General features: G+C 46.1%; 80 protein-coding genes. 45 read left to right on the forward strand and 35 right to left on the reverse strand.

Annotated features, from left to right (window positions below):
* Positions 1-273: 273 nt before the first annotated feature.
* Genes hemG through MHO32_RS15940 form a run of 3 tightly spaced genes read right to left on the reverse strand, consistent with a single transcriptional unit; the run spans position 274 to position 2938 of the window.
* Positions 274-801, reverse strand: a complete 528-nt coding sequence (gene hemG, locus MHO32_RS15930; protein ID WP_239212927.1) for a menaquinone-dependent protoporphyrinogen IX dehydrogenase — start codon at positions 799-801, stop codon at positions 274-276.
* Between the two features lie 9 nt (positions 802-810).
* Positions 811-2268 carry a TrkH family potassium uptake protein gene (locus MHO32_RS15935; RefSeq protein WP_005451087.1) on the reverse strand — a complete coding sequence of 486 codons (1458 nt, stop codon included), beginning with the start codon at positions 2266-2268 and terminating at the stop codon, positions 811-813.
* A gap of 46 nt (positions 2269-2314) precedes the next feature.
* The gene (locus MHO32_RS15940) at positions 2315-2938 is read right to left on the reverse strand and encodes a YigZ family protein (RefSeq protein WP_005440863.1); all 624 of its coding nucleotides are present in this window, start codon (positions 2936-2938) and stop codon (positions 2315-2317) included.
* Positions 2939-3206: 268 nt separating this feature from the next.
* Between MHO32_RS15940 and fadB the strand changes: the two genes are divergently transcribed.
* The 3 genes from fadB (at position 3207) to acuI (ending at position 7815) form a co-directional block, all read left to right on the forward strand.
* Positions 3207-5378 (forward strand): fatty acid oxidation complex subunit alpha FadB, encoded by a 2172-nt coding sequence (fadB, locus tag MHO32_RS15945; RefSeq protein WP_239212929.1) that lies wholly within the window; start codon positions 3207-3209, stop codon positions 5376-5378.
* 14 nt (positions 5379-5392) lie between these two features.
* Positions 5393-6568 (forward strand): acetyl-CoA C-acyltransferase FadA, encoded by a 1176-nt coding sequence (gene fadA, locus MHO32_RS15950; protein ID WP_009699109.1) that lies wholly within the window; start codon positions 5393-5395, stop codon positions 6566-6568.
* A gap of 266 nt (positions 6569-6834) precedes the next feature.
* Positions 6835-7815, forward strand: coding sequence for an acrylyl-CoA reductase (NADPH) (gene acuI, locus MHO32_RS15955; protein ID WP_005451082.1), 981 nt, complete (start codon positions 6835-6837; stop codon positions 7813-7815).
* Positions 7816-7888: 73 nt separating this feature from the next.
* Here acuI and MHO32_RS15960 read toward each other — a convergent pair whose 3' ends face one another.
* Positions 7889-8830 carry a LysR family transcriptional regulator gene (locus MHO32_RS15960; protein ID WP_009699107.1) on the reverse strand — a complete coding sequence of 314 codons (942 nt, stop codon included), beginning with the start codon at positions 8828-8830 and terminating at the stop codon, positions 7889-7891.
* Positions 8831-8997: 167 nt separating this feature from the next.
* Positions 8998-9180 carry a hypothetical protein gene (locus MHO32_RS15965; RefSeq protein ID WP_005426049.1) on the reverse strand — a complete coding sequence of 61 codons (183 nt, stop codon included), beginning with the start codon at positions 9178-9180 and terminating at the stop codon, positions 8998-9000.
* Between the two features lie 132 nt (positions 9181-9312).
* Between MHO32_RS15965 and tusA the strand changes: the two genes are divergently transcribed.
* Entirely contained in the window at positions 9313-9561 is a 249-nt protein-coding gene (gene tusA / locus MHO32_RS15970; RefSeq protein WP_005426051.1) for a sulfurtransferase TusA, read from the forward strand.
* A gap of 44 nt (positions 9562-9605) precedes the next feature.
* Here the strand turns inward: tusA and MHO32_RS15975 are convergent, their stop codons facing one another.
* Complete coding sequence (locus MHO32_RS15975) at positions 9606-9866, reverse strand: hypothetical protein (protein WP_005451077.1); 261 nt, start codon at positions 9864-9866, stop codon at positions 9606-9608.
* A gap of 160 nt (positions 9867-10026) precedes the next feature.
* A complete protein-coding gene (locus MHO32_RS15980) occupies positions 10027-10581 on the reverse strand; it encodes a TMEM165/GDT1 family protein (RefSeq protein WP_005451076.1) in 555 nt (184 codons plus the stop codon).
* A gap of 483 nt (positions 10582-11064) precedes the next feature.
* Between MHO32_RS15980 and glyQ the strand changes: the two genes are divergently transcribed.
* From glyQ to MHO32_RS16000, 4 genes are all read left to right on the forward strand, one after another.
* Entirely contained in the window at positions 11065-11982 is a 918-nt protein-coding gene (gene glyQ / locus MHO32_RS15985) for a glycine--tRNA ligase subunit alpha (protein WP_005451074.1), read from the forward strand.
* Between the two features lie 13 nt (positions 11983-11995).
* Complete coding sequence (gene glyS, locus MHO32_RS15990) at positions 11996-14062, forward strand: glycine--tRNA ligase subunit beta (protein WP_239212931.1); 2067 nt, start codon at positions 11996-11998, stop codon at positions 14060-14062.
* A 217-nt stretch (positions 14063-14279) separates the two neighbouring features.
* Positions 14280-16364: an alpha-amylase gene (locus tag MHO32_RS15995; RefSeq protein ID WP_239212933.1), complete on the forward strand. Its 2085-nt coding sequence runs from the start codon at positions 14280-14282 to the stop codon at positions 16362-16364.
* 229 nt (positions 16365-16593) lie between these two features.
* Positions 16594-17847: a valine--pyruvate transaminase gene (locus MHO32_RS16000; protein WP_239212935.1), complete on the forward strand. Its 1254-nt coding sequence runs from the start codon at positions 16594-16596 to the stop codon at positions 17845-17847.
* A 152-nt stretch (positions 17848-17999) separates the two neighbouring features.
* Here the strand turns inward: MHO32_RS16000 and MHO32_RS16005 are convergent, their stop codons facing one another.
* The 5 genes from MHO32_RS16005 to dnaA all read right to left on the reverse strand — a co-directional run bounded on the left by MHO32_RS16005 (position 18000) and on the right by dnaA (position 25186).
* The gene (locus tag MHO32_RS16005) at positions 18000-18437 is read right to left on the reverse strand and encodes an Hsp20 family protein (RefSeq protein WP_039840096.1); all 438 of its coding nucleotides are present in this window, start codon (positions 18435-18437) and stop codon (positions 18000-18002) included.
* A gap of 658 nt (positions 18438-19095) precedes the next feature.
* Positions 19096-21513 carry a DNA topoisomerase (ATP-hydrolyzing) subunit B gene (gyrB, locus tag MHO32_RS16010; protein WP_017818155.1) on the reverse strand — a complete coding sequence of 806 codons (2418 nt, stop codon included), beginning with the start codon at positions 21511-21513 and terminating at the stop codon, positions 19096-19098.
* 13 nt (positions 21514-21526) lie between these two features.
* Positions 21527-22606 (reverse strand): DNA replication/repair protein RecF, encoded by a 1080-nt coding sequence (gene recF, locus MHO32_RS16015; RefSeq protein WP_005451066.1) that lies wholly within the window; start codon positions 22604-22606, stop codon positions 21527-21529.
* Positions 22607-22615: 9 nt separating this feature from the next.
* Entirely contained in the window at positions 22616-23716 is a 1101-nt protein-coding gene (gene dnaN / locus MHO32_RS16020; protein WP_239212937.1) for a DNA polymerase III subunit beta, read from the reverse strand.
* Positions 23717-23779: 63 nt separating this feature from the next.
* Positions 23780-25186 (reverse strand): chromosomal replication initiator protein DnaA, encoded by a 1407-nt coding sequence (dnaA, locus tag MHO32_RS16025; RefSeq protein WP_005451061.1) that lies wholly within the window; start codon positions 25184-25186, stop codon positions 23780-23782.
* Between the two features lie 430 nt (positions 25187-25616).
* Here dnaA and MHO32_RS16030 point away from each other — a divergent pair, with 430 nt between their 5' ends.
* The 23 genes from MHO32_RS16030 to glmU all read left to right on the forward strand — a co-directional run bounded on the left by MHO32_RS16030 (position 25617) and on the right by glmU (position 45853).
* Positions 25617-26363, forward strand: coding sequence for an amino acid ABC transporter substrate-binding protein (locus MHO32_RS16030; RefSeq protein ID WP_005451059.1), 747 nt, complete (start codon positions 25617-25619; stop codon positions 26361-26363).
* A gap of 105 nt (positions 26364-26468) precedes the next feature.
* Entirely contained in the window at positions 26469-27140 is a 672-nt protein-coding gene (locus MHO32_RS16035) for an amino acid ABC transporter permease (protein WP_005451049.1), read from the forward strand.
* Complete coding sequence (locus MHO32_RS16040) at positions 27137-27874, forward strand: amino acid ABC transporter ATP-binding protein (RefSeq protein WP_005451048.1); 738 nt, start codon at positions 27137-27139, stop codon at positions 27872-27874. The genes MHO32_RS16035 and MHO32_RS16040 overlap by 4 nt, the downstream gene beginning before the upstream one ends.
* Positions 27875-28116: 242 nt before the next feature.
* Positions 28117-28251, forward strand: a complete 135-nt coding sequence (gene rpmH / locus MHO32_RS16045) for a 50S ribosomal protein L34 (protein ID WP_005378825.1) — start codon at positions 28117-28119, stop codon at positions 28249-28251.
* 46 nt (positions 28252-28297) lie between these two features.
* Complete coding sequence (rnpA, locus tag MHO32_RS16050; protein WP_009699098.1) at positions 28298-28621, forward strand: ribonuclease P protein component; 324 nt, start codon at positions 28298-28300, stop codon at positions 28619-28621.
* Positions 28588-28845: a membrane protein insertion efficiency factor YidD gene (gene yidD, locus MHO32_RS16055; protein ID WP_005451046.1), complete on the forward strand. Its 258-nt coding sequence runs from the start codon at positions 28588-28590 to the stop codon at positions 28843-28845. The genes rnpA and yidD overlap by 34 nt, the downstream gene beginning before the upstream one ends.
* A 2-nt stretch (positions 28846-28847) precedes the next feature.
* Complete coding sequence (gene yidC / locus MHO32_RS16060; RefSeq protein WP_005451045.1) at positions 28848-30470, forward strand: membrane protein insertase YidC; 1623 nt, start codon at positions 28848-28850, stop codon at positions 30468-30470.
* A gap of 135 nt (positions 30471-30605) precedes the next feature.
* Positions 30606-31967 (forward strand): tRNA uridine-5-carboxymethylaminomethyl(34) synthesis GTPase MnmE, encoded by a 1362-nt coding sequence (gene mnmE, locus MHO32_RS16065; protein ID WP_061065500.1) that lies wholly within the window; start codon positions 30606-30608, stop codon positions 31965-31967.
* 99 nt (positions 31968-32066) lie between these two features.
* Positions 32067-32507 (forward strand): FMN-binding protein MioC, encoded by a 441-nt coding sequence (gene mioC, locus MHO32_RS16070; protein ID WP_005451042.1) that lies wholly within the window; start codon positions 32067-32069, stop codon positions 32505-32507.
* A gap of 469 nt (positions 32508-32976) precedes the next feature.
* Positions 32977-34872 carry a tRNA uridine-5-carboxymethylaminomethyl(34) synthesis enzyme MnmG gene (gene mnmG, locus MHO32_RS16075; RefSeq protein ID WP_005451040.1) on the forward strand — a complete coding sequence of 632 codons (1896 nt, stop codon included), beginning with the start codon at positions 32977-32979 and terminating at the stop codon, positions 34870-34872.
* Positions 34872-35507 (forward strand): 16S rRNA (guanine(527)-N(7))-methyltransferase RsmG, encoded by a 636-nt coding sequence (gene rsmG / locus MHO32_RS16080; RefSeq protein WP_050907876.1) that lies wholly within the window; start codon positions 34872-34874, stop codon positions 35505-35507. The genes mnmG and rsmG overlap by 1 nt, the downstream gene beginning before the upstream one ends.
* Positions 35508-35517: 10 nt before the next feature.
* Positions 35518-36291 carry a ParA family protein gene (locus MHO32_RS16085; protein ID WP_005451036.1) on the forward strand — a complete coding sequence of 258 codons (774 nt, stop codon included), beginning with the start codon at positions 35518-35520 and terminating at the stop codon, positions 36289-36291.
* Between the two features lie 23 nt (positions 36292-36314).
* Positions 36315-37196, forward strand: a complete 882-nt coding sequence (locus MHO32_RS16090) for a ParB/RepB/Spo0J family partition protein (protein ID WP_005451035.1) — start codon at positions 36315-36317, stop codon at positions 37194-37196.
* Positions 37197-37385: 189 nt separating this feature from the next.
* The gene (locus MHO32_RS16095; protein ID WP_005440813.1) at positions 37386-37775 is read left to right on the forward strand and encodes a F0F1 ATP synthase subunit I; all 390 of its coding nucleotides are present in this window, start codon (positions 37386-37388) and stop codon (positions 37773-37775) included.
* Positions 37776-37783: 8 nt separating this feature from the next.
* On the forward strand, positions 37784-38596 hold the full coding sequence (atpB, locus tag MHO32_RS16100; RefSeq protein ID WP_005451034.1) for a F0F1 ATP synthase subunit A: 813 nt from the start codon (positions 37784-37786) through the stop codon (positions 38594-38596).
* A 55-nt stretch (positions 38597-38651) separates the two neighbouring features.
* On the forward strand, positions 38652-38906 hold the full coding sequence (gene atpE / locus MHO32_RS16105) for a F0F1 ATP synthase subunit C (protein ID WP_002540812.1): 255 nt from the start codon (positions 38652-38654) through the stop codon (positions 38904-38906).
* A gap of 71 nt (positions 38907-38977) precedes the next feature.
* Entirely contained in the window at positions 38978-39448 is a 471-nt protein-coding gene (atpF, locus tag MHO32_RS16110) for a F0F1 ATP synthase subunit B (protein ID WP_005451032.1), read from the forward strand.
* Between the two features lie 14 nt (positions 39449-39462).
* Positions 39463-39996, forward strand: a complete 534-nt coding sequence (gene atpH / locus MHO32_RS16115) for a F0F1 ATP synthase subunit delta (RefSeq protein ID WP_239212939.1) — start codon at positions 39463-39465, stop codon at positions 39994-39996.
* Between the two features lie 13 nt (positions 39997-40009).
* Positions 40010-41551, forward strand: coding sequence for a F0F1 ATP synthase subunit alpha (gene atpA, locus MHO32_RS16120; protein ID WP_005451027.1), 1542 nt, complete (start codon positions 40010-40012; stop codon positions 41549-41551).
* Between the two features lie 44 nt (positions 41552-41595).
* Positions 41596-42462, forward strand: coding sequence for a F0F1 ATP synthase subunit gamma (gene atpG, locus MHO32_RS16125; protein WP_005440806.1), 867 nt, complete (start codon positions 41596-41598; stop codon positions 42460-42462).
* 35 nt (positions 42463-42497) lie between these two features.
* On the forward strand, positions 42498-43901 hold the full coding sequence (atpD, locus tag MHO32_RS16130; RefSeq protein ID WP_005451025.1) for a F0F1 ATP synthase subunit beta: 1404 nt from the start codon (positions 42498-42500) through the stop codon (positions 43899-43901).
* 18 nt (positions 43902-43919) lie between these two features.
* Positions 43920-44342, forward strand: coding sequence for a F0F1 ATP synthase subunit epsilon (locus MHO32_RS16135; protein WP_005429758.1), 423 nt, complete (start codon positions 43920-43922; stop codon positions 44340-44342).
* Positions 44343-44491: 149 nt separating this feature from the next.
* A complete protein-coding gene (gene glmU, locus MHO32_RS16140; protein WP_009699093.1) occupies positions 44492-45853 on the forward strand; it encodes a bifunctional UDP-N-acetylglucosamine diphosphorylase/glucosamine-1-phosphate N-acetyltransferase GlmU in 1362 nt (453 codons plus the stop codon).
* 85 nt (positions 45854-45938) lie between these two features.
* On the opposite strand, the gene MHO32_RS16145 is transcribed toward glmU, so the two are convergent.
* Positions 45939-46679 carry an amino acid ABC transporter permease gene (locus MHO32_RS16145; protein WP_009699092.1) on the reverse strand — a complete coding sequence of 247 codons (741 nt, stop codon included), beginning with the start codon at positions 46677-46679 and terminating at the stop codon, positions 45939-45941.
* A 122-nt stretch (positions 46680-46801) separates the two neighbouring features.
* Between MHO32_RS16145 and MHO32_RS16150 the strand changes: the two genes are divergently transcribed.
* Positions 46802-47578, forward strand: coding sequence for a transporter substrate-binding domain-containing protein (locus tag MHO32_RS16150; protein WP_009699091.1), 777 nt, complete (start codon positions 46802-46804; stop codon positions 47576-47578).
* Between the two features lie 86 nt (positions 47579-47664).
* On the opposite strand, the gene punC is transcribed toward MHO32_RS16150, so the two are convergent.
* Positions 47665-48870, reverse strand: a complete 1206-nt coding sequence (punC, locus tag MHO32_RS16155; RefSeq protein ID WP_005451019.1) for a purine nucleoside transporter PunC — start codon at positions 48868-48870, stop codon at positions 47665-47667.
* Between the two features lie 153 nt (positions 48871-49023).
* On the opposite strand from punC, the gene punR reads away from it, so the two are divergent.
* Positions 49024-49926 carry a DNA-binding transcriptional activator PunR gene (gene punR, locus MHO32_RS16160; protein ID WP_005451018.1) on the forward strand — a complete coding sequence of 301 codons (903 nt, stop codon included), beginning with the start codon at positions 49024-49026 and terminating at the stop codon, positions 49924-49926.
* Between the two features lie 37 nt (positions 49927-49963).
* Here the strand turns inward: punR and ilvA are convergent, their stop codons facing one another.
* From ilvA to ilvG, 5 genes are read right to left on the reverse strand one after another with little or no spacing between them, the layout of a single operon-like run.
* A complete protein-coding gene (gene ilvA, locus MHO32_RS16165; protein ID WP_005429804.1) occupies positions 49964-51511 on the reverse strand; it encodes a threonine ammonia-lyase, biosynthetic in 1548 nt (515 codons plus the stop codon).
* 4 nt (positions 51512-51515) lie between these two features.
* Positions 51516-53357, reverse strand: a complete 1842-nt coding sequence (gene ilvD, locus MHO32_RS16170; RefSeq protein ID WP_029790004.1) for a dihydroxy-acid dehydratase — start codon at positions 53355-53357, stop codon at positions 51516-51518.
* 13 nt (positions 53358-53370) lie between these two features.
* Positions 53371-54309 carry a branched-chain-amino-acid transaminase gene (gene ilvE / locus MHO32_RS16175; protein ID WP_005451015.1) on the reverse strand — a complete coding sequence of 313 codons (939 nt, stop codon included), beginning with the start codon at positions 54307-54309 and terminating at the stop codon, positions 53371-53373.
* 12 nt (positions 54310-54321) lie between these two features.
* Positions 54322-54606 carry an acetolactate synthase 2 small subunit gene (gene ilvM, locus MHO32_RS16180; protein WP_005440786.1) on the reverse strand — a complete coding sequence of 95 codons (285 nt, stop codon included), beginning with the start codon at positions 54604-54606 and terminating at the stop codon, positions 54322-54324.
* 11 nt (positions 54607-54617) lie between these two features.
* A complete protein-coding gene (gene ilvG / locus MHO32_RS16185; RefSeq protein WP_009699088.1) occupies positions 54618-56264 on the reverse strand; it encodes an acetolactate synthase 2 catalytic subunit in 1647 nt (548 codons plus the stop codon).
* A 463-nt stretch (positions 56265-56727) separates the two neighbouring features.
* Between ilvG and MHO32_RS16190 the strand changes: the two genes are divergently transcribed.
* The gene (locus MHO32_RS16190; RefSeq protein WP_005451005.1) at positions 56728-58251 is read left to right on the forward strand and encodes a YifB family Mg chelatase-like AAA ATPase; all 1524 of its coding nucleotides are present in this window, start codon (positions 56728-56730) and stop codon (positions 58249-58251) included.
* A 2-nt stretch (positions 58252-58253) separates the two neighbouring features.
* Here MHO32_RS16190 and MHO32_RS16195 read toward each other — a convergent pair whose 3' ends face one another.
* Together MHO32_RS16195 and MHO32_RS16200 are read right to left on the reverse strand one after the other, a co-directional pair.
* The gene (locus MHO32_RS16195) at positions 58254-59087 is read right to left on the reverse strand and encodes a sensor domain-containing diguanylate cyclase (protein ID WP_038897975.1); all 834 of its coding nucleotides are present in this window, start codon (positions 59085-59087) and stop codon (positions 58254-58256) included.
* Positions 59088-59236: 149 nt separating this feature from the next.
* Complete coding sequence (locus tag MHO32_RS16200; protein WP_017190999.1) at positions 59237-60193, reverse strand: DUF2860 domain-containing protein; 957 nt, start codon at positions 60191-60193, stop codon at positions 59237-59239.
* 164 nt (positions 60194-60357) lie between these two features.
* Here MHO32_RS16200 and MHO32_RS16205 point away from each other — a divergent pair, with 164 nt between their 5' ends.
* Positions 60358-61236 carry an acyltransferase gene (locus MHO32_RS16205; RefSeq protein WP_017818137.1) on the forward strand — a complete coding sequence of 293 codons (879 nt, stop codon included), beginning with the start codon at positions 60358-60360 and terminating at the stop codon, positions 61234-61236.
* Between the two features lie 56 nt (positions 61237-61292).
* On the opposite strand, the gene MHO32_RS16210 is transcribed toward MHO32_RS16205, so the two are convergent.
* From MHO32_RS16210 to MHO32_RS16230, 5 genes are all read right to left on the reverse strand, one after another.
* Positions 61293-61895: a thiol:disulfide interchange protein DsbA/DsbL gene (locus MHO32_RS16210; RefSeq protein WP_005451000.1), complete on the reverse strand. Its 603-nt coding sequence runs from the start codon at positions 61893-61895 to the stop codon at positions 61293-61295.
* Between the two features lie 34 nt (positions 61896-61929).
* Positions 61930-62916, reverse strand: coding sequence for a serine/threonine protein kinase (locus tag MHO32_RS16215; RefSeq protein ID WP_050907930.1), 987 nt, complete (start codon positions 62914-62916; stop codon positions 61930-61932).
* 48 nt (positions 62917-62964) lie between these two features.
* The gene (gene ccoG / locus MHO32_RS16220; protein ID WP_005450996.1) at positions 62965-64386 is read right to left on the reverse strand and encodes a cytochrome c oxidase accessory protein CcoG; all 1422 of its coding nucleotides are present in this window, start codon (positions 64384-64386) and stop codon (positions 62965-62967) included.
* A gap of 313 nt (positions 64387-64699) precedes the next feature.
* On the reverse strand, positions 64700-64966 hold the full coding sequence (locus MHO32_RS16225; protein ID WP_005450994.1) for a YihD family protein: 267 nt from the start codon (positions 64964-64966) through the stop codon (positions 64700-64702).
* A 122-nt stretch (positions 64967-65088) separates the two neighbouring features.
* The gene (locus MHO32_RS16230) at positions 65089-65256 is read right to left on the reverse strand and encodes a hypothetical protein (protein ID WP_005450993.1); all 168 of its coding nucleotides are present in this window, start codon (positions 65254-65256) and stop codon (positions 65089-65091) included.
* A 296-nt stretch (positions 65257-65552) separates the two neighbouring features.
* Here MHO32_RS16230 and MHO32_RS16235 point away from each other — a divergent pair, with 296 nt between their 5' ends.
* Both MHO32_RS16235 and trhA read left to right on the forward strand, forming a co-directional pair.
* A complete protein-coding gene (locus tag MHO32_RS16235; RefSeq protein ID WP_050907911.1) occupies positions 65553-66359 on the forward strand; it encodes a sporulation protein in 807 nt (268 codons plus the stop codon).
* A gap of 72 nt (positions 66360-66431) precedes the next feature.
* Entirely contained in the window at positions 66432-67085 is a 654-nt protein-coding gene (gene trhA, locus MHO32_RS16240) for a PAQR family membrane homeostasis protein TrhA (protein WP_005450987.1), read from the forward strand.
* A 38-nt stretch (positions 67086-67123) separates the two neighbouring features.
* Here trhA and MHO32_RS16245 read toward each other — a convergent pair whose 3' ends face one another.
* From MHO32_RS16245 to def, 6 genes are all read right to left on the reverse strand, one after another.
* The gene (locus tag MHO32_RS16245; RefSeq protein ID WP_005450985.1) at positions 67124-67753 is read right to left on the reverse strand and encodes a DUF3157 family protein; all 630 of its coding nucleotides are present in this window, start codon (positions 67751-67753) and stop codon (positions 67124-67126) included.
* A gap of 25 nt (positions 67754-67778) precedes the next feature.
* The gene (locus MHO32_RS16250) at positions 67779-69224 is read right to left on the reverse strand and encodes a TrkH family potassium uptake protein (protein ID WP_005450983.1); all 1446 of its coding nucleotides are present in this window, start codon (positions 69222-69224) and stop codon (positions 67779-67781) included.
* 9 nt (positions 69225-69233) lie between these two features.
* Complete coding sequence (trkA, locus tag MHO32_RS16255; RefSeq protein WP_005429806.1) at positions 69234-70610, reverse strand: Trk system potassium transporter TrkA; 1377 nt, start codon at positions 70608-70610, stop codon at positions 69234-69236.
* 64 nt (positions 70611-70674) lie between these two features.
* Complete coding sequence (rsmB, locus tag MHO32_RS16260; RefSeq protein WP_239212941.1) at positions 70675-71958, reverse strand: 16S rRNA (cytosine(967)-C(5))-methyltransferase RsmB; 1284 nt, start codon at positions 71956-71958, stop codon at positions 70675-70677.
* Positions 71959-72039: 81 nt separating this feature from the next.
* Positions 72040-72987 carry a methionyl-tRNA formyltransferase gene (gene fmt / locus MHO32_RS16265; protein ID WP_009701851.1) on the reverse strand — a complete coding sequence of 316 codons (948 nt, stop codon included), beginning with the start codon at positions 72985-72987 and terminating at the stop codon, positions 72040-72042.
* A 33-nt stretch (positions 72988-73020) separates the two neighbouring features.
* On the reverse strand, positions 73021-73539 hold the full coding sequence (gene def / locus MHO32_RS16270) for a peptide deformylase (protein ID WP_005450979.1): 519 nt from the start codon (positions 73537-73539) through the stop codon (positions 73021-73023).
* Positions 73540-73677: 138 nt separating this feature from the next.
* On the opposite strand from def, the gene MHO32_RS16275 reads away from it, so the two are divergent.
* The 4 genes from MHO32_RS16275 to MHO32_RS16290 are packed head-to-tail and all read left to right on the forward strand — an operon-like array spanning position 73678 to position 76940.
* The gene (locus tag MHO32_RS16275) at positions 73678-74772 is read left to right on the forward strand and encodes a LysM peptidoglycan-binding domain-containing protein (RefSeq protein ID WP_005450978.1); all 1095 of its coding nucleotides are present in this window, start codon (positions 73678-73680) and stop codon (positions 74770-74772) included.
* On the forward strand, positions 74756-75865 hold the full coding sequence (gene dprA / locus MHO32_RS16280) for a DNA-processing protein DprA (RefSeq protein ID WP_239212954.1): 1110 nt from the start codon (positions 74756-74758) through the stop codon (positions 75863-75865). The genes MHO32_RS16275 and dprA overlap by 17 nt, the downstream gene beginning before the upstream one ends.
* A 2-nt stretch (positions 75866-75867) precedes the next feature.
* The gene (locus tag MHO32_RS16285) at positions 75868-76347 is read left to right on the forward strand and encodes a DUF494 family protein (RefSeq protein WP_005429833.1); all 480 of its coding nucleotides are present in this window, start codon (positions 75868-75870) and stop codon (positions 76345-76347) included.
* A gap of 23 nt (positions 76348-76370) precedes the next feature.
* Positions 76371-76940: a DNA topoisomerase family protein gene (locus MHO32_RS16290; protein ID WP_005450974.1), complete on the forward strand. Its 570-nt coding sequence runs from the start codon at positions 76371-76373 to the stop codon at positions 76938-76940.
* A 62-nt stretch (positions 76941-77002) separates the two neighbouring features.
* Here the strand turns inward: MHO32_RS16290 and MHO32_RS16295 are convergent, their stop codons facing one another.
* Both MHO32_RS16295 and purE read right to left on the reverse strand, forming a co-directional pair.
* Entirely contained in the window at positions 77003-78136 is a 1134-nt protein-coding gene (locus tag MHO32_RS16295) for a 5-(carboxyamino)imidazole ribonucleotide synthase (RefSeq protein ID WP_005450972.1), read from the reverse strand.
* 4 nt (positions 78137-78140) lie between these two features.
* Entirely contained in the window at positions 78141-78626 is a 486-nt protein-coding gene (purE, locus tag MHO32_RS16300) for a 5-(carboxyamino)imidazole ribonucleotide mutase (protein ID WP_049538295.1), read from the reverse strand.
* Positions 78627-78825: 199 nt separating this feature from the next.
* Here purE and MHO32_RS16305 point away from each other — a divergent pair, with 199 nt between their 5' ends.
* The 4 genes from MHO32_RS16305 (at position 78826) to MHO32_RS16320 (ending at position 81538) form a co-directional block, all read left to right on the forward strand.
* A complete protein-coding gene (locus MHO32_RS16305) occupies positions 78826-79383 on the forward strand; it encodes an L-threonylcarbamoyladenylate synthase (RefSeq protein WP_017190968.1) in 558 nt (185 codons plus the stop codon).
* A 34-nt stretch (positions 79384-79417) separates the two neighbouring features.
* Entirely contained in the window at positions 79418-80335 is a 918-nt protein-coding gene (gene hemF, locus MHO32_RS16310) for an oxygen-dependent coproporphyrinogen oxidase (protein ID WP_009702131.1), read from the forward strand.
* Positions 80336-80437: 102 nt separating this feature from the next.
* Positions 80438-81271, forward strand: coding sequence for a shikimate dehydrogenase (aroE, locus tag MHO32_RS16315; protein WP_005450965.1), 834 nt, complete (start codon positions 80438-80440; stop codon positions 81269-81271).
* A gap of 3 nt (positions 81272-81274) precedes the next feature.
* Positions 81275-81538, forward strand: a complete 264-nt coding sequence (locus tag MHO32_RS16320; protein ID WP_050903742.1) for a DUF1488 domain-containing protein — start codon at positions 81275-81277, stop codon at positions 81536-81538.
* Between the two features lie 20 nt (positions 81539-81558).
* On the opposite strand, the gene MHO32_RS16325 is transcribed toward MHO32_RS16320, so the two are convergent.
* On the reverse strand, positions 81559-82113 hold the full coding sequence (locus MHO32_RS16325) for a gamma carbonic anhydrase family protein (protein ID WP_005450962.1): 555 nt from the start codon (positions 82111-82113) through the stop codon (positions 81559-81561).
* Positions 82114-82427: the final 314 nt, after the last annotated feature.

Raw genomic sequence — 82427 nt, forward strand, 5'->3', positions numbered from 1 at the left:
AGAGCTTTCCTATTGAGCTTTGCTCAAATCGGATGGCCATTTTAGCGAGTTAAAGTTTAGTGTCAATCACTTTTTTCAAACTTTTTATCAAGCGTTTCCACTTGGCTAATTGGCTTGCTAACTTGACTTCGTTTCTTTCGAAGCGTTGCCGTGTCAGCGAGGTGGCATTATAGAGATTGCGATCACATTGGCAAGCCCTTTTTCTCGTTTTTTTTGATTTTTTTATCGTTCGGATAAATTTGCATCAAAAGCGTTCAAAAGAGCACGTTATTTCTACAGTTCTTTGAATTTATCTGCGAAAAGAGCCACTTTTTCCCAATTGGTGTATTCCACTTCTTTGGTTGTATCTGTTTCGCCCCCAGTCATCGACATAATGAACTTAATCATAGTTTTGTCGAACCAACCATAACGAGGGTAATACAGAGCACCAGCAAAAACACCAATTAAGATTGGTTTCCAAGGCGACTTGGTCAGGAACTTACGAATGTAAGCGCTACCCTCTGGCGTATCTTTTCCTTGGTCTTCTTTGCGAGCAGTTAGGTTTACGCAGAAAAATGCCACTTTACTTTGTTCAAGTTGATTGAGGTTTCGCTCAATAAACTGGTACAGCTTCTTATTAAGATGACCATAACGAATAGAGGCTCCAATCAATACTCTGTCGTATTGGCTGAAATCAACCGTCTCTACACTATGTAAATCCACCAGCTCGCAATCGAATTCTAATAGCTGCTCATCTATATAGTGGAGAATTTTTTTAGTCTGCCCTTCTCGGGAAGAATATAGAAATAATGCTTTTGCCACGATTTCCCCTTAACTGCGCCAAAACGTCGGCGTAAGTAAAATAAGTAAGGTAAAGATTTCCAAACGACCAAACAGCATAGAAACAATCAATACCCATTTTGCTTTGTCATTAACATCACCAAAGTGAAGTGCTACTTCCCCTAAGCCAGGACCGAGGTTGTTCAGAGTCGCAGCTACCGCCGAGAACGCACTTAGCTCATCCATGCCAGTCGCAATTAACCCCAGCATACAAACCACAAATACTAGCGCGTACGCAGAGAAGAATCCCCAAACCGCATCAACAACACGCTGCGGTAGCGCACTGCCACCCACTTTGATGGTGTACACCGCACGAGGGTGCACCAAACGCTTCAGCTCACGAGCACCTTGTAAGGTCAGTAGCAGAATACGGATCACTTTCATGCCACCACCAGTCGAACCAGCACAACCACCGATGAAAGAAGAGAACAATAACAACACTGGCAAGAACAACGGCCAATCAGCAAAGCCGGTTGTAGTAAAACCTGCAGTAGTAGAGATTGACACAGTTTGGAACAAGGCTTGGTCGAAGGCATCATAAGGAGAGTCATACGAGTGATGATTCAATAGTAATAAGAAGCAAACCAAGAACAGAACCACTTGAATAAAGATAAACGCGCGAAACTCTGGGTCTTTCCAATAGTATTTAGGATGCACGCCACCAGACGCAAACGCGGCAAAGTGCAAAGAATAGTTACATGCCGAGATTAACAAGAAGACAACGGTAATCATGTTAATGGCATAACTATCGAAATAGCCCATGCTGGCATCGTGCGTAGAGAAACCACCGATGGCAATAGTGGAGAAGCTATGACTAATGGCATCAAACGGCGTCATGCCTGCTAGCCAAAATGCTACGGCACATGCGATAGTCAAACTCAAGTAGATGTACCACAGTGCTTTTGCTGTCTCAGCAATACGTGGGGTCATCTTAGTATCTTTTACTGGTCCTGGTATTTCAGCTCTATACAGCTGCATACCACCGATACCAAGAACAGGAAGAATGGCTACCGCCAATACGATGATACCCATACCGCCAAACCACTGTAGAAGTTGGCGATAAAAGAGAATCGCTTTTGGCAACTCGTCGAGCCCGACGATCACCGTCGCACCTGTTGTCGTTAAAGCAGAGAAGGACTCAAAAAAAGCGTCAGTCACAGATACATTGGGGTTATCTGAGATCAGAAAAGGGATAGAGCCAGCACTGCCAAGTACAGTCCAGAAAAGAACAACAATAAGGAAGCCATCACGCGCTTTAAGCTCGTGTTTGTGCCTGCGGTTTGGGAACCAACAGATCCCACCGCATACAAGAAGTACGAAGAAAGTCGTGACAAAAGGTACACCCGCACCATCTCGATAGATAAGCGCAACTAGCGCAGGCGCGAGCATTGTGACACTAAAAAGTGCGAGCAATAGCCCGACGATTCGAATAATTGAACGAAATTGCATGGATTGATTGACTAGCGAAGCTGTCCCTGTGGCTTCCTATTTTTCATTATTGTCCGTCTAGTGGGGTGACAATTGCCTTTGCACCACTTTTGTTGATGATAGCTTGGGTAAACGCGCTCACTTCACGTAGCTCAATTTCCACCACTAATACCACCTGATCGCTGTATTCAGCATCCACTTCAACCGCACCAAACTGGGGCATAAGCGACTGTGCGATAGGCATAAACCCATAGTCTAACTCTAGTCGGAGTTTTGTGGTTATTTTTTTCTCAATTGTTTGAAGCAGCTTGAGCGCTTGTTGCACGCCGCCACCATAGGCTTTGACCAAACCACCTGTACCAAGCTTAATGCCGCCAGAATATCGAGTCACTACAGCGGTAATCTCTCCAACTCCAGAGCCAGACAGCTGAGCAAGGATTGGTTTACCTGCTGTCCCTGAAGGTTCTCCATCATCACTAAAGCCCCACTTCATCGAATCTTCTGGTCGACCAGCAACAAATCCCCAGCAGTTGTGTCTTGCATCAGCATGCTTGGTTTTGATCTGCTCAACGAATGCTTTCGCCGCTTCCACGCTTGGCGTATGTGCTAAGTAAGTAATAAAGACACTCTTTTTGATCTCTTCTTCAAATTGAGCAGGCTGAGCAGGAATCAGATAAGGCAGGTCATTCATAGGATTAAGTCACTTTTCTCTTTGTCTAAAGTCTATCACGAGAGGTAATTGTGAGTCGCATAAGATCTGCCTTAGCGCACAATGTTAAACACTTGTTTAAAAAATGTATTGAAATTAACCAGTCCGAAGTCCAAACTAACTTCACTGGTCTAACCAGAACAATAAATAAAACGACTTTCCTCTATATCTATTTGCTGCTCGACAGGCGCTCAGCCCGCAACAAATCGGTATACAGACAATCCAAGATTGTATGTCATGGAGATAGACAATGATTTACCAAGCCGAAACCCTACAGGTAAAGGAAGTACAAGATGGTATTGCAGAACTAAGCTTCTGCTCTCCAAAATCCGTTAACAAGCTCGACCTAGCGACACTAGAGTCACTCGACAAAGCCCTTGATGCACTAAAAGCGCACCAAGGACTGAAGGGCTTGATGCTCACCTCAGATAAAGACGCGTTCATTGTTGGCGCTGATATCACCGAATTCTTAGGTCTTTTCGCTAAGACAGACGCTGAACTCGATCAGTGGCTACAATTTGCTAACAGCATCTTCAATAAGCTGGAAGACTTGCCTGTCCCAACTATCTCGGTACTAAAAGGCCACACGTTAGGTGGCGGCTGTGAATGCGTACTTGCAACTGACATGAGAATTGGTGACAAGACCACCAGCATCGGTCTACCAGAAACAAAACTGGGCATCATGCCGGGCTTTGGTGGTTGTGTGCGTCTGCCACGAGTTATCGGTGCCGATAGTGCGATGGAAGTGATCACTCAAGGAAAAGCGTGTCGTGCGGATGAAGCGTTAAAGATTGGTCTTCTGGATGCGGTTGTTGATACCGACACACTTTACGAGTCAGCACTCAAGACACTGACCTCGGCAATCAACGAGAAGTTGGACTGGCAAGCTCGTCGCAAGCAAAAGACATCACCTCTAACGCTAAGTAAGCTCGAATCAATGATGAGCTTCACCATGGCGAAGGGTCTAGTGGCTCAGAAAGCGGGTCCTCACTACCCTGCTCCAATGACTGCCGTTATTACGATTGAAGAAGGCGCTCGCTTTGCTCGAAACGAAGCTCTCGACATTGAACGTAAACACTTCGTAAAACTGGCTAAATCTGAAGAAGCAAAATCACTGGTTGGTTTGTTCCTTAACGACCAATACATCAAAGGGCTTGCGAAAAAATCAGCTAAGTCAGCGAGTAAAGACACGCAACGTGCGGCTGTGCTTGGTGCGGGCATTATGGGCGGCGGTATCGCCTACCAATCTGCTTTAAAAGGCGTACCGGTGTTAATGAAAGATATCGCGCAACCTTCACTCGATTTAGGCATGACGGAAGCATCTAAGCTGCTAAATAAACGCTTATCTCGTGGTCGTATTGATGGCTTTAAGATGGCTGGTATTTTGGCGTCTATCACACCAAGCCTACATTACGCAGGCATCGAAGAATCAGACGTGATTGTAGAAGCCGTAGTAGAAAACCCGAAAGTAAAAGCAGCGGTGCTGAGTGAAGTCGAATCACATGTCGGTGAAGACACGGTTATCACCTCAAACACCTCGACAATTCCTATCAACCTGTTGGCAAAATCGCTAAAACGCCCAGAAAACTTCTGTGGCATGCACTTTTTCAACCCAGTGCACCGCATGCCTCTTGTTGAGATCATCCGTGGTGAACATACCTCTGATGAAACCATAAATCGCGTTGTTGCGTACGCAGCGAAAATGGGCAAATCACCAATTGTCGTTAATGACTGCCCTGGGTTCTTTGTAAACCGCGTATTGTTCCCATACTTTGGTGGCTTCAGCATGCTACTTCGCGATGGCGCTGACTTTACGAAAATCGACAAAATCATGGAACGTAAGTTTGGCTGGCCGATGGGACCTGCATACTTGCTCGATGTTGTTGGTATTGATACTGCTCACCACGCACAAGCCGTTATGGCACAAGGATTCCCTGAGCGTATGGGCAAACAAGGTCGTGACGCGATCGATGCACTATTCGAAGCAAGCAAATACGGTCAGAAGAATGGCAGTGGCTTCTACAGCTACACCATAGATAGAAAAGGTAAGCCGAAGAAAACCTTCTCTGAAGAGATCTTGCCAGTGCTCGCAGACGTTTGTGCCGATAAGCAGGACTTTGACGAACAGACCATCATTCAACGTATGATGATTCCGATGATCAACGAAGTGGTACTATGTCTACAAGAAGGTATCATTGCCACTCCACAAGAAGCGGATATGGCACTGGTTTACGGTCTTGGCTTCCCTCCATTCCGCGGTGGCGTATTCCGCTACCTAGATAGCGTAGGTATTGCTGAGTTTGTTGCAATGGCAAAACAATACTCAGAGCTCGGTGCAATGTACCAAGTACCACAGATGCTGATTGATATGGCGGCGAAAGGTGAAAGCTTTTACGGTGCACAACAGCAAGGTTCTATCTAAGGAGGGATTCTAAAATGACTAATCAAACAAGAAATGTTGTCGTAGTCGATTGTCTACGTACTCCAATGGGTCGCTCTAAAGGTGGTGCTTTCCGTCATACGCGAGCAGAAGATCTATCTGCGCGCCTAATGAAAGGTATTCTTGCACGTAACCCACAAGTAAACCCAAGCGAGATTGAAGATATCTACTGGGGCTGTGTACAACAAACCCTAGAACAAGGCTTTAACGTGGCACGTAATGCGGCGCTACTTGCTGGTCTACCAATTGAGATTGGCGCCGTGACGGTTAACCGCTTGTGTGGTTCATCAATGCAAGCGCTTCACGATGGTACACGTGCCATCATGACAGGTGACGCTGAAATCTGCCTAATTGGTGGTGTTGAGCACATGGGACACGTACCAATGAACCACGGCGTGGACTTCCACCCAGGTATGTCCAAGACAGTTGCAAAAGCAGCAGGCATGATGGGCTTAACCGCTGAAATGCTTGGTAAGCTGCATGGCATTAGCCGTGAGCAACAAGACGAGTTTGCTGCACGTTCCCATGCTCGTGCACATGCTGCAACCGTAGAGGGTCGTTTTAAAAGCGAAATCCTACCAATTGAAGGTCATGCGGCTGACGGCACGCTGTTCACTCTAGATTACGATGAAGTCATTCGCCCTGAAACATCCGTTGAAGGTCTATCTCAACTTCGTCCTGTTTTCGACCCAGCCAACGGTACAGTAACAGCCGGTACATCATCGGCGCTGTCTGATGGTGCATCAGCGATGTTGATCATGAGTGAAGAGAAAGCTAATGAACTCGGCTTGAAGATTCGAGCACGCATTAAAGGTATGGCCATTGCGGGCTGCGATCCTTCAATCATGGGTTACGGTCCTGTACCTGCGACGCAAAAAGCGCTCAAGCGTGCTGGTCTTTCAATTGAAGACATGGACGTGGTTGAGCTAAACGAAGCATTTGCCGCGCAGTCTCTACCATGTGCTAAAGACTTAGGTCTGCTTGATGTTATGGATGAGAAGGTCAACCTTAACGGTGGCGCAATTGCATTGGGTCACCCGCTTGGTTGTTCTGGCTCACGTATCTCAACGACGTTAATCAACCTAATGGAAGCAAAAGATGCGAAATACGGTCTCGCAACCATGTGCATTGGTTTAGGTCAGGGTATTGCGACTGTATTTGAACGACCATAGTCTGTTTAAGAAACGCTAGGTTGTAGTGATCAATTCAACAGTCACGAGCAAATGAACCAATACTGAAATTTTTTAGTATTACACTTAAGGGCGACATCTGATGTCGCCCTTTGTTTTACGCTAAACATTGCTTACATGCACAAAAAGCATACATTAAATGCTCAAGTTTCATTTTATTCATAGACAAAGAAGACATACACTTAGCAGCAGTTGATATCTTGCTGCATGTGACCCAGAGTCACGCTACCGCACAATCGGAGAACCTTATGTTTAATGCTCTAGTTCTAAATCAAGAAGACAAACGTACTATCGCTAGCATCGAGCAAATCGATGAAACACAACTGCCTGAAGGCGACGTTCTGATTGACGTTGATTACTCATCGTTGAACTACAAAGACGGTCTTGCAATTACAGGTAAAGGTAAAATCATCCGTAACTTCCCGATGGTGCCGGGTATTGACCTAGCAGGTACGGTAGTAAGCTCAGAAGACGACCGCTACCAAGCAGGCGACAAAGTTGTTCTTACTGGTTGGGGTGTGGGTGAAAACCATTGGGGCGGTATGTCTCAACGTGCTCGTCTAAAAGCGGATTGGCTAGTACCACTACCAAAAGGTCTGGACAGCAAGAAAGCCATGATGGTTGGTACTGCTGGTTTCACTGGCATGCTGTGTGTTCAAGCACTGCTTGATGCAGGCATCAAACCTGAAAATGGTGAAATCCTAGTAACTGGCGCAAGTGGCGGTGTAGGCTCAGTAGCTGTGACGCTTCTAGCACAGCTTGGCTACAAAGTGGCAGCCGTGACAGGTCGTGTTGAACAAAATGGTCCGCTACTAGAAAAGCTAGGAGCTAGCCGCATCATCGACCGTGTTGAGTTTGAAGAACCAGCACGTCCGCTTGAAAAGCAAGTATGGGCAGGTGCGGTTGATACCGTAGGCAGCAAAGTGCTAGCAAAAGTATTGGCGCAAATGGATTACAACAGTGCAGTCGCAGCTTGTGGTCTTGCAGGTGGCTTCGATCTACCGACGACAGTGATGCCATTCATTCTACGTAACGTTCGTCTACAAGGTGTGGATTCTGTTTCATGCCCATTTGAAAAACGTACTGCAGCATGGGAAAAATTGGTAGAACTACTACCAGACAGCTACTTCGAGCAAGCTTGTACTGAAGTAGAGCTAGCAGAAGCACCAAAATACGCTGAAGACATCACAAACGGTCAAGTAACTGGTCGTGTGGTTATCAAGTTATAAGCGCTAACTCTTCGATAGAATAAACAAAGCCGGGTCATTGCCCGGCTTTTTGCTATTTCGATTTTTGGAGAAATCAGTCCAACCCCATATCTTCAATTCGTTTAGCAATAAGACGACTACATTCTTCACGAACTACTGCACGCAACCATTCTTGAGCGGGAGAGTGTTCGCAACGTGCGTGCCAAATCATCGAATATTCAAACGGCGTGAATTGGAATGGTAATGGCTTCACTACTAAGTCATAGCGATCAGCAACCAAGTACGCTAAATCGGCAGGCACGGTAATAATAATTGGCAGAGTATCAACGATCGCCAGCGCCGCTTCCAAGTGATAAGCGCGTAATACCATCTGACGTTGCGGCTTCTCCACGAGCGCTTGTTCAATCAGCGCTTTAACCCCATCACTAATGGCAATCATGGCATGCGGATGACTGAGATAATCATCCAGACTCATCTCTTTCTCAGCTAGCGGATGCTGCTTAGATAGCATACACAACACACCAACTCGCCCTAACACTTCACTGCGTAATGGCTCCACTGGACCTGTTGGACGACAAATCGCTAAGTCCGCGCCTTCATATGTTAATTGATCAGATAAGCGGTCATGTTGCAGCGGCAAGAAGTTAAACGACACATTCGGTGCTTCTTGATAGATACGCGGCAACGCGAAGGGCAGAATGGTTTGCATCGCGTAATCAGTTGTCGCGATATTAAACGTCTGATCACAACTGCGTGGATCAAACTCACGTGGAGAAAGCAATTGGCGTAGTGACTCCAAAGGCTCACCCAAAGAGCGATCAATTTCTAACGCTTTTTGAGTTGGGATCAAGTGCTGACCTTGACGAGTAAACAGTGGGTCACCAAGCAGATCACGTAAACGCCCTAGCACACGACTCATTGCCGATTGGCTTAAATTGAGGCGAGTTGCTGCTTTACTGACACTGCTCTCTTCAATCAGCACACGTAATGCGACCAATAAATTCAGGTCTCGACGATAGATGTCTTCTAATTCCACGATTTGCCACTTAACATGTAGAGGATTTAGGTAAATTGTACTCTTCAGGCAAAAAAAATCCCGCCTTTCAGCGGGGAAGCCCAAGAAAAATGGGGATAGTGTCGGAATGAAGTGTCGTTAAACTTGGTGAGCGGTATATCAATAGGTTCCGATTACAGCAAGAAGCGCTAATTTTCTTGCTCTGATGCACCTGACCATTTGTGCATCTCAATCCAAATCCCAATAATCGTTGCACTCATGCCTACAAGAGGCATCAATGAGGTTTCACCTGGCGTCCTAAGTACCAATGCACAGAACGAGATAAAACATAAAACCGAATAGATGGTTAGTCTGTCTAACGCTGTTAACATCGTCTCTCCTTGCCAGTTGTTACCAAATTGTTAATTTAAGGTAAATCAAAAAATTCGGTTTGCCAAGTGGTTATTGAATATTTTTTCAACGAAAGTAAAATTCAACGCTCAGTTAGTTACGAGAATCACACTATGAGCTTTAATCCTGAACTGGCGACCAAGACATTAGAGGCGGAAGGATTACGCTGCCCAGAGCCAGTGATGATGGTCAGGAAGACAATTCGAAACATGCAAGATGGTGAGGTATTGCTAGTTAAAGCAGACGACCCATCCACAACTCGAGATATCCCGAGTTTCTGTCGATTTATGGATCACCAGCTGATTGCGGCACAAACGGAACAGCTTCCATACCAGTACCTGATCAAGAAAGGTTTGGAATAATCTCAGCAAGATCAAAAACGGCAGCCCAATTGGCTGCCGTTTGTTTATTCATCGTATTCTAGTGTGCGAACTTCAGATTGTAGCTTGTTCAGTTGCTTTCTCATTGCACGCATCTCTTCATGCATCGGAATAATATGCGCGACCCGAATCCAAGCCTCTACTGTTAGACCAGTAAGGATGAAGGTCCCTGCAACAATCGGCAACCACATATCGGTCAACACCATTGCCAATAAGCACAGCGCTAAACCAAAGGTGAATAAATAACTCTGACTCTTTGGGGTCATCCCCATGTAACGTGTAAGCATAACCTTGCCCTCTCGCTATCATTCACACCATTAAAGTACCATGACAAGTATGACACTAATATGTCATCCGTCACGGTCCTGAATGATTTTGAACCAGAGTTTGAACTCATGCATAATTTCACTAGTTATTGATAATTAACACGATTTATCTTTAAGATGATCAGAAAAATGCTGCACCAATAGCAAGGGCAATAAATAGGAAAGCGGTCACCTTACGAATCAATCCTAAAGGCATCTTATCCGCCGATAGCTTGCCGATTAAAACCACGGGAACATTGGCAAGCAACATGCCGATCGTGGTACCAAGAATCACCCAACTCAATGCATCTGCGTATTGCGCACCCAAGATAGAAGTTGCAATCTGAGTCTTGTCGCCAATCTCCGCAACGAAGAAAGCAATAAAACTCGCAATGAATGGACCACGGTTGGAGATCTGTTCGTCATCATCCAGTTTATCTGGGATCAGCACCCAAGCCGCCATGGCGACAAAACTAACCACCAGCACCCATTTTAAAACCTCAGGCGAAAGGTAATCTGCCACAACCACACCTAACCATGCAGCCAAAGCGTGGTTGGCAATGGTTGCCAAAAAGATTGCGGCAATAATAGGGATTGGCTTGCGGTAACGACTGGCAAGTAATAGAGATAGCAATTGGGTCTTATCGCCAATTTCTGCTAACGCTACAGTAGTAATTGAAATAGCTAAAACGCTCACGACATGCTCATTGGGGCGGGATAATTATTTTTAACCTAAGACAAATCTCACGCCCCACCCCGGTTCATGATGATTTGTCTAAGGTCTTGCTAAACTCATCGGGTTGATGAGTCTCGAACGCCATGGTGATTTTGCACCAATTATGTTGACGAACGAACCAGATGAAATAGGCATTTCATCGAGTAAGCTACTCCCCAAAGACAGGCGCAATTCTAGCCACCTTTGCTCATCACCTCAAGAGTGAAAGCCAGTGAAAACTCCCTTTTAGGAAAAATTCAGCAGATAAAGCGGTAAAAATCCATTAAAGGAGAAAATTGCCCACGAATTAATCAAGATTAGCTCTACTCCCATGCTCAATATCTGGGTATACTTGATTGTTATTTTATTCAACCGTAATTACTTTGAATCGCTATTGTTGAGGCTATAAAACCCAGCAAAAGAGACGAATTCACAAGTAATAAGAGAATCGCGCGAACCTGACTTATGCAAAAATACGATATCAAAACCTTCCAGGGAATGATCCTCGCGCTGCAGGATTATTGGGCTCAAAATGGTTGTACCATTGTTCAACCGCTAGATATGGAAGTGGGTGCGGGCACCTCTCATCCAATGACATGTCTACGAGCACTTGGCCCAGAGCCAATGTCTACAGCTTACGTACAACCTTCACGTCGTCCTACCGATGGTCGTTACGGTGAAAACCCTAACCGTCTACAGCACTACTACCAATTCCAAGTAGCGCTAAAACCATCACCAGACAATATCCAAGAGTTGTACCTAGGTTCTCTAGAAGTACTTGGTATTGACCCACTTGTTCACGATATCCGTTTCGTAGAAGACAACTGGGAAAACCCAACACTAGGCGCATGGGGTCTAGGCTGGGAAGTTTGGCTAAACGGCATGGAAGTTACTCAGTTTACTTACTTCCAACAAGTTGGCGGTCTTGAGTGTAAGCCAGTCACTGGTGAGATCACTTACGGTATCGAACGTCTAGCAATGTACATCCAAGAAGTAGACTCTGTTTACGACCTAGTTTGGAACATCGCACCAGACGGCAGCAAAGTGACTTACGGTGACATCTTCCACCAAAACGAAGTAGAGCAATCGACTTACAACTTCGAGCACGCAGACGTTGACTTCCTATTTGGTTTCTTCGAACAGTGTGAGAAAGAGTGTAAAGAACTGCTTGAGCTTGAAAAACCACTGCCACTACCTGCTTACGAGCGCATTCTAAAAGCTGGTCACGCATTCAACCTACTAGACGCACGTAAAGCGATCTCAGTAACTGAACGCCAACGTTACATCCTACGCATCCGCAACCTGACGAAAGCAGTTGCAGAAGCATACTACGCATCGCGTGAAGCTCTTGGCTTCCCAATGTGTAAGAAAGAACAAGCGTAAGGGGTAGAGTAACATGGCAAAAGAATTTCTAATCGAGCTAGGTACAGAAGAGCTACCACCAACGCAACTTCGCACTCTAGCTGAAGCATTCGCAGCAAACTTCGAAGCAGAACTAAAAGGCGCTGAGCTTGCTCATGAAGGCGTGAAATGGTTCGCGGCACCTCGTCGTCTTGCACTTAAAGTAGCAGCACTAGCAGGCAGCCAGTCTGACAAAGTTGTTGAAAAGCGTGGTCCTGCGGTTTCTGCAGCGTTTGACGCGGAAGGCAACCCAACAAAAGCGGCTCAAGGCTGGGCACGCGGTTGTGGCATCACGGTTGACCAAGCAGAGCGCATGGTAACCGACAAAGGTGAATGGCTACTGTTCAAACAAGAAGTGAAAGGTCAGCCAACGTCTGAGATCGTAGTTGAACTTGCAGCGAAAGCACTAGCAAACCTACCTATCGCAAAACCAATGCGCTGGGGTAACAAAACGACTCAATTTATCCGTCCAGTTAAGACGCTAACCATGCTAATGGGTAGCGACCTAATCGAAGGCGAGATCCTTGGTGTCGCTTCAGACCGCACTATCCGTGGTCACCGCTTCATGGGTGAGCAAGAGTTCACTATCGATTCTGCTGAACAATACCCTGCGATCTTAGAAGAGCGCGGTAAAGTAATGGCAGATTACGAAGCGCGTAAAGCAATCATCCTAGCTGACGCACAAAAAGCAGCAGCAGCGGTTGGCGGTATCGCTGACCTAGAAGATGACCTAGTAGAAGAAGTAACGTCTCTGGTTGAATGGCCAGTGGTACTAACAGCGAAGTTTGAAGAAGAGTTCCTAAAAGTACCTTCTGAAGCATTGGTTTACACCATGAAAGGTGACCAAAAATACTTCCCTGTTTACGACGAAAACAAGAAGCTACTACCTAACTTCATCTTCGTATCGAACATCGAATCAAAAGAGCCTCGTTACGTAATCGAAGGTAACGAGAAAGTGGTTCGTCCTCGTCTTGCTGACGCGGAATTCTTCTTCAACACAGACCGTAAGCGTCCGCTTATCGACCGTCTGCCTGAACTAGAGCAAGCGATCTTCCAAAAGCAACTGGGTACGATCAAAGACAAAACAGACCGCATCACAGAACTTGCTGGCTACATTGCTGTACAAATCGGTGCTGACGTTGAGAAATCAAAGCGTGCTGGCCTACTAGCAAAATGTGACCTAATGACCTCAATGGTATTCGAATTCACGGATACTCAAGGCGTTATGGGTATGCACTACGCTCGCCACGACGGTGAAGCAGAAGAAGTTGCAGTAGCACTGAACGAGCAATACATGCCTCGTTTCGCAGGTGATGAACTGCCATCAAACGGTGTTTCAACTGCAGTTGCAATGGCAGACAAGCTAGACACTATCGTAGGTATCTTCGGTATTGGTCAAGCACCTAAAGGCAGCGACCCATTCGCACTACGCCGCGCATCTCTAGGTGTACTACGTATCATCGTTGAATACGGCTACAACCTAGATCTTGTTGACCTAGTAGCGAAAGCGAAATCACTATTCGGCGATCGCCTAACTAACGACAACGTTGAACAAGACGTTATCGAGTTCATGCTTGGTCGTTTCCGTGCTTGGTACCAAGACGAAGGCTTCAGCGTAGACATCATTCAAGCGGTTCTAGCTCGTCGTCCGACGAAACCAGCAGACTTCGACCAACGAGTTAAAGCGGTTTCTCACTTCCGTGAACTGGAAGCGGCAGAGTCTCTAGCAGCAGCGAACAAACGTGTAGGTAACATCCTAGCGAAATTCGACGGCGAACTAGCAGCAGACATCGACCTAGCACTTCTACAAGAAGACGCAGAGAAAGCACTAGCAGAAAGCGTTGAAGTAATGACAGAAGCGCTAGAGCCAGCGTTTGCAACTGGTAACTACCAAGAAGCCCTAAGCAAGCTAGCTGACCTACGTGAACCAGTTGATGCGTTCTTTGATAACGTAATGGTAATGGCAGACGACGAAGCACTTAAGAAGAACCGTCTGACACTACTGAACAACCTGCGTAACCTGTTCCTACAGATCGCAGACATTTCTTTGCTTCAAAAGTAATTCATTACTCTTAGAAGTGATTAAGAAATAACTAAAAGGGAAGCAGATGCTTCCCTTTTTTGTTGCCTTCAAACCGATGAAGGTGACGCTTATTATTCATTTTGTGAACAAGACTAAAATTTGTAGGGTGAGACGCGTTTAACTTGTTGGTGTAGAGCTCGGATTGTAGAGGCACAGTTTTGCTATAACTGGACTGTTTATTCGGGGGAAGGACACAATGAAAAAAACAATTCTCGCACTCTCTATCGGTCTACTGAGCGCCTGCAGCCAGATTCCAGAAAATGCCATCGTATTAAGCGTTGGTGATGACACCGCTGTTTTTGAAGAAAACTCACAAGGCTTACTTGTCGCCGAGCAAAAACTCGAAAAAGGCAGTTATAGCTTTACCATTGCTGACAGCAAGCAAAGCTGTGGCAGTAGCTTTGCCCTAGCAGAAGAAGATCGCATCAAGTTCAATCGTCCATTAAAAATGGATAACTGCGCCACTGATGCACAAATGCCGCTGCGCATCTTCAAAGCCAATACCTATCAATTTACGCTCAATCCAACCACCAACGAGCTGACGGTCAAAATCAAACCAAAGCAGAGTCAGGACATCACCTACTCTTGCCCTGTCGCAACTGACACGCCAAAAACCATCAATGTTGCTCAAACCTTTAATGATGGCACTGTCGTTCGCGATGCCTTAACCGGACAAGAAGCCACAGTCGCCAATGGCAGCGTCACCATGCAGCCAGGTCCTATGAGCCAAGGTCTATTGCTGCTAGAAGAAGTTGAACAGCAAGCCGATAAACCGTTCAGTTGGGATAACGCAATGGTGTACTTCGTCATGACCGACCGCTTCTACAATGGCAACCCAGACAACGACAACAGCTACGGTCGCAGCAAAGACGGAAAATATGAGATTGGTACCTTCCATGGTGGTGACTTAGCGGGTCTGACGAAAAAACTCGATTACATCGAATCACTTGGTGTGAATGCTATCTGGATAACTTCACCACTGGAACAAATCCACGGCTGGGTTGGCGGCGGCGATAAAGGCGACTTTAAGCACTATGGCTACCACGGCTACTATCACCAAGATTGGACCAAGCTTGATGCCAACATGGGTACCGAAGATGAACTAAAAACCTTCGTCGATACTGCCCACAAGAAAGGCATCCGCGTAATTTGGGATGTCGTCATGAACCACACAGGTTATGCGACATTAGCAGACATGCAGGAATTCGGATTTGGTCAGCTTTACCTTGATGACCAAGAAGCCAAAGAAGTCCTCGGTGAAAAATGGACCGACTGGCAGCCAAAATCAGGACAAAGCTGGCATAGCTTCAACGACTACATCAAATACGGTGATAGCGAAGCGTGGGATAAATGGTGGGGCAAAGATTGGATCCGTACCGACATTGGTGACTACGATGCTCCGGGCTACAACGACATCACCATGTCTTTGAACTACCTACCGGATCTAAAAACCGAATCGACTCAGAAAACCGGACTCCCAAACTTCTTCCGCAATAAAAACACCAATGCGCAAGATGAGCTACAACCCCCACGTGAACATCTGATTACGTGGTTATCCGATTGGGTGCGCGACTATGGCATTGATGGCTTCCGTGTCGACACTGCCAAACACGTTGAAATGGAAGCGTGGGCAGAGTTGAAAGCCAGCACCACCCAAGCGCTTGCTCAATGGAAGAAAAACAACCCGGACAAAGCTTTGGATGATCTACCTTTCTGGATGACGGGTGAAGTGTGGGCACACAGCGTGGTGAAGAGCCCGTATTTCGATAACGGCTTCGATTCCATCATCAACTTCGAGTTCCAATCTGACGTAGCGCCAAAAGCGCTGAAGTGTTTCGCTCAACTTGATAATGATTACCGCCGCTATGCAGAGCGCATCAATACCGATCCTGAGTTCAACGTATTGAGCTACCTATCTTCACACGATACACAGCTGTTTTGGTCAGCACGCAGCCGCAGCTTTGATGACCAAACTCGTGCCGCAAATGCACTGATGCTGGCTCCGGGTGCAGTACAGATCTATTACGGTGATGAGATCGCCCGTGATTTTGGCATTACTGGTTCAGATGCTCACCAAGGCACACGCTCAGATATGCCATGGGATAAGATTCATGGCGAGCGTGAAGATCTACTGCAACATTGGCAAAAGTTGGGTGAATTCCGTAAACGCCACCCAGCGGTTGCTCAAGGTAAGCACATCACTCGCAATCAAGAAGGTTACTACGCGTTCGAACGCCAATACCAAGACGATAAGGTGCTGATTGTTTACACCGGTGAGTAAGTCATACTCTCTCCACCAGCAAGGGAAGCATAAGCTTCCCTTTTTTATTGCTCTTTTTGCCTTTTTATCTCGTACCTCTGGTCTGATGACACACTTTTTTCTTTTTCGGCTTAATTCACACTTTGCGTTAATTACGCATTGAGGTAAGGTCAAGGATTACTCGATAAGCCGATAAAACATCGGCACAAACATACACAAAGCAATCACAATGAATTAGGTATAACGACAAATGCAGTTCTCTAAGTTTGGTGAAAAATTTAATCAGTATTCAGGTATCACGCAGTTAATGGACGATTTGAATGATGGTCTGCGCACACCAGGTGCCGTCATGCTCGGTGGAGGTAACCCTGCCGCCATTCCTGCCATGCTCGATTACTTTCGCCAAGCCAGTGAGGAAATGCTCGCCAGTGGAGAGCTCGTCGCCGCCCTCGCCAACTATGATGGTCCGCAAGGCAAAGACGCGTTCGTTAAAGCGCTAGCTCAGTTATTCCGTGAAACTTACGGCTGGGATATTTCCGAGAAGAACATCAGCCTAACTAACGGCAGCCAAAGCGGCTTCTTCTACTTGTTCAACTTGTTAGCAGGTAAACAGCCAGACGGTTCGCACAAAAAAGTGCTACTGCCTATCGCGCCTGAGTACATCGGTTATGGCGACGCGGGCATTGATGAAGATATTTTTGTCTCTTACCACCCAGAGATCGAGTTGTTAGATAACGGTCTGTTTAAATACCATGTCGATTTTGAGCAGCTCACCGTCGATGACTCTGTTGCGGCGATCTGCGCGTCTCGCCCAACCAACCCAACGGGTAACGTACTGACAGACGAGGAAGTTCGTAAGCTGGACAAGCTAGCACGTGAGAACAACATCCCACTGATTATCGATAACGCCTACGGTCTGCCGTTCCCGAACATCATCTTTGAAGATGTCGAGCCGTTCTGGAATGAAAACACCATCCTGTGCATGAGCCTATCTAAACTTGGCTTGCCGGGCGTGCGTTGTGGGATTGTGATTGCGAGTGAAGAAATCACTCAAGCATTAACCAATATGAACGGCATCATCAGCCTAGCTCCAGGCAGTGTTGGTCCTGCGTTGGCAAACCACATTATTGGTAAAGGCGATCTGCTAAAACTGAGCTCAGAGGTGGTTAAGCCGTTCTACAAACAGAAGTCGCAACGTGCGGTTGAACTGCTCCAAGAAGCGATTACCGATGAACGCTTCCGTATTCACAAACCAGAAGGCGCTATCTTCTTGTGGCTATGGTTTGATGAACTGCCAATTACGACAATGGAACTGTACCAACGCTTGAAAGCGCGTGGGGTCTTGATTGTTCCGGGTGAATACTTCTTTATTGGTCAGAAAGACGAGTGGGATCATGCACACCAATGCTTGCGTATGAACTACGTTCAAGACGATGAGATGATGCAAAAAGGCATTGCGATTATCGCAGAAGAAGTGGAAAAGGCTTACCGCGAAGGTAAATAGACCGATTAAACTCAGCCGTTCTTCTCTTTGAAATTACTGCTTTGAAATAGCGGATTTGAAAACCCCAAACTAAAAAGAGCGCCCTTTTCCATAATGGAAGGCGCTCTTTCTCATTCTATAACCGTGTGGTTAACTGCAGTGTCATCAGCTGATTAGTTGTTTTCAATCAGGTTGTTACCACCGATAGCAATCTTACGCGGTTGCATTGCTTCTGGAATTTCACGAACTAAATCAACATGAAGCAGACCGTTTTCCATTGATGCACCGACAACTTTTACGTAATCCGCGAGTTGGAATTTACGTTCAAAATCGCGCTCCGCAATACCTTGGTAAACGTAGTTTTTGCCTTCTTCTGCTTTACGCTCGCCCTTCACGATCAACATGTTTTCGTTTTGAGTCAAATCGAGCTGATCTTCAGCAAAACCAGCGACTGCCATAGTAATACGGTAGTTGTGCTCGTCTTTTTGCTCGATGTTGTATGGAGGGTAACCGCCAGAAGTGTTCTTCGCAGAGCTTGCTTCCATCAGGTTGAACAGACGGTCGAAGCCAATTGCATTACGGTATAGTGGTGAGAAATCTACATTACGCATAATCTATCCTCTTTTAAGCAATAGTCTTAGCCCAGATGAGGATCATCCACATGGCGCATTTATGCAAGAAAACGCCGAGCTAAGGGATCCGATGATTCATTCCTCTGACCTACTCTTTAGGTGCGGGGACATGATGCCGAATCTAGGGTCAAGTTGTGTGCTAATACTGAGTATCCTCTCCTGAGCGATCTCGTTTAGCGATTCCAGAGGCGCTGTTCTTCTCTTGTTGAGCAAGCTAGCCATCCCTCTTCATAACTAGATATAAGGTCGAAAAATGGGCTTTCAAGGGCTCCAGTGAAAATATTTTTAGATCCCCGACTCGGTCGTTCCTCCCTCTCGAAGATGACGTCCTAACATACTAATAATGAAAAGCGCCACTTACATCCACTCTTTCCATAAATGTAGAGTTTCAAAGCCAAGCCTCCCCGCCTCCATAGAGTGCAGCCAATTCTTGTGTCTCGTTTCTTTTATCTGGTTTCTCTCCACTCAATAAAAAAGCACCACCCGAAGGCAGTGCTTTTAAAATTCTATCAAAAGAAATTTAGATTCGTTTTTCCGCAGGGGGATATGCTTAGTTCTAGGAGAAGGCGCGCAGCATACAAGTGTATGTGAGCACCTTCGACAACGAAATCAGCATATCCAGCAAAGGAAAAATAGTCTAAACGTCTAGGTTTGCTACTTTAAGCGCGTTCTCTTCGATGAAGTTACGACGCGGCTCAACTTGGTCACCCATTAGCGTTGTGAACAATTGGTCTGCGCCTACCGCATCTTCAATGGTTACTTGCATCATGCGACGTGTCTCTGGGTCCATTGTGGTTTCCCAAAGCTGATCTGGGTTCATCTCACCTAGACCTTTGTAGCGCTGTAGACTTAGACCACGACGCGACTCTTTGATTAGCCACTCAAGTGCCGCTGCAAAGCTTGATACCGGCTGAGTACGCTCACCACGTTTGATGTAAGCGCCTTCTTCTAGCAGACCGTCTAGCGCTTCAGATAGATCCGCTAGTTTGCCGTACTCTTTCGAGTTCAGTAGGTCGATGCTTAGTGCGTAGTCATGAGTCACACCGTGAGTACGTACGATGATCTTAGGTAGGTTTAGACCTAGCTCTTCGTGTTGCTCAACTTCGAAGCTGTATTGGCTTGCGCCTACTTCTTTCGCGTTTAGCTGCTCAACAAGCTGCTTTGTCCACGCTTCTACTGTTGCAGCATCATGACATTGCTCTGCCGTTAGACGCGGCGTGTAGATTAGCTCATGAACTAGCGCGCTTGGGTAGCGGCGGCTCATGCGATCCGCTAGCTTGATACCAGCGTTGTATTGCTGAACTAGCTTCTCTAGCGCTTCGCCTGCCAATGCTGGTGCTTCTGCGTTTACGTGTAGCGATGCGTTATCAAGTGCCAAAGCAACTTGGTATTGGTTCATCGCATCTTCGTCTTTGATGTACTGCTCTTGTTTGCCTTTCTTCACTTTGTAAAGCGGTGGCTGAGCAATGTACACATAGCCACGCTCGATAAGCTCTGGCATTTGACGGTAGAAGAAGGTCAACAGTAGCGTACGGATGTGCGAACCATCGACGTCAGCATCGGTCATGATGATGATGTTGTGGTAACGCAGTTTATCCGGGTTGTACTCATCACGACCGATACCACAGCCTAGTGCAGTGATCAGCGTTGCTACTTCTTGAGAAGAAAGCATCTTGTCGAAACGCGCTTTTTCTACGTTAAGAATCTTACCTTTTAGCGGTAGGATTGCTTGGTTCTTACGGTTACGGCCTTGTTTTGCGGAGCCGCCTGCCGAATCACCCTCCACTATGTATAGTTCAGAGAGTGCTGGATCTTTTTCCTGACAGTCTGCAAGTTTGCCTGGCAGACCTGCTAGGTCTAGTGCGCCTTTACGACGAGTCATTTCACGAGCTTTACGCGCCGCTTCACGAGCACGAGCTGCATCGATGATTTTCGAACAAACCATCTTCGCTTCTGCCGGGTTCTCAATTAGGAACTCAGACAGTTTCTCACCCATTGCTGATTCAACCGCTGACTTCACTTCAGAAGAAACCAGTTTATCTTTAGTTTGGCTTGAGAACTTAGGATCAGGCACTTTAACCGAAACAACCGCAGTTAGACCTTCACGCGCGTCATCACCAGAAGTTGCTGTTTTCGCTTTCTTAGAGAAGCCTTCTTTGTCCATGAAAGAGTTCAGTGTACGCGTTAGCGCTGCACGGAAACCCGCAAGGTGAGTACCACCGTCGCGTTGTGGGATGTTGTTAGTGAAACAGTAGATGTTCTCTTGGAAACCGTCATTCCACTGCATCGCCACTTCTACCGATATACCATCTTCGCGCTCAAAGTCGAAGTGGAAGATTTTCTCGATGATTGGTGTTTTGTTGGTGTTTAGGTGCTCAACAAACGCTTGGATACCACCTTCAAACATGAAGTGGTCGCTCTTGTCTGCTTCGCGCTCATCAACCAGTTTGATTGAAACACCAGAGTTCAGGAAAGAAAGTTCACGTAGACGCTTCGCTAGGATGTCGTAGTGAAATTCTGTGTTCGAGAATGTTTCTGCACTTGGCCAGAAACGGATTTGTGTACCAGTTTGGTCAGTATCACCAATTACTGCTAGTGGCGCTTGAGGCTCACCATGATGGTAAGTTTGCGTATGGATATGACCGCCGCGGTGGATAGTCAGAACCACTTTCTCAGACAGTGCGTTTACTACTGAAACACCTACGCCGTGTAGACCGCCTGATACTTTGTATGAGTTATCATCGAACTTACCACCAGCGTGAAGTACCGTCATGATAACTTCTGCAGCAGATACTTTTTCTTCTGGGTGCATTTCTGTTGGAATGCCACGACCATCATCCGTAACTGAAACCGAGTTGTCCTCATGAATTGTCACAACGATGTCTTTACAGTGACCTGCCAACGCTTCATCAATTGAGTTATCCACCACCTCGAAGACCATGTGGTGAAGACCAGTGCCGTCGTCCGTGTCGCCGATGTACATACCTGGACGCTTACGTACCGCATCCAGACCCTTCAGTACCTTAATACTCGATGAATCGTAATTTTCAGACATGAGTTTCTCTCTTCTAGTTTGACTCTATCCTGCCATGTTCCACATGAAACAATTTGCCCGTATCGTCCAACATATCGGCGATTTGGCTTTCAGTGATAGAGCTTACAAATACTTGTGCGCCCGTCTCTTTCAAGCAGTCAGCTAGACGCTTGCGACGTTGGCTGTCTAATTCCGACGCAAAGTCGTCAATTAGGTAAATACATTGTTTGCCGGTCATTTCGGTAAGGTGTTGCCCCTGCGCCACACGCAAAGCACACACCATGAGTTTTAATTGACCGCGTGACAAAACGTCTTCAACTGGCGTTCCGTTCACTTTAATGCGCAAATCAGCTTTATTTGGACCACTAAAGGTGTAACCCAATGACTGATCACGCTCGAAATTCTTTTCTAGTATCTCATGATAAGGGGTGTCTTTGTCCCAACCACGATAATACTTTAATTGGATCTCAAATTCTGGCAAAAACGTCTGACAGATAGTTTCCGCTACGGTTTTCATCTGTTCGATGTATAGCGCTCGCCATTGACTGATGTTTTCAGCCAAATGTGCCATTTCTTGATCCCAATAACTGAGTTCACGATAACTTCTGGCCGTTTTAAGCAGAGCATTGCGTTGCTTGTTAAGACGCTTGAAACGCCCCCATGCATCATAAAAAGCAGGCTCGGTGTGAAACACACCCCAGTCGATGAATGCACGACGATGTTTTGGACCATCCGTTAGTAGATCAAACCCTTCCGGATGTATCAACTGCAAAGGTAAAACTTGTGCGAGTTGTGCCAGTTTTTGCCCAGATTGACCGCCTATTTTAACCTCTGTTGAGCCATCACGCTGCTTATTAATGCCGATAGGTAGCTCAAATTGATCCGAGTTCAAAAAACGACCATGAACAAACAGCTCATCGCACTCATTTTGGATAACTCGACCGGTCAACGAACTCTTGAAAGAGCGACCATGTCCGAGCAAGTAAATGGCTTCTAAAACACTGGTTTTACCGCTGCCGTTCGGTCCAATAAGAAAGTTAAAGCCTGCTGATAGGTCAATATCACAGGCTTTAATGTTTCGAAACTGCTGAATGATGAGGCGAGAAAGTGGCATTCAGATGACTTACAGACGAATTGGCATCACCACGTACATTGCACTATCGTCGTCTGCGTTTTCAATCAACGCACTGGCGTTGGCATCCGACATCGACACACGCACATTGTCGCAACGCAGTGTATTAAGTACATCAAGCACGTAGCTTACGTTAAAGCCGATCTCGATAGCGTCACCTTCAAAGGTCACGTCTAGCATTTCTTCTGCTTCTTCTTGCTCTGGGTTATTGGCAGTAATGCGCATTTCACTGCCCGCAAGATTTACACGAACACCACGGAATTTTTCATTAGAAAGAATCGCTGCACGTGAGAAGGCTTGACGTAACTCATCACAACTTGCTTCTAGCGTTTTGTTGGTGCTTTGCGGCAATACGCGGCGATAATCAGGGAAACGACCATCAACCAGCTTAGAAGTGAAGATAAAGTTGTTCACTTCTGCACGTACATTTGAGCTGCCAATTTGTAGTACGACAGGCTGTTCTGGCGCATCCATCAGTTTAACAAGCTCTTGTACCCCCTTACGAGGCACGATAATTTGCTTTTGCGCAAAATCTGCACCGAGCTGAGTTTGAGATACTGCCATACGGTGACCATCGGTTGCCACGCTGCGTAGCGTCGTACCGTCGATTTCAAACAACATGCCGTTTAGGTAGTAACGAACGTCTTGGTTCGCCATAGAGAATTGTGTTTTTTCAATCAGCGTACGTAGTTCAGACTGAGTCAGTGAAACTTCTACTTCACTCTGCCAATCTTCAATGTTTGGGAAATCGTTCGCTGGAAGTGTTGCCAGTGAGAAACGGCTACGACCAGAACGTACCTGTACGCGATCGCCTTCTAATACGAAGGTAATGATGGAGTCATCAGGTAGACCACGACAGATATCAAGAAACTTACGAGAAGGAACGGTAATGCTGCCCGCTTCAAAATCCCCTTCTAGAGTCACTTTGCTCACCAATTCCACTTCCAAATCGGTCGCGGTCATGGATAACACGTTATCTTCTACTTTAAGCAGTAGGTTACCCAGAATTGGTAGGGTTGGTCGACCACCTAATGCGCCCGAAACCTGTTGTAGCGGTTTGATTAAATGACTACGTTCAATAGTAAATTTCATGCTTGGCTCTTTACGCTGTCAGCTCAATTAATGATTTGCTTGGAATACTGTCATTCTAACCGATTAAGAAGACAGGGTGCGAATCAAGTTAGAGTAATCTTCTTTAATATCGTGGCTCTCTTCACGTAGCTGCTCAATCTTGCGACAAGCATGCAGTACAGTGGTGTGGTCACGACCACCAAACGCATCACCAATTTCCGGCAAGCTATGATTAGTCAGCTCTTTTGCCAGCGCCATCGCCAACTGACGAGGACGAGCAACTGAGCGAGAGCGACGCTTAGACAGCAGATCAGCCACTTTAATCTTGTAGTATTCCGCCACTGTCTTTTGAATATTGTCGATAGTAACGAGCTTCTCTTGCAGAGCAAGTAGGTCGCGCAGCGCTTCACGAACGAAATCAATCGTGATTGGGCGACCGGTGAAGTTCGCGTTAGCAATAACGCGGTTAAGTGCCCCTTCCAACTCACGAACGTTGGAACGCAGACGCTTAGCAATAAAGAATGCCACTTCATCTGCTAGGTGGATTTGGTGGTCTTCCGCTTTCTTCATCAAGATCGCTACACGAGTTTCAAGCTCTGGTGGCTCGATCGCGACGGTTAATCCCCAACCGAAACGTGATTTCAGACGATCTTCTACACCGCTGATCTCTTTTGGGTAGCGATCTGAAGTCAAAATGATCTGTTGGTTACCTTCTAGCAATGCGTTAAAGGTATGGAAGAATTCTTCTTGTGAACGCTCTTTATTGGCAAAGAATTGGATATCATCGATAAGCAACGCATCAACACTTCGGTAGTAGCGTTTGAACTCCTCAATCGCATTGTTTTGCAGTGCTTTCACCATATCTTGCACAAAACGCTCAGAGTGCATGTACACCACTTTCGCATTTGGGTTGTTATCCACAATGGCATTACCCACTGCATGCAACAAGTGCGTTTTACCCAAGCCAGTACCACCGTATAGGAACAGCGGGTTATATGCAGCACCTGGGTTATCCGAAACCTGACGAGCAGCAGCAAGACCCAATTGGTTCGACTTACCTTCAACGAAGTTATTGAACTTATGTTTTGGGTTCACATTAGAGCGGTGGTTGATGTCTGCGATCACTTGCGCGTCATCATCCCACGTTTTATGCACAGGCTTACGGGCTTGCAGCTGAGCGGGCGCTGAAGACTCTGCCGCAACATCCGCCGGCGTTCGTGTCGGTGCCGGTTTTGGTGCTGCAACTCGGCGACTGCCAACTTCAAAGCGTAAACTAGGTACATCATTACCGCAGTATTCTTGCAGTAAGCGATTAATGCTATTCAGGTACTTGTCACGAACCCAATCCAACACAAAGCGGTTAGGTGCGAACAAAGTGAGAGTATTGTCATTGAGCTCCGCTTGTAACGGACGAACCCACATACTGAATTCTGTAGCTGGTAGCTCTTCTTGAAGCTGCTGCAAACATTGCAACCAAAGCGAAGATGACACGGTGCCCCCACTGAGTATTTGAATTATCGGAAAAGACTGGCAATTTTACCTGTTGATAACCAAGATCGCCAGCAATTGATCGATGATCCAGTGAATAAGATCTAAGTTATTCACAATATTTTCGCCCAACTTAGTGAGATCAACACATCTTGCCCCAAATTTGCCCACACATTGATCCACATTTAGGCAAAATCAGTCAGATCGAGTCATTGGTGATAACTCTGTGTATGAATTTTCATTCATCGGCTTATTTCGATCGTCACTCATGCTTCTTTCGATCGTTTTTTCATCATTTATCCCTATATCTTGGCTACTATCTATACCAAATAAGATCTTATTACTCTGAGGTCTAGGTTATTGCACTTGGTTATTTCTTTAATTGAGCTAACTGACAGTAGTATTTCCAACCATAAAATTATGGAGATGTATTATGAAAAACTGGATTAAGGTTGCAGTTGCAGCCATCGCTTTATCTGCCGCCACCGTTCAAGCAGCAACTGAAGTCAAAGTTGGTATGTCTGGTCGCTACTTCCCATTCACTTTTGTGAAGCAAGATAAGCTACAAGGTTTTGAAGTGGATATGTGGGATGAGATCGGTAAGCGTAATGATTACAAGATCGAATACGTAACAGCGAACTTTTCTGGTTTGTTTGGCCTACTCGAAACAGGTCGTATTGATACCATCTCGAACCAAATCACGATGACAGATGCGCGTAAAGCGAAATACCTATTTGCAGACCCATACGTAGTAGATGGTGCGCAAATTACCGTACGTAAAGGCAACGACAGCATCCAAGGTGTCGAAGATCTCGCAGGCAAAACCGTTGCTGTTAACCTAGGCTCTAACTTTGAACAGTTGCTACGTGATTACGACAAAGATGGCAAGATCAACATTAAGACTTACGATACAGGTATTGAACACGATGTGGCATTAGGTCGTGCGGATGCTTTCATCATGGATCGTTTGTCTGCCCTAGAGCTGATTAAGAAAACGGGTCTACCGCTTCAACTGGCAGGTGAACCATTTGAAACGATTCAAAACGCTTGGCCATTCGTGGATAACGAAAAGGGTCGTAAGCTACAAGCGGAAGTGAATAAAGCACTTGCAGAAATGCGCGCAGACGGAACAGTAGAGAAGATTTCAGTGAAATGGTTTGGTGCCGACATCACGAAGTAAAACTTCTCTTCTTTTAGGACGCAGGGCTTTATCTCGCGTCCTTTTTTAACTCAATGACAAGGTGGAACTTCGTATTCCACCTTTTCTTTTCTCAAGGTAAGTCGTATGGGATTTGATTTTAATTACATGCTGGAGCTGCTACCGATACTGCTCAAGTATCTTGGCACGACCATGGAAATGGCCACATGGGGATTGGTCTTTTCTTTAATTCTATCCGTCATTTTAGCGAACATTCGCGTATTTAAGCTGCCAGTTCTCGACCAATTGAGCCAACTTTATATCAGCTTCTTCCGTGGAACTCCGCTTTTAGTACAACTGTTTCTGCTCTACTACGGCTTACCGCAAATCTTCCCATTTATGGTGGGAATCGATGCCTTTTCTGCTGCGGTAATTGGTTTAACGCTGCACTTTGCCGCTTATATGGCAGAGAGCATTCGTGCAGCCATCATTGGCATTGATCGCAGCCAAATGGAAGCAAGCTTGTCGGTCGGTATGACAACCACACAAGCGATGCGCCGTGTGATTTTACCGCAGGCAACACGTGTCGCACTGCCTTCATTGATGAACTACTTCATCGATATGATTAAGTCGACATCCCTCGCCTTCACACTTGGTGTTGCAGAAATCATGGCCAAAGCGCAGATGGAAGCTTCGTCTAGCTTCCGTTTCTTTGAAGCGTTCCTTGCTGTCGCTCTGATTTACTGGGGCGTGGTGGTTATCCTGACTCGAGTACAGATTTGGGCAGAAGCGAAATTGAATAAGGCGTACGTACGATGATCAAACTAGAAAACATTCACAAACGTTTTGGCGATACTGAAGTTCTAAAAGGCATTGATCTCGACATCAAACAAGGTGAGATCATCGTTATTATCGGCTCAAGCGGTACTGGCAAGTCGACACTTCTACGTACCGTAAACTTCTTAGAGCAAGCAGACGAAGGCCGCATTACCATCGATGACATTTCGGTCGACACACAAAAACACACCAAAGCAGAAGTGCTTGCTCTACGTCGCCGTACTGGGTTTGTCTTTCAAAACTATGCCCTATTTGCTCACATGAATGCGCGTCAGAACATCGCAGAGGGCTTGATTACTGTTCGAGGATGGAAGAAAGATGACGCGTTAAAACGTGCTCAACAGATTCTGGATGACATTGGTCTTGGGGACAAAGGTGAAAGTTATCCAGCGGCGCTCTCAGGTGGACAACAACAACGTGTGGGTATCGGTCGAGCGATGGCACTGCAACCCGAATTGCTGCTTTTTGATGAACCAACATCTGCTCTGGATCCTGAGTGGGTCGGAGAAGTTCTCTCATTAATGAAGAAGTTAGCGAATCAACACCAAACCATGCTGGTGGTAACGCACGAGATGCAATTTGCCAAAGAAGTCGCTGACAGAGTGATCTTTATGGCTGAAGGCAACATTGTTGAACAAGGTTCTCCACAAGATATCTTCGATAATCCACAAGATCCTCGTTTGAAAAAATTCCTTAACCAAGTGGGAATAGAGTAAAGATCAAGCATCAAGATCAATCGATCCTTGAGATTTGACTCACACTACGTATAATCGCCCGGTCGGAATTTCGTACTCATGAGTCATTGACACATTATGTGAGTGTGATTACAATTCCGCCTCTTTGTTGAGAGGCGTCGGTTGTTCTTCTTTAATAAAGAGCTTCTTTATATAAAGAAAGCAAAATGCCCACGCCGGGTTTAACAAGAACCTAAAACTACTGATCAGTAAAGGTAATTATCATGAAACGCACTTTTCAACCTACAGTTCTAAAGCGCAAGCGTACTCACGGCTTCCGTGCTCGCATGGCAACTAAGAACGGTCGTAAAGTTATCAACGCACGTCGTGCAAAAGGCCGTGCGCGCCTATCAAAATAATCGCTAGTTTATTTTGAACACGTACGCGTTTAATCGGGAGTTACGCTTGTTAACTCCCGAGCATTATCAAAACGTCTTCCAGCAAGCTCATCGAGCTGGCTCGCCTCATTTCACCATCATTGCTCGCAATAACAAACTTTCTCACCCACGATTAGGTTTAGCTGTTCCGAAAAAGCAAATCAAAACTGCTGTCGGTCGTAACCGTTTTAAACGTTTGGCTCGTGAAAGCTTTCGTAACAATCAACATCAGCTTCCAAATAAAGATTTTGTTGTGATCGCGAAGAAAAGCGCGCAAGATTTAAGCAATGAGGAATTATTTAAGTTGTTTGATAAGCTATGGCATCGCCTGTCTCGCCCTTCACGTGGATAGCCATTGGGCTCGTTAATCTTTATCGCTGGTTTATCAGCCCTCTGATTGGTCCTCGCTGCCGGTTCACACCAACTTGTTCCACTTACGCGCTAGAAGCTTTGAGAGCTCACGGTTTTGTAAAAGGATGTTGGTTATCAGGCAAACGTCTATTAAAATGCCACCCTTTGAATGAAGGGGGGTATGACCCCGTTCCACCAGTCCAAAAACAAGACAGAGATAACTAACGATGGATTCTCAACGTAATATCCTGCTCATTGCTCTGGCACTGGTTTCTTTCTTGCTGTTTCAACAGTGGCAAGTAGCAAAGAACCCAGCACCTCAAGCAGTTGAACAGGCTCAATCAAGCAGTACTCTACCTGCACCATCTTTTGCTGATGAGCTAGACCCAGTTCCAGGTCAACAGCAAGCTTCTGCAAAAACTATCACAGTAACGACTGATGTTTTAACTCTGTCGATCGACACCGTTGGTGGCGATGTGGTACATGCCGACCTTAACAAATACTCTGCTGAACTTGATTCATCAGATCCATTCGTTCTGCTAAAAGACACTAAAGGTCACCAGTTCATCGCGCAAAGCGGTCTAGTGGGTCCTCAAGGTATCGACCTAAGCAGCACTAACCGTCCTCACTACAACGTAAGTGCAGACAGCTTCAAACTGGCTGACGGTCAAGACGAACTACGCGTTCCAATGACGTTCACTGCAAACGGTATCGAATACATTAAAACTTACGTACTGAAACGTGGCAGCTACGCGCTGAACGTGGAATACGATGTAGTGAACAACTCTGGTAACAACGCAACATTTGGTATGTACGCTCACTTGCGTCAAAACCTAATGGACGCTGGTGGTAGCATCACAATGCCAACTTACCGTGGCGGTGCTTACTCAACAGAAGACGTTCGTTACAAAAAATACAGCTTTGAAGACATGCAGGATCGCAACTTGTCTCTCAACCTAGCAGATGGTCAAGGTTGGGCAGCAATGATCCAACACTACTTCGCTGCAGCTTGGATCCCACGTAACGAACCAGGTACTAACCTGTACACTCGCGTGATTGGTAATCTAGGTGATATCGGCGTACGTATGCCAAACAAAACTATCGCGACGGGTGATCAAGCGAAGTTTGAAGCAACGCTTTGGGTTGGTCCTAAACTGCAAAAAGAAATGGCTGCAGTAGCACCAAACCTAGACCTAGTAGTGGACTACGGCTGGCTATGGTTCATCGCTAAACCACTTCACTCACTGCTTGCTTTCATCCAAAGCTTCGTGGGTAACTGGGGTGTAGCAATCATCTGTTTGACCTTCATCGTTCGTGGTGCAATGTACCCACTAACGAAAGCGCAATACACGTCTATGGCGAAAATGCGTATGCTACAGCCTAAGCTGCAAGCTATGCGTGAGCGCATCGGCGATGACCGTCAGCGCATGAGCCAAGAGATGATGGAACTGTATAAGAAAGAGAAAGTGAACCCTCTGGGCGGCTGTCTACCTCTTATCCTACAGATGCCTATCTTCATCGCTCTATACTGGGCACTAATGGAATCTGTTGAGCTACGTCACTCACCATTCTTTGGTTGGATTCACGACCTTTCAGCACAGGACCCTTACTACATCCTGCCGCTACTGATGGGTGCGTCAATGTTCCTAATCCAGAAGATGAGCCCAACAACAGTAACGGATCCAATGCAGCAGAAGATCATGACCTTTATGCCGGTTATGTTTACCTTCTTCTTCTTGTTCTTCCCATCAGGTCTAGTTCTATACTGGTTGGTGTCGAACATCGTTACGCTGATCCAGCAGACTTTGATTTACAAAGCGCTGGAGAAAAAAGGCTTACACACTAAGTAAACCTTTATAGAAAAGCATAAGAAAGGCGGCCAAAAGGTCGCCTTTTTGTTTTTGGCTGATTACAATTCAGCTAACTAATTGGTTCTGGCTCCCTAGGTCTGTAAAACCCTATAGCCCAGCTCAAAAGGCAAGATTATGACTACAGATACGATTGTCGCTCAGGCTACCGCACCCGGTCGTGGTGGTGTCGGCATTATTCGTGTTTCAGGCCCTAAGGCCAATCAAGTGGCACTAGAAGTCACAGGTAAAACGCTAAAGCCTCGCTACGCAGAGTATCTGCCATTCCAAGCGGAAGATGGCACCGTGCTAGACCAAGGCATTGCACTGTACTTCCCTAACCCACATTCGTTCACTGGCGAAGACGTTCTAGAACTTCAAGGTCACGGCGGTCCTGTTGTAATGGACATGCTAATTAAACGTATTCTGGGCATTGATGGTGTTCGTGCAGCCCGTCCTGGCGAATTCTCAGAACGTGCATTCTTGAATGATAAGATGGACTTAACGCAAGCTGAAGCGATCGCAGACTTGATCGATGCAAGCTCAGAAGAAGCGGCAAAATCAGCATTGCAATCGCTGCAGGGTCAGTTCTCACAACGTATTCAAACGCTGGTGGAGTCGTTGATTCACCTACGAATTTACGTTGAAGCAGCGATCGATTTCCCTGAAGAAGAAATAGACTTTCTTGCCGATGGAAAAGTATCAGCCGATCTTCAAGCCATCATCGATAACCTAGATGCAGTGCGTAAAGAAGCAAACCAAGGCGCCATCATGCGTGAAGGTATGAAAGTCGTGATTGCAGGTCGTCCTAATGCGGGTAAATCTAGCCTTCTGAATGCTCTGTCAGGCAAAGAGTCTGCAATTGTGACTGATATTGCTGGTACAACACGTGATGTACTGCGTGAACACATTCACATTGATGGTATGCCTCTACACATTATTGATACTGCCGGTCTGCGTGATGCTTCAGATGAGGTTGAGAAAATCGGTATCGAGCGAGCATGGGACGAAATAGCCCAAGCGGACCGTGTGCTCTTCATGGTAGATGGCACCACGACTGACGCCACGGATCCAAAAGACATATGGCCTGATTTCGTTGATCGCCTACCAAACAGTATTGGAATGACGGTGATCCGTAACAAAGCGGATCAAACCGGTGAAGAAATGGGGATCTGCCATGTGAATGATCCAACGTTAATTCGTCTTTCGGCAAAAACAGGCGCAGGTGTGGATGCTTTACGCACCCATTTAAAAGAATGTATGGGCTTCTCAGGCAATACGGAAGGCGGCTTTATGGCTCGTCGTCGCCATCTCGATGCATTAGAACGTGCAGCTCAGCACCTACAAATAGGTCAAGAACAGCTTGAAGGCTTCATGGCTGGCGAGATTTTGGCAGAAGAACTGCGTATCACTCAGCAACACTTGAACGAGATTACCGGAGAGTTCAGTTCCGATGACCTCCTTGGACGAATCTTCTCCTCATTCTGTATCGGTAAATAGTAAAACGCGCGGTGTCAGGCATAAGCTTAACACCGCGTTTCTTTTTGTACTGACGAACAACTGCAACTTGTCGTTGGTATGACTTATAAAGGAAGACACATGATCCACATTATTACAGGCAGTACTCTCGGTGGTGCGGAATACGTTGGTGATCACCTAAGTGATCTACTCAATGAGAACGGATTGGAAACAACGATCCACAATCAACCAGAGTTGTCGTCGATCGAGAATCGAGGCACTTGGTTAGTTATCACTTCAACTCACGGTGCAGGTGAATATCCAGACAATATCCAACCTTTCATCAACGCACTGCAAAATACGCCACCAAAAATGGCGGATGTGAAGTTCGCCGTCATCGCAATTGGTGATTCAAGCTACGATACATTCTGTGCTGCAGGTCAGCATGCATATGACCTACTAGAAGATATTGGTGCGACACCTTTAGCAGATTGCTTGAAAATAGACGTGCTTAACCATGATGTACCTGAAGACGCAGCAGAAGCTTGGTTAAACGAGAACCTCGCACGTTTTTCTGCTTAATCCCCCTTTCACAGAGCCGAATTACGGCTCTGTTTTTCCTCTTTGTGAATAACTCCTATCAGCCAACACCGTTCAACCGCTCAAAAAACACCCAAAACATCTGTGGATAAGTAAGGTAAGATCCAGTGACTTTCCTTTAGTTATCCAAATAACAACTTAGATCTTTTTTTAGCCCTGTGCATAACCATCGATTTTGATCTCAGGAAATCCTCGATCAGATCAAATCATGATCACAAGATTTGATCCAAAGAAGATCCATGATCTTGTTGATCATTTTCCAGTTATCCACAGAAACCTGCGATCCTAATAATAGATCCAATAAAAGATCATATATATAGATCTTATATATATAGTCTTAAGGTCTAAAATGTGAAAAGCGAGAAAACGATTCTCTCTCATAGATAAAAAAGGTAAAATACCGCTCTTTTTTATCTGTCCATTAAATCCTTTGAATACCTGAGGTCAGTTCATGCTTTATCACGAAAACTTTGACGTCATTGTTGTTGGTGGCGGACACGCAGGAACGGAAGCCGCGCTCGCATCTGCACGCACAGGACAAAAAACCCTTCTCCTTACCCATAACATCGATACATTAGGCCAGATGTCTTGTAATCCGGCGATTGGTGGTATCGGTAAAGGTCACTTAGTAAAAGAAGTGGATGCTATGGGCGGTCTGATGGCTGAAGCCATTGACCATGCGGGTATTCAATTCCGAACGCTAAATGCTTCCAAAGGTCCAGCGGTTCGAGCTACACGAGCTCAAGCAGACCGTGCTCTATACAAAGCATACGTACGCAACGCATTAGAAAATGCGCCAAATCTAACTCTGTTCCAGCAATCGGTCGACGATCTGATTGTGGAGCAAGATCGTGTGGTTGGCGTTGTGACACAAATGGGGCTGAAATTCCACGCGAAAGCTGTGGTATTAACGGTTGGTACTTTCCTTGGTGGTAAGATCCACATTGGTATGGAAAGTTCATCCGGTGGTCGTGCTGGTGATCCACCATCGATTGCATTGGCGGATCGATTGCGTGAACTACCATTCCGAGTTGATCGATTAAAAACAGGTACGCCACCGCGTATTGATGCTCGAAGCGTTGATTTCTCAGTGCTAGAAGCGCAGCATGGTGACAACCCGACACCTGTATTTTCATTTATGGGGAAACGAGAGCACCATCCACGTCAGATCCCATGTTTTATCACTCACACCAATGAGCAAACTCATGAAGTGATCCGTAATAACCTTGATCGTAGCCCAATGTACGCTGGTGTGATCGAAGGTATCGGTCCACGCTACTGTCCGTCTATCGAAGACAAAGTGATGCGCTTTGCGGATAAAAACAGTCACCAAATCTTTATTGAGCCAGAAGGTTTAACGACGCACGAGTTATACCCTAATGGTATTTCCACCAGTTTGCCGTTTGACGTTCAAGTTCAAATCGTTCGTTCAATGAAAGGGTTTGAAAACGCACACATTGTTCGTCCTGGTTATGCGATTGAATACGATTTCTTCGACCCTCGTGATTTGAAGCAAACGTACGAAACCAAATTCATCAATGGTTTGTTCTTCGCGGGGCAAATCAACGGTACAACAGGTTATGAAGAAGCCGCTGCACAGGGTTTAATGGCTGGTCTTAATGCAAGTTTGCACAGTCAAGGCAAAGAAGGCTGGAGCCCTCGTCGTGACCAAGCTTACATGGGTGTTCTAATTGACGATCTGTCGACCATGGGTACCAAAGAACCGTACCGAATGTTCACGTCTCGAGCGGAATACCGTTTGTTGCTACGTGAAGATAACGCCGATTTGCGTTTGACGGAAAAAGCACGTGAACTTGGTTTGATTGATGATGTTCGTTGGGCACGTTTCAACGAAAAAATCGACAACATGGAAACTGAGCGCCAACGCCTAAAGTCGACCTGGATGAATCCAAATTCAATTGGTATCGATGAATTAAACAAGCTGCTGAAAACGCCAATGGCGCGTGAAGCAAGTGGTGAGGATCTTCTTCGTCGCCCAGAGATCTCATACTCACAATTGACCGAGCTCGAAGCTTTTGCTCCGGCACTGGAAGATCAACAAGCTGCTGAGCAAGTTGAAATTCAGGTTAAGTACGATGGTTACATCAAGCGTCAACAAGAAGAGATCGAAAAATCGCTGCGCCATGAGCACACTAAGTTGCCAGCTGATTTGGACTACAAAGACGTGAAAGGTCTTTCCAATGAAGTCGTTGCAAAGCTGACAGAAGCGAAACCAGAAAGCATTGGTATTGCATCTCGCATCTCGGGCATTACCCCTGCGGCGATTTCTATTTTGCTTGTTCACCTGAAGAAGCACGGTTTGCTGAAGAAAGGTGAGGAAGAATAATGAGCGCTTTACGTACCAGATTAGACGAGCTGATCGCACAAACCGATTTAGAAGTGTCTGAAAAGCAACGCGAGCAGTTAGTCGGTTACGTCGAATTGCTCGACAAGTGGAACAAAGCTTACAACTTGACGTCGGTCCGTGATCCGTTTGAGATGTTAGTGAAACATATCCTTGATAGCATCATCGTTAGCACTCACTTACCGGGTGAGCGCTTTATCGATGTTGGCACAGGACCTGGTTTACCTGGCATTCCACTCGCAATCATGAACCCTGAGAAGACGTTCTTCTTGCTCGATAGCCTTGGTAAGCGCATTCGTTTTCTCAAGCAAGTTGTGCACGCACTTGGGTTGAAAAATGTGACACCAATTCAAAGTCGCGTTGAAGAATTCCAGCCAGAAGAAAAATTTGATGGCGTTTTGAGTCGAGCTTTTGCTTCAATGACGGACATGGTGGAATGGTGTCATCATTTGCCTAAACAAGATTCAGGGGTGTTTCTTGCATTGAAAGGACAACACCCTAAAGATGAAATAGATCAGCTTCCTGAATGGTGTAGTGTGACGGAGATCATATCTTTAGCTGTTCCTGAGTTGGAAGGTGATCGTCATCTAGTAATCTTATCGCGCAAGGAAAATTAGCGAGGTAATCGTGGGTAAAATTGTAGCAATCGCCAACCAGAAAGGTGGGGTCGGCAAAACAACAACGTGCATTAACTTAGCAGCTTCGATGGCGGCAACAAAGCGCAAAGTTTTGGTGATCGATCTCGACCCTCAAGGCAATGCTACTATGGCTAGTGGTGTCGACAAGTACATGGTTGACGCGACAGCGTATGATCTTTTGGTTGAAGATACCCCTTTTGATCAAGTGGTTTGCACACAAACCACTGGGAAATACGATCTGATTGCAGCGAACGGTGACGTGACTGCTGCAGAAATCAAATTGATGGAAGTATTCGCGCGTGAGGTTCGTCTCAAAAACGCCCTTGCGCCAGTTCGCGATAACTATGATTTCATCTTTATTGATTGTCCTCCTTCTCTAAACCTTCTTACAATCAACGCAATGGCCGCAGCCGACTCTGTGCTGGTGCCGATGCAATGTGAATACTTTGCGTTAGAAGGTTTAACTGCTCTTATGGATACAATCAGCAAGTTAGCGGCCGTGGTTAATGAGAACCTCAAAATTGAAGGTTTACTGCGTACCATGTACGACCCACGTAACCGCCTATCTAATGAAGTATCCGATCAACTTAAAAAACACTTTGGTAGTAAAGTTTACCGTACTGTGATCCCACGTAATGTGCGTTTGGCCGAAGCGCCGAGCCACGGTAAACCAGCTATGTACTATGACAAGTACTCAGCTGGCGCCAAAGCGTATCTTGCTTTAGCGGGCGAAATGCTCCGCCGCGAAGAAATCCCAGTTTAACTCTAACCTAAGGAATTCCTCCTATGTCTAAGCGTGGTCTAGGAAAAGGACTGGATGCGTTGTTGTCGACCAGTTCGTTAGCTCGTGAAAAACAGCACATTGCATCGCAAAGCCAAGCGTTGTCGGCTGATGGCGAGTTGACTGATTTGGCTATTGGTCAATTGCAGCCGGGTGTTTACCAACCGCGTAAAGATATGGCTCCAGAAGCGCTAGAAGAACTAGCCGCTTCGATTCAATCGCAAGGCATTATTCAGCCAATCGTGGTTCGCCAAGTGGCAAGCGGTCAGTTTGAAATCATCGCAGGTGAGCGTCGTTGGCGTGCGGCAAAGCAAGCCGGTCTAAAGCGTGTACCTTGTTTGGTGAAAAAGGTCGAAGACCGTGCTGCGATAGCGATGGCGTTGATTGAAAACATTCAGCGTGAAGATTTGAACGTGATTGAAGAAGCGCAAGCGCTTGAACGTCTACAAGATGAATTCACGTTGACACATCAGCAAGTGGCCGATGTGATTGGAAAATCAAGAACGACCGTGAGTAACCTATTACGTCTAAATCAGTTGGAAATTGATGTAAAAGGTCTGGTTGCAGATAAAAAATTGGAAATGGGTCATGCTCGAGCTCTGTTAGCGTTAGAAGGCGAACAACAGGTCGAAGTGGCGCAACAAGTGGCTAAGAAGCAAATGACTGTTCGCCAAACCGAACAGTTAGTAAAAAAGTGCTTAGCCCCACAGAATGAGCAAAAAGCTCAACAAGAAGATACCGAAGCAGAGCAAATGTCGCATAAATTGAGTCAACTGCTTGATGCTAAGGTTTCTTTGGTCCGTTCTGCAAACGGCAAAGCGAAAGTGACGATAAGTCTTGATGAGCCTCACAAATTGGATCAACTGATTGCCAAGCTAGAGGCCTAGATGAGATAATTGATTTAGGTCAATTAATCAAAATAATCGAATTTTGTGTGAAAGTTGTCGGATTGTAAACAAAACTGTAAGTTTTTGATGCAATATAATTGCATTCAATTGTTCTCACCGTATAATTTTCGCCAATTTCCCTGCACAGAGAGTTTAGTGCAAAGTGGATATTACTAGAGGTACGAATACATGGTAGCTGCGTTAGCTAGACCAGGACGAGAGCTCGCAAAGCAATTGTTAATGATCCAGTCTGGCGCGGTTATTTTTGTGGCTGCAGGAATGGCGATAGCCGTGAATCCTGAATGGGGAATTTCAGCGCTGGTTGGTGGGGGCATTTTTGTTGTTGCCAATGCTGTCTTTGCGTTATGTGCTTTTATGTTTAGTGGGGCTCGCGCTGCCAAGCGTATCGCGGCTTCTTTCTATACAGGCGAAGTTCTGAAAATCCTCATCACGGTTGTGTTGTTCTACGTAGCCTACATGTATATGCAGGTGGAACTTGTTCCCCTCAAACTAACCTATTTGCTGGTACTAGGTATTAATATCTGTGCACCAGTGCTATTCATTAACAACAAAAAATAGGATGAGTTATGGCTGCGCCAGGTGAAGCGCTAACATCGTCCGGTTACATTGCCCACCACCTTACTAACCTATCTCTTTACAAGTTAGGTCTAGTAGCGGAGGAGACAAGTTTCTGGAACGTACATATCGATAGCCTGTTTTTTTCTTGGTTTACTGGTTTAATCTTCCTCGGAATTTTTTACAAAGTAGCGAAGAGAACAACAGCGGGTGTACCGGGTAAGCTTCAGTGTGCTGTAGAAATGATCGTTGAATTTGTCGCGGAAAACGTCAAAGACACGTTCCATGGACGCAACCCACTGATCGCGCCTTTAGCACTGACTATCTTTTGTTGGGTATTTTTGATGAACGTGATGGACTTAGTTCCTATCGACTTCTTACCGTACCCAGCAGAGCATTGGCTAGGTATCCCTTATCTTAAGGTTGTACCGTCTGCTGATGTGAATATCACCATGGCTATGGCTCTAGGCGTTTTCGCATTGATGATCTACTACAGCATCAAAGTGAAAGGTCTAGGTGGATTCGCAAAAGAACTTGCACTACATCCATTCAATCACCCACTGATGATTCCGTTTAACCTACTGATTGAAGTGGTATCGCTACTAGCGAAGCCTCTATCACTTGGTATGCGTCTATTCGGTAACATGTTCGCGGGTGAGGTTGTATTCATTCTTTGTGCGGCAATGCTACCATGGTACTTGCAATGGATGGGTTCACTACCGTGGGCAATCTTCCATATCTTGGTTATTACGATTCAAGCCTTCGTATTCATGATGTTGACAATTGTTTACCTGTCAATGGCACACGAAGACTCTGATCATTAATTTTTTAAGCTTTTTATTTGGGCACTAAGCCAACAACTATAAATTGGAGATAGTAATGGAAACTTTACTGAGCTTTTCTGCAATCGCCGTAGGTATTATCGTCGGTCTTGCTTCTCTTGGTACAGCGATTGGTTTCGCACTACTAGGTGGTAAATTCCTAGAAGGTGCAGCACGTCAACCAGAAATGGCTCCTATGCTACAAGTTAAGATGTTCATCATCGCAGGTCTACTTGATGCGGTTCCAATGATCGGTATCGTAATCGCGCTACTATTCACATTCGCAAACCCATTCGTTGGTCAACTAGGTTAATCACCTTTAACTCGGGACGAGCTCAGGCTTGTCACTGATTAACACTAAGTCCAAATAGAGGGGTAGCTGTTGTGAACATAAACGCAACTCTGCTAGGTCAAGCAATCTCGTTCGCACTATTTGTGTGGTTCTGCATGAAGTATGTATGGCCACCATTGATGCAAGCGATCGAAGAGCGTCAGAAGAAAATTGCTGATGGTCTTCAAGCAGCGGAACGTGCTGCAAAAGACTTGGATCTAGCACAAGCCAACGCTTCTGATCAGATGAAAGAAGCGAAGCGCACAGCAACTGAGATCATCGACCAAGCGAACAAGCGTAAGTCTCAAATTATTGATGAAGCTCGCGAGGAAGCTCAGGCAGAACGCCAGAAAATCCTAGCGCAAGCGGAAGCAGAACTTGAAGCTGAACGTAATCGTGCACGCGATGAGCTGCGCAAACAAGTTGCTACTCTGGCTGTAGCTGGTGCTGAGAAAATCCTTGAGCGTACTATCGATAAAGACGCTCAGAAAGATATTCTCGACAACATTACTGCAAAACTTTAAGTCTGGGGGCGCATATGTCTGATTTGACTACAATCGCACGCCCCTATGCTAAAGCAGCCTTCGACTTTGCTGTAGACAAAGATCAGCTAGACCAATGGAGTCAAATGCTATCTTTTGCTGCTGAAGTTGCCAAAAACGAACAAATGAATGAACTTCTAACAGGTTCAGTTTCTGCTGATAAAATGGCAGAGATCTTTGTTGCAGTTTGTGGCGAACAAGTTGATGCGCACGGTCAAAACCTGATTAAGGTAATGGCTGAGAATGGTCGTCTGACGGCCCTTCCTGATGTTTGTGAACAATTCTTCCTATTGAAGAAAGAGCATGAGAAAGAAATCGATGTTGAAGTAATTTCAGCAAGCGAACTTTCTGATGAACAACTTGCAAACATTGGCAGCAAACTTGAAGTGCGTCTTGAACGCAAAGTGAAGCTGAATTGCAGTGTAGATGAGACCCTACTTGGTGGGGTTATTATTCGAGCCGGAGACCTAGTCATCGATGACTCAGCGCGTGGTCGTTTGAACCGCCTGAGCGATGCATTGCAGTCTTAATGGGGATTGGAGCATGCAACTTAATTCCACGGAAATTAGCGATCTGATCAAACAACGTATCGAATCTTTCGAAGTTGTTAGTGAAGCTCGCAACGAGGGTACTATCGTATCGGTAAGCGATGGTATCATCCGCATCCACGGCCTAGCGGACGTGATGCAAGGTGAAATGATTGAATTACCGGGTGGCCGTTATGCACTAGCACTTAACCTTGAGCGTGACTCGGTTGGTGCGGTAGTAATGGGCCCATATGCTGACCTTAAGGAAGGCATGAAAGTTACAGGTACTGGTCGCATTCTTGAAGTGCCAGTTGGTCCAGAACTTCTAGGTCGCGTAGTGAACACACTAGGTGAGCCTATCGATGGTAAAGGTCCAATCGAAGCTAAATTGACTTCGCCTGTAGAAGTAATCGCACCAGGTGTAATCGACCGTAAATCGGTAGACCAACCTGTGCAAACTGGTTACAAATCAGTTGACTCAATGATCCCAATCGGTCGTGGTCAGCGTGAGCTTGTAATCGGTGACCGTCAGACTGGTAAAACAGCAATGGCGATCGACGCGATTATCAACCAGAAAGACTCTGGTATTTTCTCAATCTACGTAGCAATCGGTCAGAAAGCATCGACTATCGCTAACGTAGTTCGCAAACTAGAAGAGCACGGCGCGCTGGCTAACACTATCGTTGTTGTTGCATCTGCTTCTGAGTCTGCAGCGCTACAATATCTAGCGCCATACGCAGGTTGTGCGATGGGTGAATACTTCCGCGATCGCGGTGAAGACGCACTGATTGTTTACGATGATCTATCTAAGCAAGCGGTAGCTTACCGTCAGATCTCTCTACTACTAAAACGTCCACCAGGCCGTGAGGCATTCCCAGGTGATGTATTCTACCTACACTCGCGTCTACTAGAGCGTGCAGCTCGTGTAAACGAAGAGTACGTAGAGCGTTTCACTAACGGTGAAGTGAAAGGTAAGACTGGTTCTCTAACTGCTCTTCCTATCATTGAAACTCAAGCAGGTGACGTTTCAGCATTCGTACCGACTAACGTAATCTCGATTACCGATGGTCAGATCTTCCTACAAACTGAGCTATTCAACGCAGGTGTACGTCCAGCGGTTGACCCAGGTATCTCAGTATCTCGTGTAGGTGGTTCAGCTCAGACGAAAATCATCAAGAAGCTATCAGGCGGTATCCGTACTGCACTAGCTCAGTACCGTGAACTAGCGGCATTCGCGCAGTTCTCGTCTGACCTTGATGAAGCGACGAAGAAACAGCTAGACCACGGTCAAAAAGTTACAGAACTAATGAAGCAAAAGCAGTACGCTCCAATGTCTGTATTTGACCAAGCACTAGTAATCTTCGCGGCAGAGCGCGGCTATTTAGCAGATGTTGAACTAAGCAAACTGCTAGATTTCGAAGCGGCTCTACTATCGTACGCTCGCGGTCAATACGCTGAATTCGCAGCTGAGATCGACAAGACGGGTGCATACAACGATGAAGTTGAAGCTCAGTTGAAGAAACTGACTGACGACTTCGTAGCAACCCAAACTTGGTAATTAGGTCGGTGGCAGTTTCTGCCACCAACTAACGGAGAGTAACGATGGCCGGCGCAAAAGAGATACGTAATAAAATCGGTAGTGTTAAAAGCACTCAGAAAATTACGAAAGCGATGGAAATGGTAGCAGCTTCAAAAATGCGTCGTTCTCAAGACGCAATGGAAGCTTCTCGTCCATACGCTGAAACAATGCGTAAAGTGATCGGTCATGTGGCTAACGCAAACCTAGAGTACCGTCATCCGTACCTAGAAGAGCGTGAAGCTAAACGTGTTGGTTACATCATCGTTTCGACAGACCGTGGTCTGTGTGGTGGTTTGAACATTAACGTGTTCAAGAAAGCCGTTACAGACATGCAATCATGGAAAGAGAAAGGTGCTGAAGTTGAACTGGCTGTAATTGGTTCAAAAGCAACAGCTTTCTTTAAACATGGTGGCGCAAAAGTTGCGGCACAGGTTTCTGGTTTGGGTGATAGCCCAAGTCTAGAAGACCTAATCGGTTCTGTTGGCGTAATGCTTAAGAAATACGATGAAGGTGAACTGGATCGTCTATATGTGGTGTTTAACAAGTTTGTAAACACTATGATTCAGCAACCAACGATCGATCAATTGCTACCTTTGCCTAAATCGGACAGCGAAGAGATGCAGCGTGAGCACTCATGGGACTACATCTATGAGCCTGAGCCAAAACCTCTATTAGACACACTTCTAGTGCGTTACGTAGAGTCTCAGGTATACCAAGGTGTGGTTGAGAACCTTGCTTGTGAGCAAGCGGCTCGAATGATTGCGATGAAGGCTGCAACGGATAACGCAACCAACTTGATTGAAGATTTAGAACTTGTGTACAACAAAGCCCGTCAGGCTGCGATCACACAAGAACTATCGGAAATCGTTGGTGGTGCATCTGCGGTTTAAGCTTAGGTAAAACGAAATAGTTTAGAGGATTAACGATGGCTACAGGTAAGATCGTACAGATCATCGGTGCGGTAGTCGACGTAGAGTTCCCACAGAGCGAAGTACCAAGTGTATATGACGCTCTAAACGTTACAGAATCTAAAGAGCGTCTAGTTCTTGAGGTTCAACAACAGCTAGGCGGTGGCGTAGTTCGTTGTATCGTAATGGGTAGCTCTGATGGTTTACGTCGTGGCGTTGAAGTGGTTAACACTGGCGCTCCAATTTCAGTACCAGTAGGTACTAAAACTCTAGGTCGTATCATGAACGTCCTAGGTGACGCGATTGATGAGCGTGGTGAGATCGGTGCAGAAGAGGTTTACTCTATTCACCGTGAAGCACCAAGCTACGAAGAGCAATCAAACGAAACAGCACTTCTAGAAACTGGTGTTAAAGTAATCGACTTGGTTTGTCCATTCGCTAAGGGTGGTAAAATCGGTCTATTCGGTGGTGCAGGTGTAGGTAAGACTGTTAACATGATGGAGCTTATCAACAACATCGCACTTCAACACTCAGGTCTATCAGTATTTGCTGGTGTTGGTGAACGTACTCGTGAAGGTAACGATTTCTACTTCGAGATGCAGGAAGCGGGCGTTGTAAACGTTGAGAATCCTGAAGAATCTAAAGTAGCGATGGTTTACGGTCAGATGAACGAGCCACCAGGCAACCGTCTACGTGTTGCACTGACTGGTCTAACAATGGCAGAACGTTTCCGTGACGAAGGTCGTGACGTACTTCTGTTCGTTGATAACATCTACCGTTACACGCTTGCAGGTACTGAGGTATCAGCACTTCTAGGTCGTATGCCTTCTGCGGTAGGTTACCAGCCAACTCTTGCAGAAGAGATGGGTGTACTTCAGGAGCGTATCACGTCAACTAAGCAAGGTTCTATCACGTCTGTACAGGCGGTATACGTACCTGCGGATGACTTGACTGACCCGTCTCCAGCAACAACGTTCGCGCACTTGGATGCAACGGTTGTACTTAACCGTAACATCGCAGCTATGGGTCTATACCCTGCGATCGACCCACTAGATTCGACTTCTCGTCAGCTAGACCCACTAGTAGTTGGTCAAGAGCACTACGACACAGCTCGTGGCGTTCAGCAGACACTTCAGCGCTACAAAGAGCTGAAAGATATCATCGCGATTCTAGGTATGGACGAGCTATCTGAAGAAGATAAGCAAGTTGTATCTCGTGCACGTAAGATTGAGCGTTTCCTAACTCAGCCTTACCACGTAGCGGAAGTATTTACAGGTGACCCAGGCGTTTACGTACCTCTTAAAGAGACACTACGTGGCTTCAAAGGTCTACTAGCTGGTGAATACGATGACATTCCAGAGCAAGCGTTCATGTACTGCGGTACGATTGACGATGCTATCGAGAATGCGAAGAAGCTATAAGGCTAACTAGGAGGCGATATGGCACCAATAACCTTTCACCTAGACGTAGTAAGCGCTGAGAAACGTATTTTCTCTGGTCGCGTAGAAACGTTTCAGGTGACCGGTAGCGAAGGTGAGCTGGGTATTTTCCACGGCCACACTCCGCTGCTGTCCGCTATTAAGCCTGGTATGGTGCGTATTGTGAAACAGCACGGCCACGAAGAGTTCATTTATGTCTCTGGTGGTATGGTCGAAGTTCAGCCTGGTACTGCTACAGTACTGGCTGATACAGCGATTCGTGGTGAAGATCTAGACGCAGCGAAGGCAGAAGAAGCCAAGCGCCGCGCTGAGGAGCAAATCCAGAATCAGCACGGTGATATGGACTTCGCACAAGCGGCCAGTGAACTGGCTAAAGCCATTGCTCAGCTACGAGTTATCGAGCTGACCAAAAAGCGTCGCTAAGCTCAATTAGCAACGTTGCATGAAAAAAGGCGGCCAATTGGTCGCCTTTTTGATTAATTTTAGTTGGAAATTTACATCTCACCATTAACTAATCCTTCCAAGGTGTTTAAAATAACGCCCAATTAAAATAGAACGTCAATAGGTTATTAATGAAATTCAGTGCTGTGATCCTTGCTGCGGGTAAAGGTACCCGTATGTATTCAAACATGCCTAAAGTGCTACACACTTTGGCAGGGAAGCCAATGGCAAAACATGTTATCGATACATGTACAGGTCTTGGCGCACAAAACATCCACCTAGTATATGGTCACGGTGGTGATCAAATGCAACAAACGCTAGCAAAAGAGCCGGTTAATTGGGTACTGCAAGCGGAGCAACTAGGTACAGGTCACGCGGTTGATCAAGCGTCTCCGAAGTTTGAAGACGATGAAAAAGTACTGGTGCTTTACGGTGATGTTCCACTGATTTCAGCAGAAACGATTGAAAACCTATTAGATGCACAACCAACAGGCGGTATTGCACTACTAACAGTGATGCTAGATAACCCAATGGGTTACGGTCGTATCATTCGTAAAAATGGTCCAGTAGTGGCGATCGTCGAGCAAAAAGACGCAACAGAAGAGCAGAAGCTCATCAAAGAATGTAATACTGGTGTGCTGGTGGCGACAGGTGGTGACCTGAAACGCTGGCTTGCTGGTCTAAATAATGAAAACGCACAAGGCGAATACTACTTAACAGACGTTATCGCGGCAGCACACGATGAAGGTCGCGCGGTTGAGGCTGTGCATCCAGTAAACGCGATTGAAGTAGAAGGCGTTAACGACCGTGCTCAACTGGCTCGTCTTGAGCGTGCATTCCAATCAATGCAAGCACAGAAGCTATTAGAGCAAGGCGTAATGCTGCGTGATCCAGCACGTTTCGACCTACGCGGTGAACTGCAATGCGGTATGGATTGTGAAATCGATGCAAACGTGATCATCGAAGGTAAAGTATCACTGGGTGATAACGTCGTAATCGGTGCTGGTTGCGTACTGAAAGACTGTGAAATCGATGATAACACGGTGGTTCGTCCTTACAGTGTGATTGAAGGTGCAACAGTTGGTGAAGAATGTACAGTTGGTCCATTCACACGCCTACGCCCTGGCGCAGAAATGCGTAACGATTCTCACGTAGGTAACTTCGTAGAAGTGAAAAACGCACGTATCGGCGAAGGCTCTAAAGCGAACCATCTGACTTACCTAGGTGATGCTGAGATCGGTCAACGTACTAACATCGGTGCAGGTACCATCACTTGTAACTACGATGGTGCGAACAAGTTTAAGACCATCATTGGTAACGACGTCTTCGTTGGCTCAGATAGCCAGCTTGTTGCGCCAGTGACGATTGCTGATGGTGCAACGATTGGTGCTGGTACGACATTAACCAAAGACGTTGCAGAAGGTGAGCTTGTGATTACTCGTGCGAAAGAGCGCAAAATTACCGGTTGGCAACGCCCGGTAAAACAAAAGTAAGCCTCAGCTGCTTTCTTTAACCGAAATAAACCAAAGCCGCTCATCTGAGCGGCTTTGTTGTATCTAGTGTTGTGAAAGGGAGAGTTTAGTGACTCGGAATCGCTATGCGTTTTTCTAGCCAGCGAACCGCTTGAGAGACCAAAAGAATCAGCACCAAATACTCTAAGACGAGAAATGTATAGATCTCTAATGGTAAGTACTCATTCACGACCAATTCATTAGCACGCCTTGTTAAGTCGCTTAGACCGATTACGCTGACTAACGAACTCATCTTAAGGATATAAACGAATTGATTCCCCAGCGGCGGTAAGATTTGGCGAAATGCTTGTGGAAGGATCACTAAGCGCATTTTTTGCCAGTAGTTTAACCCTAATGACTCCGCTGCCTCGTGTTGTCCGCGACTGATGGCTTGGATTCCCCCTCTAAATACTTCCGCCATAAAGGCACTTTCTGCGATAGTTAGCGCAATGACACCTGCCCAAAAGTGGTTTAAGGATACATCGAGTAACGTTGGCATTCCGTAATACACCCACAGCAACAATACCAAAACGGGAATAGAACGGATCACTTCCACATAAACGCGGTTGATCCACTTGAGCACTGGAGAGTCAGAAAGGGCGGGAAGAGCAATGATCAATCCGATGGTCATTGCAAACAGCATGCTGAGTAGTGACACTTGGATCGTGTCATTAAAACCGGCGACCAAAAACTTGATGTTTGTCAGCCCTTGCTCGGTTGATGGGTCAAGCACATACCAGCCCCACTGATAATCGGAACAACCGGTGAGAAACAGCAGCGAAACTAAGCATAGATGTCGATAGTTCACATTTACTCCCTGAACTGACTAAAAAACTTCCTTTGTTGCTGCTATGTTATCAATGAAGCCGTACTAATGGTTAATAATTAAAGGGAATATCTCCTACCGTCATTCTTTTAAGGGAATAGAAAATGAAAAAAACTTTGCTTGCGCTAGGAATGTGTTTGCTTGCGATAACTCAAGTCGCTCATGCAGAAAGTCGTCTACAAGAGATCTTAGATAAAGGTGTGTTGCGTGTCGGGACGACAGGGGATTGGAATCCGATGACGATGAAAGATCCAGCGACCAATAGCTATCGTGGTTTTGATATCGACGTCACCTCTGAGCTTGCTAAAGATCTTGGTGTTAAGGTGGAATACGTCGCGACCGATTGGAAAACGCTAGTCAATGGCATTACTGCCAACAAATACGATATTACGGGTAGTGCATCATTGAATATGTCACGAGCGAAAGTTGCGGGTTATAGCCAACCGTATTTCTACCTTGCGTTTGTTCCTGTTGTACAAAAGAAAGACTTAGCGAAGTTCTCTGATTGGGCTGACTTTGACAAACCTGATGTAAAAGTGGCGGCTACGCTGGGGACAGTGCAAGAAAAGATGGTCAAAGATTTCTTTCCATCTGCACAACATATTGTGATTGAAGCGCCTGCGCGTGATTTCCAAGAATTATTAGCTCGCCGCGCTGATGTATCGGTAACATCCAATGTAGAAGCGGCAACGTTGGTGACCAAGTTTAAGCAACTGGCGATAGTGCCGGTGAAGGAGCCTCGTAAGCCTACCCCTATTGCGATGCTGCTACCTCAAGATGATCAAGTATGGATTAATTACATCAATCATTGGGTTGAGTTGAAGAAAACCCAAGGCTTCTTTGAGCAAACCGCTGAAAAGTGGGGACTGAAGAGCATGTAAGTTCGTTGCTTATTGTTACTATCACAGAATAAAAGAGCCGCTCAGCAGCGGCTCTTTGTTTTAATTAAGATGACTTTGAATTGAATCTAAAGCTCGTCTTCACTCACTACGCGAGCATTGTCTGGAGTTGTGAAGTGTTTAGATAATTCACGGTTAGACAAGATGTAACCCATCCATAGACCCCCCATACAGATGATGATTGCAACACCCGTTACCATCTGAGCTTGGCTTGCCATCGCTGCTACTAGTGCGCTTGATAGGCTGCTCACGGTAATTTGCAGGCTGTTTTGCAAACCAGCTGCGGTTGCAGGGCTTTGCTTCGCACTTGCCAATGCACGGTTTACTACGATTGGGTACAGTGCACCATTCGCTACCGCAATCAAACAGAAAGGCGCTAGGATTGGCCAGATGGAGGTCAATTCCCACTGCGAAGCTACGAAGATAAGCAACGCGGCAACACTGAATAAACCGATCAACTGACGCAGAATTTTTTCATCACCAAATTTGCGAACACCAACTTTACCTAGGTAACCACCCACCATGAAAGCAATGGTTTGTGGGATAAAGCTCAAACCGATGTCTTTTGCTTCGTAGCCGAGTTGAGACATGATTTCTGGCATACCTGTTAGGTAAGCGAAGAAAGCTGCAGATGCCGTCGCAAACATAAACACGTTGCCTAGGTAAGTTTTAGATCCTAGAAGTGCTTTGATGTCAGACGACATGCTGGTTTGTTTTGTTTCTGCCTTTTCATTTTTTTGCGCCATTGTCGCAACGACAAGCAGTACGCCCATCAGTGTCAACGCTACAAAAATGCTATGCCAGCCAAAACTATCTGCGAGCAGTACACCTAACTGAGGTGCTAATGCTGGAGACAGAGCCACCAGCGGCATGATGGTCGCAAAAATCTGTTGGCTACTGCTAGAGTGACGTTTGATCACCATCGCTTGCCAAATAACAGCTGGGGCACAGACACCAATTGCTTGAACAAAGCGCAATGCTAATAGTTGCCACACTTGCTCACTGAATGCGAGACCGAAGGACGCAACAGTAAACAGCACTAAACCAGCTGCCAGTGTATTACGGTGTCCAAATTTGTCTGAAGCCAAGCCCCACATCAATTGACCAAAAGCCATACCAACAAGAAATACGGTCAGTGAAAGTGCGATTTGTTCTGGACCTGTTGCAAAGTCGATTTCCATCGCTTTGAACGCAGGTAGGTACATATCGGTCGCAATAAAGCCAAGCATAGACAAGGCTGCAAGGTAAACGAGTTGTAGTTTTGATATTTTCATGATTCAACCAATCAAATTATTTAATCATTTTTTAGTCAATATCAGTTGGCGCCAACCCTGATTTATTTACCTCGCCATTCTATTTTTCGATTTTAAGAAAATAAAACGCTAAAATTATTGGTTATCAATCAAAAATTTTGAAAGGTCGAAATCATGTTCTCCAAGTCTTCACTGGAAATGCTCGATACCGTTGCTCGATTAGGCAGTTTTACTGCGGCTGCTGAAGTGCTGCATAAAGTCCCTTCTGCGATCAGCTACGGTGTTCGTCAAGTAGAGCAAGATCTCGATGTAGTGTTGTTCCGTCGATTACCGAGAAAAGTGGAACTGACACCAGCTGGAGAGCTGTTCATTGAAGAAGCGCGTTTAATGCTACGACAAATGGCTGAAGTGAAAGCGCAAACTCGCCGCGCGGCACATGGTTGGCAGTCAACATTGAAGCTCACACTGGATAACGTGGTTAAGCTCGATAAGCTTAAGCCTTTGGTTGAAGATTTTTATCGTGAGTTTGAATTTGCTGAGCTGCAAATCAACATGGAAGTGTTTAACGGCTCATGGGAAGCGATTGCACAAGGGCGTGCTGATATTGTCGTTGGTGCAACGTCAGCGATTCCAGTTGGGGGTGATTTTGAAGTAAAAGACATGGGTGTATTGGATTGGGCATTTGTTATGTCACCTGCGCACCCTTGTGTTCGCCAGCAAGTCCTGACAGAAGAGTTTGTGAGTCAATTTCCGGCGATCTGTCTCGATGATACCTCGAACGTGCTGCCAAAACGTCATACTGGTCATTATCCGAAACAGCGTCGTCTGCTGTTACCTAATTGGTATAGCGCGATCGAATGTCTGAAGAATGGAGTAGGAGTCGGTTACATGCCGCGCCATATTGCCATGCCACTGATCCACGATGGTGTGCTGGTGGAAAAAGTCCTGGAGGATGATAAACCGTTGAGCCAATGTTGTTTGGTGTGGCGTAAAGATGACAATCACAAGTTGATTCAATGGATGGTGGATTACTTAGGTACACCAAATAAACTGCATCAGGATTGGCTGCAGTACTAACAAAAAGCCACTTTCAAGGAAAGTGGCTTTGGCGGCTCTAAGACAAGAAAAACTTGTAAGACGGGTTATCTGTTTCGTCTTTGCATTGATAGCCAAGTTCGCGCAAATGCGCAGAAAACTGAGCTAAATCGCTTTCATCTAACTCGAAACCACATAAAACGCGTCCGTAGTCAGCGCCGTGGTTACGGTAGTTGAACAAGCTGATATTCCAATGGGTACCGAGTGTACTCAAGAACTTCAGTAGCGCTCCCGGATATTCTGGAAACTCAAAGCTGTAGAGGCGTTCTTTGAGTGGCTTAGATGGTTTACCACCAATCATATAGCGTACGTGCAGTTTCGCCATTTCATCATCAGAGAGGTCAACCACAGGGTAACCACCATCACGCAAGTCATGGATGATGTTTTCTAGTTCTTCCTGACCGCCTTGCAAACGCACACCGACAAAGATATTCGCCAGTGCGTCATCGTTGTAACGATAGTTAAACTCCGTTACGGCACGACCGCCAATGAGGTTACAGAACTCAAAGAAGGCACCTTGACGCTCAGGAATGGTGACCGCAAGCAGACCTTCACGTTTCTCACCAAGCTCGCAGCGTTCAGAAACATAACGCAAACCATGGAAGTTGGTGTTGGCGCCTGACAGTACGGTGCCTAGATTTTTGCCTTCGAGTTTGTTTTGCTCAGCAAACTTCTTTAAGCCCGCTAGAGCAAGTGCGCCGGAAGGTTCTGCGATAGCACGAGTATCTTCAAAGATGTCTTTCACAGCAGCGCAGATTTCATCACTGGAAACTGCGATATGCCCATCAATGTACTTTTGGCACAGACGAAATGTCTCTTCACCAATGCGCTTTACTGCGACGCCATCGGCAAACATGCTGACTTGGTCTAGTACGACTGGCTCACCAGCATCCAAAGCTGCTTTTAAGCATGAAGAGTCTTCTGGCTCGACCGCAATTACTTTGATTTCTGGCATCAACTGCTTCACAAGCACCGCTACGCCTGCGGCTAAACCGCCACCACCAACAGGTACGAAGATGTAATCCAGGTGACCATTTTGCTGCAGCATTTCCATGCCGATAGTACCTTGACCTGCAATCACCAGTGGATGATCGAATGGTGGGACAAAGGTATAACCGTTTAACTCGGATAGGCGCTCAGCTTCCGCTTTTGCTTCATCAAAATTACTGCCATGCAGCACCACGTTGCCACCAAACCCGCGTACCGCATCGACTTTGATATCTGGTGTGGTTTTTGGCATCACAATGGTGGTTTTTATGCCTAGCTTTGTACCCGAAAGCGCCATGCCTTGGGCGTGATTACCTGCGGATGCAGCAATGACACCAGCGGCTTTTTGTGCTTCAGACAGGCTTGCAACCATGTTGTAAGCGCCGCGCAGTTTGAACGAGTGTACGGGCTGGCGATCTTCGCGTTTGATTTGCACATTGTTACCAATGCGTGCAGCAAGGCGAGGCATTTCTTGCAATGGGGTGACTGTTGCAACTTCATACACAGGAGCTCGCAAGATCTGGCGCAGATAATCTGCACCAGATTGGTTTTCCTGTTTTAAGGGAAAGGGTTGACTCATAAAGCTAGCCCTCAAGCTTAGATTTGTCTCGTACTGCACCTTTGTCAGCACTGGTCGCCATACTTGCGTAAGCTTTAAGTGCAAATGAAACTTCACGTTGGCGGTCAACAGGTTTCCAGCCTAGTTCGTCTTGTTTTGCACGTCGATCAGCAAGCTCTTGTTCAGATACTTGGAGTGAAATTGAACGGTTTGGAATATCAATTGCGATCATATCGCCTTCTTTTACCAGACCAATCGCACCGCCATTTGCCGCTTCAGGAGAGGCGTGACCAATAGACAGACCTGATGTACCACCAGAGAAGCGACCGTCAGTCAGAAGTGCACACTCTTTACCGAGTCCCATCGATTTCAAGTAAGTGGTTGGGTACAGCATTTCTTGCATGCCCGGACCACCTTTAGGGCCTTCGTAGCGGATAATTACCACGTCGCCCGCTTTAACTTTTCCGCCTAAGATGCCTTCAACGGCGTCTTCTTGGCTCTCGAAAACCACGGCAGGACCAGTGAACTTAAGAATGCTTTCATCAACGCCAGCGGTCTTAACGATACAGCCATCCAGTGCGATATTGCCAGATAGAACAGCTAGACCACCTTCTTGGCTGAAAGCATTGTCTTTGGCACGAATACAACCTTCAGCGCGATCATCATCAAGTCGATCCCAGCGACAATCTTGTGAGAATGCTTGTGTAGTACGAATACCAGCAGGACCTGCGCGGTAGAACTTGAGTACTTCTTCGTCTTCAGTTTGGATTATGTCGTATTTTGCGAGCTGCTCTTTCATGGAAAGACCAAGTACGGTGCGCGCATCATTGTGCAGTAGACCGGCACGGTCAAGCTCACCAAGGATAGCCATTACACCACCAGCGCGGTGCACGTCTTCCATGTGATATTTCTGAGTGGACGGTGCGACTTTACACAGGTGCGGTACTTGGCGAGACAGGCGATCGATATCTTCCATATCAAAATCGACTTCGCCTTCTTGCGCTGCTGCCAATAAGTGCAAAATCGTATTAGTTGAGCCACCCATAGCGATGTCCAGTGCCATAGCATTTTCAAAGGCATCAAAGGTTGCGATGTTGCGTGGCAATGCGGATTCGTCATCTTGCTCGTAGTAACGACGAGTCAGTTCAACAATGCGTCGACCCGCGTTAAGGAATAGCTGTTCACGGTCTGCGTGAGTCGCCAACATAGAACCGTTGCCCGGCTGAGAAAGACCGAGTGCTTCAGTTAAACAGTTCATCGAGTTTGCGGTAAACATGCCTGAACACGATCCACACGTTGGGCATGCACTGCGCTCGATCTGTTCGCTTTGCTCATCAGAAACTTTTGGATCTGCGCCCTGGATCATTGCATCAACAAGGTCTAGCTTGATGATCTGATCGGAAAGCTTGGTTTTACCCGCTTCCATTGGACCACCAGAAACAAAGATAACAGGAATGTTGAGACGCATTGATGCCATCAACATTCCCGGAGTGATTTTGTCACAGTTAGAGATACACACCATAGCATCGGCACAGTGTGCGTTTACCATGTACTCAACGGAGTCTGCGATCAGTTCGCGTGAAGGCAATGAGTACAGCATGCCACCGTGACCCATTGCGATACCATCATCAACGGCGATGGTGTTGAATTCTTTTGCGATACCGCCAGCTTTTTCGATTTCGCGTGCTACAAGCTGACCCATATCTTTCAGGTGTACGTGACCCGGAACAAACTGAGTAAATGAGTTTACTACTGCGATGATTGGTTTACCGAAGTCTTCTTCTTTGACGCCAGTGGCACGCCACAATGCACGTGCTCCCGCCATGTTACGACCATGTGTGGTGGTTGCTGATCTATATTTTGGCATTTCCTAATCCTTCTTACTTCTGTTCTGGGTACACATAGTCTAACCAGCCCCACTTATCTTCCGTGGTGCCGTTAAATAGGCCGAAATAGGCCGCTTGTAGTTCTTTGGTGATAGGACCGCGCTTACCGCTGCCTACTTCAATTTTGTCGATGGTTGCAACAGGTACGACTTCAGCGGCTGTGCCTGTCATGAAGACTTCGTCAGCAAGGTAAAGGGCTTCACGAGCAATGTTTGCTTCACGAACTTCATAGCCTTTATCACGCGCAATGGTCATGATTGAATCGCGAGTGATGCCTGGCAGAATAGCGCTGGTTGCTGGTGGTGTTGTGATGACGCCATCTTTGATAACAAAGATGTTTTCACCTGCGCCTTCCGATAAGTAACCATCTACGCTGAGAGCGATGCCTTCATCATAACCGTGACGACGAGCTTCACCGCCAACGAGCAGTGAAGATAGGTAGTTACCACCTGCTTTCGCTGCGGTAGGGATAGTATTTGGTGCTGCACGGTTCCAGCTTGAAATCATCGCATCAACCCCTTTCTCTAACGCTTCTTCACCTAGGTAAGACCCCCAAGGGAAAGCCGCAATGATCAGATCCATTTCAGTGCCAACAGGCGGGCAAACACCCAAGCCAACATTGCCCACAAAGCCCAATGGACGAATGTAAGCACTGTCGAGTTTGTTCTGGCGAAGGGTTTCACGTGTTGCTTCCATAATTTCTTCCACAGAGTATGGAATCGGGAAGCGGTAAATCTTGGCTGAATCTTTTAGACGTTGCGCATGTTCACGGTGACGGAAGACAATTGGTCCTTTTGGCGTGTTGTAACAGCGTACGCCTTCAAAAACAGAGGTGCCGTAATGCATTGCGTGAGTAAGAACGTGAACGTTCGCTTCAGCCCACGGGAGCATCTCACCATTAAACCAAATGTAATCTGCAGTTTTCGTTGCCATTTATTGCCTTCCTTATGCACTTACGTGTTGTTGTAAGTTGTGATTTGGGAGTTCATCGTTGCGGATCTTAAGTACTTCTACGGTACGAATATCCCACAACTTCTCAATTTGATTGACCAAGAACGAGATAGGTCGATCGCTGTCGACGATGATCTCTACGCTGGCTACTTTGCTTTCATGGTTTTGGGTAGCTGCGACTTGTTTGATCACAAAGCCTCGGTGACGGATCACACGAAGAACGCGCTCTAACAGTACCGGTTTGTCGTCGGCTTTGATGTCGAGTAAATATCTGTCCATGTGATTGCCTCTTAAGTGTTTTCCAACATGTCACTATTTGATGCACCTGGCGGTACAAGTGGCCACACGTTTTCTTCCTCATCGATTAAAACGTGAAGCATGTAAGAAGTCTTACTTTCTAGCATCTCTTTGAGAGCCGGTTCGACTTCTTCTTTCTTGGTGATGGTCTTGCCCGGGATATCGAAGGCTTTTGCAAGCATCACGAAATCTGGGTTGTCATCAAGAATGGTTTCGCTATGACGACCGTCGAAGAATAGCGACTGCCATTGGCGAACCATGCCAAGACGTTGGTTGTTAAGAAGGACTATCTTCACTGGAATCTGACGACGCTTTAGCGTGCCCAACTCCTGCACGTTCATCATAAATGAACCGTCACCTGTAATAAGGATAGACTGATCATCAGGACGTGCGACCGCGGCACCCATTGCGGCTGGCAGACCAAAACCCATGGTGCCAAGACCGGCCGAAGTGATGAAGTTTTGCGGATCGCGTGGTTGGATATGTTGTGCTGCCCACATCTGGTGCTGACCGACGTCGGTCGACACAATTGAGCTATCCGGCATCATGTCAGACAGTTGTTTGAGTAGTAGCGGTGCGTAGATCAACTCGCCTGGGTGGTCGTAACGCCATTTGAATCCGCTACGCAGACTTTCGCTGTGATGCACCCAAGGGGAGATATCTTGAGTCAGTTCTAGTTGAGGAAGAATCTTGCTGATTTCACCGCGAAGTGGTGCATTAGCATGGCGAAGCTTGTGAATTTCGGCTGCATCGATATCGATATGAATCACTTTGGCATGTGGCGCAAAGGTATCGAGTTTGCCCGTCACACGATCATCAAAACGAGCCCCAACCACAATCAAAAGGTCAGATTCTTGAACTACTAGGTTCGCAGCTTTAGTGCCGTGCATACCCAGCATACCTAAATAGTGAGGGTCATGACGTTCAATGGTGCCCAAGCCTTTCAGCGTGCTGACCGCTGGCATTGGGTTTAACCGTAGAAACTCGCGTACTGCATCTGTCGCTTTGGCAATCTGTACACCGCCGCCGACGTATAAAACTGGGCGAGTTGAAGCGGCAAGTACTTCTTGTGCGCGCTGGATATCGGCGTCACTTGCTAATGGAGGGGCTGGTGGAACAAAAGGAGGCAGAAGTTCTATGGGTGCTTGGGCAAGCTGAACGTCTTTGGCGATATCGACAATCACTGGACCTGGTCGACCTGTTTTTGCAACTTCGAACGCTTCGGCAAGTGTTGGAGCAAGGTCTTCAATGTCGGTCACTAGGTAGCTGTGTTTGGTACAAGCTAGGGACATACCAATCACATCCATTTCTTGGAATGCATCGGTACCGATATGAGAGCTAGCAACCTGACCTGTGATGGCTACTAGAGGAACGGAATCGAGAAAGGCATCGGCAAGACCAGTAACAAGGTTGGTGGCTCCTGGTCCGGAAGTTGCCATACAAACCGCAACGTCTTGTGTTGCGCGGGCCATCCCTATGGCGGCCATGGCAGCCCCTTGTTCATGACGACATAAGATGTGTTCCACACCTCCGTCATACAAGGCATCGTAGATCGGCATGATGGCTCCACCCGGATACCCAAACACCGTTTCGATGCCTTGTTGCCTTAAAGCGGCTACGACTAGTTCTGCACCGGTCATCGTAAACCTCCTTTGCTACGTTGTGGCTCGTAGCTATCGCCATGTGTTTTGCACTTCATGTGCACTCCCATTCTTCCCGTTAAGCTGTCTGAGGGTTAGACAGATGACAACTTGTAGTTGTAAAAAAACCCCCGGACTTTTCAGTGCGGGGGTTTTTCGTAATTTGTGGTTATCTTTCGCCCACAATACCCCGCGCGGTGCCAATAATGACCACGATAATCAGGGCTAGCAGTGAGTTGTTGTGAGCGAATAAGTTCATCTGTCTGTCGTTCTTTTTTTCGTTAAAAAGTAGTGTGTAATGTTCTACGAAAATGTTTGCGTCACTAGTGGTAACACACAAATCTGCTGCATGACAAGCAAAAAGTCATTCTTTTTTCACATTAAGTACCATTCTGGACAGGCTATATAACATATCCATATAGAAAACATCTGGTTATATAACGAACAAAAATTTGAGGAAATTATGGGGCTGGCAATCATTCATAGTCGAGCAAGTGTGGGTGTGCAAGCGCCGTCGGTAAGCGTGGAAGTCCACATCAGCAATGGGATGCCGGGGTTTACGCTGGTGGGTCTACCGGAAACCACAGTAAAAGAATCGAAAGATCGTGTCCGAAGTGCGATCGTTAATTCCAACTTTCAGTTCCCAGCAAAACGAATTACGGTCAATTTGGCTCCTGCTGACTTGCCCAAAGAAGGTGGGCGCTTTGATCTGCCGATTGCATTAGGGATTTTGGCTGCTTCAGAACAAATCGCGACAGATAAGCTCAAAAACTACGAATTTGTTGGTGAATTAGCCCTTTCTGGAGGGCTGAGACCTGTAAAAGGCGTGCTACCTGCTGCGTTGGCTGCGAACAAAAAACAGCGTCGTTTAGTGGTGCCTCATGCGAATGGTGATCAAGCGGCATTAGTGGGGAAAGAGCAGCATAAATCAGCCCAATCGTTACTGGAAGTGTGTGCTGAGCTTTGTGGTCAGCATCAATTGAATTTATATCAAACCCCGAAGAAAAAAGAGACCAAAACGCACGGTCGTGATTTACAAGACATCATTGGTCAACAACAAGGTAAACGCGCTTTAGAAATTGCTGCGGCTGGCAATCACAACCTACTTTTTCTTGGTCCTCCTGGTACAGGTAAAACCATGTTGGCATCACGGCTATGTGATTTATTGCCAGAGATGAGCGATGAAGAAGCCATGGAAACCGCTTCTGTGGCGTCGCTGACTCAAAGTGAAATCAATGAACACAATTGGAAGACGCGACCGTTCCGCGCTCCGCACCATTCCAGCTCAATGGCTGCTTTAGTCGGAGGTGGCTCAGTACCAAGACCGGGCGAGATATCTCTAGCTCATAATGGGTTGTTGTTTTTAGATGAGATGCCGGAGTTTGACCGTAAGGTGCTCGATTCTTTGCGAGAGCCTTTAGAGTCAGGAGAAATTATTATCTCTAGAGCACAAGGTAAAACGCGCTTTCCTGCTCGATTCCAATTGGTTGGTGCATTAAACCCCAGTCCGACAGGATATTATGAAGGGAATCAAGCACGGACGAATCCACAAGCTATTTTGCGCTACCTTGGACGTTTATCAGGTCCGCTTCTAGATCGTTTTGATATGTCGCTGGAAATTCCTGCTCTGCCGAAAGGCACATTATCTGAAGGGGGCGATCGAGGGGAACCAACAGCGGCGGTCAAGGAACGAGTAAATCAAGCACGCAATGATATGCTCAATCGCAGCGGTAAGGTTAATGCACTCTTGGGCAGTCGAGAGATTGAAGCGTTTTGCCCGCTACAAAAAAGCGATGCCGAGTTTCTAGAGAACGCTTTGCACCGCTTGGGATTGTCGATTCGCGCATATCACCGCATCATCAAAGTTGCGCGTACTATCGCTGATCTGGAAGGTTCACCACAAATTGAACGAACTCACCTTGCAGAAGCATTGGGGTATCGAGCGATGGATAGATTACTCAAACAGTTGACGGCGCAGGCAGTATAAATTTAAGCCTGCTTTCGGTTGCGTTTATCTTGGTAGAGTGCTTGGTCTGCATGCTCGATACATTGCTCAAGATTCTCTTGGCACTCCACCAAGCCAAAACTGAATGAGATACCATGTAGATGGATATCATTTTCTACAAATTGGCGAATATTCAACAGGATGTCTTGAGCACTGGATAATGGCATGCAATCAAATAGGACGACAAACTCATCACCACCAACTCGGTAGAGCGTGCCATTCTCTCCCAGTTTTTGCATCATTAAGGTAGCAAAGTCGATCAGTACTTTATCTCCAATAGCATGACCATAAGTGTCGTTCACTTGCTTGAATTTATCCAAGTCAAGATAAGCCACAACGCAGCAGTCACAGCCCTTTTGTATGGCTGACATCAACGCTTTTTTATTTAATGCACCTGTTAGGTGATCGTAATGTAGGCTTTGTTTTAGCTGGTTTTGTTCTTCGATACGCGCTGTTATATCCCATGCCATCAATACGATATGACGCTCACCATTAACTTCGGTAAGGTAGCGCATCGATTCAAAGTGGTGATTTTGAAAGGTTTCAATATCCACTCGCATCGGGGCTTTGCTGTCGATCAAAGCTTGGTCGTTGCGTTTGCATTGAAGTAACAGATCTCGTAGGTCTTCGTTATCACAATCTGTGATCATGTTGTCTAAGCTGATGCCGAGAATATCTTCTTCGAAGAAAGCACGGTAGCGCTGGTTGAGGGCGACATGTTCACCTGTCTCTTTTCGCACAGCGATAAAACCCGGAAAGTTCTTGGAAAGAACGCTCATTAAGTTTTGTTCGGAAGCGTATTGAGGATCGATGTGCATGTATGGCTCTCGCAAATAATAAATAGGGCGCATATTATCCACAAGAGCGTTCGATTGGCTATTGTTTGAGCAATGAATTGTTTTTATTGTGACGATCAGTCCATTTTATACTCGCAGCAAATGGATCCCATTTACTGCGAGAATCGATCTTAGAAGTTGTAGTTCATACCAACTGAAACTAAATATTCTTTCTCATCGTAGAAAGTGATATTCGAATCGGTATTGCTGTAGCCAGCCAGAGAAATGAACGACCAGTTTTGCCAATCGAATACATTTTCGTATTCGTATGCCGCAAACAGACTTAATGTGTCGTCGCTACGTGTTTTACCAAACGTGTTGCTTGCTGATTGGTAGTCTTTCATTGTGTAGCCAGCGGTTAAGGCAAAGCGGTGACGGTTCATAAATTGGAACCAGCTTAAGTCTAAACCATATGAATCAAATGACTCGGCATCACCAACGGCATCTTGATTAATGTAGGTTAAAGCAGGTTGTAGCATTGATGTGCGACTCAACGGGATACGATAATCGCCTTTTACGTAATATACTTTCGCGTCACGGGCTAAAGTGCGGTCAGTGACTTCATCTTTTTCCACATCTTTGTCTGCGTATGCCAAATCAAGGTTAAAGTTGTCATCTAAGAAGCGTTTGATTTGGAAGCGGTACGCGTTGCCACCTTCGTCAGTGGTTTGTCTTGCAGAGCCTGTTTTATATGGGTTGCGCCACGTTTCACCTTTTAAAACGGTAGGAAGGTAAGAGACATCTAATATTGTGCCTGATGGCAATTGGTACTGATATCCTAACTGGAACGCTAAAGTACCCACTGCAATATCGGCACGCGTAGTACCAACGTATACTTGCTGGTTGAGTTTGCTACCAAATGTATAAGCGATGTTGCCTAATGGCGCAGCAATAAAGGAGCTATCACTCTCAGCGCTTTGATCGAGAGAGTTGATGGTGCTGCTATTATCGGTATTGAAATGAGATTCTGATGAAACGAAGCCTGCATTGAGCGAAATTTCACCGCTAAAACCTGCTGTTTCAGCAAGTTGAGCCTGAGCTGTACTGACGATAAGAGCCAAAGGCAGTAAGGTTAGCCTTGGATTCATTCGCTTTCTCCTTGTTTGTCGAATGAAGAATGTTAGTTGAGCATTGGTCCGGTTTTACAGTGAAACAAATCTGACCATTATTACAAATATTCCAATGTGGCAACGGATTCGTATAATTACACGCTGTTTTATTGTTCACGTACACTAGTTACTGATTGGTTACCATGTTGGCATATTTGTTACTCATTTTTAACGCTTCTTTTGTGATTATAAATTCTGCGATTTGTTCCATCGCTATTTGTATCATTGCCATTTTTAAGCTTTTGCTTCCAACAGCAAAGCTCAAAGCCAAGGGTACCGAAGCTGCAAACAAAATGATGTGGGTTTGGGCTACAGTCAATGCAGGCATCCTTGCTTTGTTTAATCGCGTTGAATGGGATGTTCAAGGCGGAGAAAACTTAAAGAAAGATGGTTGGTACCTACTGATCAGTAATCATCTTAGTTGGACTGATATTGTTGTACTGTGCTGCGTATTTAAAGATCGCATCCCTATGCCTAAATTTTTCTTAAAACAACAGTTACTTTACGTGCCTTTTATCGGTATGGCTTGTTGGGCATTAGATATGCCATTTATGCGTCGCTATTCTCGTGAATATCTGCTTCGTAATCCACATAAACGTGGACAAGATTTGCAAACGACGCGCCGCTCTTGCGCCAAGTTTAAACATACACCAACTACAGTAGTGAATTACGTGGAAGGAACGCGTTTTACACAAGAGAAGCAGCGTAAAAGTCGAGCGGGTTATCAATATTTGTTGCAGCCAAAATCAGGTGGTATTGCTTATACGTTAGCGGCAATGGGTGAGCAATTTGAGAACATCATTGATGTGACCTTGGCATATCCAGAGAATACGGAGAAGCCATTTAAAGATATTCTTATGGGGCGTATGACCAAGATTGTCGTGCGTGTGAAAGTGCTTCCTGTCGACGAACGTGTATTGGGCGATTATTTTAATGACAAGCCGTATAAACGCCAGTTCCAACAATGGCTTGGTGATGTTTGGCAGGAGAAAGATCAACTGCTGCAAGAAATACACAAATAAAAATACACACATAAAGAAGGGGAGCACATTGCTCCCCTTTCTTATTTTTGCACAGATTACTTAAGCGTTAGCAAGTAGTTTACTAGTGCAAAGTACTCGTCCATTGACTTAATGCCTTGCGCTTGAACTAGGTACTTATTGTTAACGATAACTGCAGGAACGCCAGTTAGACCGCTGTTTTCAAATTGCTTGTCCATACGGCGAACCATTGAATCGACTGCGAAACCTTTGAATGCTGCGTCGAATTTTTTCGCGTCCACACCTTCGTCTAGGAAGATTTGACGAATTTCAGCATCGTCACGTGGTGGCTTACGCATGTTGTGGATACGGTTAAACATCACAGGCACCATCTTATCTTCTACTTTTAGAGCAACCATGGTCGCGTATGCTTTGCTCATTGAAGGCCCCATGTTTCCGCCCATGAAGGATACGTGGTTCTTCTGTAGTTTTACGCCTTCAGGTAGCTTTTGTTTCAGCTGCTGAATGATAGGCTCGAATGAATGACAGTGTGGGCAGTAGAAAGAGAAGAACTCAGTCACTACAGGCTTTTTCGATGCCTCTAGATCCAATACTTTGTAATGTTCACCTTCTTTGAATTGCGCTGCATGTGCCGACAGGCTTAGCATCAGCATAGAAAACAGTGCGAACAGCTTTTTCATTTAAATATCTCCATTTTGAATTGTTCGGCCTGACTTACCATTGAGGCATTAAAGACAGTGGTGCTTCTTCTAAGTTGGCAATCTGCTCTTTAAATGCAAGGACCTGACCTTCCCAGTATTTTGGCTCATTGAACCATGGAAAAGCGAGCGGAAATGCCGGGTCATGCCAACGTTTTGCTAGCCATGCCATATAGTGCACCATTCGTAGACCGCGAAGTGGTTCGATTAGTTTCAATTCTGCCGAGTTAAAGTCACAAAACTCCTGATAAGCTTCTAAGACGATATCCAACTGCATTAGTTTATCCTGGCGCTCACCATTGAGTAGCATCCATAAGTCTTGCACTGCTGGACCATTGCGTGAGTCATCCAAATCGACAAACATGGGACCATCGCGCCATAAGATGTTGCCCGGATGGCAATCTCCGTGTAGGCGAATGGTATTGAAACCATCCTGCCAGTGGCTTTCAATCGATTTGATTAACATGTCTAAATCGTTGAAGAAGCTGTTCTCCAAATGCATTGGGATCATGTTAGCGTTTTGTAGAATCTTTCTTGGCTGATAAAGATATTCTTGCAAGCCAATCGTTGGGCGATGCTGGAAGGCTTGGCGGCTGCCTACTTTGTGGATGCGCCCTAAAAAACGACCCACACCTTCGAGCTGATCTAAGTTGTCGACTTCATATTGACGACCTCCCACACTCTCAAATAAAGCAAAGCCGTAGCCTTGGTAATGGTGTAGGGTGTGTCCGTTGATGTGCACGGGTGGAGCAACTGGGATTTCGTTGTCGATCAATTCAAGGGTGAAGTCATGTTCTTCTTGAATTTGTTCATTGCTCCAGCGCTCAGGACGGTAGAACTTCACCACATAGCGCTTGCGTTCTTCATCGGTGAACTGGTAAACACGGTTTTCGTAACTGTTGAGAGCGAGAAATCCAGATTCCGCTCGAATACCGATGCTCTCTAACGCGTACCACATAAAGTCTGGCGTGAGGGCATCAAAGTTGAAGGTGCCTTGGGACATATAAATAAAAAGGCTCATTGCTGAGCCTTTTTCCATTAATCATCGAAGTTATAGCTTCTTGATAAATCGACTTTCCACTTCGATAGTGAATTCGTTGCTCTTATCGGTGAGTATAAACTGAATTGTTGTGATCGCAGAGTTTAGCTTGTCAGGATCTGCGCCAAGGCTCATTGGTAAGTTTAATACTTCTCCTGGTTCAACTTGAATGGTTTGTTTGCCATACCAGCTGACATCACTCAAACCTTCGACGTTCAAGTCGTACTCTTGAACTTGTTGGGTCTTGTTGATCACTTTTAAGGTATAGGTGTTTTCTACTTCGCCAGAGCTGTTAACGCGGAACAATTGGTTACGGTCACGCAGCACGCTCATGCCTGCTGGATCAACCGATGCCACTTGTAAGAAGAACAAGCCAATCATGACCAACAGTACCGCACCATAACCAAGCAGTTTTGGACGCATGACTTTGGTACTCTTACCTGAGAGACGATGTTCGGTGGTGTAGTTGATCAGACCTTTCTCGTAACCCATGCGCTCCATGGTGTTGTCACATGCATCAATACACGCGCCACAGTTGATACACTCATACTGCAAGCCATCCCGGATATCGATACCAGTAGGACATACCTGAACACACAGATCACAATCGATACAGTCACCTAAACCAAGTTGCTTTGGATCGGCTTTGCGTGAACGAGGACCACGTTTTTCACCACGTTTGGTGTCGTAACCCACGATGAAGGTGTCTTTATCGAACATAGCCGATTGGAAACGCGCATAAGGGCACATGTGAATACACATAATAGAGCGCATCCAGCCAGCGTTACCGTAAGTACAAATAGCAAAAAACATCACCCAAAATACGGGCCAGAAGTTGGCATTAAAGGTGAAAAAGTCGACGACTAATTGCTTCATGGGTACGAAATAGCCAACAAAGGTAAAGCCTGTCGCAAGGGCTATCGCAAACCACGCAATGTGTTTGAGGGTTTTGCGCATGGCTAAATTTGCAGTCAGCTTATTGGAGTCCTGCTTTCGGCGTTTATTTGCACTGCCTTCGAGCTTCTCTTCAAACCAAATATAGATGAAGGTCCACACGGTTTGCGGGCACAAGTAGCCACACCAAACCCGCCCCAAGAAGGTGGTGATAAAGAACAGCCCAAACGCTGCTATTACAAACAGCAGTGCGAGTAGGGTAAGGTCTTGTGGATACAGCGTTGTGCCGAAAAAGTTGAACTGCTGGTTACCGATGTCCAGCAAAATGGCTTGGCGCTCGCCGTAAGGAATCCATGGTACCAATGCAAACAGCAACAATAAAAACCAACCGCCGTAGCGACGGAGTTTCTGAAAGGTGCCTTTACTTTCTCGAACATAGATTCGATTACTTGGGTTGAAACGATCCCCTTTCCCTTTGTGGGTTTTCGGGTTAAAGGTTTTTGGAGTCACATCTTTGATATCAATCTTATCCTGACTCATGCACACATCCTTCTTTAGGCTTTTTATAATGTACGGCGACATTTCTAGTGATGTCGCTCGATGACATTGCTGCTTCGTCCATGCCATGATTCATGGCTGAACATAATTATTTTAGTAAATACTGATGAACGGCGATTATACAATCAATAACAATTCCGTTTCTTTAACGCAGTCAACGTTTAACAACAAAAGTCAGTACAGTTAACCTAATAAATGACTGAACAGTTATAACCACCTTTTTAAACTGTTTGATTTAGTTATAAAAAAAAGCGACTCAAATGAGTCGCTTATCAATACTTGGGTGTTGAGCGGTTTACTTGATGATACCGCGTGCGCGTAGGATTGCTGTCTTGAAATCATCTTCTTGGTCTTTCTTAAGACCTGGGATCATTTCATCTTTGCCGCTGTTGCGCATTTTTAGGTGGTAGATCAACACGTCGTCGGTGAGATCTTCCAGTTTGCCTTCATAACCAGCTTCATTTGCTAGCTTTAGGATGAACTGCAGCAGGTTCATTTCTTGGTCTTTATGCCACTCTGGCTCTAGAAGCTCAAGTAACTCTTCAATACGATGACACTTCATTTCTTTCTCCACAGAATTTATAGGTGTTATTTGCTACTAAAGGTATCAAATTGCTTGGCGAACACCAAATAGGAAAGGTAGGGGAGTAAAGAAAAAAGCGCGGTGATTGCCGCGCTTTTTAATTAAGCTGCTTTGATAACTTTGTTTGGAACACTTGGCATAACCGCTGTCTTCTCAACCAGAGTCATTGCTGGCGCAACTTGTTTTGCCTTTGGCGCAGTAGTGAAACCACTGCGACGGCGCATTGCACTACGATTAGTATGTGCGAACCTGACTGTTGTTGGGCGCATTTAGATACCTAACTGCCAGGCATATCCATTGCCGATGTAATGGCCTGATTCATTATGAGTTGAGCTTCAACTGCTTGAAGGGTGGCTCTTCTGGCTCTCGCCAATCCAAATAATGCATCAGGAATAACGATATGCATGCATATCATGTATAGGTTAGCACTCCTGCTATAATTGGTCGATAGTTGAGCAGTTGAATTGTATGGATTTTATGGTTTTCTGTGCGAAATCGAGACGAAAATTTGTTTTGATCCCATGATCAGCAGTAGTAGTATGAGATCTCTACGAAGGAGGTGCATATGTCATTTTTGAAGAAGACACTTGCGAGTTTTGGGATCGGCAGTGCTAAGGTCGATTCGATCCTAAACCAAGATGTACTGTATCCCGGTCAGAGCGTTGATGTTTCTATCCACGTGTATGGCGGAGCGACTGAACAAGCGATCGACAACATCGATCTGAAGCTTTGTTGCCGTTATATTGCAGAAGCGCCTGATGATCGTGGAGCTCGCGAAGGACACAGCATGCGTCGGGTACCGCAAACGCATGTGCTTGCTAAGTGGAACCTCCCATACGCATTTACTATCCATCCCGGCGAAGACCGTACTTTTGAGGTTAAACTCGATGTGCCTTGGAATACGCCTGTGACCATTGGTGATGCCAAAGTTTGGCTAGAGACCGGCCTAGACGTTGCGATGGCGCTCGACCCTACCGACAAAGACATTCTTACCGTTAGACCTGACCCACTTATGGATGCCATTTTGTCTGCTTTTGAATCGCAAGGTTTGCGCATCCGCCAAGTCGAGTGTGAAGAAGTGAAAGGCTTTGATTTGCCATTCGTGCAAGAGTTTGAAATGGTGCCAACCGATGGGCCATATCATGGCGTATGGCGTGAATTAGAGTTTGTTGCTCATCGCGACGAGCAGGCTCTTAAACTTTGGTTTGAAGTTGACCGTACACGAAGTGGGGCGAGTGGTATGTTGGCGAGCCTACTAGGCAGCGGCAAACTTAAACGAGAACTGAGCATTCCAGTTAGCATCCAATTAGAAGATGTAGGTCCGCTGGTACTGAATTATCTTGAGCAAACCACTGCTGCCCACGAGTCATAATTTAAGCTTACACGTGTAAGCTTAATGTGCCATACTAGAGTGAATATTCGAAACTCTAGTATAGGCGCGTTCATGTCCTCACCACAGAAAGCACAATACAGTCAGGGCGAAGAGCTAGCCAACTCGATCACTCATGGTATTGGGATGATTTTTGGCATCGTTGGTTTGGTGTTGCTTTTAATCAAGGCGATCGACCACCAAGCGGATACGTTGACCATTACCAGCATGGCAATATACGGCTCTAGTATGATTGTCCTGTTTCTGGCATCCACGCTCTACCACGCCATTCCGTACCCCAAAGCTAAACGTTGGCTGAAAACCTTCGATCACTGCGCCATCTATCTTTTGATTGCAGGCAGCTACACGCCGTTTTTATTGGTGAGTCTGCGTACTCCATTAGCGATTGGGCTGATGATTGTGATTTGGACCATTGCGCTGATTGGTATCATCATGAAGGTTGCATTTGTATATCGATTCAAGAAGCTGTCTTTGATGACGTATCTGGTGATGGGGTGGTTGTCGCTGATTGTGATTTATCAGTTGGCGATTAATTTAGATATTGGTGGCTTGACACTATTAGCGGCGGGTGGATTGGTGTATTCAATTGGGGTGATTTTCTACGTAGCGAAACGAATCCCATTTAATCATGCAATTTGGCACGGCTTTGTTTTGGCGGGGTGTGTATGCCATTTCTTCGCTATTTACTACTTTGTCGAGCCTATCTAGTTGATAGAAATAGACTCGACTAAGCATATTTTATTGTATTAGCGGGTCTTCACTTCTAATACTTCTGCCGAGAACTGGTATTGCTGCGACTGTGGTACTGCCAGCTTGATTGCTTTACCTTGCTCAGCTTGTTGCGGACGTAGGTAAGTGTCTGCCATACGTTTGATGGATTGCCAAACTGTGACGCTTTCTTTCGCCAACGGTTTGCCAGACATATCGAATACCTGTACTTCCACTTCAACCTGAATCACCGATTGTGAGCTTTGATTGGTTACTGAGGTCGGTAGGATCAGTTCACCGTCTTCATAACGCGCTGAACCAATTAACACATCCACACCAGAGTCGGACAGCTGCATTGTCGGCTTCTTCGCATTCACGACTATGGTTGTGCCCACTTTTTTGTTTACGACTGGAATTGTTGCAATCTCAGGTGCTTTAGTGGTTTGCGTGGTGACTGCTTCTACGGCTGTTGTTGATGCAACAACAGCAGCCGCCTCTACCGCCTCAACTTTTTCTAATGTGTTTTCAGACGCTGCTTTCTTCACGACGTACTCCCATGTGAAGTCGTCATTCAATTTTACTTCGCGCCCATCTGCTAGCTTCACGACTTCAGCTGCGTAAACGGATGAAGAGGCGAGTAGGGTCGCCAGAGTGATCCATGTTTTCATTGTTATACCTTTTATTTGAGTCTGTTTAACGGCGCCAAAACGCAGGGAAGAACAGTACAAGAATAGTCAGAATTTCCAAACGCCCCATTAACATACCAAAGCTTAATAACCATTTTGCAGTGTCAGGCAGTGGGGCAAAGTTACCCGTTGGTCCAATGATGTCACCCATCCCCGGTCCCACGTTTGCAACTGCGGTAATCGACCCCGAAATACTGGTGACTGGATCAAGGCCGAGAGCACTTAAACAACCAGCAATGAAGATGATGGTGATGAAAAACATCAAACCAAACGCCACCACAGAGCGAACAATATCATCGTTTACAGGGCGTTGATTGTAGCGCTGAACAAAAACACCTGAAGGGTGAATAAGCTTCATGATTTGCTTGTTGAGTAGTGTCATCGCGATCTGAAAACGGAAGATTTTAATCCCGCCAGAGGTGGAGCCTGAACATGCGCCTGCCATCATCAAGAAAGCAAACAATGTCGATGGCAATGCGCCCCAAGCTGTGAAATCTTCCAGGCCAAACCCCGTCGTGGTGACCACTGAAACAATATTGAACATTGAAACTCGCAGTGCATCCAAAATGGTGTAGCCATCACGAAGTACCAACCAAGCGGCGACCACTAAGCTTGAGAACAAAAATAGGTAAGCAAAGCCGCGAACTTGGGCGTCTTTCATCAAGACATCGATACTGCGCTTACGTAATGCCGCTACGAACAGTAGGAATGGCAAACCACCGAGGAACATAAAGGTGGTCGCAACCCAATGAGCACCGTTGGAGAAATGGTTCATCGAACCGTCTGATGTCGAGTAACCGCCGGTGGATAGAGTCGTGAATGCGTGGTTGATCGCTTCAAACAGGTTCATGCCAGTTAACAAGTATCCCACGATACATAAGCCTGTCAGCATCAAATACACCAATACGATGTTCTTCGCGACAGTCTTAGCTCTTGGGCTGCTTTTGTCTGACCAATCGGAGGATTCGGTTTGGAATAGCTTCATACCACCAACGTTAAGCATCGGTAGGATAGCTACTGCCATCACGATAAAGCCAATACCACCCAACCATTGCAAGATAGAACGCCACAGTAAGATGCTTGGCGCCATGTTGTCTAAGCCACTAAGTACGGTCGAACCCGTAGTCGTGATACCTGACATGGTTTCGAAGTAGGCGTCGGTAAAGCTGATATGGTTGATAAAGACAAATGGCAGTGCGGCAAACGCACTGGCGATAGTCCATACCAAACTGGTGATGAGAAACATATCACGCACGCTGAGTTTGAATTTGGCGGTTCGACCAATCGTTAAACAGATAAAAGCGGCGAGATGAGTGATCACTACGGCTTGGGCGAAGTCGAGGAACCCGCCCGTACCAGTGAAAAACGCGACCAAAGTCGGCACGTACATAAAAAGGGCTAGTTTGGATAAAACCAGCCCGATAACAAACAGTACGGGACGTAAGTTGACCATAGGAAAATCCTAGAGGAAGAATGGACTCGGCTGGAACAGCGCTTCGACGTCTGGTACGTACTTTTTGTCGACCAGGAACATCACGACGTGGTCATCTTGTTCGATGACAGTACGATCGTGTGCGATAAGAACTTCTTCGCCACGAACGATAGCACCAATGGTGGTTCCTGGTGGGAGTTTGATATCGCCAATCGCGCGACCTACCACTTTGGATGTGGTTTCGTCACCGTGCGCAACGGCTTCGATTGCTTCGGCTGCGCCACGACGCAGTGAAGAAACGTTCACGATGTCAGCACGGCGAACGTGCGTTAGTAGAGCAGAAATCGTCGCTTGCTGTGGTGAGATTGCCACATCAATCACGCCGCCTTGTACAAGGTCGACATAAGCGCCGCGTTGGATTAGCACCATCACTTTCTTTGCGCCCATGCGTTTTGCCAACATCGCTGACATGATGTTGGTCTCATCTTCGTTAGTCAGCGCGATGAACACGTCTACTTGGTCAATGTTTTCTTCAGTCAGCAGTTCTTGATCTGCCGCATCGCCACAGAAGACGATGGTATTTTCTAGTTGCTCGGACAGCTTTTCTGCACGCTGATAGTTACGTTCGATCAGCTTCACGCTGTAAGTTTGTTCAAGGCGTTTGGCTAAACTTGCACCGATGTTACCACCGCCAACAATCATGATGCGGCGGTAAGGCTTCTCAAGTCGCTGAAGCTCACTCATTACCGAGCGAATGTGGTTACTTGCTGCAACGAAGAACACCTCATCATCAGCTTCAATGATGGTAGTGCCTTGTGGACGAATAGGACGACCCTGACGGAAAATCGCAGCAACACGAGTATCGATGTGTGGCATGTGCTCACGCAAGGCAGACAGAGCGTTGCCCACAAGCGGACCACCGTAATAGGCTTTAACGGCTACTAGGCTGACTTTCTGCTCGGCAAAGCTTACCACTTGCAGTGCGCCTGGGTATTGGATGAGGCGCTCGATGTAGCTCGTTACCAGCTCTTCTGGTGCGATAAGGTGATCGACAGGAATGGCACCAGACTTAAATAGGGCTTCTTTTTCTGCCAGATACTCTGGAGAACGAATACGTGCAACACGGTTTGGGGTATTGAACAGAGTGAACGCAACTTGACACGCTGCCATGTTGGTCTCATCGGTGTTGGTTACTGCGACAAGCATATCGGCGTCTTGCGCACCGGCTTCGTGCAGAACATCTGGGTGGCTTGCGTGACCGTTGACCACTCGTAGGTCGTATTTGTCTTGTAACTCACGCAGTCGGTCGCCATTTTTGTCGACGATGGTGATGTCGTTGTTCTCACCAACTAGGTTTTCCGCCAGTGTGCCGCCAACCTGACCAGCACCAAGAATAATGATCTTCATACTCTTTACTCGTTATCTGAAAAAGGCGATTGAATTCACTTCAATCGCCCTATTTAGCATGCTGTTACGCGTGTTTTTTTGTTAGCACTGCGTAGTAGAAACCATCCATATCTTCTTCGCCTGGTAGAATCTGACGACCAGGTTGCTTTGGATCGGAGTCCACTAATTGCGCGTCTGCAGTACGTGCTAAGAACGCTTTTACTTGTTCCACGTTTTCTTGTGGTGTGATTGAACAAGTCGCGTAAACCATGGTGCCGCCAGGTTTTAGTTGCGCCCACATTGCATCAAAAATTTCGCTCTGTAGATCCGCAAGTGCGGCAATATCATCAGCACGACGTAGCCATTTGATGTCTGGGTGACGACGAATCACGCCAGTTGCAGAACACGGAGCATCCAGCAAAATGCGATCAAATTGTTCGCCTTGCCACCATTCTTGAGGATTACGCGCATCGCCGCAAACCACTTTTGCTTGAAGGTTGAGGCGCTTCAGGTTTTCGTGCACACGTTTAAGGCGCGTGTCATCGCAATCAATGGCAACCACTTCACTACCAGATGTACGCTCAAGAATGTGCGCTGTCTTACCGCCTGGTGCTGCGCAGCAGTCTAGGATCAGCTCGCCATCTTTTGGCTCAAGATAGTTAATCGACAGCTGCGCTGCCGCATCTTGCACCGATACCCAACCTTTTTCAAAGCCCGGCAGTTTCATCACATCGCATGGCGCCGCCAATTTTAGGGCGTCCATTGCTTGTGTGTGTGGCGTGCTATCAATGTTTTCATTTTTGAGTAGCGCAAGGTATTCATCACGAGTGTGGTGCTGGTGGTTTACACGCAGCCACATTGGCGCTTTCTGGTTGTTGGCTTCAACAATGCTTTCCCATTGTTGTGGGTAAGCTTCTTGCAGCAGTTTAAGTAACCAGCTCGGGTGACCGTACTTGCCCGCATTGTTGCTGACAGCCATTTGATCCAGTTCTTCTTGGTTGCGCTGGTAGTTACGCAATACTGCGTTGATAAGACCGCGCAAGCGGGGGCCTTTCAACTCTTTAGTACCTTCAACCGTTTCACCCACTGCAGCGTGTGCAGGAATACGCATAAAGCTCAATTGGTAAATGCCAACCAAAATCAGGTGATGGAAAACGCGTTGTTTGCCTTTTAGCGGCTTGTCCATCAACTGGTTTGCAATCATTTCTAGGCGAGGGAGGTAACGTAGAGCACCATAGCAAATTTCTTGCAAAAGAGCGTGATCACGTGGTCGTACGTTTTGTTGAGCCGCTGGAAGAGCGCTTGAAAGTGAGTGGCCCTTGTCGACGACAAGATACAAGACGTTGGCAGCCGCAGCGCGAACATTCATGATAAGTACCTTAAAGTAAAGGAGGGCATCTCTGCCCTCTAAAAGTTCGTATTATTGGTCTTTGACGCGGTTATCTGGTTTTTAAACCAGTTGAGTGCCAACTTCAAACCAAGATGCACGTGAGTTCAAAATGTCTTGAACTGACATGGCTTTTTTGCCCGGAACTTGCAGTTGTTCCAGAACCAATACACCGTTGCCTGTCGCAACATAAATACCGGTTTTGTCCGCTTGCAAAATGGTGCCTGCTGGCTTGTCGCTGGTTTGATCCGCAACACGACTTTCCCATACTTTGATGCTGTTTTCAGCCGCTTCAAAGTGGCTCATTGGCCATGGGTTGAATGCGCGAACACAACGTTCAATGTGCGCTGCATCATCGTTCCAATCAATGCGCGCTTCTTCTTTGCTCAGCTTCTTCGCATAGTTTGCTAGCTCGTCGTCTTGTTTCACGGGCTCTGCTTTGCCGGTTGCGATGTCTGCTAAACAATCAATCAGCGCATCTGGACCTAAACCTGCGAGTTTTTCGTACATTGATGCACTAGTGTCGCTTGCTTCAATCGGTAACGTTGCGATTTTAAGCATGTCACCCGTATCCAAACCAATGTCCATCTGCATAATGGTAACACCAGTTTCAGCATCACCTGCCCAAATTGAACGTTGGATAGGAGCAGCGCCACGCCAACGAGGAAGAATCGAACCGTGAACATTGATACAGCCTAGTTTAGGCGTGTCTAACACAACTTGCGGAAGTAATAGACCATAAGCGACAACAACCATGATGTCGGCATTCAGATCCGCTAGTTCTTGCTTAGCCTCATCTGACTTGAAGTTTTCTGGTTGATAAACCGGAATATCATGCTCAAGCGCGATGGTTTTTACTGGGCTTGCAGTAAGCTTCTTACCACGGCCTGCTGGGCGATCTGGTTGAGTATAAACCGCAATTACTTCGTGCTCCGAAGACAACAACGCCGCCAAGTGACGGGCGGCGAAATCCGGAGTACCTGCAAAGACAATACGTAAAGACTGACTCAAGGTAGGCTTCCTTCTAATTAAATTGTATCGAGATTAAGCGTTTTGCTGTTTCTCGTTAAAGCGTTTGATTTTTGCTAGCTTGTCCTGAATACGCTTACGCTTCAGTGGCGATAGGTAATCAACGAACAACTTACCCATCAAATGGTCTAGTTCGTGTTGAACACAGATGGCTAGCAGATCGTCGGCTTCAAAAGTGTACTCTTTGCCATCACGATCTAGTGCTTTAACAGTAACTTCAGCAGCACGCGGCACAAGTGCACGAGCACCTGGTACCGATAGACAGCCTTCTTCGATGCCATCTTCGCCACGCTTTTCCAGAATCTCAGGGTTGATAAGCACCATTGGCTCATCACGAGTTTCTGAAATATCAATTACTACGATACGTTTGTGGATATCAACCTGCGTTGCAGCCAGGCCAATACCCTCTTCGTCGTACATGGTTTCAATCATGTCATCGACGATTTTTTGAATCTCAGGTGTCACCTCTTCTACAGGTTTTGCAACGGTACGCAGGCGATCATCTGGGAATGTTAATACTTGTAATACAGACATATTCACTCGAAATATTGAACTGTGCCGTAACAGCACAAACCTTGTTGGCTCAATTCTAGACATTTTATGACCTAAATGACAGCATCCTTATACCAATTTCCATTCTGGTAGTTGCCTAACAGACCAAGGACGAGGGTCATGAATCGAATTTTCCGCAACGTTTCTCGCATTACGTTGCCGTTACTTTTCTCTTTCAATGCCGTAGCAAACACGGACTCCCAACCGCTTACCGTCAAAGATGACGCACCTAAAACTTATGTTGTGGTCAAAGGTGATACGCTTTGGGATATTTCAGCAATGTATCTGGATAGCCCATGGTTGTGGCCTCGTTTGTGGCAGGTCAATCCAGAGATCGATAATCCGCACCTTATTTATCCCGGAGACAAGTTGTCGCTGGTATGGATTAATGGTCAACCAGTATTGAGCTTAAAAGCGGTGAAAAAGCTCAGCCCTAAAGCTCGTATCACGGAAAAGAAAGCGGTGCCAACCGTTGCTGAAGGTTTGGTTATGCCTTACCTCAAGTCGGACCGTTTGGTGGACGATGAAACGCTAGAAAACGCGGCTAAAGTGATGGGTAGTAGCAAAGGCAGTAAATATCTGACTGCTGAGGACACCCTGTATATTAGTGGTGAACAAACGGCGACAGGTTGGGCTATCTATCGTCCAGTCGAAACATTTTCCCGTGAAGACGTATCTAAGCAAATTACCGCTTTACGTTTGATTGCAAAAGGGGAACTTATCGAGGCATCAAGCGAGTACTCAGGATTAAAGATCACCACTCAACTGCAAGAGATTATTCGTAACGATATCGCTTTGCCGGTCCAAACATTAGAAAATGGTGATTTCACGACGACCTTTTACCCACTGCCATCACCAAAAGGCAGTTCTGCAGTATTGCTGGGTAATATTGAGGGCATTCGATTTAGCTCAACCAATCAAGTGGTTGTGATTGATAAAGGAACATCCGATCAACTTCGCCAAGGCAGTGTGTTTGATCTTAAAGAAGATGCGCACCCGGTTTTCAAAGGTGGCGATGGTTTTGTGAAAGACAGTGGCTTACTCGACTCTAAGATCACCTTGCCGCAAAGTAAGGTTGGTGAATTGCTGGTCATTCGTCCTTATGAATATTTCAGTCTTGCACTGATTACCAATAGCACTAAGCCAATCAATAAAGAGGTATCAGTGGTTTCTCCTCTGGCTGAGGAATCGACCACGAATGAAACTACGCAATGATACTGACCTCGCCGCCTGGTTAAAGCTGAGCTGCTTGCCAGGCATTGGCGGGGTGAAGATGAATAAGCTGCTGAGTAAAGATACGCCAAGCAATATTGTCGGATACTCAACTGAGCAGCTTCAGCTTTTGGGTTTTACCACGAAGCAACTGCAAGCATGGTCTGAGGTCGATAAAGAAGTCGACGCTTGTCTTACTTGGGCTAGCGCCTTATCTCATCATCATATTGTTACTTTGGCGGATACTCTGTATCCCCCACTTCTCAAACAAACGGTCGCTCCACCTCCTTTACTATTTATAAAGGGAGAAGCGAGTTGTTTGTCTCAACCTCAAATTGCCATGGTCGGCAGCCGTAATGCTAGTGTTGATGGGCTTCAACACGCACGTCAGTTCGCTGCAGATTTGGTGAAACATGATCTGATTGTTACCAGTGGTTTGGCTTTGGGTATCGATGGACACGCTCATGATGGTGCTTTGCAAGCGGACGGTAAAACCATTGCGGTATTGGGTTCAGGGTTAGAGCAAGTTTATCCAGCCCGTCACCGAGGTTTAGCGCGGCGAGTGATGGAAAACGGTGCGTTAGTCTCTGAGTTTCGCCCAGATGCAAAACCTCGAGCAGAAAACTTCCCACGACGTAATCGAATCATTAGTGGTTTGTCGCTTGGCGTGTTGGTTGTCGAAGCAGCAGAAAAGAGTGGCTCATTAATCACCGCTCGCTACGCTCTTGAGCAAGACCGTGAAGTTTTCGCTATACCAGCTTCGATTAATGCTCCCAATGCCAGTGGTGGTAATCAGTTGATTCGTAATGGGGCTTGTCTCGTACAAAACACTCAAGAGGTGTTGAATGAAATACAGTCTTTGCTCGACTGGTCTATTAATCAGAGCTTGGATTTATTTTCTACGCCAATTGATGAAGAAGAATTGCCATTTCCTCAGCTGTTAGCTAACGTAGGAAATGAGGCTACACCAGTTGATATTCTTGCAAGCAGGACCAATATACCTGTCCAAGAAGTCATGATGCAGCTCTTAGAGCTTGAGCTTTCAGGGCATGTTGTTGCAGTATCCGGTGGCTATATTCGAAAGGGGAGGGGCTAGCTATGATGATGGATATACTTATGTATCTATTCGAAACCTACATCCATAGCGATGCAGAGTTACAGGTCGAACAAGACGAGTTGGAAGATGAATTGCTTCGTGCAGGCTTCCAGCAAAAAGACATCTACAAAGCCCTTGTCTGGTTAGAAGAGCTGGCAGCATTGCAACAAAGTGATGAGCATTCAGCGATTTCAACTTGCATAGCATCGGCATCGACACGTATCTATACGGCATCAGAGATGCAGCGCTTAGATCTTGAATGTCGTGGTTTTCTGCTGTTCTTAGAGCAAATTAATGTTCTAACCACAGAAACACGTGAGATGGTTATCGATCGTGTAATGGGGCTAGAAACCAATGAATTTGAGCTTGAAGACCTTAAGTGGATCATTCTTATGGTTCTGTTTAATGTCCCTGGCAACGAAAATGCCTACACGCTGATGGAAGAGCTGCTGTACACCAAGGAACAGGGTATTCTTCACTAATATCTTCTGCTTTAACGGTGAGTATGAGTAGTAAAATCGATCACAACCTTTTCTCGGCACACGAGCATGCGCTTGAGAGAGAGCCGTGCCCTAAATGTGGTGGGGAAGTCAGGCTGAAACATGGCAAACATGGTCCTTTTCTTGGTTGTAGCCAATACCCAAGCTGTGACTATATCAAGCCGTTGCACAGTAATGATGGCCACATCGTAAAAGAGTTAGGTGTGCCTTGCCCTGACTGTGGCAATGAGTTGGTGCTCCGACAAGGGCGATACGGCATGTTCGTTGGCTGTAGTCATTACCCAACTTGTCATCATATCGAATCAATCAATCAGCCCGAACCCGAGCAAGAATCGAAAGAGCTATACGCTTGCCCTGAGTGTGGTAAAGGGCATTTAGTTGAACGTAAGACCCGATTTGGTAAGACATTCTACGCGTGTGATAACTATCCGAAGTGCAAGTTTGCGGTAAACTTACCACCTGTAAGAGGTCGCTGTGAGGAATGCGGGTTTACCTTGTTGGTAGAAAAGAAACTCGCCAGCGGGGTTAAGTTGCAATGTGCAAGTCGCAAGTGCCAGCATACACAATCACAATAAATCTCAGGCAAAATTAAAAGGGTCGCATCATGCGACCCTTTGTTGTCTATTTATCAACTTTTCTATGCTTGCCACTGTTTGGCAAATTCATGAACTGCTGGGAAGGTTTCTTCATCAAGCACGTTTGTTAATGCACACAACCTACGATTCAACTCACCAGTGTAATCACCGCATACGTTGATGTGACCCATCTTACGACCTTCTCGTTTCTCTTTGCCATACCAATGAATATGGCAACCATTCATCGCGAGTAGCGCATCTGGCAAGGTATCTTCACCGAGAATATTGATCATCGAGGTCTCGCGAACGAGCTTAGTACTACCTAAAGGCATACCACACACAGCGCGTAGGTGGTTCTCAAACTGACAAGTTTCTGCACCCTGCTGAGTCCAGTGACCTGAGTTGTGTACGCGTGGTGCGATTTCGTTAACCAGCAACTTGCCGTCAACGTCGAAGAACTCCAGGGCTAGCACGCCAACGTAATTCAAACTATTGGCGACGGCCGTGAACATCTCTTTTGCTTGTTCTTGCAACTCTGGAGCATCAATTGCTGTTGAGAGGCTTAATACACCATTTGTGTGGATGTTTTCTGCGAGAGGGTAAACTTCAATACTGCCATCGTTACTGCGAGCACCAATCAGTGAAACTTCACGGTTAAAAGGAACAAACTCCTCAGCAACAATGGCTTGAGTTGGTGTTGAAGCAATGCATTCCACCATTTCTGTCCAAATTATGTCGATCTGAGAAGGTTCTTTTAAACGCCACTGACCTTTTCCATCGTAACCGCCCAATGCACTTTTCAGAACCATTGGCATGCCGACGTGTTCAATTGCGCGGTCAAAATCTTCACGAGTTTTGATCACATAGTATTTCGCATTACGTACGCCAGCATCATCAAGTAATGCCTTTTCAATGCGGCGATCACCGCCTGCTTTGATAGCTTGTGTACTTGGTAAGAACTTACCGCTCGCTTCGCAAATATCAAGCACGTCATGCGGGATATGCTCGAACTCAGCAGTGATTACATCAACTTGTTCGATCGCATTTTCTAAGCCGTTGCCTAGTACATGTTGAGTCAGTGGATGAACGATATTACCGCTGCCCACATCGTAAGCTGAAATTTGAATATTCAGTGGCGCACCAGCCAGAGACATCATACGAGCTAACTGACCCGCACCAAGAACCAGTACATGCATCTGATTAATCCTCAGCAGGGTTTGGGTTCGCCAATACGGTTTCCGTTTGTTCGTTACGGAACGCTTCGACTTTTGCCATGATCGCTTCATCATGTGTACCAAGGATTTGAGCCGCTAGGATACCAGCGTTTGCTGCGCCTGCTTCGCCAATAGCTAATGTACCAACCGCAATACCTTTTGGCATCTGTACGATAGAAAGTAGTGAGTCTATGCCTTTCAGTGCGCGAGACTGAACGGGAACGCCAAGTACAGGTATGCTGGTAAACGCTGCCGCCATGCCTGGTAGGTGGGCAGCACCGCCCGCACCTGCGATGATGACTTTAATGCCACGTTCTTTAGCACTGCTTGCGTAATCAGCCAACAATTGAGGAGTACGGTGAGCTGACACCACCTTTGTTTCGTAAGACACGCCAAATTGATCCAGCATGTCCGCTGCTAGTTTCATGGTTGGCCAATCTGATTTAGAACCCATGATGATACCGACTTTCATCTCAAACTCCTTCAAGCTGCAAAATTAGGTGAGCTGATAAATTTGTGCGCATTATACGGGGATTTTTACCTCAAGCAAACGTTTGCGTGCGTTTGTAAATACGATTGATACATTTTATAAACAAATTGCTTTAGTCTCTGAGAATGAATATTTGTACACTTAGTACAAACACAACAGACAAGATTATCAGGAAGTATCGGTGGAGAACTTTGAACAGGTGCTAGAAGCACTACAAAAAGGCGAAGTGATTGCCTACCCAACAGAGGGGGTGTTTGGTGTTGGCTGTGACCCAGATAACCCAGAAGCGATTCAAAAATTGCTAGAGCTAAAACAACGCCCTGTTGAGAAAGGATTAATCTTAATTGCGGCAAACTATGAACAGCTTTTGCCTTATGTTGATGAATCTCAGTTGACTCAAGAGCAGTTAGATAAAGTACACGCAACGTGGCCAGGTCCATACACTTGGATTATGCCTGCGAGTGACAAAGTTTCTCATTGGGTATCGGGGCAATTTGATTCAATTGCAGTGCGTGTGACGGATCATCCTTTGGTACAAAAGATGTGTAATGCTTTCGGAAAGCCGCTAACCTCTACCAGCGCGAACCTCACTGGTCAGCCTCCTTGTATGACGACTGAAGAAGTAGAGCAACAATTGGGTGACCGACTTGTGGCGATCTTACGTGGTGAAACCAGCGGTCGTGACAAGCCTAGTGAAATTCGTGATGCTAAAACCTCGCAAATATTAAGACAGGGCTAACCCTGCTAGTCAGCAATCAATAGGTACTACACGTATGTCAGCAATCGATAAGCACGCCGTAAAACAGTTCCTGATGTCACTTCAGGATTCCATTTGTCAGCAGTTAGAACAAGAAGATGGAAAGGCCGTCTTTGTTGAAGACGCATGGCAACGTGAAAAAGGGGAGCGCCTTGGTGGTGGTGGTCGTACCCGTGTTTTGCGTGATGGTGACGTTTTTGAGCAAGGGGGAGTGAATTTCTCTCATGTCGAAGGTAATGAGATGCCAGCATCAGCTACGGCGCATCGTCCAGAGTTAGCTGGTCGCCGCTTTGAAGCGATGGGTGTTTCTTTGGTTATCCATCCTCACAACCCATATGTACCGACTTCTCACGCTAACGTACGCTTCTTTATCGCAGAGAAAGAGGGTGAAGAGCCTATTTGGTGGTTTGGTGGTGGTTTTGATCTAACACCTTTCTATCCATTCGAAGAAGATTGCCAATCATGGCATGAAACCGCAAAACAACTTTGTGCACCTTTCGGTGATGATGTCTATGCAGAGCATAAAGCTTGGTGTGATAAGTATTTCTTCCTACCGCATCGAAATGAAACTCGTGGTGTTGGTGGTTTGTTCTTTGATGACCTAAACCAGTGGGAATTCGACAAGTGTTTTGATTACATCAAGGCGGTTGGTGAAGGATACTGCCAAGCTTACCTACCGATTGTGTCTCGTCGTAAAGAAATTGAATTCAGTGAGCGTGAGCGTGAATTCCAACTTTACCGTCGTGGTCGCTACGTTGAATTCAACCTAGTGTATGATCGTGGAACTCTATTTGGTCTGCAAAGTGGCGGTCGTACAGAGTCAATTCTTATGTCGATGCCACCACTTGCGCGTTGGGAATACAGCTATGAGCCACAATCTGGTTCTCCAGAGGCTGAACTTTACGAGCGATACTTAACGCCACGAGAGTGGTAAGCGTTGAATCTCCTTTTCTATATAGATAGATAGTGATAGGGTCATCTGTAATCAGATGGCCCTGTTTTTTCTCTATAGTAGGTAAGGAATAAAGGTAAGGAAATGACTCAGCAAATTGATCGCTATGCCGTGTTTGGTAATCCTATTGGACACAGCAAGTCGCCATTCATTCACACCTTGTTTGCTCGTCAAACCAATCAATCTTTGGTGTATACCGCAGAAAGTGCTCCTGTAGATGGTTTTATTGACGCAGCGAAGCTGTTCTTTGCTGAAGGAGGCAAGGGGTGCAACATCACCATGCCATTTAAAGAAGATGCTTATCAATTTGCGAGTAGACTGACCGAACGTGCTCAGTTAGCCGGGGCAGTCAATACGCTCAAGAAGTTAGATGATGGTGAGATCATTGGCGATAACACCGATGGAGCAGGTTTGGTTCAAGACCTACTTCAACATCAAGTTGTGTTAGAAGGTGCGCGAATCCTGATCATTGGCGCTGGCGGTGCCGCTCGTGGAGTGATCAAGCCACTTCTTGATCAAAAGCCTAGTTCTTTAACCATTACTAATCGAACCTTCAGTAAAGCGCAGGAGCTTGCGGAGTTGTTTATTGCACATGGCTCTATCATTGCCAAAGAGATGGATGATATTAGTGATGAGTTCGACGTGATTATTAACTCCACGTCTACTTCCCTAAGTGGTGAGCTGCCGGCTATCTCCTCTTCTATCTTTGCAGCTAACAGTACGAGCTACGACATGATTTACGGGCAAGGGACGACCAGTTTTAACTTATGGGCAAAAGAAAATGGTGCCGCTCATGCTTATGATGGTCTTGGGATGCTAGTGGGACAAGCTGCGGAAAGCTTTATGCTGTGGCGTGGTTTACGCCCTGGCGCAAAACAAATCCTTAGAGAATTAAGAAAGAACCTTGAAGGTCAGTAAACGATGAATCAGTCCATCTTATTCCCAGATATGCAATCATGGGATAAAACATTACAAGCGGTAAACTTTACCGCGCAGCAATCAGGAGCTCTGATTGAATGCTATGTAACAAAGCAGAAGCTAGAAAAGCTTGGTGGCTCCCTGATTGAAACTGAACAAGCGGCAATTAAAGTATTTATTGACTATCGATTCGACATAGAAGAAATCGCGGAAGAGCTAATTGAAGATGAAGCCTTCAATGAAGAAGGCAATATCATCATCGATTAGCTTATTGCTAACCAACTACATCATTCGTCGTTGACGTCTTCTACTTCGTTTATGTAGTCATTTTTATTCTGTACATAGTTATTGGCAGACTTTTGTAAGAAAGCTCGTTCATTCTCTGATAAGGGGCGAGCTTGTTTTACTGGACTACCAACATATAAATAGCCGCTTTCCAACCTTTTCCCCGGTGGGACTAAACTTCCAGCGCCTATCATTACGTCTGATTCGACAACAACGTTATCTAAAACGATCGCTCCCATACCAACCAATACACGATCGTGGATTTCGCAGCCGTGCAACATGACTTTATGACCAATAGTGACATCATTACCAATGATTAGCGGATAGCCGTTGGGATTCTCAGTATTTTTATGGGTTACATGCAGTACGCTACCATCTTGAATATTGGTTCGAGCACCAATGTGGATATGGTTCACATCACCACGAGCTGCAACTAATGGCCAAACACTCGAGTCGTCACCAATTTGGATATCACCGACAAGAACAGAAGTTGAGTCGACATATACGCGCTTGCCTAGTTGAGGTCGAATACCTTTATAACTTCTAATAGAACCCATCTTTACTCCTTATAAAGCGTTAATAATCGGGATATCTGGAGGGAAGAGTAGCAAAAACTCGCCTTTTAGAATAAAAAACACTCAAACAATAAAAAAATCAAAAAAAACGAGAAAAAGGGCTTGCCAATGTGATCGCAATCTCTATAATGCCACCTCGCTGACACGGCAACGCTTCGAAAGAAACGAGGTCAAGTTAGCAAGCCAATTAGCCGAGCGGAAACGCTTGATAAAAAGTTTGAAAAAAGTGATTGACACTAAACTTTAACTCGCTAAAATGGCCATCCGATTTGAGCAAAGCTCAATAGGAAAGCTCT

Source organism: Vibrio sp. MMH1-50 (genome assembly GCF_022347645.1).
Taxonomy (GTDB): Bacteria; Pseudomonadota; Gammaproteobacteria; order Enterobacterales; family Vibrionaceae; genus Vibrio; species Vibrio harveyi.

Bases quoted from the DNA above. Each gene is read 5' to 3' on its own strand.
- MHO32_RS15935 (WP_005451087.1), bottom strand. From the start codon at position 2,268: ATGCAATTTCGTTCAATTATTCGAATCGTCGGGCTATTGCTCGCACTT.
- MHO32_RS15940 (WP_005440863.1), bottom strand. From the start codon at position 2,938: ATGAATGACCTGCCTTATCTGATTCCTGCTCAGCCTGCTCAATTTGAA.
- fadB (WP_239212929.1), top strand. From the start codon at position 3,207: ATGATTTACCAAGCCGAAACCCTACAGGTAAAGGAAGTACAAGATGGT.
- fadA (WP_009699109.1), top strand. From the start codon at position 5,393: ATGACTAATCAAACAAGAAATGTTGTCGTAGTCGATTGTCTACGTACT.
- acuI (WP_005451082.1), top strand. From the start codon at position 6,835: ATGTTTAATGCTCTAGTTCTAAATCAAGAAGACAAACGTACTATCGCT.
- MHO32_RS15965 (WP_005426049.1), bottom strand. From the start codon at position 9,180: ATGTTAACAGCGTTAGACAGACTAACCATCTATTCGGTTTTATGTTTT.
- tusA (WP_005426051.1), top strand. From the start codon at position 9,313: ATGAGCTTTAATCCTGAACTGGCGACCAAGACATTAGAGGCGGAAGGA.
- MHO32_RS15975 (WP_005451077.1), bottom strand. From the start codon at position 9,866: ATGCTTACACGTTACATGGGGATGACCCCAAAGAGTCAGAGTTATTTA.
- glyQ (WP_005451074.1), top strand. From the start codon at position 11,065: ATGCAAAAATACGATATCAAAACCTTCCAGGGAATGATCCTCGCGCTG.
- glyS (WP_239212931.1), top strand. From the start codon at position 11,996: ATGGCAAAAGAATTTCTAATCGAGCTAGGTACAGAAGAGCTACCACCA.
- MHO32_RS15995 (WP_239212933.1), top strand. From the start codon at position 14,280: ATGAAAAAAACAATTCTCGCACTCTCTATCGGTCTACTGAGCGCCTGC.
- MHO32_RS16000 (WP_239212935.1), top strand. From the start codon at position 16,594: ATGCAGTTCTCTAAGTTTGGTGAAAAATTTAATCAGTATTCAGGTATC.
- MHO32_RS16005 (WP_039840096.1), bottom strand. From the start codon at position 18,437: ATGCGTAATGTAGATTTCTCACCACTATACCGTAATGCAATTGGCTTC.
- gyrB (WP_017818155.1), bottom strand. From the start codon at position 21,513: ATGTCTGAAAATTACGATTCATCGAGTATTAAGGTACTGAAGGGTCTG.
- recF (WP_005451066.1), bottom strand. From the start codon at position 22,606: ATGCCACTTTCTCGCCTCATCATTCAGCAGTTTCGAAACATTAAAGCC.
- dnaN (WP_239212937.1), bottom strand. From the start codon at position 23,716: ATGAAATTTACTATTGAACGTAGTCATTTAATCAAACCGCTACAACAG.
- MHO32_RS16030 (WP_005451059.1), top strand. From the start codon at position 25,617: ATGAAAAACTGGATTAAGGTTGCAGTTGCAGCCATCGCTTTATCTGCC.
- MHO32_RS16035 (WP_005451049.1), top strand. From the start codon at position 26,469: ATGGGATTTGATTTTAATTACATGCTGGAGCTGCTACCGATACTGCTC.
- MHO32_RS16040 (WP_005451048.1), top strand. From the start codon at position 27,137: ATGATCAAACTAGAAAACATTCACAAACGTTTTGGCGATACTGAAGTT.
- rpmH (WP_005378825.1), top strand. From the start codon at position 28,117: ATGAAACGCACTTTTCAACCTACAGTTCTAAAGCGCAAGCGTACTCAC.
- yidD (WP_005451046.1), top strand. From the start codon at position 28,588: ATGGCATCGCCTGTCTCGCCCTTCACGTGGATAGCCATTGGGCTCGTT.
- yidC (WP_005451045.1), top strand. From the start codon at position 28,848: ATGGATTCTCAACGTAATATCCTGCTCATTGCTCTGGCACTGGTTTCT.
- mnmE (WP_061065500.1), top strand. From the start codon at position 30,606: ATGACTACAGATACGATTGTCGCTCAGGCTACCGCACCCGGTCGTGGT.
- mioC (WP_005451042.1), top strand. From the start codon at position 32,067: ATGATCCACATTATTACAGGCAGTACTCTCGGTGGTGCGGAATACGTT.
- mnmG (WP_005451040.1), top strand. From the start codon at position 32,977: ATGCTTTATCACGAAAACTTTGACGTCATTGTTGTTGGTGGCGGACAC.
- rsmG (WP_050907876.1), top strand. From the start codon at position 34,872: ATGAGCGCTTTACGTACCAGATTAGACGAGCTGATCGCACAAACCGAT.
- MHO32_RS16090 (WP_005451035.1), top strand. From the start codon at position 36,315: ATGTCTAAGCGTGGTCTAGGAAAAGGACTGGATGCGTTGTTGTCGACC.
- MHO32_RS16095 (WP_005440813.1), top strand. From the start codon at position 37,386: ATGGTAGCTGCGTTAGCTAGACCAGGACGAGAGCTCGCAAAGCAATTG.
- atpB (WP_005451034.1), top strand. From the start codon at position 37,784: ATGGCTGCGCCAGGTGAAGCGCTAACATCGTCCGGTTACATTGCCCAC.
- atpE (WP_002540812.1), top strand. From the start codon at position 38,652: ATGGAAACTTTACTGAGCTTTTCTGCAATCGCCGTAGGTATTATCGTC.
- atpH (WP_239212939.1), top strand. From the start codon at position 39,463: ATGTCTGATTTGACTACAATCGCACGCCCCTATGCTAAAGCAGCCTTC.
- atpA (WP_005451027.1), top strand. From the start codon at position 40,010: ATGCAACTTAATTCCACGGAAATTAGCGATCTGATCAAACAACGTATC.
- atpG (WP_005440806.1), top strand. From the start codon at position 41,596: ATGGCCGGCGCAAAAGAGATACGTAATAAAATCGGTAGTGTTAAAAGC.
- atpD (WP_005451025.1), top strand. From the start codon at position 42,498: ATGGCTACAGGTAAGATCGTACAGATCATCGGTGCGGTAGTCGACGTA.
- MHO32_RS16135 (WP_005429758.1), top strand. From the start codon at position 43,920: ATGGCACCAATAACCTTTCACCTAGACGTAGTAAGCGCTGAGAAACGT.
- glmU (WP_009699093.1), top strand. From the start codon at position 44,492: ATGAAATTCAGTGCTGTGATCCTTGCTGCGGGTAAAGGTACCCGTATG.
- MHO32_RS16150 (WP_009699091.1), top strand. From the start codon at position 46,802: ATGAAAAAAACTTTGCTTGCGCTAGGAATGTGTTTGCTTGCGATAACT.
- punC (WP_005451019.1), bottom strand. From the start codon at position 48,870: ATGAAAATATCAAAACTACAACTCGTTTACCTTGCAGCCTTGTCTATG.
- punR (WP_005451018.1), top strand. From the start codon at position 49,024: ATGTTCTCCAAGTCTTCACTGGAAATGCTCGATACCGTTGCTCGATTA.
- ilvA (WP_005429804.1), bottom strand. From the start codon at position 51,511: ATGAGTCAACCCTTTCCCTTAAAACAGGAAAACCAATCTGGTGCAGAT.
- ilvD (WP_029790004.1), bottom strand. From the start codon at position 53,357: ATGCCAAAATATAGATCAGCAACCACCACACATGGTCGTAACATGGCG.
- ilvE (WP_005451015.1), bottom strand. From the start codon at position 54,309: ATGGCAACGAAAACTGCAGATTACATTTGGTTTAATGGTGAGATGCTC.
- ilvM (WP_005440786.1), bottom strand. From the start codon at position 54,606: ATGGACAGATATTTACTCGACATCAAAGCCGACGACAAACCGGTACTG.
- ilvG (WP_009699088.1), bottom strand. From the start codon at position 56,264: ATGACCGGTGCAGAACTAGTCGTAGCCGCTTTAAGGCAACAAGGCATC.
- MHO32_RS16190 (WP_005451005.1), top strand. From the start codon at position 56,728: ATGGGGCTGGCAATCATTCATAGTCGAGCAAGTGTGGGTGTGCAAGCG.
- MHO32_RS16195 (WP_038897975.1), bottom strand. From the start codon at position 59,087: ATGCACATCGATCCTCAATACGCTTCCGAACAAAACTTAATGAGCGTT.
- MHO32_RS16200 (WP_017190999.1), bottom strand. From the start codon at position 60,193: ATGAATCCAAGGCTAACCTTACTGCCTTTGGCTCTTATCGTCAGTACA.
- MHO32_RS16205 (WP_017818137.1), top strand. From the start codon at position 60,358: ATGTTGGCATATTTGTTACTCATTTTTAACGCTTCTTTTGTGATTATA.
- MHO32_RS16210 (WP_005451000.1), bottom strand. From the start codon at position 61,895: ATGAAAAAGCTGTTCGCACTGTTTTCTATGCTGATGCTAAGCCTGTCG.
- MHO32_RS16215 (WP_050907930.1), bottom strand. From the start codon at position 62,916: ATGTCCCAAGGCACCTTCAACTTTGATGCCCTCACGCCAGACTTTATG.
- ccoG (WP_005450996.1), bottom strand. From the start codon at position 64,386: ATGAGTCAGGATAAGATTGATATCAAAGATGTGACTCCAAAAACCTTT.
- MHO32_RS16225 (WP_005450994.1), bottom strand. From the start codon at position 64,966: ATGAAGTGTCATCGTATTGAAGAGTTACTTGAGCTTCTAGAGCCAGAG.
- MHO32_RS16230 (WP_005450993.1), bottom strand. From the start codon at position 65,256: ATGCGCCCAACAACAGTCAGGTTCGCACATACTAATCGTAGTGCAATG.
- MHO32_RS16235 (WP_050907911.1), top strand. From the start codon at position 65,553: ATGTCATTTTTGAAGAAGACACTTGCGAGTTTTGGGATCGGCAGTGCT.
- trhA (WP_005450987.1), top strand. From the start codon at position 66,432: ATGTCCTCACCACAGAAAGCACAATACAGTCAGGGCGAAGAGCTAGCC.
- MHO32_RS16245 (WP_005450985.1), bottom strand. From the start codon at position 67,753: ATGAAAACATGGATCACTCTGGCGACCCTACTCGCCTCTTCATCCGTT.
- MHO32_RS16250 (WP_005450983.1), bottom strand. From the start codon at position 69,224: ATGGTCAACTTACGTCCCGTACTGTTTGTTATCGGGCTGGTTTTATCC.
- trkA (WP_005429806.1), bottom strand. From the start codon at position 70,610: ATGAAGATCATTATTCTTGGTGCTGGTCAGGTTGGCGGCACACTGGCG.
- rsmB (WP_239212941.1), bottom strand. From the start codon at position 71,958: ATGAATGTTCGCGCTGCGGCTGCCAACGTCTTGTATCTTGTCGTCGAC.
- def (WP_005450979.1), bottom strand. From the start codon at position 73,539: ATGTCTGTATTACAAGTATTAACATTCCCAGATGATCGCCTGCGTACC.
- MHO32_RS16275 (WP_005450978.1), top strand. From the start codon at position 73,678: ATGAATCGAATTTTCCGCAACGTTTCTCGCATTACGTTGCCGTTACTT.
- dprA (WP_239212954.1), top strand. From the start codon at position 74,756: ATGAAACTACGCAATGATACTGACCTCGCCGCCTGGTTAAAGCTGAGC.
- MHO32_RS16285 (WP_005429833.1), top strand. From the start codon at position 75,868: ATGATGATGGATATACTTATGTATCTATTCGAAACCTACATCCATAGC.
- MHO32_RS16290 (WP_005450974.1), top strand. From the start codon at position 76,371: ATGAGTAGTAAAATCGATCACAACCTTTTCTCGGCACACGAGCATGCG.
- MHO32_RS16295 (WP_005450972.1), bottom strand. From the start codon at position 78,136: ATGCATGTACTGGTTCTTGGTGCGGGTCAGTTAGCTCGTATGATGTCT.
- purE (WP_049538295.1), bottom strand. From the start codon at position 78,626: ATGAAAGTCGGTATCATCATGGGTTCTAAATCAGATTGGCCAACCATG.
- hemF (WP_009702131.1), top strand. From the start codon at position 79,418: ATGTCAGCAATCGATAAGCACGCCGTAAAACAGTTCCTGATGTCACTT.
- aroE (WP_005450965.1), top strand. From the start codon at position 80,438: ATGACTCAGCAAATTGATCGCTATGCCGTGTTTGGTAATCCTATTGGA.
- MHO32_RS16320 (WP_050903742.1), top strand. From the start codon at position 81,275: ATGAATCAGTCCATCTTATTCCCAGATATGCAATCATGGGATAAAACA.
- MHO32_RS16325 (WP_005450962.1), bottom strand. From the start codon at position 82,113: ATGGGTTCTATTAGAAGTTATAAAGGTATTCGACCTCAACTAGGCAAG.